Below are 115,343 nucleotides of genomic sequence, written 5' to 3' on the forward strand. Positions count from 1 at the left end.
CCGCCGGTACCGCCAGGCAGCACGGCGGCGCCGACATGCAGGCGATCGACTCGCTGAAGACATTCACGAACGCGACGCAAAGTGGGTACGGCGGCGGGACATCGGGCGCTTCCGGCGCAGGCCAGGATTCATCGGGCGGCGGCGGACAGGCGAACGGATTCGGCGATCCGGTGCTGCTTATGGCATCGCCCAAAGGGGTGGGGATCACCACACCGGAGAGCGTCCATATTCACGCGGGCGAGAATGCAACGATGTCGGCAAATAGCGATATCAATATTGCAGTGGGCAAAAGCCTGGTCGCGAATGCCGTCGATAAAATCAGCCTGTTCGCCTACAAGCTGGGCATGAAATTGATCGCGGCGCGCGGCAAGCTGGAAATACAGGCGCAAACGGACGGCATGGATCTCCTCGCAAGCAAGGGCATCAAGATTTCGTCTTCAACAGACGGCATTGCGCTGAGCGCGGAAAAAGAGATCCTGCTCACATGCGGCGGCGCGTACGTGCGCATCAGCGGCGGGGGTATCCAGATCCACGCGCCGGGCGAGGTCGATATCAAGGGTTCGAATCACGCCTTCTCGGGACCCACGCGATACGACGGCCAGCCGCCGGCGCTTCCAAAAAGTGTATCGAACGATCAGCAGTTTATCCTCAAGGACGAAACCACCGGAAATGTCATGCCGCTTGCGCCATACCGCATTGAGGGAAGCGGCGGGGAAGTGCTGGCGCGAGGCATTACCGACGCCGAAGGCAAGACGGTGCGCGTGTTCACCGGCACTGAGGCGCAGGACCTGAAGATGTTCCACGAGGACGAAGCGTAATAGCGGCATATACAACACAACGCCAACGTCACGGCGATTCGAGACCAATCGAAAAAAATCATGAGCCAAGAGAATGCAGCGGGGACCAGCCGCACGGATACCCGTGAAGGCAGCACAGCCGACGCGAAGGGCAAGCAGCGTCCGCTCTACTTTTTCTATCCGGACACGGCCGAGCTTTTCGAATGTCCACTCGAATCCGTCGATACGGTGGCGAAGGAAATCGCCTTGATGAGCCGGCTGTCGGAGAACCTTATCGAGGCACGCCAGGCGCTTGGCATGGCGCACGCCAACTGGCTCGAGCAGCAATCGAACGTTGCGCTGCGTCCGCAACTCGAGGCGAAGCTGAAAGAAGCCATCAAGAAGGAGGAGGCGGCGACGGCGGAGGTTCACAAGGAGCTGGAAGAGACGCCCGCGTTCAACAAGGATGGCGTCTGGGAGCTCCTGCCACTACGCAAGACAGGCTCCGGCAAGGAACAGTACAGTGGGCAGCGGTTCACCTACGTGCGCTCATCGAAGATGCGGAATCACTTCCGCCGTTACAAGCTCGACTCCGACAAACCGCAACTCAAGTCATTCCTCGTCAAAGACGAAGCGACCAAGAAGTACAAGATTGATCATAAAATGCTTGATGAAAAGCTCCATGAAGCTTTGCATAAGACCAAGCTGCATGAATGGAAAACGCCGCCGTGGGGCGTTGATTGGGCGCCTAGTTTCGCGGAGGGTTTCAACAAGAACGCAAACTTCAAGTCGCCGGACGACCCGAATGCCATGGTGGAGTTTTCCGGCGGCACGCAGATGCTGCGGCTGTTTGCCGGTGCAGGAGCCAGCGCCAAGGTTGAAAGCACCTTCAAGTCCTTTGACGACGTTCTGCATTTGCGCGGCGAGGTTTCGGCATCGGCCAAGGCCAAGGGTGAAGTCGGCGGTATCCTTGCCGACGGAAACATCAAGGCCATGCTATATCTGCCGTGGAAGTCCGGGCTCGAGCTCTGGATTCCGGCGCCCACGGAAACTCAAGGCGGCAGCTACTCGTGGTCGAGCACACCTGATACCACGCTCGGATTCTTCCGGATATCCGTTGTGGCAAAAGCCGAGGCCTCATGCGGTGCGAGTTTGCTGGCCGAGGGCGGTGTCGAGTTCAAACTGGGACGCGATGGTAAAACTCAGCAAGTGCGCGGCACGCGTGCAACCCGCGACCCCAATCAAATGCAGCGGCCGAGACTGGACGTCACGAAAGTGGAAGCAACGGCCGACGCTGGTGGCGATCTGAAGGCGTTTGCCGGCGTTGAAGCCGAAGCGTCGTTTGATGGCGCCTTCGAATGGCGGCGTCCCCAGGAGAAAGTCAAATGGACGTCGTTCGCGTCTGTGAAGCCGGGGGTGAGCGGTCAGGCCGGCATTGGCGCGCAGGCGGCGTTTCACATCACGTACGATGAAAAATTCCGCATCTTCATGAAGGCCGGCGTATGCGTGGGCGTGGGCCTCAAAGGCGAGATCGAGGCGACCGTCGATGTCGTCAACATGGCCGAGTTCGCGTGGTGGGCAAAATCGCAGGTCGCTTATGCCGGCGATAAAAACCTGAAATACTTCGAGACGGAAGCGTTCAAGACCTTCGTTGCGATGTACACGCTGGCGATCGCGAAGGGTAAGGAGATCGGCGCTTTTGTCGGCAAGCAGTTCAGTGAATTGCGTACCGATCTCACCAATTTCATCCGCACGGAACCGAAGAAATTCCTGGATGCGGTCAGGAACGCGCACGACTCGTTGCTGAACAGTCTTGCCGAAGTGAAGGGCTACATCATCTACGCTTTAAAATCGATCGGCGATCAATTTGAAGAGTGGCGCCTCGAGGCGTCCGATGCCATTGACCGGATTCTCGCATCGGCGCAAATCAAGAACGAGCTGAACAATGTCTATCAGTTCACATCGCCGGAAATCGGCGAGAAGAGTGAAGCTCAACTTGCGCGCAATGACATCGGACAATTCATTGGCATGGATCAGGTTGCAATGATCGAAGGCAGGTTGCGTGACGAGCCCGCGCCTGGTTTTGCGTTCGCATTCAACGACTCGCCAGCCTACATGATGCAACAAGGCACCAACGTTGCATGGCTGCATCCGGCCACGACGGCGGGCGACGGATCGCAACTTGCTTGAGCGGCATGAACGGCTTAACGAAGAGCACAACAAAGGAGTGTCGCTGCATGGGTTATCCGTCTTATCGTGCTTGTGGGACATCGCGTGCGTTTGCGGTATTGAGCACGTCGCTCCTGCTGTCCTGCAGCGCTTTTGCACAGAAGATCGATGTGAACGCACCGGCCGATAAAGACCGCCTGATTCGCGAAATCACGACGCCGTCGCCACACAAGAGCACGTGGGAACACCTGAGCATGGTGCTCAAATGGGGACGTGGCAAGCCTTACGACGATACAGTCGGCATCATCCAGGATTACTTCAAGACGCTGCCGCCGCCGGGCAGTGACGAACTTGCGAAGTTCAGGCAGAAGCTACAGGGCGAACTCGTTTTCGTATCGGGCGGCGAATTTTTGATGGGCGACTTCGGCCCGCATAAGTCGCCTGAAAAGCTGCCATATTCCGCCAACGAGGGCGCAGCGCCCGCCCACGCCGTAACCCTCGACAGCTATTCAATCCTCAAGCACCGCGTCACGTATGCAGACTACGACCTCTATACGAGAGCCAACAAGTTGCCGCCGGCCGCGATCAGTAAGGCCGAGTATCTGGAGTTCCGATTTCCTGACTATCCGGTGGCGTATGTGACCTGGCGGCAGTCTCGCGATTTTTGTTCGTGGCTTGGACAGGTGACTTCAATGAAATTCGATCTGCCGACCGAAGCGCAGTGGGAATACGCAGCACGCTCGCGCGGCGAACTTTGGGTGATTCCGAGCACGGCCGTGCCGGTCGTCGATGGCAAATACAACCTTGAGCAGCTCGACGGCATCATCGACAAAATGGAAGGGAACGGAACGAGTCCCGAGCCGCTGATCAGCCGTCCGGTCGGAACCTACGGCGACAACAAGATAGGCGTATCGGATGTGTTCGGACGAGGCAGGGAGTGGACCCGCGACTGGTTCGACAAGACTTACTACAGCCACAGCGCAGCGCACGATCCGCGCGGCCCCGAAGCCGGCGGTTTGCGAACCGTGCGGTTCGCGACGAGCAGCAGGACGCGGCTCGTGATCGATCGGGCCGGGCTCGCCCCTGATACCGAAAAAAGCGATCTCGGGTTTCGTTGCGTGCTCAATCAGACAGAGCCCGCTGGCCGGTGAGGCTACGGCCCGACAGAACATGACGAACGCGCCCGGACAGGTTTCTTCGATACGCAAAACGACCATCGTCGCGCTGCTGCTCGGCGGCGGTCTTTTTTTGCTCGCGATAGCCATGGCGGTTTCGTCGGTTATCAGCACGCGCGATATGACCGCTGCCCGAGGTACTGTCGTGCGATTTGGCGGCGGCTCGCAGTCCTTGCGGTCCTACACGCCGGTCTTCGCGTTCACGACTGCCGGTGGACAGCGCGCCGAAACGAGCGGAGAAACCTCGTCGACACAGCCGGCCTATGACATTGGCCAGAGCGTGCGGATTTTTTATGACGCGGCGCACTCGGCTCGCCCCGTGATCGTCGATGAGTTCATGCAGCGGTGGTTTCCGGCTGCGGTTCTTGCGGCGCTTGGCGTGGCGTTTCTCGCGATCGGCGCTGTTCTTTACAGGGGCGATCGGCCGCGCATTTCCGCCGCCGCGCCATCCAATGCCTCGTATTCGCAGCGCAAGCAACAGCGAAATCGCCAAAACCTCGTTATCAGTGTGTTGCCCGTTGTCATTGGCGCCGGGTTCGTGCTTGGCGCAGCCGCGACCGGCTTCCACGCGCAGCACATCAGGCAGAACTACAGTCGGGCAGAGGGACAAGTCATCAACGTGCTTGAAAACGAGCGTCCGTATCAACCCCATTCGAGGCTGTATTCGGCGGTTATCGTTTTCAGGACGGACACCGGCAAGCAAATTTCGTTCGCGCAAGGTTCGTCGTCATCGCATAACGGCCTGCGCGAGGGTGAGTCGGTCGGTGTCCTCTACGATGCGCAGACGCCTGAGCGCGCGATGATCGACAGCTTCTGGGAGCACTGGGGTCTTACTGCCATTCTCCTTGTGATCGGGATTCCGTTTCTGGCAGTTGGTGTGTTTTTCCTCAGCACTGTAAGCTTGGGTGGACAGGAGCGAAAACGCGTCGCATGAAAATGTCTTCAAACAGATTTCGTACAGGTGACGCATGAGTTCATTTGCGTGTGAGGGCGACAGCACCACCCACGGTGGCACCATCGTCTCGGTTTCTTCATCGATAGCCGTTGGCGACGGCGGCCGTCGCGCGGCCCGTCTTGGCGATCTCGTCCAGTGCCCGAAATGCAACGGTACCTTTCCGATCGTCACGACACAGAACCCGGCGATGACTGTCGATGGTGTCCCGCTCGCCTTCCACGGCGACAAGACGTCGTGCGGCGCCGTGTTGATTGCGGCGCAATCGGTGACGACGGCAAACGTCAAGGGATCAATGGAAGGCGACGCTGCCGCAGCCACTGAAAGTGCGCCGCTTGCGCCGACCATCTGCCGCGAATGTCTCGCACACGCCGCTGAGACCGGCGCATCGACTGTGGCGCGCGCTTGATTCCGTCGCAGCTCGCCGAGCGGCTGGAACGCCTTCGAACGTCGGCGCCGGGGTTGCGCGCCTATGCGCTCGTCGATGGCTATCAATACGCGCAGCATTTCGGCCATCCACTAAAAAGACGTTGGGGCGCCGTAGCCGCCCTGTTCGCCGGAACCGAGGACGAACCGCTCGCGGACGCGGGACCGTGGGTGATCGATCTCGCCGCGCCCGAGGCCTTCGCTATTGCTTCGCTTGCCGAGTTGGAAGAGGCCCGTCCCAGCGTCATGTGGCTCTTTGCGGATCAGGAATTGGATGCACTTGTGGCCACGCTACAGGGCAAGCTTAATAGCCGCTTGCCTGACGGAAGGGTGGCGCTCGTGCGCTTCTGGGATCCCCGAGTGTTCGTGCCGCTGTTCAACGCGCTCGATTCCGCCGGTCGTCAGTCGTATTTCGGCGATGTGAGCGAGTGGCACGGCTTGCGCAACGGCAAACGCTTTCACGTCTCCCACCATGCTTGAACTTACCGAAGAACAATGGGCGTCCTTGTGCGCCAGCGACGAACGCAACTTCGTCGCGACGATTCGCGACGACATCGTCCAGGCAAGTCCCCGTCTTGCCGGCGACTCAACCTTGCTGAACCGGCTGGTACGCGCCTATCAGGATGCGAAGCGCATGGGTTTTCAGCAGGACAAGGCGCTCGTCGAATTTCTTTATGTCGAGGCGGATGTGCCGGAGTTTTATCGGAAGCCGGCGATTGCCGCATGGCTTGCGAAGCCGGGCCGCCCTGTTGAGGAACGTTTTGAGGATGTGCTGGCGGTCGCGCGGCGCAAGCTGATGGACCGTGCTGCGAACCGCATTCAGGAGGAGAAGTAATGGCAGTCCTGGCGATACCGCTGATCGAAGCTGCGGGCACGGCGCTGGCTGAAGCGTTTCCTGCGCTGCTTGGCGGCGCGGCGACGGCGGGCATTCTGTCGTTGTCGCGCGATCATGCGGAAGATAAGTCGAAGGCGCAACCTGTGGCGCGCACCCTGCCGAAGACGAATGAGAAATGCAAGAGGTGTCCGCCGGACAGTGGCATGCTGGTGACCCGCAATTGGAATATGTCGGACACGTCTCAGGCTTACCAAGCACAAGTGACAGGGTTTGCGCCGGGGACTGAATGGAATTTCGGCGGCCTTGACTTTGATGGTTTTCGCTCGACCATGTGTCAATTGGAAGAGGCGAAGGCTAAATACGATCAGTTCTTTGACGGTGAGACCGGTGAGCCCAAGTTCTTTTTTAGAACTTTTGGCGTTCTGAAGTTGCGCAGGCAAGCGCAGGCTCAAAGCGTTGTTGTAGGCGGTAATCCACCATCGCTTTTGTGTTGGTATTTCATGCAACCGCTAAGCTATGGTTTTTTCAAACGAGACTTTCGGACCCGCGCCCCGTTGGTCCAAACGGAGTTAAAGGGATTCGCATCAGACCCGATTGAACATTGAGTTATGAAATGAAAACAAGCCTTAACATTGATTTGACGTTTCGACTGGAGCGCGCGGAGCTACCGACAATTGACGAGCAATATGGATGGCTATGGCAATTTGCTTGTTCTCTGCAAAAGGCCGGATTGCCCCTCGACCAGTGGTATCCGCCAAACCATTCTCCTGAAGCATCACTTTTGAACAAAGCTTTCGACACTTCCGGACCAACCGGGGCCGCCCTCGCGCTAGCGAAGGCGGATTCGGAAGTCTACCCGGGCGTTCGTGGACTAGGCGCATGGAATGGAATTGAGGGACCAGGGGGAGCGGCCATTACCGATCTTCTTACTACCAATGGTGTGTCAACCTGCGAATTGGCGTCGAGAGGGATTGAAGGCTTGCTCAACGAAAAAAAACTTGCGGAGATCATGATCGAAGCCACGCGCATTTGGCCCGCGTCGAGCATCCAAGCGGGACCGTACAAGTATTTTGTCGATCATCAAGTTTTCGAAAAACGCCCCGGTGCAGGGTGGATGCTTTATTTGCCACGCGTCATTACCACCAGACAGGTGCCGGAGGCGCGTGACCTAATTCCGGTGATGCAAGGCAAGCAACAGAAGGGCACAATCATTGTAAGCGTTATTGGTGAACCGTTTTCAGTCGAGAATCCCGAGCATTTGAAAGTCGCAAACGCTATCGAAACACGCCTTGCCGATCAGGATCTTCTTCCTCTATTCACTGAGCTTTGAGGTTAGTAATAGAGTTCGGACGTCTCTGGCGGACGTGATCGAACACGCATTTATTCCATGAACATCACTCTCACTTTCCGTCTTAGGCAAGACAGCTTGCCAAGCGAATCTGAACAACTCGAAGATCTCTGGAAAGTGGCGACTCTCCTCGAACCTCTCGGTTTTCCACTTGAGAAGTGGTATCCGCCAGCAGATACTCCCGGGCGCTCCAAGCTCAACTCTGCATTCGAGAAAAGTGGACCGACCCCGACGACAATCGCAATATTTCACTCCGAAAAACAGGAAATTGAAACGCCGTGGGTGCGGGTATCGGGCGTATGGAATGGAAGCGAGGACGATGGTGCAGTTACCTTCAGTACCTCCCTGTCGGCGGGCACTGCCGCTTCGATTTGTTCTTTCCGGCTTCGATCGAAAGGCGTCGCCGCATTGAGCGCAACAGGTACAGCAGTCCCGTTTATAATCGGACTACTAAAAATATGGCCCGCGGCCACCGTCGAAGTTGGCCCGTATAGGTATTTCTCCATGCTACAAGTCTTTCCCAATAGACCCGGTGCTGGCTGGATGCTCTACCTCCCTCGCGTGATATCGACGAAAGAAGTTCCAGAGGCGCGCGACCTGATCCCAGTCATGGAGGGCAAAAAGCAGAAAGGCACGCTTGTTGTAAGTGTCATCGACGAAGTGTTTTCGGCCGATAATCCCGAGCACGTGATGATAGCGAATGCGATAGAGGAACGACTGGTCGATCAGGACCTGTTGCCGCGTTATGCAGAACTCTGATTTCGCCAGGCGCGATCGGCGCGAGATTCTGGATAATCGAATCTATGAATCATTTAAGACACGATTGTCGTGAGCGTGATCGACGGAGTATTTTCAGCGGATAACGCGGAGCATGTCAAGGTAGCGAATGCTATTGAAACGCGGAGATTTAGCCGCTTACGCGTTAAGCGATAGGTCGGCTCATTCTATTTTTCTGCCTCAAGCCATAGCATAAGTTTGCTCTTGTCGACGCCACCAGCACGACAGCCTATAAGCACCCGTGGGATGGTCTTGTCCATTATTTCATCCACAATAGTGTCAACTTTGAACCGGCTAACGCGTTTGCTCGATTTCAAGCCGTCGTTGCACGTTGGCCATCGGAAAGGCATCCTTAGCACTATTTAGCGTGCCTAACAATCGAGCCATCCGTCTATCGCTATGCGCAGCCGTAGCATCCTAGAGATCAACATCAGGGAAGTGGCTTTTGGCTTCATCGGGTGAAAGATAATGGATTCCACGCTCAAGCGGGAAAACCGGCTAAGGCAGCGATATCGTCAAGTTTGCGGACCTTGGCCCGACCTTCACAATCTCGGAATACGGTGCGACCGCTTTCAGTGTCGAATCCTTCAGGTAAGCATTCAGACCCACGAACGCCAGCACGCCTACCAGCGCAAATACCGATGCAATCACCCACAACGGCACTTCGCTTTTCAGGCGATGTGCAATCTGATCCGGCAACGACCAATGTGGCGCGAAGGGCGCGCGCTTACCCTTCATCTGCGAGATTTCATCGCCCACTCGTGCCGTCAGGTAAGCGAGCTTTTCCGGTCCCTCCATCATGTACTTGCCCTGGAATCCGAGCAGCAGGCACATGTGAAAAACCTCAAGCGACTGCAAACGTGCGGCGCCTTGCGACCGCGCTTCCTCGAGATACTGAAAAAACTTTTCGCCTGCCAATTGCTCGCCAAACAGCGTCAATTGCAACGGCTTGCGTTCCCACTCTGAACGAATCTTGAAGCGTGAGGCCAGCACCGATTCATCCACGGCCGCACAGAACGCAAACTTCGCGGCGAACATGTCGTCGGCGGATACGTTCAGTTTCTTTGCGCCGCGATCGAAGTCGCCGAGAAAATCCTGAATGCGTGTGAGAAAGCTCGCCGCGTCTTCAGGCTCGCGTTCGTTCTTGAGCAGGAACAGCATGAAAAAACCATCGTAAAGCAGGTCGAGCAGGGAACGGATCTGGTAAGTAGACGCTGCCGGAGGCGTCTGATTTCGATTGATCTGTTGCGGCGGGGCATCGCCGAAAAGTGAAGGCGCATAGCTCATGACGTCACCGCGATCAGGTCGAGTTTGAGGTCGTCGATGCCCGAAGGGGCATAGATCATTGCCGATTGCGCCTGCAGCATGCGGTCATACAGCGGGCCACGTGTTTCCAGCGCGAAATAGCATGCGCCGGGCCGCACGGGAATGGCCGGCGGCACTTGCGGCGTATAGGTGAGCCCCACCCCGGGCATGGCGGACAACACGAGCTTGTCCACGTCTTCGGGCGCTCCGACTTTGAAGCGCGCGGGCACGGCCTCGACGAGTTCGACCGTTGGCATGCTGGCTGTGACCGAGAGGAAAAACGTGGTTTTATCGTCGATCTTGCCCGAGTCGATGCGCCCCAGATGGAACGACGGCCGGACTTCGTCGAGCGCAATTGCGAAATAGCGGGTGGAGATCACGGTATCGAGCAGATCGCGCAGCATGGTGTCGAGTTGATCGAACGCCGGACCGGGATTGTCATGCCTGTACACCGGCAAGTCAGCTAGCGCGTATCCCTTCGAGAACGTCATCAACTGGCCGGCAAGCCGCAGCAACTCCTGGAACAGACGCTCCGGATGCAACGCGGCATGCTGGTACAAATGCGTGAGCGCGGCAAACGCCGCGCTTGCGGTATGCAGAAGCCAGAACGAAGCGACATCGCCGGACCGGAACTCGATGATGTTCTTCGTCGGCTCGCGATGAAACCCATATAGCGCATTGACCTTCGCCTGCAACGCTTCAATCAGCTGACGCAGGCGCTGGTGCAAGAGAGGTGAGGCCTCAATCGCGAGACTCGGCGGCACGAACGACTCATCGATCTCGAACCCCGAGGTCGCGGTGCGCCGGATGCGAACGAGCGGCACGGACATGTACTGGTCGCGCGGCTCGCTGTTGGCCACGAGTTTGACGCTCGCCTTCAGGAAGGTAATGTCGGCCTGGGCAGCGTCGGTGAAGTGGTCACCAATTGAATTTTGCTCGCTCACATAGCGCGACACGAACCCGTCCGCCGGATCCTGAATGTAGTTGGCCCCAGCTTCGCGCAGCGGATGCATGGCAAGATAAAAGGTGAACTCATTGACGCCATCGGGCAGCGTCCCGAGCGCGATGGCCGGCGGCAGAGCATTCGCTTGCGGGGCGGAATAGAGTTCCCCGTCAGGGAATACGAGCGCCAGTTCGCTCAAGCGCAACACGTTGCTCGCGAGCGCGTCTCGATCAAACCGAACCGAGCGCACGCCCCAGTTGTAAGGCTGGATCGCGCGAACCGACTCGAAAAGACGCGCTTCGTGATACGCGTCTTGTCGTTGAAAATGCTGAGGCCGCAGAAAAAGACCTTCACCCCAAAGCACCTTGGCGGAATAACTCATACTCGACCTGTAAAGGGTTCACTACGCCTGTCGGAAAACAGTCTTGCTTTCCGCGCCGCACAAAATTATTTGTGATTGGCCGGACACCAGGCCTGCTCTGTGTATTGGCCTGAAACAATTGTTGATTCGATCGGCCGGCTAACGTATTGCGCCGGGGCGATAATATTCACTTAATACTCATGATTAAGCAACATTACCCGCAGTTTACAACTGAAAGGAAATTCAATTGTTGTGCCGGTAATCCAACATCTGAAGGGATCACTGTCCCTCCGGTTACTGTCATGGCGCAATTATGCAGACCAACCATTATGCCGGATTTTTCCGATTTGACCGGATCAAACGCGAATTTCCAACGCTGTTGCGCCGGATCGCGGAATAAGGCGACGATGCCGAGCGCACCGGCTTCACGCGTGACCTTTTCCTTTACGGTATAACGCTGTCCCGGGATCAGCGTGACTTCTCTAACCCGGATCAAATCCTCGCCTAAAGCGGCCTTTTCACGACTGGGGTCAGTGAATGTGTCGAACGATGCTTGCTGAAATGAAGTTGCGTCTTTGAGGGTATACAAACGCACTACTAGCGCAAATGGGCGGTTATCATTTGCCGCATTTAAATTCGGGGCCGCATACAGGGTAAGCGGCACTTCGCGCGGCGGCTTTTGTGCGTCCGGAACATCGGGCTTGCCTATGCCAACCGCCTGCAAACCCGCGCTGGCGGCGGCTCCCAACACTGAAACCCCGGCCGCACATCCCCCCATCAGCAGGGTGGCAGTGAATATAACCACGCATCTAAGGTATCTCGTCTTCACGCTTGTTATTATGCAAAGCACGCGTTGTTCCCCGATTATCACAGCAAGTGGTCAATCATTTTTCAGCCCAGTAGAAACGGGCTCAACTGCTTGTTTTATATAGGCCCTGGAGCCGCCAGACTTAGTTTGCGCAACCGGTTTTGACGCTTAATCCGGAAAAAAATTCCGAATCTTCATATGTTTGACGTAAAACCCGGATGGTGTTACAGAGTTACTCAAGATTCATGACCTTGCTTGCTATAAAAATTTGATCGCTTTACGTAGTGATTGAGTTAACAAAATTTGGCCTGTACTATACCTCCGCACTCGGAGCATGGCAAAAAACGAATTAACCCATCATTAAAAAATCAGACTCAGTGAATAAACGATGACAGAACGCCTGTTTACAAAAATCATCGGGGTAGTGGCAGCGTGTGCCGTCGTGACGGGTTGTGCCACCCAGCAACCTAATGTGCCGCCAGCTGCCGACGTATTCAACAAGCAATTGGCAGATGCTGATGGCGTGTCGAAAGCAGGGGATCAGGACAAGGCAATCGGGCTATATCAGGAACTCGCCAAATCAGATCCCACGCGTGAAGAACCGTGGTCCCGGATTGCCCAGATTCAATTCACCCAGCAGCATTACGGGCAGGCAATTGTCGCGGCACAGGAGGCATTACAGCGTGATCAAACCGACCGCCAGGCCAAAAGCGTTCTGGCTGTCAGCGGATTACGGATTGCGACGCAATCGCTCGGCGAACTGCGCCAGGATTCGGCGCTCGCGGGGGACGCTAAATCCGACGCCCAGGCGCTCGCCAAGCAACTGCGCGACACCCTGGGCGAGGACGCTTTGTTCCCGCCCGAGCAGCAGGCGCAAAAGCCCGTTGTGAAGAAGCGCCGCGTTCTGCACAAGAAACCGGTGTCCGCCGCGGCGCCGGCCGATACCCAGGCAGATGCAACCGCATCGCCTGCCGCGCCTACCGCGCCCGCAGCACCCGCGCCGCAAAAAGCCGCCAAGGGCGGCGGCGCGTCCGACCCATTCAGCGCGCTGCGATAGCACGAGGCGCACGACCCGAGAACCGTAATACACGCCGGAACCACGGAGACCAGCCATGGCCAAGAAAGAAAGTATCCAGAAGCGCCTGCAGAAGGTTCGCCCCCCTCGCGTCCAGCTGACGTATGAAGTCGAGCGTGGAGACGCGATCGAGATCAAGGAGCTTCCTTTCGTCGTTGGTGTGATGGGCGACCTCGCGGGGCAGTCGGAAGTCGAGCAGCCGCGTTTGCGCGACAGGAAGTTCGTCAACATCGACCGCGATAATTTCGACGACGTCATGAAGGGCATCGAACCGCGCGCCGCATTCCAGGTGGAGAACCGCCTGAGCGAGGCGGGCGGCAAATTTGGTGTCGATCTGCGTTTTAATTCGATCGCGGATTTCGATCCCGATGCGATCGTCCAGCAAGTCGAACCGTTGCGACGCTTGCTCGAGGCGCGCTCGAAACTTGCCGACCTGCGCAACAAGCTCGCGGGTAACGACAAGCTCGAAGACCTGCTGAGCGACGTGCTGCATAACACGCAGCAATTGCAGTCGCTGGCGCCGCATGCGGGAAGCACGGCAAGTGCGGACGCATCGCACGGGCCGGACCACAAGCCGCAAGACGACCAGCAGCGCGACTAAAACCAGCGGGGTGTGAAATGAATCAGCAAACGGCTGCGGCTCAGGCCGGCACGCATCAATCCGAAACGGCTACGTCACTGCTCGACGAGATTGTCGAAAAGAGCAAAGTCGCAAAGTCCCATTCCGAACATGTGCGCGCGAAGGACCTGATTGGCGAGCTTGTTACGCAGGTGCTCGACGGCACGGTCGTGGTGTCGAATAACTTGTCGGCAACCATAGACGCTCGCGTGGCGGAACTCGATCAGCTGATCTCGGCGCAGCTGAGCGCCGTGATGCACGCGCCGGAATTCCAGCGCCTCGAAAGCACATGGCGCGGTCTCGACTACCTGTGCAAGGAAAGCAACACAGGCGCAACCGTGAAGATCAAGGCGCTGCATGCGCCCAAGCGCGACATTGTCCGTGACTTCAAGACGGCGATCGAATTCGATCAGAGCGCGTTGTTCAAGAAGGTGTACGAAGAAGAATTCGGCACCTTCGGCGGCGCGCCTTTTGGTGCGCTGATCGGAGACTTTGAAGTGACGCGGCAGCCGGAAGACATGTACTTCATCGAGCAGATGTCGCATGTTGCAGCGGCGGCGCATGCGCCGTTCATTGCGTCGGCATCGCCGGAACTGATCGGCCTTGAGACTTTCGCGGATCTTGGCCGGCCGCGCGATCTCGGCAAGGTGTTCGATACCGTGGAGTACGCGAAGTGGAAGTCCTTCCGCGACTCGGAAGATTCACGCTATGTAGGGCTGACGCTGCCGCGCTTTCTTGGCCGCTTGCCGTTCAACCCAAAAGACGGACAAACGGCGGAGACATTCAACTTTGTGGAAGACGTGGACGGCACGGATCACGCAAAGTACTTGTGGTGCAACGCCGCCTGGGCGTTCGCTGCCCGGCTGACCGCCGCGTTCGATGACTTCGGCTGGTGCGCGGCGATCCGCGGTGTGGAAGGCGGTGGTCTGGTGGAAGATCTGCCCACCCATACGTTCAAGACCGATGACGGCGAAATCGCGCTCAAATGCCCGACAGAAATTGCTGTGACGGACCGTCGCGAGAAAGAGTTGAGCGACCTCGGTTTCATTCCGCTCGTCCATTGCAAGAACTCGGATTACGCCGCTTTCTTCGCGGCGCAGTCCGTGCAGAAACCCAAGAAATACAACACCGATAGTGCGAACGCCAACTCCGTTCTGTCCGCTCAGTTGCAGTACATCTTCTCGGTATCGCGCGTGGCGCATTACCTGAAGGCCATGATGCGCGACAAGATCGGCAGCTTCGCCTCGGCCCAGAACGTCGAAGTGTTCCTGAACCGCTGGATCTCGCAGTACGTGCTGCTTGACGACAACGCGACGCAAGAACAAAAGGCGCAGTTCCCGCTGCGCGAGGCATCCATACAAGTGGCAGAGATCCCCGGCAAGCCGGGTTCATACCGGTCGGTAGCGTTCCTGCGGCCGCATTTCCAGCTGGACGAACTGTCGATCTCTTTGCGGCTTGTCGCAGATCTACCAAAGCCTGCCTCTTCCTGAGCAGGATAACTGCGTGAGGCCTGGACGTTGTCCGGGCCGCCTACAAAACCACTTTATGAGGGTCCAGCTGTGAAGGATATCTATTTGAAATTTGGCAATCCTGCAATCAAAGGCGAATCGCAGGACAAGGATCACGCGAACTGGATCGAGATCGATTCATGGAGCCATGCGATCACGCAGCCGCGTTCGGCAACGGCGTCCACGGCTGGCGGCCACACATCCGAGCGTTGCGAACATGGCGACATGGTGTTCACTAAAGACATCGACGTGGTCAGCCCTCTCATGTATCAACATGCTTCCGGCGGCACCACGTTCGACGAAGTCACCATCGACTTCATGCGATCGGATGGCGAAGGCAATCGCATCAAGTATCTCGAGGTGAAGCTCAAGTACGTGATCATCTCGGCAATCAACCCGAGCGTCAATGCAGTTACCACTGCATCGGCGGGCACGGGCGCAAGCCTGCCGGTCGAGCAGTTCTCGCTCAAGTATGCAGCCGTGCAATGGAAGTACACGCAACAAAAGATTGGTGGTAACCAAGGCGGCAATGCGCAGGGCGCATGGAGCCTCACCAAGAACGACAAGACGTACGCGGTCTGATGGCCGGCGGTTCGCCGCTGATCATCGACGCCGGGGCCCAACACGCATGACCTGCGGCACCGGCGTCGAAGTGGACATGGCTACGCATGCAACACACCAGGGCTAAATGAAACGCTTCGAGCCTAGCTTTCTCGACAAACTCTTCGACGACGATCCATACGAGCCGGCTGCGTCAGCATTGCGCCAGTTGTCTCTTGAAGAGCTCAAGAGCACGGTTGCCCGCGACGTGGAGTCGTTGCTGAATACACGGATTGGTTTCACGCAGGCGAATCTGGCCGCCTTGCCCGAGTGTCAGTTGTCCGTGCTGACCTACGGACTCAACGACTTCGCGGGAATGAGCCTCGCGAGCCATTACGACCGCGTGTTCATTTGCCAGTCGATTCAACAGGCGATCGCGCGGCACGAGCCGCGCCTGCAGCAGGTATCGGTAAAACTCGAACTGAATGACCAGTCAACGAGCGCACTCAACTTCGCGATCCGCGCCGTGTTGATCGTGCATCCGGCCGAAGAGCCGGTCAGCTTCGACGCCATGCTGTTGCCGTCGACGCTGCAATATTCCGTGACGCGTTCGCGCGCCAGGCTTTGAATGCAGCATCCGTGCATGACACGGAGCCGGGGATTTGAGTAATGGAAGAACTGCTGCCGTACTATGAGCGCGAACTCTCATTCCTGAGACGCTACTCGCGCGACTTCGCGCAACGCTACCCGAAGATCGCCGCGCGTCTTACGATGTCCGGCGAACACGCCGAGGACCCGCACGTCGAGCGCATGATCCAGTCGTTCGCGCTGCTTGGCGCGCGCATCAACAAGAAGCTCGACGACGACTACCCTGAATTCACCGAAGCGTTGTTGGAAGTGCTGTATCCGCATTATCTGCGGCCGTTTCCGTCGTGTTCAATTGCGCAGTTCGACGCAGCCCAGGCGCTTGGACAGCTCACGGCAACGGCGACCATCGAACGCGGGACCGAACTGAAATCGCGGCCCATTCGCGGCGTGCAATGCCGCTTTCGCAACGCGTATGATGTGGTGCTTGCACCGCTGCGCATTATCGAAGCGAAGTATACGCCGGTTGCGTCCGCACCGAGCGCGACCGTCCTGCCTCGTGATGCCACCGCGCTGATCTCCGTGACCTTTGAATCGGCCGCGCCCCAACTCGATCTCTCGACGCTCGGCTTGCAGCAACTGCGCGTGCACCTGCATGGCGAACAGTCGTTTGTCGCCGCGCTTGCCGATTGCCTGCTTGTCAACACAACGGCGAGTTATGTTGAAGCGGACCGTTGCGGCAAATGGAAAAAGCTTCACGCGCCCGTGCTCGAGCAGGCGGGTTTCGGCGAAAGCGATGCGCTCATCGACTATCCGGAAAAATCACATCCGGCATATCGCTTGTTGACCGAATACTTCGCGTTCCCGGAGAAATTCAATTTCATCGACTTCGGCTTCACGGACATGGCGCGAGCCGCCGGGAAATGCAGCCGTTTCACGCTACATGTGGTGCTGAAAGAGATTCGCAGCGACTCGCAAACGGCACGAATGCTCGACGCCTTGTCGAAGGACAACTTGCGTCTCTTCTGCACGCCGGTGGTGAACCTGTTCAGGCAGCATGGGGATCCCATCCGCGTCACGCATCAGGCGGTCGCGTACCCGGTCATCTGCGATGGACGCCGGGCCGCCGCTTACGAAGTGTGCTCGATCGACTCGGTGCATCTGGTGCGCGAGCAGGTCAGTGGCGAATCCGTCACGGAGTTCCGGCCGTTCTACTCACTGCGTCACGGCGAGCTCGGGCAAGCGGGGCATTACTGGCTCGCGCGCCGCGACGATGCTGTCGCGAAGACAAGTCCGGGTTACGAGACGGAGATCTCGATTGTCGATATCGACTTTGAGCCACTGCAGGCGCAAACCGATACGCTGAGTCTGGAACTCACCTGCACGAATCGCGACATCCCGGCACAGCTGGCGTTCGGGCTCGATGGTGGCGATTTGTTCCTCGAAGGCGATTCGTTGGTGAGCAGTGTGCGCATGCTGCGGCGGGCGACGCCGAGCGTGCGCTTCGAACGCGGGCGCGCTGCGCACTGGCGTTTGATCTCGCACCTCGCGCTCAACCATGTTTCGCTCGCGCAGAGCGGCGTCTCGGCGCTCAAGGAATTGCTGCGTATCTACGATTTACGGCGCACCGCGGTCTCGGCGCGGCATATCGATGGCATTGCTGCCATCGAGCAGAAGCCGGCTATCCAGTGGCTTCCAGGCAAACCGTTCGCCACCTTCGTGCGTGGCATCGAAATCCGTTTGACGCTCGACGAGGAACATTTTGTCGGCACGAGCCTCGCGTCCTTCGTGCGAGTGATCGACACGCTCTTCGGACTTTATGTCCATCTGAACAGCTTCGTGCAACTGGTCGTTGTCTCGAAACGCACCGGAGAGGAGATCCTGCGATGCAAACCCCGCAGCGGCGAATCGATCCTCCTGTAGTGGAGCGCCTGCTCGACGAGCCGTACCGCTTCGAATTTTTCCAGGCGGTCCGTCTGCTCGGGATTGCTTTTGGGCGCAAGGCAGGCGCGGACAAGCGGGGACGTGATGATCTCTTCGCCAAGCACGTTTCGTTTCGCAACAGCATGTCGCTTTCGTTTCCGCCCAGCGAGATTCAATCTGCGCTTTCATTCGATGCCGGCGACACCGCGCTCAAGGACAAACCCGCTCGCACCGATGCTCTTGCAAACGGCGGACTGAGCCGCGTTGAAATCACGCCATCGTTTTTTGGCTTGCTCGGTTCGCAAGGTGCCTTACCCCTTGCCTATACCGAGCAGATCGCGAACCGCGAGCAAACGCACAAGGACTACGCCGCGCGCGAGTTCTTCGACATGTTCTCAAACCGTGCGACCGCGCTCTTTTACGCGGCGTGGAAGAAGTACCGGTTGCCGCTTCACTACGAGACCGATCGGGATCAGCGGTATCTGCCGCTGCTGCTGTCGCTTGCGGGCGTGTCCAACGACGAAACGCGCGCCGACCTGCAAGGCGGACGTGGCGCCCTGTTCGATGAAGCCATTGCAGGCTATGCGCTGGCGGCGCGGCACAGGCCGATGTCCGCGTCTTACTTGCAACGCACCTTGTCGGATTACTTCGGCGTGCCGGTGCGCGTCGAACAATTCATCGGCAGATGGTACGACGTGCCACGCGACCAGTTGAGCGTGCTAGGTGGCGTCAACGCAACGCTTGGCGCCACGGCACTGGCAGGCGAGCGCGTGTGGCAGCGCGATATGCGCGCAAGGCTGGTCGTGGGACCGCTTTCGAAGAAAGACTATGAAGCGTTCTTGCCTGGCGCCGGCAATGCCCTCGCGCTCGAGCGGATGTTGACGTTGCTCGCGGGTGTCACTCTCGAATACGAAGTGTCACTCGTGCTGCGTCGCGACGAAGTTTCGCCGAGCCAACTGGGAATCGCCGGGCGCCTGGGCTGGGACGCGTTTCTTTGCACGCAGCCGGCGCGGCAGGATCGTTCCGACGCATGTTATGAACTTCATCTGGTTTCCTAAGCGTCTGGTCTATCCGACGTGTCGAGAACCGCGCTATGACTTTACTGGACGTCAATAATGAGCACGCCGTTGAAGACCTTGATTGCAAAGCTGAACCCGACGTGCCGCCAGGCCGCTGAGCGCGCTGCAAGCGCTTGCCTGTCGCGCGGCCACTATGAGGTGGAGCTGGAGCATTTGTTCATTGCTTTGATCGACGTGCCGGCGAGTGACACCGTGCTTGCCTTGCGTGCAAGTAATATCGATCAGTTGGCTGTGCGGCGCGATCTCGAACGCGAACTGTCGCGGCTGCAAACCGGCAATACGCGCACGCCCGTGTTTTCGGTGCATTTGATTGCGCTTTTCGAACAGGCGTGGCTGATTGCTTCACTGGATGCGCAAGGAGCACTGATCCGCTCGGGTCATCTGCTGCTCGCGTTGGCGAACGCGCCCGAGCTGGCGCAATTTGCACAGCGCATGTCGCCGCAATTTGCTTCGGTGCGTGTCGACCGGCTCAAGCATGAGTTCGATCAACTCACGGATGGTTCTGTCGAATCTCAGCCGGTGCACATGGAAGAAGCCTCGTCGCCCGCATCCGCGGGCGCGTCACGCACGCCCGCGCTGGACACCTATACCAGCGACCTCACCGCGCGCGCGCGTCAAGGCAGCATTGATCCGGTGATCGGGCGGGAAGGGGAGATCCGCCAGGCAATCGACATCCTGATGCGGCGCCGCCAGAACAACCCGATCATGACCGGCGAGGCCGGCGTCGGGAAGACAGCGGTCGTCGAAGGGCTGGCGTTGCGCATTGCGGCAGGTGATGTTCCCGTGCCACTGCGCGAAGTCGCGCTGCACGTGCTCGACATGGGTTTGCTGCAAGCAGGCGCAAGTGTGAAGGGCGAATTCGAAAACCGCCTCAAGCAAGTAATCGATGAAGTAAAGAAGAGTCCCTATCCGATCATTCTTTTCATCGATGAAGCGCATACGATCATCGGCGCGGGCGGTCAGGCCGGCCAGAACGATGCGGCAAATTTGCTGAAACCGGCGCTTGCCCGTGGCGAATTGCGCACCATTGCGGCGACCACGTGGAGCGAGTACAAGAAGTACTTTGAAAAAGATGCCGCGCTTGCCCGTCGTTTCCAGGTCGTCAAGATCGAGGAACCGAGCGAGCCGCTCGCCGCAGCCATGTTGCGCGGCATGAGCGCGCTGATGGAAAAGCACTTCAACGTACGCATTCTCGACGACGCCATCACCGAAGCCGTGCGACTCTCGCATCGCTATGTCAGCGGACGGCAATTGCCGGACAAGGCCATCAGCGTGCTCGATACAGCGTGTGCGAAAGTCGCGCTCGCGCAGAGCTCGGCCCCCGCTGTCATCGACGATACAAAAAGGCGCATTGAACGCACCGATGTCGAACTGGCTTCACTGGAGCGTGAAGCCGCGAGCGGTGCGCCGCATGACGAGCGCATCGCGGTGTTGCGTGAGGCGCGTGCGGCTGACCTCGAAACGCTTGAACGCGATGAAGCGCGCTTCCAGCAAGAGCGATCGCTCGCGGGTGAGATTGAAGCGCTGCGCCGTCAGATCGACGCCGCGCGCGATGGCGGCGAAGCATCGAGCGTCGAAACTATTCGATCAACGCTCGACGCCCGCGTGAGCGAATTGCGCGCATTGCAGAACGCACAGCCTATCGTGCCGCTTCAGGTCGACGGACATGTCGTCGCGGAAATTGTTGCCTCGTGGACCGGCGTCCCGCTTGGGCGCATGGTGAAAAACGAATTGCAGACGGTGCTCAATCTGCCGGCGTTGCTCGCGGCGCGCGTGATTGGCCAGGATCATGCGCTTCTCGCGATCGCGCAACGCGTGCGGACCGCGAGCGCAAACCTTGAGGATCCAGACAAGCCGCGTGGCGTGTTCATGTTCGTCGGGCCGTCGGGTGTCGGCAAGACAGAGACGGCGCTAGCGCTCGCCGACGTGCTGTACGGCGGCGAGCGCAAGCTCGTCACCGTCAACATGAGCGAGTACCAGGAGGCGCATAGCGTGTCAGGCCTCAAGGGTTCGCCGCCGGGCTACGTGGGTTACGGCGAGGGCGGCGTGCTCACCGAGGCGGTGCGCCGAAACCCTTATTCAGTGGTGCTGCTCGATGAAGTCGAGAAGGCGCACCCCGACGTGATGGAGTTGTTCTTTCAGGTCTTCGACAAAGGCATGATGGACGACGCCGAAGGACGCGAAATCGATTTCCGCAACACGCTGATCATCCTGACATCGAATGTGGGATCGGCCGCTGTGATGTCCGCTTGCCTGAACAAATCCGCCGACGAGTTGCCAGGTGCGGATGAACTCGCCGAGACATTGCGGCCGCAGCTTTTCAAGGTGTTCAAGCCGGCTTTCCTCGGCCGCATGAAGGTTGTTCCGTACTATCCGATTCCGGACGACGTGCTTGCTGAAATCATCGAACTGAAACTTGGGCGCATTGCGCGACGCATTGAAACGAATCATAAGGCCTTGTTCGAGTGGGACGAAAGTCTTGTCGATGCCGTGCTCGCGCGTTGCACCGAAGTCGATTCCGGAGCGCGAAACGTCGATCACATTTTGAGCGGCACCTTGCTGCCGGAAATTGCCGGACACGTGCTGGAAAGGATGGCGAGCGGCGAGGCCATCGCACGCATCACGGTCAGCGCCGGCGATAGCGGCGACTTCAATTATGCGATCGCATGATTCATGCATCAAGAAACAAGACCGATCATGTCCACCACATCCATTTTGCTCGAGCCCGTATCCGCATTGTCGCCTTGCGGCGATGACCTGCTGTTTTCCGCTGACTTCGATGCTGTCCAACAAGCGCGCCGCTTCGATGACCCGTCGCTCGACCAGGGCGAATGGATCACGGAGATCAAGGAGGCCGACTGGCCTTTTGTGATCGAGCGCAGCACGGCATTGCTCAAGACGCAGACCAAAGACTTGCGTCTGGCCGCCTGGCTGACCGAGGCGCTTGCAATGCGCAGCGGAATCACGGGGCTCACCGACGGCTTCGTGTTGCTCAAGGGTCTGTGCGAGCGTTATTGGGAACACGTCCATCCGCTGCCCGAAGGCGACGATGCGGAGTATCGGCTGGGCAATGTTGCGTGGCTGATCGGACGCAGCGCGGAGTTGCTGCGTGCCGTTGCGCTCACCGACGGCGGCGGTGTCCGTCATAGCGCACTCGACTGGGAGATCGCCACGCACGCGGCGCAAGCGGCGAAACGAGACCCCGATCACGCCGATGACATCACGCGCGGCAAGCCATCAGTCGAAGCAATAGAAGCTTCGCGACGGGCTACGCCAACGGGTTTCTATGCAACGTTGCTTGGTCAGCTGGCGGCATTCGAAGTCGCGATGCTCGCGCTTGAGAAGGAGCTGGATAACCGCGCGGGAGACGACGCGCCGAGCTTTCGCAGGGCGCGGGATGCGTATGAGACTGTGTACCGGCTGGCGGAGCGGTTCGCGCGGGACAGTGGCGTGAGTACGCCGGCGGACGTACCGGTTGTGGACTTTATGAAGCCTGTTGTGCCGGACGCGCCAATGCGTGTTGAACCGTCGTTCGAACAAACTGCAGCACCACCCCGGGAGGAGCCCGTGTTCAAGTCCACGCCACTCACCGCGAGTGCAAGCGGCGCTCAGGCGCGGGTGCAGGCCGTCGCGCAATTACGCGAAGTCGCCGCATTTTTCAGGCGCACGGAACCGCATAGCCCGGTCGCGTATCTCGCCGACAAAGCCGCAGAATGGGCCGACATGCCGCTGCATGAATGGCTGACGACCGTGGTCAAGGACGATGCATCACTCGCGCATATTCGCGAGCTGCTGGGGGTGAAGGAGAAGGCGGAATAGCGCGGACGCGCTTTCACTTGATTACTGCCCCGCCCGAAACTCGATCCGTCTGTTCCGCGCGCGCCCGTCGTTCGTATCGTTTGATGCGATCGGCTGGTCCGGTCCGACGCCCGTCGTATTCAAGGTCTGCGGACTGATGCCCTTCGCCACTAGATAACCCTTCACCGCATCCGCGCGCGCCTGACTCAGCGCAACGTTCGACGTCCGGTTGCCGGCGTTGTCGGTGTGTCCGATTACTTCTACCGTACGTGTCGACATCTTCGCGAGCACCGCCGCCATCTGATTGAGAATCGTGCGTCCTTGCGCAGTCAACGTGGCGCTGCCGGTTTCAAATTCGATCGTGCGATTCGCAAGCGTCTTGTCCAGCAATCCCTGCTCGGACGCCGTGACGCGAAGACCATTCTTGATGGTGTATGTCGGGTTCAGCGAATTTGCCATGTCGCTCGCAATCTGCTGGCGCTGGGCTTCATTGCGCACTTCGCCTTTTACATCGATAGCCGTGCCGTCTATCTTCAACTGCCCCTTGCTGATTTGCTTTAATTGCGGGTTGATCAGCTTCTGCACATTGGCGCCCCAGTTCGGCGGCGTGGCGACATCGCCGACTTCGATCTGATCCACGACGTTGCTCGCGCCATAGGTGTCGCGCAAACGGGAAAGTACTGCGGCCTTGGTCGCTTCATCGGGTACGGTGCCGCCCGCCACAACCTGACCAGGCACCGTATTCGCCGATGCAGGCGCGGAGACGATCGCGCCCGTCGCGTTCGGATTCTGCAATGCGCCCGCGCCCGATGCGCCTGGCAGTGCAGTGGTCCGCACGCTATCTCCCGCGACCGGATTCACGGTCGTCTGCGCATGGACCGTTGCGGCGCCGATCATCAGGCAAGCGGCAATGACAGAACGCATAAATTCAACCTCCGACAAATACTTCGCGAAACGTATCAATTGCGACACGCAGCGAGAGTTGCGGTTGATCGAGATAGCTGACGAGCTTGCTGATGTCATGATTGTTCTGGGCATGTGCATCGATCCATTCAGGATCGTCGATATCGATGTTGTGCGACGCATAGACCTGCGGATCGACAATGCTCTGCAACGTCTTCGCCGACGCGCCGTTGAACCCCACCACCAGCCGCTCGCGTGAAGCAATCGTGCCGATGAAGACAGCCAGCTCGAAGTCAGCTCTAGATACAAACGGTGCGATCAGCTCGAGCCACAGCGCGGCGACGAGGCTCCGGTAGAACGGATCGTTCGGAAGCGGCAGGGTGAGCCCGCGCTCCAGATGCGACGAGCCGCTGTCCATCACGGGCTTGAGCAGCGAACCCAGTGCGAGCATCGCGCCGCGCAGACGCACAGGATGACCATTCGCAAGCAGCATCTGTTCGAGGCCGGCGAGCGTCTGGTGCTCCACAAAATCAGCGAAGGTGCCATCGTGCGGATTGCGCTGTGAATCAATATCGACGGCAATTTGTGTGTCGCCGAGCGCCTGTAGCGCGCCGGGCGGTTCAACGTCGCCGAGCAGCGGCTGCATTTGCGTTGCGATGCGGGACCACAAGCGCGCGAACGCAAGCGGACTGCGCGGCAGGAAACTCAGCGGCCTGTCGACTTCAAGCGCTGCTGCCGCAAGAAACGGGAAGCGCCGTTGCGACTGATCGTGGCTCGTCACCATGTGGCCGGCGATTGCGAGCTTGCTCTGCGATCCGAGGAACGCGAAGTGCACCGGCCGCGCTTCGTCGTAGACGATCTTCCAGCGCGGATCTTCCGCGAGCAGCTCCATGCCTTGCGCGACATAACGGTCGAGCGTATTGAGCAGTTGCGGATGGTTTGGGCTCTTGACGAAGTCACCGCGTGACGGAATCTTGCCAAAGTACGCAACCTGCGCTTGTGCGGTCTGCGTCATTGCGTATCTCCCATGCCTGATGCCGCGTTGGCGGTTTGTCCGGAGCCGGCCGGCGCCGTTGGCGTCACGGGAACCGCAGCCTTGCCGCCGGCCGCAGCGACATCGGCAACCGATGAAGGCAGTTGCAAGCCGCGCAAGCTTTGGCGCTGAGGCGCGTCGCTGCCGCCTGCGCCTGTTACGCCGCCGCTATTTGCCTGTGCCGAACTGATGATCCGCATGCTCACCGAAATGGACACCGCGCCTTGCGTCCATGTGAGATCGAACGTTCCATCGGGACGGCGCTTGCGCTGTGCCGCGTTGATCAGCTTCTCAAGCCCATAACGCCCGGGTTCGTTGACGAGTTCGATGGTGCGTCCATCGAACGTTGTCGCCGTGAGATGCGCGCCCGCTGTTCCCTGCGGATTGGGCCACACGAAGTTCGTCCATTGCGGAGGTGTATTCCGGTACCGCAATTGCTGGCCATCGATCTCGAAGGTGAACTCTGTCGTGCCCGTGCTCGGTTGCGGCAGGATCTGGAACACGGTCTGCGGTTCGGCCGATCCGGCGCCGCCCGCTGCGCCATTCGATGCACCGCCCGCAAGCGGCGCGACCCAGCCGGAAAAACCGTTCGTGAACGCGGGCGTGAGTGCGAGACCCATGTCGCCCCATGTGCGAGCCGTGAGTGCATCGCCACGACGCACCGCAAGCGGTCCCAGCGTCGTGCCGACAAACTTCGCGATCGACCCGTCCGGTCCGAACACTTGGGCAATTTCACCTGCGCCGGCTTCCACACGGCCGTTCGCGGCGAATGGATACTTGCTTGCAAGCGATGCCTGGAATGTCTGATAGACCTGCGCGTTCCAGACCTTGTTCACCTCGACCGAAGCAGGCTGGATGATCACGGCATACGCCTGCATCAACGGACGTACAAGCAAGGGACGCAAGCCCCGCCGCTGCGAATCCGTGAGGCCATTGAGCATCTGCTCGTCAACGAGTTTCAGCGAATCGGCGAGTTCCGAGCCGCTGCCATCCAGCGTCTGTTGCATCAGTTGCCGCGCGCCAGGTCCCGGATCGCCCTGGTTCTTGAGGATATTGAAACGGGTCCGCACCTTTGAGAGCGAGTCCATGTAGTTCTGCAGCATGGAGCCGCTGTCATGTTTCACCACGATACGCGCGAGCCCGGAGAACTCCTGGCCGACGGGTCCCATGGGCAATTGCACGGGGCGGCCGTTGAGATCGATGTTCGCATTGATCGCGCTGTTCGACGAGCGCGAGAACAGGTTCGTGACCCAACTCTTCGCGCGCTCCATCGCGCCCGCTTTCACACGATCGACTTGCACGGTCGCGAGCGACGGGTTGTCCCACGACGTTTGTTCATACGCCGTTTCGAGCACCTTGCGGATAGGCGAGTTCTGCGGATCGCCAAGGCGATTCATCGAATCGACGGCTTGCCCGAAATTGCCGAAGCTTTGCACGACCACGCCTTGCATGAAACGTGTCCACTGGGCTGCGTATTCGGTCTTGTACATCGCGACCAGCGCCTTCTGGATCTGCTCGGGGCTGCCTTCCAGCGTCAGGTCGTCGTGCGCGGAGACGTTGAGCACCCAGTCCTTCGCCTGCAGTTCCTTGGTCGCCGCATCGCGGATCGCGGGCTGCACGTAGTCGCTCCACGCTTCACGCGTGAACGTCCCGGGAATCGCATAGCTGCCCGCGACCAGGCCACCGTTGTCGTCGCCGACAATGCGCGCGATCGTCATTGGCGCGAAGCGGGTCGAGGCACGCGCCTTGATCTCTTCGTAGACACGTTCGCGCGCGGGCAGACCGCGCACGACATGGCGCAGGTTCTCGCGCGTCTGGTCGACGAGTGCGAGATTGGGCTCGATCATTGGCCAGTCGTTGTCGCTGACACGTGACAGGTAGAACGTGAGCATGCGTTCGGCGCTGCGGATCATCTGGTCGCGAGGCATGTTGCCGCGATTCTGTTCGAGCCAGCCGCGCCAGAACCGTGCAACCTGATCGGTCAGGTGCGCCGTCTCGGCATGCCGCTTGTCGCTCAGCATGAGGTAAGTTTTCAGCGCGTTGTAGGCGTCTTCGACATTGGACGGCGATGCGTCGTTATAAAGGCCGCCATTGTTGTTCGCCGCGGCCATCGCATTGCGCGCATTGGCCGTCGATACCGCCATGGCGCCCGTTTCGGGCGGCCGGGTCATCGGCGAAAGTTGCTCGGGGTGCGCGTTGACGTCCTTCATAAACGAAGCAAGATTTGCCGATACGGGCACAAGCAGCAATTGCTTTACGCCGAAGTAATACTCGGTGAGCAGATGCTGTTCGAGACGATCGCCCTGATACAGACCCAGCGATACCGAAAGAGGGCGCTCGCGGCGGAACTGATCGAGCTGCTCGATGCGGTCTTCGAGAATGTCCATGGCTTCGAGCCGCGACTGCAGATCGTTCCGGTTCTGCTGCAGCTTTACCACTTTGTCGAGATCGGCCTGAACGTTCGACGCCAGTTGCTGGTTCCCAATGGTCGACCACGTCCACCCGCCGAGCAACAACGCGAGGATTGCAACGAAGCCGAAGAACGCGGCATAACGTGTGCGCGTCTTGACCGGGCTCGCGAACTGGCGGACGGTCTCACGGTCCGCGAATATCACCTTCGAGAACAGATTACGCAGGAAAAAGCCGTTCTTCGAGAACGCGCTGTGCGGCTTGGGAAGGTCGTCGCCGTTGAGTCCGAACCGGTGCGCAATGCGCTGCGTCGCAGCGCTATTGGTTGTGCCTTCCTGCAACGCGCTCGTGAAATAGAAGCCGCGGAAAATTGGCTTGTGCTGGAACGGGTTCGCTTCGAACAGCGTGGCGAGGAATGTGCGCAAAGTCGGCTTGATTGCCGAGAATTCGAGCGGAAAGCTCAATTGCCCGGGCGAGAGCTTGAGGCCGCGGTTCATCGATATCTGCGCGACGCTGATTTCTTTCAGGCCTTCGTGCAGCTCGTCGAAGCGGGTATCGAAAAGGCCGACCACGTCGCGCTTTTCATCGGGCTCGTACGGCAGCGTCGCGCCCCAGACGCGGTCGTATTCCTGCTTCTCGTTGCCACTGAAAAATTCGGTGAAACCGGTTATCAAGTCGGCCTTCGTGAACATCACGTAGACCGGTGCGAACACTTCCAGCTTCTCGGTCAGCTCCTGCACGCGTTGGCGCAGGTTCTTTGCAAGGTTAATTGCGAACTCGGGGCGGTTGTTCGTGAGCTCTGCAATGCTTGCGGTCACGATGATGCCGTTGATTGGCGCCTTGGGCCGGTAGCGCTTGAGCAATCCTAGAAAACCCAGCCATTCGCTGCGGTCTTCTTCGTGGATGGAATAGCGGCCGGCGGTGTCGAGCAAGATGCCTTCGGTGGTGAAAAACCAGTCGCAGTTGCGCGTGCCGCCTATGCCGTGGATGACGGCATCGTTTTTATCGGCGAAAGGAAATTGAAGGCCTGAGTTCAGCACCGCGCTGCTCTTGCCTGCAGCGGGGTTGCCGATCACGATGTACCACGGCAATTCATAAAGCGCGGCGCGCCCCGACGCTTGTCCGATCTTCGACGTCTTGATCGTTTTCACCGCAGCGGAAAGGCGCGCTCGCAGCGTTTCGAGTTCAGCCTGCTTGACCGGTTCCGCCGATGCATGCCCGCGGCCCGTTTCCGCCTGCTGTTCAAGCATGTCGCCCAGCTTCGCATTTGCGCGCCTTCTTTTGTGCCTTTTCCAGGCCCAGGAAACAAGCCAGAGCAGTACCGCCGCGCCGAAGACAGACGCTGGCCAGACCCAGTCGATTTCCAGCAAATCCGCGCCAATAAACAGGAATGCCGCCAGTGTGACGGCGCCCACGATGGTCAGCGTGCGCGACCGGGTCAATACGTTCAGGATGCGTCGCATAGTGCAGTCAGATTATTGAAGTTTTGATAGCAACCGCACGAATGGCGGCATTGCGACGGTGAGCGCCAGAGCCGCATTTCCCGTAGCGGATTCAATGCGGCTGCCCGATCTTGAAGCCGGGCTTGTGATATTCGACGTGGCCGAGATCCATCATTTTCCAGCGGCCGCCCCATGTCAGTCCGACCGATTCGGCAGTTTCGCCATATAGCTGGTAACCCCGCATTGCCCAAGCATCCTTTTCGGAGATGACGATTTTGCCGTTTTGCAGAAAAGCGTTATCGGCGGCAAGTCCGTATTGGTGATAGCTTTGAAACGCGCCGGCATTGGTTATATTGCTGCCCATTAGAGCCAGCCGATTCTGCCGCTCCGGGCTTCGATAACCCTCCAATAGCGCCATTTCGTATCCGTGCTGTTCACGCATGATTTTGTACACGAGCAACAAGCGCGTCCGAAAATCGGCGTCAAGCAGATTCCAGTCACGGCTTGCGTCTTTCAAGGCTGGCCGCACCTGCTCGACTTCGCGTGTTGCAAATACATCCGGTGGTAAGGGTGGAGGGGGTACGAGTTGTTCGCCGTTGAGAAGCGCCGCTATTTTCTCGTCAGGAACCCGCAGGTCGTCGTCGTATTGAAATAATTGTCGTTTGCGCATTACCAATGCCACTAACGGCGGCGCGACAAGAATACCCGCCGTCGACAAAATCAGCAAGCGTCGGCCAAGAAGTACGCGGCGTGCATCTATAAACGACATTCTGGAAATTTTGACCGAATATGCGAGCCGGTCTTTCGCAAAGGCCTGCCGCGCGGACGTCCGGACTCGCATGCCGTCAAACAACCGAAATACAAAACTAAATACCGTGGAGCGAAGTCCCGGTAAGAACAGGAGCGCTGCTATACAGACAGCAATGCTGAAGTACGCGAAAATTGCGACTGCGATCAAGGCTTGCCCCGGAAATCTTTGGCCATTGTATTTTGTAATGCAAGCTTTTAAAATCGGTTGTCCGTTGAGCCGCCGAAACGTGCTTCCGGCGTATTATCCGGGTAAATCCAACCAAGTATCAATGAGACATTTTAATGAGCGTGCCGGACCCTTCGAATTCCAAAGCGCCACCCAGTTTACTTTCTTCCAAGGGGAAATCCGATCAGGCAAATGGTGCGCGAATTCTCGCGAGTCTCGAAGGAAGGGTAGAGGGCAGTTCGGAACGTCCGGCAATAGGCAAAGCGGCTTATGCGGCGCTGGGCTCATTGCTGCTGGGCATAGCCGCGTGGGGCGGATGGCATTATTTCAGCGAGTCCCGCCCCGAGTCGGCCGTTCACGCTCAGCTAGCAACCAGCGCAAATAACTTCAAAGCGGCCACTCCGCCTCCGGTTACAAACGCGAGTGAATCCATCACAGCAAAGAATGTCCCGGCATCTGCCGTGGAAGATAAATCGCAGGCCGCCGCAATCGTGGCCACCGACGACGACGCGGAACCTGGAACCACTGGAAGGATTGCGAGCGCCCTTGAATCGGGAGCGGCTTCAGCATCGTTCATGTCCAGCGGTACGCGGTCTGCGAAGAGCGTGATCGCAACCGAAGCGAGTCGTAAAAAGGATGAGGCTACGGCAAAGACATGCACCGCGCATATCGACGCAAAGGCCGAAAACAAATCAATCAGGCGAGATGTTCGCGAATCGCGCGGAAGGTCGGCATCGAAGCATGAAGCACTCGCCGCACAGAACAGGAGCCGCTCCGGAGCGCCAGCTGCGGCTAAGCAGGATGATCAGGATGTCGATCTGCTTGCCGCACTGGTTTCTCGTACCAAACCCTATACGCCGCCGTCAGCCGGCAAGGCGGCCTTGACCGGGACGCCGGCATCCATGAAAGCGGATCCCGGTATTGCGACGCGGCTGAAGCAGTGCGGAAAGGAGAACTTCTTTTCTGATGAGATCTGCCGTTGGCGTGTCTGCAACGGGTATTGGGGCAAGGACCCGGCTTGTCCAGCAGCATCCGCGAGTAACGGTGGACAAAAGTAAAGCGAGGTGGGAATGATTTAATTCCGTTATCTGTCATGCATGGAAGTTACGGGTCCGTTGTGGATGGAATCTCCCCGCGGCCCGATGGCTCAGGTAATGCGTCGTGTGAGCGAAAGACTCACCTCGCTTGATGCAGGCAGCAGTGACGGTATTCAAGATGGAAGCGGTTCTGGCACATACGGTAAATCGGTCGGATTATTGTGGTGCTGCTGGATGATCTCGTCCTCATATCTTGCGCTAGAGCCCATAAATTTCCAAGAAACTCTTGAAAACTCACTTGTCGGCCGCTGTAATCGATGGTCTGCGTTCAGCGCTTCCGGTACTCTTCCACGCATCTAGCAGCTTCCAAAGCTTCACAGCTATCGACTGCGGCTTTCACAACGGCGCGAATAAGGTTCCAGTCAATTTGCACACGGAATTTTAACGTTGGACGAACCCTTCTTAAGAATGGATTCGATTTGTCTACCATCCGGCCATCGTGTCCACGTACCGCTGTTGCTAGTGGCCGGCCATTTCCACTATTGCACAAGAGGGCGTGGCGCGAAGCGGGCGCGCGGCAGACCCTTCCGCATGGCAGCAGAGTTTCATCCAGCGTTAGGCAGATTCGATGTCTGTAACGCGAGGTGCAATGAATTTTTCGACCAGTGAAATCGAACCGGGTCTTGCGTTTCGCTCAGCAGTAAAGCTCGCAGCTGCAATCCGAACGAGGCGAGTATTAGGCCACGGTTCTCCAATATACAAGAGCACACCCGTCCTCGTATTGATGATGCTTGTCTTGACGACAAGAAAACGGATCGCCCGAACAAATGGTCGAGCAAAGACGGTCATTGCCTCAGCGGCGATTAATTATGCCGACAGATCGCTCAAGGGCGATACGAAAACACTGTATCGCCAGGATTTGCGCGCTTATCCCCGCGGGTGACATTCCCCGTTGTTAAAAGTCGGCGGATTAAGCGGCGTTAGTCCCGGAATCATAAAGGCTGTGCACGAAAAGCGGCGGCCCCTACTGGTCGTGGCGTCGTAGCCGACCTGCTGTCCCCCGAGCGCATTTTTTTGTCCGTATTTGACATTCGATATGGTGATTTCGTCTGACGACGCCAGTCCCAACGTCTTGGCGGTAGCGGTCTGAACATCAATCATGTTCATTTGCGTTGTACCGCAGGCCGATAATACCGCCCCGAAGGTAGCAATAACGATCGCGTTTCTTATTCTCGTAAACATTTTTTCTCCATAGAGCCGTGATTTACTTCGCGTCGCAGGATAATAAACGAGACTGACAAAATGGTAAATACCAAGCCACACCCTTCTAGATGTAAATGCTGTGTGGCTTCGCGTTAATCCGGCATCGTAGGAGATAAACTCCCAGGCAGACGGATTGTGCAGGTGCGGATAGTCCTTGATAGCGTATAGGTCGAACGACATCCGCCCTAGCTTGCGCGCAACGATGTCGACACCGGCTTCGCGCGGTGCCTTGACCATGAAAAAAGGATACATGCGACTATTAATTCAATCATCGCGGATATTCCGAATGGGCCACGCAATCGGATAAAACAATATTGCGTGGGGTCCTCGACGATCTCCTGGCCTTCGCGCGGACACGAATCTTTTCTCGCGCGGCGGCGGAATTGAGCGTGTTCAATTCGATGCCGAGCTTCACGATCAAGCGTCTGGGACGTCGCCTCGGACATCCCCTGCGTCGATGAACCAGCCGTAGCGTGGCACCCACCGCCGACGGGCACACACTGCTGTTGACGCTGGACCCGGCATTGGGCGCGATGAAGGTGCCCGAGTGACTTCGGCCAAATTCGCGATCGCATTTCGGGGATTCATCGGATCACTGCTCCACGACAAGGGTATGAGGCGGTCAACATTGTCTACAATTTTTGCGATGGATGGGATGACCGTGCTGGGTTGGACCCGCAGATACACTGTTGAACAGCGGACCTTAAGTCGTTTCAGAATGGTTACGCGTTGCGAGATGACTTTTTTGCTACGATCCGTGACCTTAGAATTTTGGCTAGAAAGAATGGAGGGCTACTACCATTCCGTTAGCCAAAGCATGGGTAAGTGAGGTACTCAAAATTGGTCTTCCAAATTGTTTCGCCTCGGCTATGAAAACAGTGGCGAGCACACACGCGCCAAGTAATACGTTAGATTGCACGTCGATCTGAATATCCATGCAGAGCCGTAAAGATTATCGCTGAAGCGATTCCTGCAACCCACCCGGGCTGCCCGAGCCTCCCAATTATTAATCGGATCGGCAACCATTGTCCGACTATCGTTTCGAGAAAAGGCGCTACTATTACCGCCAAGATAACGTGAAACTCTGACGACAGATGAGGGAAAGACTTCGCGTGTGTCGACGGCTCCCCAAGCGTCCACCATTCGACGAAAACGAGCAAGATCTGGCCAAAGGACATCAGCGCGGCGCCGCCGATAATCAACTTGTATCGGGGAACCGATGCTAGCGATGTATTTGTGTTCCAGCCAACGTCAAAAAGCAAAAGTCGCTCCGTAATGAGGATGCAAGAGCCGTCCGTATTTCGAACAGGCAAATCGGCTTGATTTTACGCAGTCCCGGAGGATTGCGGCCTATTCAAGTCGACCCGTCGACATGCCCCTTAGCCGAACCCAGTCCGGCAATTATGCGATGAAGAAGGTCGCCGGTGATTGGTCCGCGTCGGCCAGAAGTCTATCCACTTCGGACTTTCGACTTTTAAGAAAACGGACGTTTGATCTCGTCCTCGTGATAACCCGCACGGCTGGGGTGCGGCGGAAATTGCGCGCTGTACGTTGGGATCGAAGTGGTTCCGATACCAATTACTCGACGCCAATGCCCGTGCGATTGCCTTCTACGAGCGAAATGGCCGGCGATTTGCAGGCGCTCAAGCTGGCTTCATCGACACAACGCTGGTGATCGACCGTCGGTACCTGATCGAATTAAAGATTGTCGTCTATCTTGGAGGACGCGATGACAGTCCGTTCCTGTTAAGACAGTATGACTTTATATGGACGCCTCCCTTTTTGCGAAGGTTTTTCGTGTGCATGACTTGATGGGGCGGTTGCTGCTTTATATCCGGCCTGTTGCAGCCAATCATTCGGCTGCGGGCCCCGATGAAATCCGCTGACTGCCACCTCATTTCCGTGTCGATCTGAAGGCTCTTCGTCATACCCAGGTTTAGGGAGTCCCGGTCCGACCTATCTTGTCATTGCACGCGATCGCCAACGCAACCTGTCGAGGTGCCTCCTGTGAGAACAGCTCCTTTGTAACGCAAATTTTTTAAAGAGATTTCGAGCTTACGTACGCTCTGCTGTACTGCCTGTCGTGGGCGAGAAGTGCCCAGATGGTTCTAGCGATCTTGTTCGCTAGTGCCGCGATTACCACGTTGAACGGTCGGCGTTTGCCAAGCTGCTCGACCCCATCTTCGTGAGCTGGCGCGCCCAATGCTGCGCACCGCCACACGCTTCCATACCGATCAGGCAAGGTGCCCGGTTCGCGAAGTAGTCGAGAAACCTATCTCGCTTGACTGGCTTGTCGACGACTTCACCTGTGTGCGGGTCGACCCAGTGCACCTGAAAGACGCTTTTGGCAATGTCGACGCCTATGGCCGTATGGTTCATGGCAGACCTCCTCCGGTTGGCTCTGAAGACCTCAATGATCTTCCATTCGGGCCGTACCGATACGGTCGGTCCGTGAGTGAGCGAGTGAGTATGTGTGTTTGTTGATCGCTTCCACCACGTGCGAGGTGGGAGGCGTCCATTCCATTTCCGTGAGGCAAGGCTGGCCCACCGTGGGGGAATCTAACGCGGGTTAGCATTGCCAGAGCCGCACGGTGTGGGCGGTGCCACACCCGGCGATTTCCCTCACGGAGGCCAGCATGGAAAACGATAGCACGGTGTACGTAGGCCTGGACGTTCACAAGGACTCGATCACGGTCGCCTATGCTCTCGGCACGGGCGAGGTCGAACTGCCCGGCAAGATCGGTACGACGAAGACGGATATTGATCGACTGTGCAAACGTCTTCAATCAAAAGCTCGCCACGTACGGGTCGTCTACGAGGCAGGGCCATGTGGCTACGGCCTTTACCGGCAACTTGTCCAGAAGGGGTTCGAGTGCATGGTGTGCGCACCGTCGTTGATTCCCAGGAAGCCCGGCGATCGCGTCAAGACGGATCGGCGCGATGCGGTCAAGCTTGTACGAGCCCTACGGGCCGGGGACCTATCAGAGGTGCACGTGCCGACCGTCGAGGACGAGGTGTTTCGCGACCTGGCCCGAGCATGGATGACGGCCAAGGATGATTTGAGACAGGCGCGGCAACGGCTCAAATCGTTTCTGCTCGCACACGATGTACGCTATGCCGGTCACGCCGACTGGGGACCAGCTCACCGGCGCTGGGTGAGCCAGTATGCGTTTGGCAGCGAATGGCAACAATTCGCGTTTGAGGAACTGCGGCGCACGATTGAAGATCGACTCGCACAATGCCAGCGTGTTGAGACCGCCTTGCGTGAGGCAGTGACCAACTGGCGATTCTATCCGGCCGTCCTGGGCCTGCAGGCCATGCGCGGTGTGCAGTTCACCACGGCCGTTGGAATGCTCGCCGAACTCGGAGATCTGTCGCGCTTTGACCATCCGCGCCAATTGATGGCGTGGCTCGGCGTCACTCCGTCAGAACACTCATCGGGTGACAAGCGACGGCAAGGAAGCATCACCAAGACCGGCAATGTGTATGCAAGAAAGTTGCTCGTAGAAGCGGCCTGGAGCTACCGGCACCCCGCACGTGTAAGCACCGATATCCAGCGTCGGCACGAAGGCATTCCCAAGGCCATCATTGATCGCGCCTGGGACGCGCAGATTCGACTATGTCGCCGATACCGGAAGCTGGCCGCGCGTGGCAAGAATGCCCACACCACGGTCGTGGCCGTCGCCCGTGAACTGTCAGGCTTCATCTGGGACATCGGGCGCCTGGCGATGTCGCTCGCGTTGCCACGTAGCACAGGGGCAACTTGATTGCGAAAGACCACAGCACTCACCCGATGCTCCACCAGTTTCCTGAAGGCGGCGTAGCCCGGTTACTCGAGTAACCCGCGGCACAATCCCGCAACGGATATCACCCGATTTGCGGCTTAAGAATGCGGCAGGCTCATGAGACGGTCCTCTGTAATGCGGTAACCAACCCGCGGATATCAGGATGATTCACCGTCGAGATTTACTGCTACGCCGCCCTCAGGGAATTCATTTGCGCATAAGAAACATACGAACCACATATTCCGATTGACACGAAAAGTCATATCAGTTGTGGGTTCCGGAGACTCTGGCCCTACCGTCGAGTTCACGAGTTTTGAATTCAACCGTGGGAGTGTCCGAATCCGGTGATCTATCAATGCATTCCGTGGCGCACTGGAGTCCGCACGCCAGTATTGACGTCGCAACTGACCGCGGAGGTTTCGTGGAAACGTCCAATGCACGGAGACGTATTTCGGCACGGCGATGGCGACGTGATGGTGGACGGAGTTACTTTGCACGCCACAGCTCGCACCCCCAATTATCGGGGTACCGCGAACAAGGCGTTTGCGATTGTCTTTCTATCGAAAGACCGAGTCCGCGTTTGAGGCCGCTGACTTGGTACCGTTTCCCGGCAAGGTAGACCGGGCCGCCGGCGATGGCTATGTAGCCCATGGACACGAGACTCATTGAAGTCCGCGGGCAGGGCCGCGCAACAGGTATCAAATAGCGATGCAGAAACACTGGCCCGGATATAAATGCAAGCAGAGAAAGCCTTGATCCCATCGGTCGCGTCGACCTGCTGCGAGGACGCGACGATTTATATCGTCGGTCGAGCCAAGCGAGTGTAAGTTTATCTTGATCGACAAGGTATCTGTGCCGCCCTTTGTGTCGCTGCCATCTCGGCCACAATTTGGACATTTACCGTCGACGCTCAGGTTGTCAACAAATAAGTGCTCGTATATTGGCTAGCCAGGGCCGTCGCTGGCGGCCGCCAAAAGTGGCACGACCAGATCGCTGATCGGCGTCGGGATGCCGCGAGATCGACCGCATCGCTGCACGACCCCGTTCCGGCTGTCCCATTCGAGGGGGCGGCCGGCCTGTCGGTCGGCGAGGATGGAAGTGCCTAGATCGGCCGGCGAACTGTGAAATCCATCGATGATCTCTTGCGGAACTCCGTCGTTCAGTGTCGCGCCATCCGCACGAGCAACCTCAAGACATTCCTGTAGGTAGGCTAGCGATAGGTTGGTGATGTCGGTCCGGGAAAACATGCCGGCCCGGCGACCTGTCAGAACCATTAAACCTGCGACAGCGTTCTGTAGGAGCTTTCGCCACGCGACGGACGTGAAATCCGCCGCTACGTCGACCGAACATCGTGTGCCACGCAAAGCCGCGAGCACTACGCTGGTCGCCGGCGTGTCCGGCAAGGCCAGGCGTGCTTTGCCGCGTAGCCACACCGAGCCGTCCGGTTCGCGTTGAGCAGGAAACCACACCACCGAGGGCAGCACTGGGCCGCCGGACAAGTACGGCGCGAAGAGCGTTTTCTGCTCAACGCCGTTTTGCAGCACGCAGACAACGGTCTTCGCACTGCACAACGCAGACAGCCACGGTGCTGCTGCCTCCACTTGTGTCGACTTGACCGCGACGAAAACGAGATCGAACGTGTTCTTAATCTCGGCCGGATCAATCCGCACGGGCCCTGGTACAGCGACACGGCCGCCGTCGAAGCGCAGTTCCAGTTGCTCGCGCGCCGAGCGCCCGCAAATGGTCAGCGAACGCCCGACCTCGTGAAGCGCCGCCGCCATAGTTGTGCCGATTGCCCCCGGACCGACGAGGGCGACGGTTGGATTTTCAGACATCTTCATCATTTCCATTTTGTCCTAATTGTCTTTTGCTGCCCTGACAGCCATGCGGCTTCATCAGCTTAATCGCTATATCGCCCCGCACGATAGGAGGTTGCTTTTCGGTTACTCAGTCGTAGTTAAGTGATCTGATCAATCGGCAACCAAGCTCAGTTATGTCGAGCTGCGAGCACGCTAGCCTAGGGAAGGACGGATTGACGGGTCGTTTTGCATGAGCTTGCGGCGACTGGTCGAGGCGTTGTGCGTCCGGGCTGTAAGCATCGCCAGCTTTGCGGCCTTTGGTCACAGTCTTTCCTCGGGTGCCAGATGCGAGCGCAGTGCGATCGCCAGCGGAAAGATTGCTAACGCGGTCAGCGCAGTGGCGAAAGTAGCGCCGTGTACGCCGATCCGGTCGCCAAGAAAGCCATAGATGACCGGTGAGATCGCACCGGACGCTATCGTCCCCGTATAGAACAACGCGAATGCGCGCTCGGTACGCTCGGGAGCGGCCATTTCCGGAACTGTTCCATAAAGCACGGAGGACGTGCCGTTGAGCATCATACCTAGGAACGGCAGCAGCATCATGGTGAGCACCAGCGGCAAAAATATCACGGCGACAATGCAGGACGCCGTACCGCCCTCGGTGGTCAGCACCGTGCCTATCACTCCCATGCGTGCGCCAAGCCAGCCGCAAGTGAACTTGCCGGCAGCGCCACCTATAAAGACAAGCGCCAGCGCAGTCCCCACCATCGACGGCGAGACACCTTTTGCCTTGAGCAAGAACGGCAAGAAAGTGAGCAGCCCCATCCGCACGGCCGTATCGAGCACACCAATCGCGAGCAGCATGGAAAAACCCTTTCCCGTAGTGCTGCGTCCGTGGGCGGGCGCATCGACGGCTCCGGGCGCGGCGCGCGATATCGACGGGAAAAACAACGCAATGACCGCGGCAATCACGCAGCCCAATGCGGACACGATCCACAACGCATGACGCCACGGCATCATGGTCACGAGCAGCGAAATGGCAGCCGGCAGCGCGGATTTGCCGAGATCTCCGGAAAAATTGTAAATGCTCAGCGCTCCTCTGGCATTGCGCCCGTAGGTACGTGAGACGGCGCCCGACGCGATCGGGTGTTGCGTGCTTGAGCCGCTGCCCGAAATTGCCAATGCCACACACAGGCCGAACAGGCCGCCCGACATTCCTGCAACCGCATAGCCGAGTGCGGCCGACAACGTACCGAGGGCCAGCGCGGCCCGGCTGCCCAGCCACTGAGCCAGGCGTCCGGCAGGCAGTTGGAGCGTGGCCATCGTGCCGGCATAGATACCGCGCAGGATGGCGAGGGCGGCGAAATCAAGACCAAAGTCCGACTGCCAGACAGGTAGCAGCGCATAGATCATGTCTGTGTAGCCATCGTGCATCGCATGGGCTACGCACGAGAGCCACAACACGCGCGATTTTGATGGGGCGAGCGGCTGGGCGGTCGAATCGACTTCCTGTTCGGGCAGCGGGGAAAAAACGGGCAAGCGCATATCAATCCTCTTGTTGCGAGGCGACCCGCAAAGGCGCGCGGTGGCGCGTTCAGGCTCTATATGGCAATTTTATGTCTGGACCACATTGCATTCAATTGAGCTAATATCGCGTCAACGGAGAGAAAAAGTCACGTCATGGGTAGAGACACTGACACTACGAAAGAGCGGGGTAGGCTGCCGCCACTTAACGGGTTGCGCAACTTCGAAGCGGTAGCCCGGCATGGGAGCTTCGCCGGCGCTGCTACTGAATTGCACGTCACCCACTGGGCCGTTGGAAAGCAGATCAGGTTGCTGGAAGACTGGTTCGGGTTGCCCTTGTTCGAACGCCGCCCGCGCGGCGTTGTGCTTACCGACGAAGGCGCTGCGCTCTTGAACGATGTGAGCAACGCGTTCGAGCGCCTGGGCAGCGCGGCGGCGCGGTTGCGCCACGAGGAATTTACGCGGCGGGTGTCCGGCATCGTGCGTGTGAACGTGCTGGCAAGTTTCGCGCTGTGCTGGCTGCTGCCGCGTCTGGCCGACTTTCAGGCGCGATATCCGGACATCGAGGTGCGGGTATCGACCACATCGCGCAAGTTACGCTATATCGGCGATGCCTTCGACATCGGGGTTCGCTCGGGAACCGAACAAGGCGCTGGCGTCGTGTCGCGCGCGCTGATGGCCGACTTGCGTCTGCCCGCCTGCAGCCCTGCACTGCTGCGCCAGCGCCCGATTAAGGACGTGGCGGATTTGCGCCATCAAACCCTGCTGCATTCCGCCAGTACTCGCGCAGCGTGGTCGCACTGGCTTCGGGAGGCCGGCGCGCCCGAGCTGCAGGCTGCCCGTCATGCCGAGTTCGACCATGTGAACCTGCAACTTGCCGCGGCCGTGGAAGGTCTGGGTGTAACGCTCGCGTCGCTGCCGCTGATAGGGCGCGACATTGCATTGGGGCGCCTCGTGTGTCCGATTGCCGCGCCAACATGGCGCTCCGCAGACTACACGCTGGTGATCAATCTTGATCGCGGCGGCGATGACGCCGTCAAGGCATTTGAGCAATGGATCACGATGGTGGCCAGCCAAGAGGCCGCACCCTTCGAGCCTCATTAGGCCGTAGAAAGCGAGCCGGCGGTCTTCTATTCACGAATACTTCCAAGGGAGATATGAGTGACGACCTTACAGCGTATCCGCACGGGCCGGACGCCGTAGGATTCGTCTAAAGGCTGGGGTACCGGCAACACATGGCAACTGGGGTTTCGAATGTTGCCTAGGGACGCACGTTTTAAACTGTTCCTGGCTCGTGGTAATAACGAACGGCGACAACGCTTGGTCTCGTATCAACGAAATTGAAGCTTGTGTGGCATCGACCTACGAGTGGCGTTCATTGCATGACTCAATTCCGCAAAAATGAATGGCCGCTTTTGAGAATCTTGAATGATGGCAACGGGTCGAGAAGACCCACTCGCCAATGACCAAGGTTCACACTCGTCGACACCTAGTCGGGAATCTCGGCAAAGCAACCTGGAAGGGCCGTACGTTCATAGTCGGCTGCCGCCGGCTTAGGCCGACCCCCGGGCGGCTGACTCAGTCGGCACGCCGACCAGATCGAAAGCGCCACACGCGTCAGCGTTTTTGGTCCTTAGCCGTCATTGTTGTTGCAGTATGGGTAGGGTGTGTCCTGGAAGAGTGGGAGTCAAACCTGGCGGTGCTTTGCGGGCAACTGTTGGAATAGGCTGCCTGCAGCGCCGACAATGTTAATGCGAGAATGTGGGAAGCTGTTCATGAAGCAGGCCCGGGTTGAGTTTTTAGTATCGCATGCAATTCCCGGGTTGGGCGACCGCTTCTGGGCTCACGCGTCCTGATCGCAAGCGCTTTGCAACGGCTAGCCGCCAAGTTTCCGACTCCCTGCGATTTTAGCGCCTGCACAATTCTTTATAGCGTAAAGGAAGTCCCACGAATCATGAGCCGGCGCATTAAAGAGGCGGCTTTCCCGCATGCTATATGCAGCTTGCAATCGATTCCGCATCAGTCCATTCGCAGACTCGCTGTTTTCGCGTCTGCGAATCCGGTTTTTGAGAGACGCAAACGTATCTATTTGGTCGGCCAGCGCCAATCGCGTGTCTCGAGGGCGTGCGTTGGCTGACCAGCCACGCGCCCTCTAAACGGTTATGTTGCTAGCGCATTGCAGCGAATTAAGGGCCGGTATCTCTGTGGTGTGGTACATCGCTATCAATGATCTTGGTCTTAATGGCCAGCGCAACGCATTTGCAGTGGCGCAAACGGCGCTGGACAACCGCCTCTGTCTGCGACAACTTCGTGTATCTGTCGACCGATGTCGGCCCTGCTGTTGTCGGCCTTCTTCGCCCAAAGATTGTCATTCCAGTTTGGGAGTATTGCAGAAAACAAAACGGCTGGAAACGAGTCGATTTCGGGAGGAATCAAGCGCTCAACTCGGCTAGGAACAGATTTTCTTGAGCTAGATGTGATAGCGCAGGTTTTTCATGAAAGCAGGTTCAATGGTACGTTGTGTCGAAAAAGTAACTTGAAGAGTGGGGAACCACATTGGGTCCAGAAGAGATAACGTCTGTTCTTGCGACGCAAGAGACTGGAAACGTACTTTTTGTCACTGGTAAAGCGGTTGCTCGTCCGTGGGGCGTAGCCACGGGTTGGGCAGATGAGGCTCTTTCAATCCCTCTAACGTGTGATACGCCCTTCCGAATTGCAAGCAACACCAAGACATTCGTGGCGGCTACGGTGTATCGACTATGGGAGCAAGATAAGGTCGAACTCAGTGCGTCCATTCATTCGTTGTGTACGCCGCGTTTGAACGCCATCTTGAGCGCTCGTGGCTACGATACAAAATTGATCACAGTCTTTCACCTTTTAAATCACAGCTCTGGCCTGTGGAACCATGCCGACGACGATTACATCAAAACGGTACTTGCAAATCCTGAGCACCGGTGGACCCGCGAAGAGCAGGTGCGCCTTGCTGTTGCGAAGGCAGGCCCGCAAGGTAAGCCGGGCGCTCAGTACTTATATTCGGACACCGGCTACATCCTTCTGGGAGACATTATCGAGCGACTTACTGGAGAACCGCTTGCCCATGTTGTTCGGCGCGAGATGCGCTTTGATCGGCTGGGCATGGAGTCGACATGGTGGGAAGTGATCGAACCCCGGCCATCTGGCGTCAATCCGTCTGCGCGCCAGTTCATGGATGGGATAGACGTTACCCAGATTGACGCGACAATGGACTTGTACGGCGGAGGCGGCTTGATGATGTCGGCCCGCGATCAGGCCACATTTATGCGGAGCCTGTTCGAAAACAAGATTTTCGAATCGCCCCGAACCTTACGCGAGATGCTACAGGCCGGCCCTCACGAGGGCTCCGAGATCTACAGGGGTGGAGTCGCTGCTGGCGCTATTGATGGTCGCGAAGTGTTTTCTCACTTGGGCTTCTGGGGGACCGCCGTTTATTACGCGCCTTCGCCGGGTGTATCTGTAGCCGGGTTTACGACCGACAGAATGTTCCGGCCTGCGTTGGTTAAATTAGTGGAGAAAGTGCTGGGAGCGTCGCCGGGCGTGGAGGATTCATGACCCGTTTTCTGCGCTCAGAAAATGAATGTGGGGAACTCCTCGTCATGAGGCTGACTTCCATTACACCGTCTTGTGTTGTCTGGTCGCGATAGGTTCGACCATCACCTGTGGTCGGACGCCGCCCGAAGCCGCTAGATTGGCTGTAGCCGCTTCGCCGGTTCGAAGTTTGCCCCGGTCGGCCACTTTGAGACGATCGACACAGCAGTCTCGATCGTCGACAATCGAGGGACGAACACCAGATAGCGTCCGTCATCGATCGGCGTTTACGGTCATCCCGTCAAAGGCCATGAGTACGATCTCTGCCATTCCAAAAACGTTACACTTCATATCAGCCTCCGTGAAAACTCCGTCCCCTGTCGCTCTTGTCACTGGCTCGACTTCTGGTATTGGTGCCGCGATCGCGCGGCGACTCTCAAAAGCCGGATTCTCAATCGTCCTGCATTCGCGCAGTTCGGCTGCTGCAGGTCATGCGTTGGCCCGGGAACTCGGAGCGGCAGCTTATGTGCGAGCCGATCTGGCCGATGACGCGGACAGAGTAAAGCTCATCCGCGAAGCGATTGCCGTATGGGGCCGACTCGACGTTCTGGTCAATAATGCAGGGATCAGTCGCGTTATCCCCCATGCAGATCTGGCAGCCGCCACGCCGGACGTATGGCAGGAGCTGCATGAAGTCAATGTTGTTGCCCCGTTCCGCCTAATAACCGAAGCGCAATCCGCACTCCGTGAAGCGGCCACACGAGGGAAGCCCGGTTGCGTCGTAAACGTGAGTTCACATGCCGGCGTCCGGCCAAAGGGAGCGTCCATTCCTTACGCAGCGACTAAAGCGGCGTTAAACCACGTGACTCGCTTGCTTGCTGTTTCGCTCGCCCCAGATATTCGCGTGAATGCTGTCGCTCCTGGTTTGGTCGATACACCTCTAACGGCGGAATGGACGCAAGCTCAGCAACTTTGGAAGGAACGGGCACCTATGCGCAGGGCAGCTAGTCCCGAGGATATTGCCCAGGCTGTTGCATTTCTAGTCGACTCAGATTATCTGACGGGAGAAATTCTGCTCTCTGATGGGGGATTGAATCTCACGTAGCAAGCGCGTGACGACTGACTGGTTGCCTTGGAGAAATCTGAACGACCGTTGTGGGTCGACCATGGAAATTCGACGCAAGTCGACGTTTGGCTAACCTCGGCTCCGCGCCGGACTGCACGGGCAGACAACTAGTGGATAATTAACCGCGACAAAAATGTCCTTCTTCGCTCACCAAGGCGAGCGCCTACTGGATACTCCGAAACGTAACAATCTTATCTGAGTTTCACTCACCGCATAAACCGGGGCGGATGATAATTGCTTCTCGTGCAGATCGAGAATCCGAGTGACCGGGCTACATTCCGCCGGCTCAATGAACCAGATGCCCTTGCTTGTGTTTCTGGCCGAGTTATCCAAAATTAATTCCGCCTCAAGATAAAGTTCGCGATCAGCGGCGCCGAACCCGCATCCTGAAGATACCAAGCCAGATAAAGCGCTTTAGCGAGTTCGGCCCAGTAGATTGCTATTACCATCGCCGGCGCGAAATGCAGCCAACGCAACGTGATTGCGCAACACGACTTCATTTACATAACTTGCCGTGTGCGGCAACAGCGTAAGCGGTGTGCCACTACCGTCGTTGACAGCGGCCGACGGATGGTGTGGCGTTAGACGCGACCGGTTGCCGAAAGCTGCGCCGCCAGGTTCCAGGGCCGACTACTATAATCCGGACATTGCTGATGCTTGGAAGAATGCCGGGCCGAAAGATTCGATCTGGGCAATGATTAAGAAAGTCGCTCCCATGAGCGTTATTGCCATTGGTGAGCGCTGGCGTTTCGTATGTGGCCTATGCCGACGATCTTTCTGTATCCGGATGGCCATGGAAAATCGGACTGCTGGTGACATTCGCATGTTTCGTTGCACCCTTCGTGATCTACGTGAGGTACCGCTGAGCATCTGCATGCGTTCGAGGTCATCGTGCTGATGCGCGAGCGAACCCGCGTGTCGCGCGCTTTGATTGAACGGTTGCCGAACCTGAAGCTGCTGATCACGGCGGCAATGTGGAACGCATCGGTCGATATACGTGCCGCCACCGAGCGCGGCATACAAGTCTGCGGCACCGACGACCTTCCGACGCCCGCCGCCGAAATGGCGCTCGGTCTGATGCTTGCCCTTGCCCGCGCCATTCCGCAGGAAGATCGTGCGATCCGCGCCGGTCAGTGGCAAACAACGCTGGGCGTCGGGCTGCACGGCAAGACGCTCGGCGTGATCGGCCTTGGGAATCTCGGGCGTCAAATGGCGGGTTACGGAAATATCCTCGGGATGAAGGTGCTTGCCTGGAGCCAGAACCTCACGAATGAGGCGGCCGCGGCGTCCGGTGCGTTGCGCGTGGAGCTCGACGAGTTGATGGCGCGGTCCGACGTTGTATCGATTCATTCGAAATTGTCGGATCGCACACGAGGCCTGCTTGGCGCGCGCGAACTATCGCTAATGAAGCCGACGGCTTATCTGGTGAACACGGCGCGTGGTCCTATCGTGGATGAAAGCGCGCTCGTCGCGGCCCTTGCGCAAAAGCAGATTGGCGGCGCCGCACTCGATGTGTTCGACATAGAACCCATGCCGGCCGATCATCCGTTTCGGACGCTGGAGAACGTGGTGCTTGCGCCGCACGTTGGCTACGTCACCGAAGAAAACTACGAGCTGATCTATAGTGGCGCGCTGGAAGATATCGTGGCGTTTCTCGATGGAAAAACCGTGCGGCCTCTCAATACATTGTCCTGAGGGGGATCGTACGTGCGGCGGCTCGTCATGCACTAGCTTGCAAAATGAAAGTGCCGCCGGCACTCGCTTCCACTCTTCAAACTTCTATGCCTCTTTCGCCCGCCAGTGAACGCCAGTTGCTCCACACTCGCAAGATAGAAGCCAACGGCTACTCCCGGCCGGGGGGCCTCTACGACCTCGAAGCGCATCTTGTCGATACCAAGACGCACACCAAGGAATCGCCCACGGGCAATCGCATGGCGGGCGAGCCCATTCACGACATGTGGTTGCGCATCACCGTCGACGAAACGCTGACCATCACTGCCGCTGAAGCCGCGTTCGATGCCGTGCCTTATGTGGGGCACTGCGAGCAAATCGCTCCTGACTATGGACAACTGACAGGCTTGCGCATCGCGCCGGGATTTTCGTCGCAAGTGCGATCCCTGTTCGCAAGCACTCAGGGATGTACCCACGTCACCGACATGATCGGCATCCTCGCGACGCTCGCATTCCAGACGATGGCCAATCGCCGTGCGCGTGAACAGCAGGACGTCAAGCAGCCGTTTCAGTTGAACCGCTGCCACGCGTTATCGACGAGCGGTCCGGTTGTGGCGAAATACTATCCGCGATGGAGCATCAAGGCTGAGTAGCAGAGGCCACAGGAAAAGCTGCGGACAACCAAAAAATCAACTAACGGTCTGGCCACGACGTCTCCTTGGAAAACGCCATATTCTTCGGCGCAGGGATATTGTTTTGTCTTGCATGACGCGAGGTTCATCGCAAGGGGAGCGCACCAGCCAAAAAACGCGCATGATCGTCTCATGCGCGCGGCAGATGGCAGTCCTGTTAGGCAGGCTCAGAACCGGTGACGCATGCCCACCGCGACCACCGTTTGATTGGCTGTCGATGACGGCGAAAGCGTATTGATCGATGCAACGTTCGCACCGAAGTTGCCGAGTTCACCCGATGCATGCTGATACACGCCTTCGAGATAGACGTCGGTACGCTTGCTCAGCGAGTAGTCGCCTTGTAGCGAGACCGTATGCCATTTTGGATCGCCCGAACCGTTCGAGCCCGAGACCTTGCCGTCAGTGAACGTGTACGCTGCAGCAAGACTCATGGCCGGCGTCAGCGCATAGCGGCCGTTCACTTCGTAGTTGTCCATATGCAGGTTCGTGCCGGCCACACCTGCGAGTGTCGTACCGCCAACATTCACGCCGGTAATGCCATCCAGTTGAGTATGCGTGTACACAAGGCCAACGTTCGCTGGGCCGTAAGCGTAGTTGAGGCCCGCGCCGTAAGTGCGCTGCTGCTGCGCGGCAATGGCTGCGGTGCCGTCGCCTTGAGATACAGCCCCGCCGACGTTGTTGCTACCCGAGTTGTTCAGCTGCAGGTAAGCCGCTGCGACGCTCAACGGACCATTGCCATATGAAGCGCCCGCGCTCCATGCACGGTTGTTTGAGAACTGGCCGGCGTCGTTGCTGAAGCCATACAGGCCGCCGAACTTCACGCCGCCGTAGTTCGCGCTCTGGTACTTCACTGCGTTCTTGACCGAGAACGAGTTGTCGAGGTTGTCGTTATCGAACGGGTGAGCGGCCAAGTTGTTGCCGTAGCCCCCGCCGGCAGCCGACAGAGGCGCCAAATAGTCGACCACCGAGTCGTATTGACGGCCGAGTGTCAGCGTGCCGTACTGGTTGCTCTGCAGACCAACGAAGGCTTGACGATTAAAGACGGTGTTGTTTTCCGTGAATCCGCCGTTGTTCAAGTTGAAGCCGCTTTCCAACGTGAAGATCGCGTGCAGACCGCCGCCGAGGTCTTCGCTGCCGCGCAAGCCAAAGTAGGTATTCGATACTGAACCGCTACCTTGTTGCCAGCTGCTGTGACCGCCCTCGTTGTTTGCAAAGACGAGGCCGGCGTCGAGTGTGCCGTAGAGCGTGACGCTGCTTTGTGCGTGAGCGGTGATGGCGAAAGCGCCCATGAGGCCCGCTGCGATGACAGTTTTCTTCATGATCTGTAATGCTCCGAAACATTGCGGAAGAATCGTATTCGAGTGATAGCCAATGTTTTATTGACGACTCGCTGCGCAGTGTATTCCGGCATTCCAAATCTTTATCTTTGTCTCGAGCAATAACGCATTCCTGAATTGGGAATAACGAAAGCATCGACAATTAAGTGCGGGTAAACAAAGAAGAAATCATTCTGCGCATCGTAAGGTTGCACCGGTAAGCGGAGAGAACTGTTGCACTCACACGACGTCGATTGAAAGCCTTTTGCCATAAGGCTCTGCGGGTTTTTTGCGCGAATGAAAATTCGCCAATAAGTTCCCTATCGATTAACGCAATTCATTCTTCCGGATGCCGAATATGGCTGGCAGCGGGCTTAACTTTTAAAATGAGCTACCCTCTGACAAGGGTGTCTTTTTCATCTTTCTTCACGCGGCTTTCGGGCCGCGTTTTTTTATTTCCGATTATTAAAAACTAGAAAGGACGATGCTAATCACGGCAGTGGCGCCGATCAAAAGTCAGTGAATCAGCGCGAATGCCGCTAGCGCCAGCATCACCGTGACGGCGCCGCCAATACGGGTTGCAATCTGCGCAAAGGGCATGAGTTCCATCCGGTTGGCGGCGGTCAGAATCGCCACATCGCCCGTGCCTCCCAAGCCGCTATGCGTCGCGTTGACGATCGCGGCCTCGATCGGATACATGCCGACCAGCTTTCCGACAACAAAGCCGGTCACGACGAGCGTCAGGACGGTTGAAACCGCAGTGACGATGTTGACCCAATGGAATGCCGTCACGATTTCACCCCATGGCGTCATTGCGACGCTGATTGCGAACATCAACGGATAAGTGACAGCGGTCGAGAAGAATCCATACATGAAGCGCGCGCCACCGCGAACGCGCGGCGACACGACCTGGAACAGCTGCGCCGCAACCACCAGGATCAGCATGACGACCGGCGCCGGCCAGTCGAATAGTTGATGACTGAGCACGCCAAGCAAATAGAGCGCAATGGCTGTCGCACCGGCGGCAGCGACCGAACTCACATCGAATTCGAACGACTGCGGCGCGTTGTGGATCGCTTCGTCGTCAGTATGGGTCGCGACAGTCAGCTGGCCATTGCCGGTCCAACGCGGCTTGCGCGTGCCAAGATAGTTCAACAGGCCCGCGCAACAGATCGCAGCAATATTGCCGAGCATCACGGCGGACAGCGCCTGCGCAAACAGCGGCCCCTGATCGACACCCATGATCTGCGCATAGCCCGCCGACAACGGCAATGCACCTTCGCCAACGCCGCCCGCCATGATGGGGACGACGACCATGAACAGCGCGTGCCGAAGGTCCATGCCGAGCGCGACGCCCACCCCGGTGCCAACGCATGCAGCTGCAACGGAACCCGCCGCGACCGGAATGAAGATGCGCACGAAGCCCTTGATCAAGGTCGCGCGGTCCATGCTGAGCACGCTGCCGACAATGATCGCGGCTATGAACAGATAGAGGAAATTTGATGTCTTGGTAAAGTCAGTGACGGCTTTGACGATCGGCGCTGGCATCAGCTTGTAGTACACGAGCATCGATGGAATGAAGGCCGCGAAGATCGACGTGGCGCCAATATGGCGAATCCAGGGAATCCGCTTCGCGAGTTCCGCGCACGTGAAGCCGCCGACCGCGACGAGCGCAACGCCGGTCGGCAGGTCGGAAGCCAGCTTGCCGCGCAGGGTCATCGCCGCCAGCACCGCGAGCAGCACGAAGTAGACCGGCACCGGCAATGAGCCTATGCGTACATCGAATATCGCCCACCAGCGATCCTTCAATGTTGCACGACGGGGCGGTGAATCCGTCGCGGGCGTTGCATCGTGCGTCGTGACTGCTTTCATTGAATTGTCTCCGTTCGTGTCCGGCGCGGGCGGGTACGGCACTGACCGTCAAACAAGCAGCAGCAACGCAGCGCCATATACGAGCGCTCCCACCACGAAGGTCATCACGGTGAAGCCAAGCACGCGTTGCACTCCGATGCCCGCCATTGCGACGACGGGAGCGGCCCAGAACGGCTGCAGCATGTTGGAAACCTGTTCGCCCATGGCAACGGCCATCGTGGTCGCGGGTACCGACGCGTGCAGCGCGATCGCGGCAGGCACCACGAACGGCCCCTGTACGGCCCAGTGACCGCCGCCGCTCGGAATGAAGAACGTGACGATCACCGAGCACACATAGCTCCAGAACGGCAGCGTATGTGCATTCGAGATGGCGATGAAGAAATGCGATATCACGTCCGGCAATCCGGTCGCGTCCATCATTCCCATGATCCCGCCGTACAACGGGTACTGAAGCATCATCGAACCGGTTTGCTTCGCCGCGTTCTTGACGGCGTCCGCGTAGGCGAGCGGATAACCATGCAGGATCACGCCGCCGATGAACATCACGAAAATCACCGCATTCACGCCTGAAAACGGCAGATTTTCAATGCGCGCAATGATCAGGAACGCAATCCCCGCTGCGCCAATGAAGGCGCTTCCAAGCCACGAATATTCGATCCAGCGCGCGAAACTAAGCTTGCCGGCCGGACGTTCCCGGGCCGGCGCATCGGGATGTTTTTCGGTATCGAGCACGACCGCGTCTTCATCGGACGGCTTGAGCCACGCGAACACGAATGGCATGGCGATCAGCATGATAATCGTCGGCACGAGGTTGAAGCTCGTAAATACCGTGGTGCTGAACGGCAGCACCTGTCCGGTCAGCTTCTGCACGACGTTCATTGAGCTGCCCGGCGTGGATTGTGCAAGCGCGATCGAGCTGGAAATGCCGCTGGCCCACACGACCCATCCCGAGAACCCGGCCGCCACGATCCATGCGAAGTCCACCCGCATGCGCTTGGCCACTTCGCGCGCGAGCATTGCGCTCACAACGAGACCCAGGCCCCAGTTGCAGAACGACGCAATGGCAACGAGTACGAACGTCAGCGCCGCCGCTTGCACGGGCGTGCGCGCAATCGATACCAGCGTCCTGAACATGCGCTGCACGAGCGGCGCGTGCGCGAACGCATGGCCAGTCACAAGGATGAGCGTGATCTGGAAAGCGAAGGTGAGGATGTCGAAAAAGCCCTTGTACCAGCCGCCGATCAAATGCGAAGCCGACGGATGCGGCGCGAACGCGGCCGACAGCACGGCGACCACGACGGTGATCAGGATGGCAAGAACGAACGGGTCGGGAATGGTCCGTTCGAAAAAACGGATGGTTGCTTCGGTAAAGCGGGTCTTGCGCACCGTTGAGGGAGTGGCCGCGGGTTTCATCGAATGTCTCCGAAAATCTTGTTGGTAGCGCGTTCTGTGCACGCTTTTGTGTGGGGTCTCAGGCGGCCGGGCCGGAAAAGTCGTACAGCGCTGCGGCGTTTTCCACCAGGATGCGGTCGCGAATTGCGTCGTCACCGGTCCAGACGCCGAGCAGATCAAAGAGCCGCACGTCGTCGGGCTTGCGTGACTCCGTCGAGTGCGGCCAGTCGCTGCCCCACACGAGCCGCTCAGGCAACGCATTGATCCAGGCGTGCGCGGTCGATGCGATGTCCGCATAGTCCTTTTCGATGCCAGCGGCCGAGTCGAGATAGGGTCCGGATAGCTTGACCCAGACGCGGCCGGAATCCGCCAGATCGTGCACGATGTCGAACGCCGGATGCGACGTGCCATCGGGCATGGGAAGACGCGCGAGATGATCGAACACGATCGTTGAAGGCAGGCGCGCGAGCATCGCCTGGTGTTCGACGATCTGAGCCGCGGTCCAATGCAATTGCACGTGCCAGCCGAGCTCCGCGATGCGTTGCGCGAGCGGCTCGACCATCTCGAACGTGACGGCCGCGTGCGCAGGGGTGTATAGCGTGAAGCGGATGCCGCGAATTCCGCCGTCATGAAGCGCGGCGAGTTGCTGATCCGTGACGTCAGGTGTCAGCACCGCGACGCCGCGCGTCCGGTCACGGCCGAGTTGCTGAATTGCGTCGAGCGTGACGCTGTTGTCGGTGCCGAAATTGCGCGGCGTGACGACCACCGTGCGCTGCGTGCCGGTCCTGTGCTGCACGGCGATGTAGTCCGTGACAGTCGCGTGCTCGGGGAAGTTGGCCCCACTTGCATTGTCCGCGAGGAAGCGGCGGTCGTAGATGTGCATGTGCGAATCGCACGCATCTGCCGGCGCCTGGCTCCGTGGCAGCGGGTCGTTGTCATTGCACTGTTGCGTGCTCATCGTCGTCTCCGTTTTGTATTCGCGCCGCATTCACGCGCCATCGAATGCTTGTTTACAGCACCGCGCGTTTCGCTCGCAGGTTGACGATCTCGTCGTCGCTCCAGCCGGCGTCCCGCAGCACGGCGTCCGAGTGCTGCCCGAATGCGGGCGCAGCAATTGGGGCAGGGCCCGCGGAGTCGCCGAACCGGATTGGCTGACGGAAACCACGGTAATGCCCCACGCCCGGATATTCGTAGTTCGTGATCATGTCTTCTGCAAGCACCTGCGGGTCATCGAACATATCTTCGATGCTGCGCGCAGCCGAGCATGGCACGGCGTCGCCGAACAGCGCTTCCCATTCGAGCGCACTGCGCGCCGCAAGCGCCGCGCGAAGTTGCGACACGATCTCATCGCGATGCAGCGCGCGTTTGCGAACAGAGTCGTAACGCTCGTTGCTTGCGAGCGCGCCGAGACCTGTCTTTTCACATAGTGCCTGCCAAAAATGCGGCGTGTTCGCGGATATATACAAGTAGCCTTCGCGGGTCGGATGAATGCCCGTGATGCCGCCTGAACGCATGTCACGGCCCACATCCTTCGGTTCACCTTCGGCCCAGATCATCCGTGCGGACTGCATGGTGAGCGCGCTGCGCAGGAGCGATACGCCGACATACTGTCCCGCGCCGTTGCGCTCGCGTTCGAACAACGCGGATGAGACGCCCGCCGCAACCAGCGCCGCCGCGTAATAGTCGACGACCGAACCGTAGATGATCTCCGGCGGTCCGTCACGCTTGCCTTGCAGGGTGCACATGCCGCTCATGGTCTGCAGTACCTGGTCGTAGCCGGCCTTGTCCTTGTTCGGACCCGTTTCGCCATAACCCGTGACCGCGCAATAGATCAGGCGCGGGTTGACCTCGCGAAGCTGTTCGTAAGCAATGCCCAGGCGTGCTGGTACGCTGGGCCGGAAGTTATGAACGAGCACGTCGGCGGTTTTGACGAGCTGCATCAGCACGTCGAGGGCTTCACGCTGTTTCAGATCCAGCACCAGACCACGTTTGCCTCGATTCACGCCGAGAAAAGCGCGGCTTTCGGCTTCGAGCGTGGACGGATATTTGCGCAGGTTGTCACCGGTGGGCGGCTCGATCTTGATGACGTCAGCGCCCTGGTCGGCGAGCAGCGTGCAGCCGTATGGACCGGCAATATACGCGCTCAGGTCCAGCACGCGAATCCCTGCCAGCGGACCCGTTGCACTGCTTTCGGTGGGGTGGGACGGACGTTCCATGATGTGCTCCATCGATATCGGACTGGGGACAAGCGAGTGGCGTGCAGGCACCGGCCGCCTGGCGGGAGTTCAACGGCCGTCCAGCAGCCCGAGGCGGGTGGCGTCGCGCACCAGCGCACGCGCCCGTTCGACGAATGGCGGGTCGATCATCTTGCCGTCCACCACATACGCGCCTATGCCGTTTGCATCGGCTTCGTGGGCCGCTTCGACAACACGCAGCGCGTGGGCGATCTCGTCGTCGGACGGGCGGAAGACTTCGTTTGCAAGGGCGATCTGGCTCGGGTGAATACAACTCTTGCCGAGAAAACCCAGCGACTTCGCAAGTTGCGCCTCGGCACGAAAACCCGCTTCGTCCTTGATGTTGGCAAAAGCCGAGTCGTAAGCAAATACGCCCGCTTCGCCGGCCGCGACACGCAGCGTGAACATGGCCTGCTGGATCGCAGCCTGTTCGCGCCGGGCGATGCCGAGCGGCTCGAACAGGTCGCCAAGACCGAGTTGCAAGCCCGCGACGCGCGGATGCGCAGCAGCGAGTTCGGCCGCGAGACGAAACGCTTTCGGCGATTCGATGTTGAGCAGCAGCCGGATCGGCGTGGTGACACCATTCGCCGCTTCGGCGCGTTCGAGCGCAGCCACGGCGGCGTGCACATCGGCGGCGGATTCGGGTTTCGGCAGATTGATCAGGTCGAGGCCGCGTTGTGCGACGGCGTTGATATCTTCGGTGAAATGCGGCGTGTCGAGTGCGTTGACGCGCACGATCAGCACCTTCTGCTTTTCGGCGATCAGATCTGAGCGCAGCAGTTCGCGCAGTTCCGCGCGAGCTTGGGGTTTTCGCTCGGCGGCGACGGAATCTTCCAGGTCGAAAGACAAGGCATCGGCGGCGCTCGCGAATGCCTTTGTGAACAACTCGGGGCGCGAGGCCGGCACGAACAGTTTGCTTCTCATGGCTGCGCTTTCCGGATTTGTTTGCTGAACGTCAGTCTAGGCCGCGGCTGGATTTAGATAAACTATCCGGACCTATCTTCAAAAGATGCATAAACTACCTTCATGGACGTCACTTTTCTCGCCAATTTCTTGCTGGTCGTCGACAACGGTTCGATGGCGGAAGCCGCGCGCCGTATCGGCGTGACGCCGGCGGCAATTGCGCAACAGGTCCAGGCGCTCGAGCGGGAGCTTGGCGCGGAGCTATTGGTGCGCTCGGGGCGCACCGTCGTGCCGACCGAAGCCGGGCATCGCGTGATTGAACGTGCGCGCGGACTGGTACGCGAGTTTGCGGAACTCAGGGCGTTTGCGCTCGAAGGCGATGCGGCGGGCGAATTGCGGATCGGCACGATTACAACCGCGCTCCTGAGCCTCGTGCCCGAAGTGCTGGCCGGCTTCGCGGCGCTGTTTCCCCAGGCGAACGTGCTGATTCGCGCGGGGACGTCGATGGAACTCTACGAGGCGCTCCAACGCGGAGATGTAGATGTCGCCGTCTGCCTGCACCCTGCCTTCGCATTGCCGAAGGCGTATGAATGGCATCTTCTGCGCGAAGAACCGATTGTCGTGCTTGCACCGTCGCGTTTCGCCGCGCACGACGCTCACGAACTGCTGGCGCGCGAGCCTTTCATTCGATACGACCGCTCGCTCGGCGGCGGCAAGCAGGCCGATCAATACCTGCGCGCGGCGAAGATCGCGCCGCGTGAATTGTTCGAACTGAACTCGTTGATGGCGATCGCGATGATGGTCGACCGAGGACTCGGTGTATCGCTCGTGCCGGATATCGTCTCGCCGTTGATGACCCAGTTGAACGTTGTGAAGCTCCCGCTGCCGGTTCGCACGGAACCACGTCGATTCGGCGTGCTGTGGCACCGGGCGTCGCCGCGCGGGCGCCTGATCAGGGGCTTTCTTGCGAGCGCCGATGCGGTGCTCGAAACCGAGCGGAAGTAGCAGCCAAGCGTCGCGGTCTATAACTCCTTGCATCGAACAAAGGCGCTTCCCTAGCGCCTTTAATTTTGTCCGGTCATGCCCGATTTGCCCGATGTTTTGATTATTTTGATAAATATCTTGCGGAATTTTGTTTGCCTACACTGAAACCGGGCAAATCAAACACAATCGCATGCGGAGCGAATCGATGACTATGGAATCCGGATCTCGTCGTAAAGCGTTGAAATTTGGAGCGGCGGCCGCCGTAGGTGCACTGGTGGGGCCGTACGTCACCCGCAACGCATCGGCGGCTGAGCCGATCAAGCTGGGAAGCCTGCTCGACGGAACCGGCGCGCTCGGCCTCGAGGGCCGGCGCATGATCCAGGCAACCGAATTCGCCGTCGGGCAGATCAACGACAAGGGCGGCCTTCTCGGGCGGCCAGTGAAGCTGATTGCCTACGACACGCAAAGCAGCATCCAGCTCTACACGCAATACGCGCAGCAACTGGTGCTGCAGGACAAGGTCGATGTGATCCAGGGCGGCATCACGTCGGCTTCGCGCGAAGCCATCCGGCCAATCTTCGACCGCAGCAAGACCCTCTACTTCTACAACACGCAATACGAAGGCGGCGTATGCGACCGCAACGTGTTCTGCACCGGCACGACGCCTGCGCAGACGGTGGACCACATCGTCGAATATGCGATGAAGAACTGGGGCAAGAAGGTGTACATCGTCGCGGCCGACTATAACTATGGCCACATCACGGCGAGCTGGATGACGAAGTTCGTGAAGGCGGCGGGCGGCACCGTGGTCAATACGGACTTCTTCCCACTCGACGTGACCAACTTCTCCTCCACGATCAGCCGCATCCAGGAAGCGAAGCCGGACATGGTCCTGTCGGCGCTGGTCGGTGGGAACCATGTTGGGTTTTATCGGCAATGGGCGGCGGCGGGAATGAAATCGAAGATCCCGGTGGGCGCGACCGTGTTCGGTCTCGGCGATGAACTCACGACCATGGACGCTGCAACCACCGACGGCATCATCACGTGCTTCGGGTTCTACAACAACCTCAACACGCCAAACGCAAATGCCTTCGTCAAGGGCATGCAGGCGAAGTACGGGCCCGGCCTGACGGACCTCGGCGAGCTCGACACCGCCACCTACGAAGGCATCATGCTGTGGGCGGAGGCGGTGAAGAAAGCGGGGTCGGTGGAGCAGGCGAAGGTCGTGACGGCGCTCGAGACTGGCATCACGATTGAAGGACCATCGGGCACAGTCAAGATGGACCCGGCGACACATCACACCATTCGCAACGCTTATCTTGCGCGGCCGAAAGACGAGGTGTGGGACATCCTGCAGACCTTCCCGAACCAGTTTCCGTCCGATACCGGCGGCGCGTGCGATCTCATCAAGTCACCGCGCACGAACAAGCAGTTCACGCCGGCCTGAGGAGGCGCAATCCATGGATCTAACCGGGCTACTTGCCTTCAACGTGCTGACCGGCGTCGCCACGCTCGTGCTCATCACAATCGGCCTCGGCGTCATCTACGGCATGATGCGCATCATCAATCTCGCGCACGGCGAGTTCATGATGCTCGGCGCTTACACGGCCGTGACCGCCAGCACAGCGGGCGTCAACATCTGGGTGTCGATGCTGATTCTTCCGCCCATCGTGGTCGGTCTCGTCGGCCTGATCCTGGAGCGCACCATCATCCGCTTTCTCTACGGCCGCATGATGGACACGATGCTCGCCACATGGGGCATCAGCCTGGGTCTCATCGGCCTGATCACGTCCATCTTCGGCAACGTCGTGAAGTCGGTGCAGATGCCGGTCGGCAGCTTTTCGATCGGGCAGTACTACGCGAGCGCGTATAGCCTGGTCATCATCGGCATTGCGCTGGTCGTGCTCGCCGCCTTGCTGGTGCTCTTGCGCCGCACGCGCTTCGGCCTGATCCTGCGCGCGACCATGCAGAATCCGGCGATGTCCGCGTCTCTTGGCGTCAGGCCGTCGGCGGTCTACATGGCGACGTTCTCACTCGGCGCGGCGCTCGCCGGTCTTGCGGGCGGCGTGCTGTCGCCGATCTCGGGCGTATCGCCAGGCATGGGCGGCGCGTACATCGCAAAGGCGTTCATTACCGTGTTGGGCGGCGGGCCTGCGATCATCGCGGGGACGGGGCTTGCGGCGGGGCTTTTCGGCTTCATCAACGAAATCGTCTCGTTTCTGTCTACGCCGGTTATCGGCGATATCGCGCTGCTTGCTTCGGCGGTCTTGCTGATCCGCATCCTGCCGCAGGGCATCACCGGACGTTTCCTCAGGCGCAGCTCATGAAATCGCTTCGTTCAGGATCCTTTTTGGGCGGCACGGCTGCGGTCATCGCGATTTGCCTCGTCGTCATGTTCGCGCTGCCGCGAACCATCAGCGCGTTCGGCGTGATGCAGGCGACGCTGTTCGCGGGCATGGCCATCTACGGATTGAGCCAGGGTTTCGTGTGGGGTTATGCGGGCATTCTGTCGTTCGGGCAGGCCGCGTTTCTTGGCATTGGCGCCTACACGTATGCCATTGCCGCGATCAATTTCGGCGATACCACGCTGGCCGCGGCGTTATCGATTGTCGCGCCCATGTTGTTCGCGGCGTTGCTCGGCTACTTCATGTTCTATGGCCGTATCTCCGATGCATACATTGGCGTGATCACGCTGACTGTGTCGGTGATCCTGTTCGAACTGATGAACTCGACCTCGGGCAGTCAGTACCACATTGGCGAGGCGGTGCTTGGCGGGTTCAACGGCATTCCTGCAATCCCCGTGTTTGCACCGCCCGGAAAACCGGACGAGCAGTTCGACCAGATCGGTGTCTGGTACGTCGCAATGGGCGCGTTGATCGTGGTGTATGGGTTGTTGAAGTGGATCCTTGCATCGCGTTTCGGACGGGTCGTGGTCGCTATCCGCGAGAACGAAACGCGCGCCATGCTGATTGGTTACGACCCGCGCATGTACAAGCTGATGTCGTTCGTGGTCGGCGCGGGTATTGCCGGCGCGGCTGGCTGCATCTTCGCGAACTGGGGCGGTTTCATCAGCCCGACTGTGTTCGCGCTCACCATGTCGGCGCAGGTCATCATCTCGGTGTTGATCGGTGGCCTGGGTACGTTGATTGGACCGATACTCGGCGCTGTCGCAATCCAGTGTCTGATCAACGTGGCAGGAACGCAGCATGTCATCGATCCAAGCCTGGGCCTCGGCATTGTGCTCGTCGCGTTCGTGCTGCTGGTGCCGCAAGGCGTCGTGCCTGTCGCGCGTTCGTTGTTGATGCGATTGAGTTCGCCGTCGAAAGGTGGCGCGGGCTCACCGTCCGCTTCGTCCGCCACCGCCAAGCCGGAGTCGCACTGATGAACGCTCTTCCTCCGCTTCTTCAGGCCCAGAACGTCACCATGCGCTTTGGCGGCGTGACTGCCGTACGCGCGGTTGATTTCACCTTGCGCGAAGTCGAGTTGCGCTGCCTGATCGGTCCGAACGGCGCGGGCAAAAGCACCTTCTTCAAGATGCTGACCGGTCAGTTGAAGCCGACTGAAGGCAGTATCCATTTTCGCAGCCACGATGTTACGGGCAGCAACCCGCATCAGATCGCGCGATTGGGCGTGGGTATCAAGACGCAAGTGCCGAATGTGTTCAACGGACTCAGCGTGCGCGAGAACGTGTTCATTGGCGCGGGGCGGCGCAAGTCGCTGGCGCATGCGCGCCGTATCGTGGATGAAACCCTGACGCGGCTCAAGCTCGATGGCATTGCCGACCGGATCGTCGGCCAGCTCGCACACGGTCAGCGCCAATGGGTGGAAATAGCAACGGTGCTTGCTCAGGAACCCGAACTGATACTGCTCGATGAACCCGCCGCCGGCATGAACCACGAAGAAGTGCATCGCACGGCGGAGCTGATCCAGGAGATCAACAAGACGCAGGCGCTGGTCGTGGTGGAACACGACATGCAGTTCATTCGCATGATCGCACGTACGGTGACTGTTTTCTCGCAGGGCGCGGTGCTGGTGGAAGGATCGGTGGATACGGTCTTGTCCGACCAGCGCGTGAAAGATGTGTATCTCGGGAGGCGTGCGGCATGAGCAGCGATATAGCAGGCACGGTGCTTTTCGAGGCAACGCAGTTGTGCTCCGGTTATGGGCGCATCCCGATTCTCAATCAGGTCAATTTCTCGGTGAAGGCCGGCGAGCGCGTGGGGATTCTGGGCCACAACGGCATGGGCAAAACCACGCTGCTGCGCACGTTGACAGGGCATTTACCGACCACTTCCGGAACCGTGCGCTTCAACGGCGTGGACATTACGCATTACAGCGCGACAGCGCGCGCCAAAGCGGGAATTGGCTACGTACCCCAAGGGCGCGAGATATTTCCCACGCTGAGCGTAATGGAAAACCTGCGCGTAGGATGTCTGCTGTCCAAGCGCGGCGAAGCGGAGACAATCGCGGAAATTCTCGAACTGTTTCCACGCCTGAAGGCCTATCTGGACCGTCCGGGCGGCGCGCTCTCCGGCGGTGAGCAACAACTGCTGGCGCTCGCGCGGTGCCTCTGCGGCGGCCCAAAAATCGTATTGCTCGATGAACCCACGGAAGGGATCCAGCCGTCGATCATCGATGAAATCATCGACACATTGAAGAGTGTTGCCGAGCAGCGCAGCCTCACGATCTTGCTGGTCGAGCAGAACCTCAACTTCATTGCCTCGCTGTCGCAACGCATCCTGATCTTGCAGAAGGGTACGGTGACGCGCGAGATCCCGCCCGAGATCGTCACCGACCCGGCCATGCTCGACGAGTTCGCCGGCATTGCCTGAGCTTCCTTGAAACTGGAATTCTTCCATGACCAACACGACCATCGATGTCACCGAACTCACCGTCGAACAAGTTCAGTCTGGATTCGCCAGCGGCGCGCTGACGTCCGAGTCGCTGACTGCGGCGTTCCTTGAACGTATTGCACAGTTCAATCCGCGCTATAACGCGATCATCTTCCTGAACCCCGAAGCGCTCGATGACGCCCGCGCCATCGATGCTCGCCGCGCGGCTGGCGAAGCGCTCGGACCGCTTGCGGGCGTGCCGGTCGTCGTGAAGGACACCATGGACATGGCGGGCTTCCCCACCACGGCTGGCTGGACGCTGCTGTACAGCCCGACTGGCGGCGTGGACCTGATGCCTGCCACGGATTCGCCGGTCGTCGCCCGCATGCGCGCCGCCGGTTGCGTGATTCTCGGCAAGACGAACGTGCCGGTGCTCAGCGCAACGGGTTCGCATGCGAATGACAGCTGGGCAGGCCCGACGCTCAACGCAGTCGATACATCGTTCATGCCTGGCGGCAGCAGCGCAGGCACGGCGACGGCAGTCGGCACGAGCATGGCCGTCCTCGGTCTCGCAGAGGAGACCGGTGGCTCGATCCAGAATCCGGCATCGGCGCAGGCGCTGGTCGGCATCAAGCCAACCTTCGCACTCGTTCCCAATGCGGGCGTGATGCCGCTTGCAGGCAGCACGCGTGACGTTGTCGGCCCCATCGCGCGATGTGTACGCGACGCCGCGTTGACGCTCGACGCGCTTGCGGGTTTCTCCGAAGAAGACCTGAAGACCGTAGCGGGCGTCGGCATGAAGCCGCCTGGTGGTTACGCGGCGGGCTTGCGTGACGACGCGCTCAAGGGCAAGCGGCTCGGGCTTTACGGTCCGGGCTGGCGCGACCGGGCTTTATCGGCGGAAACCATCGCGCTTTATGAACGCGCGCAAAAAGAGCTCGAAGCGCGTGGCGCGATTCTGATCGCAGACCCCTTCGCGGGCAGCGGTTTCGCGGCGCTCGGCAAGCCCGCGCCGGGATCGGATCACTTCGATGCGCGCGGCATGGAAAGCCTCCCGTACGACATGCAGAAGTATTTGGAGCGTCTTGGTCCGGGCAACACGATCAAGACATGGACGGATTTCGTCGATGCAACCCGCGCCGAAGATCCATTTGGTCCGGCTGGCGTGCTGACGTACATGTCGTCGCTCCCCGACATGGAAGCGAATTTGCGCGACGCGGCTGCGCCGCCGGTGATCGGCACGTTCTATGCGCTGCGTGAAACATATCTTTCGATCTTCGAAGAAGTCATGACGAAGCACGCGCTCGACGGCCTCGTGTTCCCGCAACTGCGCGATGCTTTGCCACCTCGCGAAGGCACGGAAACGCTGCACGAAACGACTGTTTGCGAAATCAACATCGCTGGTTTGCCGGGCGTTACGCTGCCGGCCGGATATTACGAATCGGGCTCTCCGTTCAACCTGATTTTTGTCGGCCGCCGATGGAGCGAGCCTGCGCTCCTCGCGATGGCATACGATTACGAAACCGCCGGACGTCATCGGCGAACGCCCGTCCTGGAGACCTGAAGACAAGGACGGCTGCCATCGTAAAAGAGCAGGAACACAACACGTTATGTCCGAGCACAGATATCAGGAGATCTTGACCCGGCTTCGCGACAACGGGCGCGTTTCGGTAACGCCCCTCGCGCAGCTCTTGAGCGTTTCTGAGGAAACCATCCGCCGCGACCTGAAGGAACTGGAGCAGAGCGGCATGTTGCGGCGCATCTACGGCGGGGCGGTGCCGCCACGTCTTGACGTCGAACGTCCCGTGACCGAGCGCGGCAAGGTCAACGTGCGCGGCAAGGCGCGTGTCGCGGAGCTCGCCCTGTCCCTGGTGGAAGACGGCATGTCGGTGTTCATCGACTCGGGAACGACCACGGTTGCGTTCGCGCGCCGGCTGGTCGGGCGCAACGTGACGGTGACCACGAACTCTATCGATATTGCCTTGCTGCTGGGCACGAGCGTGACCCGTGTGAACCTGACGCCGGGCATGCTGCGCGGCAAGGACAACGCATTGGTAGGCTACGAGACGCTCTCTTATGCACGACGTTTTTTCTACGATGCCGCGTTCATGGGGATCGCCGCCTGCGACCTGAATCACGGCTGGATGGATTACGAAGAACACGAATCAAACCTGCGCGGCGTGCTGAAGTTGCAGACGCGCTTGTCGGTGATCCTGGCAGACATCGACAAATTCGGTCGCGAGGCGTACCTCAACACTTTTCCGATCACGGAAAAAGTGACGGTGGTCTGCGACCGTGCGCCACCCGCGCCATTCAAGGAAATATTTGCTGAGCATGACATCGAAATCATCCATCCCTGATGCATCCGAAACCGGCAAGCTCGCAAGCTTGCTTGCGCGGTTCGCGCGCTTCGGCGGTCTTGCAACCGGTGGCGTGACGCGCCTGTGCGCAAGCGCGGCAGACGGCGAAGCACGCGATGCGTACGCGGCGCTGTTGCGCGAAGCGGGCGCCGAAGTTTCGACCGATGGCGTCGGCAATCAGTTCGGCATCTTCCGTCTTGCAGATCGAGGCGATGCACCGCTCGTGATGATGGGATCGCACCTTGATAGCCAACCGCGCGGCGGCCGCTTTGACGGTGTGCTCGGCGTGCTTGCGGCACTCGAAGCAGGACGCCGGCTGATGCTTGCAAAACGCGCAGGGGTATCGTTCGACAGCGACTTTTGCGCGGTGAACTGGACCAACGAAGAAGGCGCGCGGTTTCGTCCGAGCCTCCTCGGCAGCGGGACGTTCGTTGGCAAGATAAGCATGGACGATGCGCTCGCGAGCCGTGATGACGACGGCGTGACGCTCTCCAACGCTCTCGATGCGATTGGGTATCGTGGCACGGATACGCCGCCTCGCGCGCCATCCTGCTACGTCGAACTGCACGTGGAGCAGGGCGCGTTGCTTGAAGCAGACGATGTGCCTATCGGCATCGTCACACGCAATTGGGGTGCGGCGAAAATCGACGTGTCTTTCAAGGGTGAACAGGCGCATACCGGGCCCGCGAAAATGGGTTCGCGCCGCGATGCCTTGTTTGCTGCGGCGCAGTTGATCTGCGACGTGCGGGCAATTGCAGACAAGTGGCCGGACCGGATTCATACGTCGGTTGGAAGGCTCGTTGTGCAGCCCAACTCGCCCAATGTCGTGCCGTCGCAAACGGACTTGTCCATTGAACTGCGCGCGCTCGACAACAGCATTCTTCACGAAGCTGAAATCATCGCGATGCAGGCAATCGACAGCGCCGCGAAGCGTGCCAACGTCACGGCTCAGATCGGCAATCGAACTAGCCGGCCGATTCGCGTGCTGCCGCCGGCCGTGGGCGAACTCGTGAGACTGTGCGCATTGGAAGCGGGCGTGCGCAGCCGGGAAATCGATACCGTGTCTGGTCACGATGCGCTCAGCTTGCTCGATACCTGTCCAACCGGGCTGGTGTTCGTTCCGAGCGTAGGCGGGATAGCGCATAACGAAAACGAAGACACGCACTCGGACGATCTCGATACGGGCATGACCGTATTGCTGCGCGTGGCGAACCGCCTGTGTCAGTCGGGCGGTGATCCGGTCGCAGCGGCGAGGGGAGCGTGAAGTCATGGCACTTTCGCCCGATGTGAATGCTGCGATCCGTTCAGTCGATGCCTGGGCAACTGCACAGATCGACTGCGAAGCCGCGCTGACGCCGGTCATGTCGCCGATGCATCGAGGTGTATCGAGCGAGTGCTTTCGCCTGGGTATCGATGGCGCGCCGCCGTCGTTCTTCGTCAAGATTGCGCACCACGATCTGGCCGAGGCGGTGGACGTTGGCGCGTCGTATCGCGCGGCGGCGGCCGTGGCCATAATCGGTCTTACGGCGACCCCGCGTCATCTGAGTGAATCGTTCGGATTAACCGCGTTCGATCTGCTCGACGACACCTGGCGCACCGCACATCTCGACGATCTTGCCGTGCCCGTGACCCTCGAAAAGCTGCTCGCGGCTAAGCGCGCAATCCATGCGCTCCCTCCGTTCGAACGTGATTCGAACGTGTTCGATCGCATCGGGCGACTCGCCGCATCCATGACACTGACGGCCGACATCGCGGCACTGGTCGCGACCGCGTCGCGCATGAGCGCTGCAATCAACGCGTCGGGTATCGATACACGCCCATGTCATGCGGACGGCGTGACATCGAACGTGATGCTGCATGGCGATGACCCGAATGGCGCGCTGTTACTCGTCGATTTCGATGAAGCCGCCAACACCGACCCCGCATTCGATATCGCCGTGACGCTGAACGAAGTGCTGCCCGAGCTTTCGACGTGGCCGGCAGCGCTGGAAATGGCGAACGGCAACGTGTCAGACGCCGCGCTTGCGCGAACCCGTTGCTACGCTTTCGCCGACGACCTGCGCTGGGGCTTATGGGGATTGAAGATGAACGCAACGTCGCCGCGCCGGCAGATCGAGTTCCTGAAATACGCGCAATGGCGTTTGCTGCGCTGCTCGATGGCGGCATCGCGCATGGATATCGATCACTTGCTCACGCTGATCTGAAAAGGGGCAATGACGATGCAGGCAAAAATGCTGGGTACGGCCTCAAGCGACGCCGAACGCGAAATCGAAACCGTATTGCGCAGCGTCCAGCCCTGGCGCGGCCGCGCGATGCAATACGCACCCGTTCCCGGCGGGATCAGCAACAGCAACTGGCGGGTCTGGCTGGACGGCGAATCGAGCAGCTACTTCGTCAAGGTGCCGGGCCGCGGAACGGAGCAGTTCATCGACCGGAAAGTGGCGTTCGCGGCAAGCAAGCAAGCGGAGACTATCGGCATTGGCCCGCGCCTGTACGACTATGCCGCGGAACTGGGCGTGGAGATCAACGACTTCGTGGAAGGGCGCGCGACCTGCTCGAACCGCGATTTTCTCGATGCGCCGGTTCGCGCTTCCATTGTGTCGGTATATCGCGCGTTGCACGCATCGCCCTTGTTGCCGCTGACCAAGACCATCTTCAATCTGATCGATGAACATGTGGAACAGGTGCGTCAGGCTGGTGGCAAACTTCCCGACGATTTCTCGCGCCTGCACGCCGAATACCTTCGCGCACGCGCAGCGCTTGAAGCGTCAGGGCTGGATATCGTCGCGTGTTTCAATGATCCCATGCCCGGAAATTTTCTCCGCGATGAAGCCGGGACCGTTCTGTTGATCGACTACGAGTACGCATCGAACAATGACCGTTGCTACGATCTCGGTGCGTTGAGCGGCGAGATGTTTTTCACGCGCGAGGTGGAAGAGGAAATGGTCGAGTCCTATTTTGGTAGCGTGAGCGAAGCGAATATGGCGCGTGTGACCGTGCACAAGGCGCTTGCTGATTTGAAATGGGCGACCTGGTCCATGCTTCAGAACGAAATATCGACGCTCGACTTCGATTACTTCAAATATGGTGCGTGGAAATTTATGCGCGCGCGTTCCGTGATCGATTCGCCCGAATGGAATACGCTCTTGCGCAACGTTTGAACGCTTTAGCTTTGGAGTGAATTTGCGGCTCCAGAAGCAAAGAGCATTGACACCGCGTTTTTTGGCGTCCTAAGATTACTGCAAGATTCCTCATGTCGCCAACGATGCCGGCACGAGGACATGGCACCGAAGCCCTTCAACGAACCCTGGTTCGTCGGAGGGCTTTTTTTCGTCTTTTTTTTTGATCGAATGAACCCAAGGAGATAACGCATGCTGGCTGACAAGTCATCCTGGTTGCGCATGGCCGCTGTGGTCGCGCTTGCCTGTTCTTCCGCAGTCGCAATTGCAGCGGACCCCATCAAGCTTGGGTTGCTCGAAGACGCATCGGGAAATTTCGCGTTGGCCACCATTCCGAAAATCCACGCGACCGAATTGGCCGTGGACGAGATCAACGCGAAAGGCGGCATCATGGGACGGCCGATCAAGCTGATTGCCTACGACACGCAATCGGACAACACCAAGTTCCAGGAATTGTCGCGTCGCCTGATTCAGACCGACAAGGCCGACGTGATCTTCGGCGGCTTTTCGAGCGCCTCACGTGAGGCGATCCGGCCGATCATGGACCGTGCGCATCAGCTGTACTGGTACAACAACCAGTACGAAGGCGGCGTATGTGACTCGAATGTATTCGTGACTGGAGCCGTTCCCGAACAGCAATTCTCGACGTTGATTCCATGGATGATGCAGAAGTACGGCAAGAAGGTTTATACGATCGCGGCTGACTATAACTTCGGCCAGATATCGGCGGAATGGGTCCGCAACATCGTTAAGGAAAACGGCGGGACCATGGTCGGCGAAGAGTTCATTCCGCTCAGCGTCTCGCAGTTCGGACAAACGATTCAGAACATCCAGAAGGCCAAGCCGGACTTCGTGATGACCTTGCTGGTCGGCGCAAATCAGGCGTCCTATTACGAGCAGCAGGCATCCGCTCACTTGAATCTGCCGATGGGAAGTTCCGTGAACGTCGGTCAGGCGTATGAGCACAAACGCTTCAAGGCGCCTGCGCTGAAGGACATGTTCGTGACAGCGAACTATGTGGAAGAAGTCGATTCGCCGGCAAGCAACGACTTCAAGAAACGCTTCCATGCAAAGTATCCGAACGAGCCCTACATCAACCAGGAAGCCGCGAACGCCTACGACGCGGTGTACTTGTACAAAGAAGCTGTGGAGAAGGCGAAGTCGACCAATCAGGAGGCGGTCGAGAAGGCGCTGGATGGCGGCGGCATTTGCACGGATGGACCTTCAGGGAAGGTATGCATCGACCCGAAGAGCCATCACCTGAGCCACACAATTTACCTCGTGCACGTAAAGGAAGATCACTCGGTCGAGATTCCGAAGGTATGGAACGACGTTCAACCGTATTGGCTCGGACAAGTTGGATGCAATCTTCCGGTGAAGCCGGATCATCGTCAGTACACGCCGTCGAGCCTGCCCAAGTCCTGATGTGATGGCGTGATCGCCCACCGCTTCTGACGGCGATCGCGCTAATCCACGAGCTTCAACGAGATCCCCGCGATGACAGCACTCTCCGCACTGTATTCGGTCATCTATCAGTTTGGCGATAACTTCGCCTACCTCGTGCTTGCCGCGCTCGGGCTGGCCGTCATTTTCGGCATGATGGGCATCATCAACCTCGCGCATGGCGAGTTCATCATGTGCGGCGCTTACGTGACCATCATCTGCGCGAAGCGTGGCGTGCCTTTGCCCGTTGCCATGTTGCTTGGCGCGCTGGCGGCGGCCATCGCGGGGGTTGCTATCGAGCGGCTGGTGATACGTCACCTCTATAACCGGCTCTACGATTCGGTCGTGGCGACCTGGGCAATCAGCCTGATCGTGCAACAGACCATGCTGCTGGTTGCGGGCCCGTCGATGGAAGGGATCAGCACGCCTTTTGGTTCGTTCAGTCTCGGGGAGTATTCGTTCTCCACATATCGTGCGGTGCTGCCCGTCATCGCGCTTGTTGTTCTCGGCTTGCTATATCTGCTGTTTTTCAAAAGCAACTACGGCGTGTGTGCGCGAGCAACGATCCAAAACGCGAACATGGCTCAATCGCTGGGGCTGCGAACCGACAGGCTTTATACGCTGACATTTGCTCTCGGCGCCGGACTTGCAGGGCTAACCGGCGCTTTGTATGCACCAACAATGACCGCGGTTCCGACGATGGGCACGAACTTCATCGTGCAGGCGTTTGTATCGGTAGTCGTGGGTGGCGCTAATGTGATTGCCGGAACAACGCCGGCCGCCGCTGCGCTCGCGGTCATTCAAACCGCGTTGACTGCATCGTACGGGCAACTGTTCGGACAAATCGGCTTGCTGCTGACAGTGATCGTCGTGATCCGCCTGATGCCGCAGGGCCTCGGCAATCTGTTCAGCCGCGCACGCTAGGAATTGCCGATGAATCAATCAACTTCCAATCCGCCTGTGCGACGATTCATTCCAATAGCAATCCGGCTCGCGCCGTGGCTGCTGGCGTTGTGTTTGCCGCTGGTCGTCGACAGCACCGCGAGCGGCAACTTTGCCTATTGCCTCGTCTGGTCGTTTTCCGCAATAGGGCTTGCCGCGATGTGGGGCCAGGGCGGTATTCTGTCCTTCGGGCAAACCGCGTTTTTCGGTCTGTCCGGCTATACGTACGGAATCGTCACGATCAATCTGGGCGATGGCTGGGTATCGTCGTGGAGCGGACTGCTGATCGGGCTCGCGGTGAGCGTGGTCGTCGCGGCGCTCCTTGGGTACATGATCTTCTACGGCAAGATCAAGGGCGTGTTTATCGGGATCGTGACGCTTTCAGTGACGCTCGTGCTGGAAACGTTCATGGCGCAAACGGCGGGACCGCAATGGGCCATTGGCGAAGCTCGGCTCAATGGTTACAACGGCATGTCCGGCATGCCGCCGTTATCGATTCCCTGGATTGGCGGCGAAGTGACGCTGGAAAATACCCGCTTCTACTATCTGGTCGTCGTGCTGCTGGCACTTGTCTATGGGATCACCCGGCGACTGCTTGATTCGCCATTCGGGTTGACGCTTGTCGCCATCCGTGAAAATCCGCAGCGCGCCGAAATGCTGGGCGTGGATATCCGCCGGCATCAACTTCTGATCTTCGTGTTCGGCTGTGCACTCGGCGGCCTCTCGGGTGCGCTTTATACAATCTGGGGTTCGTACATCACGCCGTCTGCAATGGGGCTGACGTCGGCCGCCATGCCGATCATCTGGGTCGCAACCGCGGGACGCCGGAGCATAGGCGGCGCGATCATTGGCACGGCGCTGCTGGTGTGGCTCTCGCAATGGCTGGCTATTTATGGAAGCCAGTACGCGCTGATCCTGATGGGCGCCATCCTGCTGTTCGTGGTGCTGGTGGCGCCTGACGGTTTGCTGCCTTTGATAGCAAAGCTTGTGCGGCGCGGCGCCGTGCGCAAGACACCTTCACCGCGCTCGTTCAAAGCACGCACGAGGAGCGAACCGTGAGCACGACCTTACTTGAGACCCACGCGCTCGCGAAGCATTTCGGCGGGGCGCACGTGATCAACGGCATCGACTTTGCAATCGGTGAAGGCGAGATCCGATGCGTGATCGGACCGAACGGTGCAGGGAAAAGTACCTTCTTCAAGCTCATAACAGGTGAGCATCGTCCGAGCGCCGGGTCTGTTTCGTTTCTCGGCCGCGATCTGAATCATGTGCTGCCGCATGAACGAATCCGCATGGGGATGAGCATCAAGTTCCAGATTCCAGGCATTTTTCCGGAACTCACTGTGCGCCAGCATTTGCAGCTCGGTTTGCATCGGGCGAAAGATGATCGCGTCGAGTCGCTCGAGCAACTGCTTCATCAATTCTTGCTGGATGAGGAAGAACATGTACTCGCAGGCAACCTCTCTCACGGCAAAAAGCAGTGGCTCGAGATTGCGATGGCCGTGTCGCTCAAGCCAAAACTTCTTTTCCTCGATGAACCCGTTGCCGGCATGTCGGCCGAAGAAACGCACGCAACCGGCGAGCTGATCATGGGCTTGCGCGAGCGCGGACTCACCATCATGGTGGTCGAGCATGACATGACGTTCGTGCGGCAAGTGGCAACGCGCGTGACGGTGTTGCACGCAGGCCGCCTTTTTGCCGATGGCCCGCTCGAAGAAATCCTCGCGCGCGACGACGTCGCCGAAATTTATCTGGGCAAGAAGAAATGACGACTCTGCTCGAAATTTCCGGCGTTGAATGTGGTTACGCGGGCGGCAAGGTCTTGAACGGTGTATCGATGACAGTCGAGCGCGGCGAGATCGTCGCTTTGATCGGACGAAACGGCGTTGGCAAGACCACGCTGATGCGCGCGTTGATTGGACTCGTTCCATTGATGGGCGGCAGCATCGCGTTGAACGGCGAAGAAATTGGCGATACGCGTCCGTATTCGCGGGCGCGACATGGCGTGGGATATGTACCGCAGGGCCGTGAGGTGTTCCCGGCGTTGACAGTGCGCGAAAACCTGCAAGTGGGTGCCCAGTCGAATCGCGCCCGCCTGCCAGAAATGCTCGACAAGGTGGTGGGCTATTTCCCCGTGCTCGGCGCACGCTTTCAACAAAAGGCGGGTACGTTAAGCGGCGGAGAACAGCAGCAACTTGCGATCGCGCGTGCGTTGATCGGCTCGCCAAAGATCCTGTTGCTCGATGAACCATCCGAAGGAATTCAGCCGTCCATCGTGGATCTGATTGGCGAGACCTTGATTCGGATTGCCGATGAAACAGGAATCGGTGTGCTGCTTGTCGAACAAAACATGGGTATGGTTGAAAGCGTCGCCGCGCGCTGCTGCGTGATGGACAAGGGGAGGATTGTCAGCACCCTGAACCGCGCGCAACTTGCCGACGAAGAATTGATTCGCCAGTATCTGGCACTTTAGAAAGGACCCGGCATGCAATGGCTTAACGACTCGATCATGATGCAACGCGGCGTAGGCGCGAATCGGGAAGGGACGACCCATCAACTGACTGAAGCGTTGCAGGACACGTTTCACTACACCATCGGACCGTATTCCACGCCGGTCATGCACGTTCAACCGGGCGACACGGTCGTGGTCGAAACCCGCGACGCATTCGAAGGAAAAATCACGTCCGAGACGGACAAGCCGTCGCAGATCCTGAAGATGCCGTTCCTGAATCCGCAGAATGGCCCGATCATGATCGAGGGTGCGGAGAAGGGTGACGTAATTGCGGTGTACATCGAAAAGATGGCGCCGCGCGGCGACGATCCGCACGGCTTTTGTTGCATGATCCCCAACTTCGGCGCGTTGACAGGGACGGACTATACGGCCTTGCTCAACGAACCGCTTCCCGAGATTGTCCGCAAGATCAAGATCGATGAGGACAACGTCTACTGGAGCCGGCGCAATACGTTGCCGTACAAGCCGCATATCGGCACGCTGAGCCTGTCGCCGGAGATCGACTCCATCAATTCGCTGACGCCGGATTCGCATGGCGGCAATATGGACGTGCCTGACATGGGTCCGGGCAGCATCACCTACCTCCCGGTCCGTTCACCGGGCGCCCGTTTGTTCATCGGCGACGCACACGCGTGCCAGGGCGACGGCGAAGTCTGCGGAACGGCGGTTGAATATGCAAGCACGACCACCATTCGTGTGGACCTGATCAAGAACTGGGCCATTGCGTGGCCGCGTCTTGAGAACGAGGACGCGTTGATGAGCATTGGCAGCGCGAGGCCGCTGGAGGATGCAACGCGGATTGCGTATCGCGAGCTTGTGCTGTGGATGGCGGCGGAATACGGATTCGACAAATGGGACGCGTATATGATGCTCAGTCAATGCGGCAAGGTTCGCCTCGGCAATTTTGTCGATCCAAAATATACGGTCGGCGCCATGATCGCGAAGCATTATCTGAAGTGACGTGCCACGCTGTCCCATGAACGCATGACCTGAAAAGCGCTCCATGTCTCTATCCGAACCTGTCAAGATCGGGCTGCTGTGCTCCACGACCGGCGCGACTGCGCCGCTGGAAATGTCTCAATGGCGAGGTTCGATCCTGGCTGTGGAGGAGATCAACCAGCGCGGCGGCGTAGCCGGTCGGGAGCTGTCGGTCGTGCATTACGATCCGGGCTCGGATTCCACGCGCTTTCGGGCGCTCGCGGAAAAACTCATTCTCGACGACGGCGTGAACGTGATCTTCGGCGGATACACGTCGTCGAGCCGCAAGGCGATGTTGCCTGTCGTGGAGAAACATAATCGTCTGCTGGTTTATTCGCAGCAATACGAAGGCTTCGAGTTTTCGGAAAACATCATTTATAGCGGCGCGTCGCCAAACCAGAACGGCTTGCAGCTCGCGGACTTCATGACGTCGACCTACGGCGCGCGCTGCTACATGGTGGGCTCGCGCTATGTGTACCCGTATGAGTGCAACCGGACAATGCAGGAGCTGTTGCTGCAGCATCCCGACGGCGCGATCCTGGGCGAACGGTATCTGGATCTCAATGCGCCGTTCGAGCAATTCGCCGATGTCGTCGCGGACATTCAGAAGAAACGCCCCGACTTCATTTTCTGCACGGTGATAGGCCGCACGGTTCCATATCTGTATCAGGCGTTCGCACATGCGGGTCTCGATCCGGCGCGCATGCCGATCGGAAGTCTTAATACTTCGGAAACCGAAATATCCATGATGGAGCGCGGCGTTGCAACCGGGCATATCACTGCTGCGCCGTATTTCCAGAGCATCGGTACACCAGAGAACAGAACCGCGCTCGCAGGCCATGTGGAACGGTTTGGACGTCAACATCCAACCGATATGAACTGGGAGGCCGCGTACTACCAGATGCACATGTATGCGAACGCCTTCAACAAGGCAGGCTCGGACGATATCGGCACGATCATGCCGCATTTGCTGGGGGCTGAATTCGCGGCCCCGCAAGGACGCGTGCATATCGACCGCGTCAATCATCACATGGCGCTGTACCCGCGGATCGGGCGAGCGGGAAGCGACGGGCAGTTTTCCATCCTGCGCGAATCGGCCAATGCGGTCCCGCCGGATCCATACATGGCGTCACAGAGTCTGGGCGACTGGGTGACGAAGCTCAGCACGCGGGAGCACTGACGTGACGCCACAACGCGAGAGTCGACAGCGCAGCCTGACCGGTTCGGTACTGAACCGGGGACTGTCCGTTGTCGTCTTTCATCCCGACGACAACGACGGTGCAACGCTCACCAATCACCTGAAACGCATGGGCTTTCAGGTCGCCGCGTTCTGGCCGCCGCTCGAAGTGCTGCCCGACAAGGTCGACCTGGTTTTCCGCGCGTTGATTCCGGAAGAACAGGCGCCTCGCGATGCATGGCTCGGCCCTGACGGGCCGCCGTTGATATCGATCATCTCCTACGAGAATCCCACGTTTATCGACCAGGCATTGAAGATGGGATCTAACGCGATCATCACAACGCCGATCCGCGCTTCCGGCTTGTTGGCAACCGTTGTGTTTGCAATGCAGAACGCCCGGCAGAACCGGCAGATGACGGAACGCATCGCGAGCCTCGAGCAGAAGGTGAGTGGAGCACGGCATCTCAACGAGGCCAAATCCATCCTCATGGCAATGCATCAGATATCGGAAGCCGAAGCCTATGAAATCTTGCGCGGCCAGGCAATGGCGAAGCGCGTCAGCGTCGACGACATGTGTCATTCAATCATCCAGGCAGGCGAACTCCTCAAGGTAAAGCGCGCGCTGCCCAAGCCTTGTCCCGACGATACACATTCCCAGCCCGACCTTTAAAGGACTCTTACATGGACTTGCAACTGAAGGGATTGAAGGCGATTGTCACGGGCGGAACAAAGGGCATTGGCCTCGCGATTGCGCAAACGCTGGCGAGGGAAGGCGCGTCCGTAGCGATCTGCTCGCGCGACGCGCACGCTGCCGGGCAGACGGCCGAATCTTTGAGCGCGATGAGCGGGACCGAGGCGTTGGGCGCGGGCGTCGACGTGGCCGATGGCGCCACGCTGAAACAATGGGTGGAAGACGTCGCGAAGCAATGGGGCGGCCTCGATATCGTCGTTGCGAACGTAAGTGCGCTTTCCATTTCGAACGACATAGAGTCGTGGCGCAAGCAGTTCGAAACAGACATGCTCGGAACCGTCAATCTTGTCGATGCCGCCATGCCATATCTGGAAGCAAGCAAGGCCGGATCGATTGTTGCGATCTCCAGCGTGTCGGGACGCGAAGTGGACTTCGCTGCGGGGCCATACGGCACGTTCAAGGCTGCGCTGGTTCATTACGTGCAAGGGCTTGCTTATCAGCTTGCGCCAAAGGGGATCCGCGCGAACACGGTATCTCCCGGCAACGTGTACTTCAAGGGCGGCGTATGGGATTGGATCGAGATCAATAACCCGACGCTTTACGCGGAAGCGCTCGCATTGAATCCGACCAAGCGCATGGCTACGCCTCAGGATCGCAAATGCGGTTGCGTTCATTGCGAGCCCCATTGCGAGTTTTGTCAGCGGCACGAATCTCGTGGTCGACGGCGCGCTGACTCGCGGCGTACAGCTATGAGCCGGGACTCGTTTCGTACTGTTCGCAATAAGCAAGGGCTTCGTTAAATTACATGTGGCGCGACGAACAACAACCCCGACTTCGTTGCCATCTACTTACCGCATTGATACGTCCCCCGTTTCCCCCGTTTCCCCCGTTTCCCCCGATCCCGTTCCATGCCTGGTTTTATATACCGGGGATTCGTTTTGAAGAAATCCTGACCGCGGGTCGTTAAGCGGGCACGTTCGTCGAATCCATCGGCGGAGATTTGCGTAAAGGATGCTTAAATGAATCGGTTTGACCGGCTGTCTGTATTGAACAAGCTGCTGCGGTCGTTCGCGTGTTTGATCATGTTTGGCGCATGTCTGGGCGCCACGGGAATCGGGGCGCTTGCCAAGATGCACGGCATCGCAGCCGAGATCGGCGCGCAACATCTCGATGGCATCTTCTACCTCGGCGAAGCCACGCGCAACAAGTTGAACACCGACCTTGCCGCTGCCAACCTAAGGAAACTGATAAGAAAACGTTGCCTTGATGCGAGGGTTGCGCGATGCGCTTTCAATTGGAGCGGCGCCGACGGGCTTGGCTACGGACAAATCCAGGCTGTAATATCGTGCATCAGAGATGCGAAATCCCGCGCCTTAAGCCGCAGATCGCTATCACGCAGCGGCGGGAGGCAAGGCAAAGCGGTGCGCCAAACACAGTGGTGCTGGCTGACGCGGGGTATGGAAACGATGCGGCGTTTCGCGCCAGCGTCGGCGAACTCGGCCTGCATTACGCCGTGGGCATCCAGTCGAGCACACGCGTGTGGCCACCGGGACTTGCCCCGCTGCCGGCTGTACCCTCAACCGGCAAGCTTGGCCGACCTCGAAGCCTGCAACGCCGGGTACCGGGATATGATCCAGTCGCTGTCAAGGACCTAGCACTAGCGCTCGATCCGTCTTGCTATCACACGGTTTCGTGGCGCGAAGGCAATCGTGCCGCCCTAAGTTCTCGTTTTGCGGCGTTGCGCGTGTGGACCTCTCACCGCGATAATTGGCGCGCTACGCCGCGCGATGAAGAATGGCTGCTCATCGAGTGGTCCCTTGGCGGAATCGAACCAACCAAATACTGGCTTTCAACTTTGCCGGAAGAGACGGTTGTGCAACACCTCGTTCACGTTGCCAAAATGCGATGGCGCATCAAGCGTGACTGTCAGGACCTCAAGCAGGAATTTGGGCTCGGTCACTTGAGGGACGTGGGTGGCGTGGTTTTGATCATCACGCATCTCTATGCGTTGCCGCCTTTGGATTTCTCGTCGCACAGCGCCTGAGTCAAGGCAGTAAAAAAACTCCAACGTCCGCAGCGTGCCTGCCTTACCCGCGGACTACATCCCACGCGGCTCTTCAGCGCATGCAGCGACACGTATCTGATTCGATTGCAACGCGGCGCTGGCCAGTTGCAGCCCACATCTCCAGGCGATTACGAAGGTGCCCGTGCTGTTGTGTTTTCCACGCATATTTATGACATAGTAATACTAAGGAGATTGACGCTCGGTTTTCCGAGAGACTCCGGGTGAAATTTCCTGGATTTACTCACCACTACACCAAGGTCAGGGGCGAATAGAAGTTCCTGTTCGGGCCGTAGACAAGGAAGGCAACACGGTCGATTTGCTTCTGCGAGCCAGGCGGAACAGGGCTGCTGCCCAGCGGCATTTCGAAAAATCGATCCAGCAAAACGGCGCCCCCGAGACGGTGACGACCGACAAAACCGAAGCCAATCTGGCCGCGCTGCACGCGGTGAACGTCGAGCGCGACACAGCCATTAAGATCTGTCAGATCAAGTGTTAAACAACGTGGTTGAACAGGGCCATCGGGCGATCAAACGCATCATCCGACCGATGCTCGGGTTCGAGGACTTCCGCTGCGCGCGTGTCATTCTCAGCAGCATCTAGATCAATGGATGATCGCCAAGGGGAAGATGATACACACTGGCAAATCAAGCTATCTACAGCCAGACAGTTCTACTCGTTGGTGATGTAACCTATCCTCGTCATATCGCCTTTGTATGACTCAACCGCCTTACCGTGACAGAACCGTCGCGCGGCGGCGCTGAGTCTTCGGCCCAAAGTCTGAACTCAGCGACCTGGCGCGCGGCCAGCCAGCGCATACGCGACGCAGCACTGTGCCAGCACGTCGCTCGGGTCGACGAGTGTGATTGTGCGACCGTTCGCGGCCCGATAATGCGGATTGTCGACCAGCAGCGGCAACTCGGTACAGCCAAGAATCACCACATCGACGCCGCGTGCCGCGAGGTCGTCGATTGCCAGATGCAGGTCATCGACACATGTACCGCTTGTGTAGCCGGCCTTCACGCCGCGCTCTCCGTAGATCGCGCACATCACGCGTTCCTGCATCACCGGGTTCGGCAGTACCTGGCGTAGCTCGCACGCGTTGAGTGCGTCGCGATACACGCCGCTCGCGACCGTGCCCGACGTCGCAAGCACGCCGATGTCGCGCAGATCCGGGAACATCGCGCGGATGTACCGCACCGTCTCCGTCAGCATGTTGACGATTGGAATGTCGAGGCGGCGCTGGATCCGCGCGACGAACGCGTGCGCGGTATTACAGGGAATCGCGATCAGGTCCGCGTCGCCGGCCTCGAGTTTCTTGCAGGTTGCATACAGCGCGATCGTCGGGTCCAGCCCACCGCCGATCAGGTTACCGGTGCGGTCCGGAATCTGCGGGTTCTGCTCGACGATCACCTTCAGGTGCTCCTGGTCGCGCGCAGCCGGCGTATTGCGGACGATCTTGCTGAGGAAGTCCACCGTCGCCGCCGGGCCGACACCGCCGACGATGCCGATCTTCAGGCGCTCGGGTGGCGCGGGCTGCACCGCTGCGCCGGCCAGACAGACCGACACCGCGTACTCCACGTACGCGAGGTTGCAGTCGACGTACGGCGTCGCGTGCGGGCCGGTGCGCTTGAGCTGCGCCACGATGCCTGTCAGACCCGGCACGATCACGTCCGCGCGTTGCGCGGCGAGATCTTCGAGCGCCGCGTGCAGCAGCATGCCGGACCCATCGCGCACGAGCGCATCGGCATCGGCGCAGACCGCCGACGGATACAGTAGCGTGAACTCCGCCGCGTCGAAATATGGATCGAACAGCCTCGATTTGCGCACCGCGGCTGGCACGATCATGCCGATGCGTCGAGCGTGCGGATGCTCGCGACGCAGATGCTCGCGGAGCGCTGCGAGCAGGTCGACGATCAGCAGATCCGTGTTCGAACGTAGTTCGGCGGCGAACGTATGGCTCGTCATGCACGGCAGCAGCACGGTGTCGACGCATTGCCGGCGAAGCTGCTGTACCGCGTCGAACACATGCAACTTCAGCTCGGAGAGCGTGCCGATGTCCGGTTCGTCGTCGCCGAATCTTGGCTCGTCGACGATCACGTCGGCACTGTGCGCATGCAGCGCGGTCGGCAGCGTCTGCATCAGCTTCGCGATCACGTCGGCATTCGCGAGCGGATCGGCCCCGCCGATCACGCCGAACGAGCGGTCGAACACGATAGCGCTCGTGGGAGCGCGGGCGGTCACAGCAGGCCTCCCGATGTTCACAGGGCCTGCCGCGCGGCGGCGTCGAACTCGGGGTTGCCGTATGGATAGTACTGTTTCAGATCCACGAACTTGTAGTCCAGGCCATCGAGGCGCATCGTGCCAAGAAAACTCTGCGCCGGCTCGACCAGCACGATCGTCTTCGCGAAGCCGCTGTCATCGAAGCCACGCCGGAAATGTACACGCGATTTGATCGCGATGACGTCGTACGCGGTGAGGTCGAAGCCCATCGCAGTCAGCGCGGCCGGCGTCATGATCTGCATGAGGTAGCGCGAGATCACGAGCACGTTGCCGTCACCGAAGCCCACGCTGATCCAGCCGCTACGCCCGGTCGGGTCCGACACGTGCAGCACGGTGCCGCGGATCGTCGCCGGTTCGCCGGCCGACTCGTCCACGCGACCGCCGACTGGCATGTCGAACGCGTCCCCCGCGCGGATTTCGAGCGTGTGAACCTTGTCGAGCACGTTGGCATCGGTCACCGCCGCGACGAGCACGCGCGCCATGTCGTGATCGATGATCGACTTCAGCAACCACGTCGCCGCGCCGGAGCGGTCGCTGTGGTCTGCGAGTACGACCGGTGTCGCGCCGTTCGCGACCGCGTGCCGCGCGAGCGCGACGCCTTCGCCGATCTCGTGGATCCGCGTCGAGTTCAGGAGCGCGTCGCGCTTGCGCCACGCAGTCTCCGCCATGTCGGTCGCGATCTCCTCGGCGAGCGTTGGCCTGTCGTTGGTCATCACCTGAATCGTCATCCCGGCGTCCGGCGTGTCCGCCCACGGAAAGCCAAAGAATACGTTGACGAATGCGTCAGGCTCGCGCGCTTCCCAAGTCAGCGCGCGCTGCACAAGATCCATCCACGGCGATGTACTGGTCCACTGTACGACGGTCGGCGAGATGATCGGCACTTTCTTCGTGACGTGCGCAACCTTATAGTCGCCCCGCAGCGAGCGCACCATCGCGCGCGCTGCGCGTTCGCCCTGCAGGTAGCAATCGTAGTGCGGGTAATACTTCGTCGTAAACGCCAGGTTCGCGTAGTGCAGGAACATCCCGTCCTCGTTGCCGTGCGGGTCGAATGTGCCGATCAGCGCCGCGTCGGGGCCGACCGCTTCGCGCACTCGGCGTGCGAGCTCCGCCTCGGGGCGCTCGACGCCACGCACGCCCATCGCACCGTGCAACGCCATGTAGACGCCGTCAAACGGTCCTTGGCGGTGCAGCTCGGCGATCATGATGCCGACAAAATGCTCAAACGCTTCGTTCGTGACCCAGCCTGAGCCGATGTCGGTTTTTGGGAACAACGGCGACTCGATGCCAACCAGCTCCAAACCGGCGAACTCGCGCGCAAACTTGACGAAGCCACCCATGTAGCCGTGCGGATCACTCTGCAGCAGCGCCTCGTCGCGCGCGGGCGAGCCTGGGTAGACGAAGTCGTCGCGCGTCGTGTCGTTGGCGAGGAAGGTCACCGTCTCGTGCATGAAGTTCAAGACGGCGATCCGCAGCGGCTTAGTTTGCGCGGAGGCCGCGGGCGTTGGGTGATTCATGAGAGATTCCATTGACAGTCGATGTGAGGACGGCAGCAGGTTGATGGCGAGCTCAAGCGGCGCGGCGCACGGCATGCGTCGGCTTCCATAGCAGCGAGAACGCGATCGCACCGAAGCCGGCGGCGAGCAGGAACAGGAACGCGAACACGAACTGGCCGTGCGTCGCGTCGACAAGCGCGCCGATCCCGAGCGGGCCGACCGCCGCTGCCACTTGGCCACCAAAGTTGATGATGCCGGCCGCGCCGCCGACCGCCGTGTCCGGCAGATGTTTCAGCGGGATCGCGAACACGGTGCCGTACACGAATGCGTAGCCGATCATGCACAGCGTCCAGAACGTCAGCAGCACCGGCATCGACTCCGCCGTTGCCATCAGCATCAGGAACACGGTGATCATGCATGCGCCGAACACCATGAACAGGCGCTCACGGCCGTGGCCGACCTTGTCGAGCAGCCAGCCGACGAGGTTCAGGAACACGAACGAGATCAGGTATGGCACAGCGGACAGCACGCCTGCGTGCAGGATGTCGACGTGGCGCGTCTTGATGAGGAACGACGGCATCCACGAGATCAGCCCGACATAGACGATGTTGCAGAAGAAAAAGATGATCATCGTCGTGCGTAGTATGGGCGAGCGCAGCAACGCTCCGTAGCCGCCGGCTGCGCGTGCGCGTGCGGTGCCACGTACCGGCTTCTTGACGATCAGCCACAGCGCGATCGCAATCGCGACGCCGACCGTGCCGAACATTTCGTACGCGTTGCGCCAGCCGTATGTGTGAATCAGCGCGGCGATGCCGCCGGAGCCGATCGCGCTGCCGAGCAGCGAGGCGCCGATCACGAGCGACTTCGCACGGGCGCGCTCCTTCACGGGGAACGCCTCGGCGACCGTCACGGTACTCGCCGGCACGAAGCCGCCTTCACCGATGCCAAACAGCACTCGTATCAGAAGTAGTGACGCGATCCCGCCGGCCGCGCCGGTCAGCGCGGTGAACACCGACCAGCACGCGACCGAGAACACGAGGATGGTGCGCGAGCCCATCCGGTCCGACAGCCAGCCCGCGCCGAGCTGCATCAGCGCGTAGCTGATATAGAACGAACTCAGCGCGAGGCCGGCCATCGACGCGCTTAGCTGGAACTCGTGCGTGATCGGGATGATCGCGACGCTCATCGCGACCCGGTCTGCGTTCGCGAGGATCCACGAGAGCAGCAGGATCACGAGCACGGCGGTTTTACGCCATGGCGAATACAGCGACGTCACTGAGCCGGGTTCGACGACGAACGGCGCGGCGGGTGCTTCGATGAGGGTCTTCATAACGAGGTGACGAAAAGGGGAATGAGGAAAGCGCATTCGCACGCTGCGCCGGGTGGTGCAGTCGTGTAGTGCGCGTGCGCGCCGGTAGTGTGCGATTAGCTGTCGCGATGCGGCAGTGGTGCGCCGGAGCCGGTACGCTCGATGATCAACCCGTAGTGCTCGGGCTGGCGATGTTTCGCGAAGTTGAATACGTGCTGGCGGAACACGTCGCCGAGATCGAGATCGGCGTTCGCGAAGATGACTTCATCGGCCTCGCCGGACGACCGTGCGACGATCTCGCCCGACGGCGCGACGATTACCGAGCCGCCGATCATGTGGAAACCGTCTTCGGCGCCGCACTTCGCAGCAGCGCCGATCCACATCGCGTTTTGGTACGCGGCAGCCTGCAACGAGATCAGATGCGTGTGCATTCGCAGATGCGGCGGCTCGTTCCAGTAGATGTTCCGCGACGGCGTGTTGTAGCCGAGGATGCCGAGCTCCGCGCTCTGTAGCGACAGCATCCGCCACGTTTCCGGCCAGCGCCGGTCGTTGCAGATGCACATGCCCAGCTTTGTGCCGAAGCCATCGAACACCGGAAAGCCGAGATCGCCGACCTCGAAGAATTTCTTTTCGAGGTGTTGGAACAGGGCGTCCGGTTTGTGGTCCGAGTGGCCGGGCAGATGCACCTTGCGGTATTTGCCAACGATGTTCGCGTTTGCGTCGACCAGCACTGCAGTGTTAAAGCGGCGGCCGTCCGGGGTTATTTCTGCGTAGCCAAGGTAGAAGCCGACGCCGAGCTCGCGTGCGGCGTTGAACAGCGGCGCGACGTCGGCATTCGGCATCGCTCGTTCAAAAAAGCGCGCGATCACTTCGTCCTCGCTCATCCAGTAGCGCGGAAAGAACGTCGTCAGTGCGAGTTCAGGAAACACGACCAGCCGAGCACCGCGGCCCTTTGCTTCGTGCAGCATCGAGACGAGTCGTGCGACGACGCTGCGGCGGTCATCGGCGAGGTGAACCGGGCCCATCTGGGCGATGGCTAAGCCAAGTTTGCGGGACTTCGACATGCTGAACCTTTGGTTTTTCAGTGTCGCCACAATAGCAATCGCCCCTTCCGGCCGTGAAATAGTTCAAAATTCGTACGGTATAGACGCCGTCTATGTGAAGGCAATGTGCGCGGAGAGAAGCGATGGATTACGACGAACGGCCACAGCGTCGACTTACGATGAGCTTGCGACAAATCGAGGTGTTTCGCGCGATCATGCTGACTGGCTCGGTCAGCGAGGCTGCGCGGATGCTGTTCATCGCGCAGCCTTCGGTGAGCCGCGTGCTCGCGGTGACTGAGGAACGGCTTGGCTTCCCGCTGTTTGAGCGTGCCCGCGGACGGCTGTTTCCGACGCCGGAGGCACGGCGCATTTTCGAGGAAGTCGAAGTCGCCTACACCGGCATCCAGCATGTCGACGAATTGGTACACGCGCTGATGGAAGGGCGCAGTGGCAAGCTGAATATTGTCTGTAGTCCGAGCCTCGGCGTGCATCTGCTGCCACGCGCGATCGCGCAATTTAACCGCCGCTATCCGGAACTGCCGATCCATTTCGAACCGCTCACACACAACAACCTCGTGCCGCGCGTGCTGTTCGGCAAGAACTACCTTGGCGTGTCGATGTTCGACATCACACATCCGCATCTCGAATCCGAGCCGCTGGCCGAGGTGCCGCTGGTTTGCATCAGCCCGCGCGGCTGGCTCGATTCGGACGCACCGACAGTGCGGCTGACCGAGCTACGCGAGCGGCCGTGGATCGACTACCGGCATGACTCGCCGCTCGGCCACATGCTCGGCGAGATGTTCCGCAACGAACCCGGCGGCGAGCCGCGTCCACGGCCGGCCGTCGAGGTGCGTTCGTCGATAAGCGCGTGCGCGCTCGTCGCGGAGAGCGTCGGCGTCGCGCTCGTCGATCCGCTCTGCGTGGACGCGTCGATGCGTACGCGGATCGACGTGCGCCCGCTTTTCCCGGAAAGGATGCTAAAGGTGCATGCGATCTATGCGCGGGCTGAACCGCTGTCGCATTCGGCTCGCGAATTTCTCGGCGAGCTGCGCGCTGTGCTGCGCGCGTCGCCGGGTGCGCGCTAGCGCGGCGCGGTATGGAATCGCCTGGAAGTGTGAATCTTTCTTGCAACTGGTTGCCGGTTTCAGAAAATCGGATTTGGCATAAAATAAGGATTTCTTATTAAAATGTCGGTTGTATGATGGCCTTCCGATGACCGACCAGATTCGGAGCTCAATCGCACTGGGTCGCTACGGATCAGGCGATGATGTCGCGGGTCTTGTCGTCTGATTAGCAAGCCTGGAAGCGGCGTTCATAACGGGTACGAGTCTGAAAGTCGATGTTGGCACGAGTGCTTGACGGTTGTCTTCGTCCACCCAGACTCTCAATATCATGAGCAGACCGCGCAGGGCCTGCCGGTCGATTCGCTTGCGGAGAAATGCAAGGCTCGTCATAAGCGGGTGATGTCGAAAGGCAACGGCGCAATGTGAATGCAGGCCATCGGAGTCATCTAGGTAGTCAAAATTAGCAATGGAGGTTGCCCCGTGGCCGCTCAGGAAGGGACGACTGTGAATCTTCTTCGTGCGACTGAGCGACTGAACCTGGCCGCCCCGCCTGTCGGCGATTGGCGGAAGCCGACCACCCGGCGCGCAACTTATTGCCGCGCCCGACGCGTGTACGAGTACTGATGCGCGAGCCATGCCATCCCGGTTCCGTCCGCCATGATGAAATGCTGTTCTTTCCTGTCTCGGTCAAGTCCCTGATGGCCATCGCTTGTCGCAGTTCTCTCTTGTGGTCGTCATCGCGGCCGCTCTTATCACTCTGCCGGTTGCCTCTGCGCAGAGCGTGACCACCTCGGCCTTAACGCCAAAGCGGGTCTACAAAAAAGAGCCAAAGGAGGCGCGTGCAGCGCCCACGGCGGATCGGAAGAAGCTGGAGAAAACGATTACAAACCAGGCCAAGACCAAGTCAACTATCCGCAGGATTTGCAGAACGCGGAACACAAGGCGAACTCGAGTTTGGGGTAATCGTTTGATTCGTGAAAAATCTGACGCTTTGACGCAGTGAAGCCGCTGGATCGGTGGCTTGCGCCATTGTCGATTGCGCGGAAGTGGCCGAACCGCAGAGCCTTACTGCCGAAAACGAAATGGCTCCTATATGCCGGAAATTCACATGGGGAGAGATTCGATCCGGGATTCCAGGACTGGCTTGACGCATAGACTCTATCAGCGCGGTTGTGGGGCGCGGGGGGCTACCGAGCGAAGATGCGTTGTTAGAGGAACTTCTAGGGTAAGACGAACAGTGATCTATGCTCCGCTCGTTCAGGTCCATTTCCGTCACATCGCGGTCACCTGCAGTCATTTCGCTGCCTGTTTCGCTGGTCGTCCGACCGCTTGTACGGCAAAGCCGGCCATTCCCCGCGAATGAGCGATCGGTCGCTCCGGGTCGAGAAGAACCATTCGCCAATAACCAAGGTTCACACTCGTCGACACCTAGTCGGGAATGTCGGCAAAGCAACCTTGAAGGGCCGCACGTTCATAGTCGGCCGCCGCCGGCGGCCCACCACTGGGCGGCTGACTCGGTCGCCATGCCGACCAGACCGGAAGCGCCACACGCGTCAGTTTTTTTTGGTCCTTAGCCGTCATTGTTGTTCCGGTATGGGTAGGATGTGTTCGGGAAGAGCGGGAGTCAAACCTGGCGGCGCTTTGCGGGCAACTGTTGGAGTCGGCTGCCTGCCGACCCGCCGCAACGGGCCTATCCGTTTAGCGTCTGTCTATTCCCCGGCAGCGCGAATGACGACGTGCTCCTTCTGATCAGAGAAGCAACCGGCTGCACACTTTTTAGTTGGGGCCTATCAGCCGTTGGCTCTTCGGAAATGACGAGGTTTATCAACAATTCACTTGCGTTACGCATGCGGAACTTGCCTGGCATCTCACACCACCATCGGCTGGCCGTGTCGGTTTTCCCTGTTGCCAAGGTGAACCATCTTTCGAGAGGCACGTTGTCTCCAGAGCTTCACACCCAGCAGTTACGCGCCACGCATGTCTAGATAGGCAACGGTTGGTCGCACAACCGGTCACCGTACCGGACGCCATTCTTCAGTGTTCGATAGATGACAAGACAAGAGCGAGCTTTGCTGCCCTCTACCACTTACATACAACACGATGGGCAGCAGCACGTGCCGCACGATCAGCGTTTCCTTAGCGGTACCGCCGCGTTCACAATGTGGAAGTCAACGTGTCGTACTTCGTGGCCCGGTCGGTGTTGCTCTGCGCGGCCTACGACCACACGCGCGGCAGTTCGTTGGGCGGCAGGGACGGCCCTAAGTACAACCAGTTCGCGGTCGGAGCCGATTACTTTCTGTCGAAGCGAACTGATGTCTGCGTGGTCGGTATTCTTCAGAAGGCGTCGGATACGCAGTCGGACGGGCACGAAGCAGTCGCGTCGATTAGCACGTTGACGCCGTCGATCAGCGATCGCCTGTCGAGGGTCTGGTTGGGTAATTCGACACAAATTCTAGCCGAGATGCTAGGTTGCGCATAACTTCTTCCTGATCTGTGCGCGGTGACGTATCTGCTGGCGCAAGGGCGAGCTTCTCGTACGGTCGAATCGTCTTCATATCGAAACCTGTTGGAGTGGACCGGTCTGCAGTTTCAATCGGGTCGAGATACCGTTGAACGTTTCACACACTGCGGGACCGCACGAGACGCTGATGTGCCACTATACGAAGTAAGACGATATGGTGTATTCAGTCAAGACCCGACAGAAACCGAATATCGCTGGCACGCAACTTTCTTCCGTCGAACGACCTTAGTTCTATTTTTTTCAGCGGGTGTTTCGTCTTCTTGTCCACCAACGGAGAGGCCGGCTCTCCGGGTTTGAAGGCATGAGCGAGGCCCCACTGCCCCAGACTTATGAGCACCGGTGCGAGCGCCTGCCCCTTCGAGGTCAATGAATATTCCTCGTAAGCGCTTCCGTCGGCTGCGGGCTGGATTTCGAATATCCCTTGCTCCACCAGTGCCTTGAGCCTCGCGCTGAGACTGCTCTTTGCGGCACCGAGACTGCGTTGAAAGTCGTTGAATCGGGTCACGCCGCTTAGCGCGTCACGGACAATAAGCAGCGTCCACCAGTCGCCAATGATGTCAAGGCTTCGGGCAACCGGGCACTTCTCCTCAGTCAAGCTCTTGCGTCTCACTTGGTTACCTCCAATACCCACATCGGCAGCGGTAAACACAATTTATGATGCCGCGCATCACATCCCAGTCACGATGATACGCCAGCCGGTTTCATCATCAAACCGGAGGTCCATGCTGGAACACGCAGATATTTCCGCAGGCGTGTGAACCCCGGATACGGCAGATCTCCTTCCGTCGGGGTCCACTTGCATGAGTGGAGTGACTAGCTCATAATCGGTCTAATTATTGGACCAGTTTGTGGTGAAAAAAACGAAGCCAAACGCGCTGTGTCCCGAAGAACCGTTGGTTTTATCTACTCATCGGAGGAAGAAATGCCTAACCTTGAAGGAAAGATTGCAGTTATCACTGGTGGAAACTCTGGAATAGGCCTCGCGACAGCCAAAGTCTTTGTGAAGGAGGGGGCGCGCGTTTACATTACGGGCCGCAGGCAGGCAGAGCTTGACGCTGCAGTCGCTCTTCTGGGACCACGTGTGATCCCCGTGCAGGGCGATGTCTCCAAACCGGCCGATCTCGATCGGCTGTATGACCAGATTCGCGATGAGGCGGGACGGGTCGACGTTGTCTTCGCCAACGCTGGTAGTGCCACGTTGGCGCCACTTGGCAGCCTGACGGATGAAGACGTCGACTATCAGTTCGATGTGAATGTGAAGGGCGTGATCTGGACGGTCCAGAAGGCCCTGCCGTTGATGGGGCCAGGTGCGTCGGTTATCTTGAACGCTTCGATCGTCGCGACAAAAGGCTGGGCCAACTGGAGCGTCTACAGCGCGACCAAGGCGGCTGTTCGTTCGTTCGCGCGAACCTGGTCATCTGACCTTAAAGGCCGCGACATTCGTGTCAACGCCGTCAGCCCGGGCGTGATCCTGACGCCCGGCCATGAAAAGACGGGCCTCCCGCGTGCGGAACTCGAGCAGTTCTACACTTACGCTGCCGGCATCACACCGCTGAGCCGGGTTGGCAACGATGACGAGGTTGCCAAGGTCGTCGCGTTCTTGGCATCGAACGACAGCAGCTTCATGACGGGCAGTGAGATCTTCGTCGATGGTGGATTCGCGCAAATCTGACGCAGCGATCCGGCCAGCTGGCCCTGGCCGGATCAAGCTGAAACCAGTGTAGGTTGTCACCAATGCCGGTATGTCGCCTTTATTGCGCAGATAACTCTCATCATCCGCTCCGCCACGGCATGCCATTTAGCAGTCTTGAGGTTCAACCCGTTCCACGGGGAGCAACCATACCGGAGCGGGACGACGATTGCCTGCGAGACTCCTTCTACAAGGGTATTGTCCGGCAATCGAATGGCGCGAGATATCGGCAGCCCAATCGCCGAAGACTTTCAGTTTCGTCTGCAAATGTCTGTTGGACGGGTACAGCAGGTGCAACTCATGCCGTGGACGATTCCATTCTTGCAGTAGCGGCACCAGTACGCCGCGCTCTATGTAAGGGCGTGCCATGAAGCCATACGTCTGGCTGATTCCGAGCCCTGCTATCAGGGCCGTGAGGCGAGACGTGCTCTCATTGACTGCAACTGTAGTGCCTCGACTGATCTCGAATGTCTCATCGTCGCGATGAAACAGCAGCGGACGTGATTTTCCCGTCATGGACGAAAAATAACTAATCAACGAGTGTCCATGTTCCAGTTGCTGCGGGTGAGCGGGGCGGCCATGTGCCGCGAGATAAGCGGGGCTCGCGCAGGTTACGTAATCGAACTCGGCAATACGCTTTGCCAACAGCGAACTGTCGGGTAGCGTGCCGGCGCGGATGACGCAATCGACTCCTGCTTCGACCAGGTCTACGGGGCGATCGCTCACGCCGAGATAAAGCTGGATATCTGGATAGCGCGCGCGGAAATCGGCTAGAGCGGGTATCAGGATCAGGTCAGCGAGTGACGACCCGATGTCGATACGCAGGCGTCCGCGCGGTTCCACGCGGGTATGTGCGGCTAGCGCATCCATATCATGCACTTCGTCGCCGGACGTGAATACACTGGTCGAGAAGCTGAAGACCGAAGCGAACGTGCTGTAAAAAGGAGCGAAAGGCAGATGACGATCCTGATAATAGCGGAACACGACAACGCCACGCTGAAGGCGCCGACGCTGAACGCGGTGGCGGCGCAGCAGATCGGCGGCGAGATGCACGTGCTGGTGGCGGGCCACAACGCGCAGGGCGCGGCACAGGCAGCTGCGGCGGTGGCAGGGGTTTCGAAGGTGCTGCTGGCGGATGCGCCGCAGTTGGAGACGGGGATGGCGGAGAACGTCGAGGCGACGGTTCTGCAGGTGGCGAAGGACTACACACACATTCTGGTCGGCTCAACGGCGGCGGGCAAAAACGTCGCGCCACGCATTGCGGCGAAGCTGGATGCATCGCAGATCAGCGACATCACGGCAGTGCTGGGCGCGGACCCGTCCGAGCGTCCGATCTATGCGGGCAACGCGATCGCGACGGTGCAGTCGGCGGATCCCATAAAAGTGATCACGGTGCGTACGACGGGGTTTGACCCGGTGGTGACGGCGGGCGGCAGCGCGGCAATCGAGACGATCGGTGCGGCGGCGGACAGGGGGCGTCGCAGTTTGTGGGCCGGGAGGTAACGAAGCTAGAGCGCCCAGAGCTCACGGCGGCAAAGATCATCGTATCGGGTGGACGGGGGCTGGGCAGCGGGGAGCACTACACGCAGGTGCTGGAGCCACTGGCGGACCGTCTGGGGGCGGCGCTGGGCGCGTCGCGCGCGGCGGTCGATGTAGGATTCGTGCCGAACGACTATCAGGTAGGGCAGACCGGCAAGATCGTAGCGCCGCAACTGTACGTGGCCGTGGGGATCTCGGGGGCGATCCAGCATCTGGCGGGGATGAAGGACTCGAAGGTGATCGTGGCGATTAACAAGGACGAGGAGGCGCCGATCTTCAGCGTCGCCGATTACGGGCTCGTCGGCGATCTGTCACGCTCGTGCCGGAACTGGTCAAGGAGCTCTGCTAAGCACGCCGTAGCGCCTTGCTGGACCAGAAAACGGGGTGCCATGGTTATATACCGAGGCACCCCGTTTTCATTCAACCATGCTTACTTGTAAGCCAGTCGCGCAACGCCGGCGCGGTCCACCGAGAGGTCGTCTGGTAATGCCGGCGCGGCAGCGCAACTCATGCTCGATCACCTTGATCACATTGAAGGGGCGCTGAACCTCGACGCGGTCGATAACGAAGTTGATCTGGAAGCAATCTTCAAGCGCAGACGCGCTGACGATCCGCGGTTATTCCTGACGAGACTGGAACGTTCTCTCATGCCTGACTCCTGCATATCTGCTGTCGCGCGCATTTGCTTCCGGCAAATCGAATCCTGTTGAGGTCGCCGAGGCGGCGTTATTGAAAGCGGCGGCTGTTCCGGCCGTGTTTCTTTCAACCACGCCCGAACGCGCGATCAGGGAAGCCGAGCAATCGGCAAGAGGATGGCGCGAGGGCCGCCCGCCCGGTCTGCTCGATGGCGTGCCGATAGCGTGGAAAGACTTGTTCTATATGGCTGGAAAAGTAACCACCGCCGGATCGGCCGTCCTCGCTGCACGGCAGGCGGCTCGCACCGATGCGCCGCTGGTCAGCGCAGGCGCTCGCACCGGCATGGTGTGCATCGGCGAGACCGGGTTGAGCGAGTTTGCGTTTTCAGGGCTCGGACTTAATCCTTATTTCGGCACTGCCATCAATCCTCGCGTCGACAACGGCCGGCGCGCGCCAGGCGGATCGTCATCGGGCGCGGCGGTCGCGGTGGCAACGGGCATTGTGCCAGTCGCGGTCGGCACCGATACCGGCGGTTCGATTCGCGTGCCGTCGGCATTCAACGGCCTTGCCGGTTTTCGCGCGAGCGTTGCGCGCTATTCGCGCGAGGGCATGGTCGGGTTATCGGCGACACTCGACACGTACCGACCGCTTGCCACCAGCGTGGCCGACTGCGTGGCTTTCGACGTCGTCATTCGTGGCGTGGACGTGGTATTGCCTGAAGACGCCACGATGCCGGGAGCACGCTTTATAGTCGATCCAGGATTGCTCACGTCATTGTGTCACGGAGCCGGTCGCTGCGAATTTCAAGCGCTTCATCGCGAGGCTGGAAGACACGGGCGCCATTGTTGAACGCAAGCCGCTCGCCACGTTATCAGGCTTCAGCGACGTGATGCGAGAGCACGGCTGGGTCGGTGGCATGGAAGCGTTTCTGGTGCATCGCGCGCTGCTCGATCGTCCAAAGCAGCGCGTATCGATCAGCGCGTGCTCACGCGTCTCGAAGCGAACCGGGTTGTACCACCGGACTGTCCTCGGCAGCTTCTCGCGTGGCGCACTGCGAACCTGATTGCGATGACGTCCGAGCAAGAGGAAGCGGTGCTCGACCGCAGCATTGAGTTGGTGACACAGTTATCGGGCCGGCGCCCGACCGGCTACGTTGCACCCCGGTGGGAATTCAGTTCTGTGACGAATGAACTGCTGGTCAAGAAGGGCATCAAGTACGATCACAGCCTGATGCACAACGACTTCCACCCGTACTACGTTCGAGTGGGCGATACCTGGACCAAGATCGACTATAGCAAGCATCCGGGCGCCTGGATGAAGGCGCTCGTGCGCGGTCAGGAAACGGATCTGGTCGAGATTCCGGCGAATTGGTATCTGGACGGTCTCCCGCCAATGATGTTCATTAAGAAGTCGCCCAACAGCCATGGCTTTGTGAACCCGCGCGACATTGAGCAGACGTGGCGCGTTCAGTTTGACTGAGTGTATCGCGAGCACGGCGACTACGCCGTGTTCCCGATCACGATTCATCCGGACGTCCGCAAGTGCTGCTGATGCTTGAACGCTTGATACACTATTTTCGCTCGCACGAGGGTGTGCGGTTTGCACTTGCGACGACACTGCCGATGACTTCCTCGCCCGTTTTCCGCGCAGCAAATAATGCACTGAACCTATCCATCGAAGAGCGTCTGCCGGAATCGGCGGGACATAATTTCGGCAGGACGCTGGGCGCCTATCCCGGCAGTTCAGTGATTCAATAGTTCAAGTTTACGAACTTTCAGGAGTGAGGCAAACATGTGCGGCTGCTTGGCGGAGATTACCACTGGTCGAACGCCACCGCGCCCCTGGCGGGTGCGAACCCGCGTCGGCAGCGGTTGATTCAGGCGGCACTCGCCAATCGAGTCCTGATGCCGTTCCGGCTGAAACTTGATGACTTCCACGGGCAGTCGTTCGTGCTGATGTCGCCGACGGGGGCAAGCGAATTGGTCAGCGACTTCTCGCAGGTCTGGCGCGTGGCTGAGCGCATGCTTGGCCGGCCACTTGACCCGCTGACTCTTTTACAGACGAAGCGGCGCCGCCATGAGCCTCGCCTACGAGATCTTGCCGCTTACCCTTGCAACCGGTTTCCCCGGCAGCGGTAAATCGACGTTACTCGCCGACGTTCTGCAGGGTGACGCCGCTCGCGATACCGCCGTTCTCGTCAACGAATTCGGCGACGTCGGGCTAGATCATCTCTTGATCGGGGAGGTGGATGCACGCACCGTGCTGTTTGATAACGGTTGTGTCTGCTGTTCGATTCGCGGCGAGTTGAAAGACGCGCTCGCAACGCTTTATTCACAGCGCGCACGCAGCGAGACGCTGGCGTTCTCGCGAGTCGTGCTGGAAACGACGGGGCTTGCGACACCCGCGCCGATCATCGCTACGTTGCTTGGCGATCCGGTGATCCGCAGTCACTACGCGCTGAATGCGATCATCACTGTGGTCGACGCAGTGAACGCGCGAGCAGCATGCGCACTATCCTGAATGGATCGCTCAGGTGACTGCTGCGGACCGCCTGCTGATCAGCAAGCCGGATCTTGTTGATCAAGCTACACTAACGGACCTGACGGCCATGCTAACGGCGCCCAACCCAGCCGCGCAGGTTCTGGTTCGCGGCAATGTCTCGCACGCGCAAGGTATTGGTGGACATAGCGGACGCGCGCTGCTCGACATGCTGTTTGCATCGGCGAGCTTGACTGACCTGGTCATGCGGATGGGCAGGGTGTGCCGCCATGCTGTGGTCGATGGCGGTCCGCTTGCGCATCGCGAGGAGCAAGCGCCGTCGATTAACTCTTTCTGCATGCAAATTGATTCGCCTCTCGACTGGCACGTCTTCACGCTATGGTTCACGCTGCTCCTCAACCGTCACGGCCACAAGATCTTGCGCGTGAAAGGGCTGCTCGACATTGCTAATTCGGATCGTCCCGCCGTGCTGCACACAGTTCAACATCTCGTTCATTTGATGCTGCATCTGCAAGCGTGGCCTCAGGCCGACGAAGCTTCCCAACGGTGCTCGCGGCTTGTGTTCATTACCGAAGGTCTCGGCTTGAATGCAGTAGAAGCATCCTATGCACCGTTTCGAAATCATCTCGAAGATACTGGTCATTGAGTGCGAGGCGAGTGCCGAAGTCGCCTTCATATCGTACTGCGGCTCGCGATGCTCCAGTGTAACAAGTTCAGCATGTCCTTTCGACTCATCACGCTTTCTGCTTCCACTATCTCGATCAGTGGCCGGCCCGACTCGATCGCCTTCGCAACCAGAGCCGCAGTGCGTTCGTAGCCGATTGCATCCTTCAGCGCCGGGGCTATCGCAGTCGACTCGAGCAGGTTGCGCTCGCTCGCATCCGCGTTGGCAATGATAGTCCGCACGCAATACACGTCAAACATCGATATCGCTCGCGTGGCCGCCCCTATTGCCTTGAACAGCGACACAGCGATAAGAGGCATGTAGTTGTTGGTTTCCAGTTGTCCGTTGGCAGCCGCCAGCATGACGCTCTGATCCGCACCGGCCACGAAGTACGCGACCTGCGTGAGTCCCATTGCGTGGACCGGGTTGACCTTTCCGGGCATCATTGAAGAGCCGGCCTGCTGCGGTGCTAGACGAAGCTCACCAATCCCGCCACGCGGACCGGAACTGAGCAGTACGAGATCGTTTGCAACCTTGGCGAGCGCAAGCGTAGCCGTTTTCACAGTCGCCGACAGCGCGGCGAATTCATCCATGTTTTGCACCGCATCGAAGAGGTCGGTTGCGGGCGTAAGCGGCTCGCCGGCCAGTTCGGATAGCGCAGCCGTCACCGCATGCCGATACCCGTCGTAGGTCCCGAGCCCCGTGCCAACCGCGGTGGCGCCCAGCGCAATCGTGCTCAGGACTGGAATGTGTGTGTCGAGCAACGCTGTCATCCGTTCTGCGAGAGACGCATAGCCGCCGAACGCCTGACCGAGTTTCATCGGCAAGGCATCCTGCAAACACGTGCGGCCGATTCGCAGAATGCCCTCGAAGCTGGCCTGCTTCTCGCGCAATGACGCGGCCAATTGTCCAATGACGCTGCGCAACTGCCTGGCTTCATCGCGCAGGGCCAGCTTCACTGCGGTGAGCAGCACGTCGCTGGTGGACTGGGCGTAGTTGACGTGATCGAGAGGGTGGAGAAACGCGTAATCGCCCGGGCGATGTCCCATCAACTGAAGCGCGCGGTTGGTCAGCACTTCGTTGATGTTCATGTTGATCGACGTGCCGCACGAGCCCTCCAGCGGATCGACGATCAGCGCCGCGCCATGATTCCCCGCCGCGAGTTCCATGCAGGCCTGGACGATTGCATCGCATTGCGCGCGCGTGATCTTGCCGTGCCGTGCATTGACCCGCGCGATCACCATCTTCGTGCGCGCCAGCCATTTTACGAATACCGGGTAATGCGCCAGCGTCTCGCCGCTATACGGAAAGTTAGCCTGGCCGCGTAGCGCGTGGATGCCGTAAAGCGCGTCGGCCGGAAGTTCACATGTGCCGAGCGAGTCGGTTTCAGTGCGTCGTAGTTCCATTGTCTTGCAGTTCCTGGAGAGTCCTGTGTCAGCTTTCGAGCGACGCATGGCGTGTCTCGGGCGCCCAGATCGCGCATGCCACGCCACCCGCCGCCAGCACCCCGACGCAAAGATAAACCGCGGCCTGACCGCCATAAGTCGCGACGATGCTCGGAAACAGGAACGTCGTGACCGCCGATCCCACGCGGCTTGCGGCAACGGCAAATCCCAGCGCGGTCGCGCGAAGCTCGGTTGTGAACAACTCCTGCGGATAGAGAAAGCAAAGATTGTTGGTGCCGCTCAATACGAGTGCGAAGATGGCGAACAAAGGCACCACGGCCGACCCCGGAAGATGCGAACCGAACGACAGGCACGCAAGCACGATTGCAGAGAGGAAGAAGCCCCACAGCAAAAATGCGCGCCTGCTGATCCGGTCAACAACGAGCGCACCGGCAACCGTGCCGAACAACAGAAAGACGTTGTAGATCAGGCCAGCGAGAAACTTGTCCTGAATGTGCAGCGACGCGAATACCATCGGCGAGAAAGTGCCGAGCGAAAAATAGGGGATCACAAGGCACATATAAAAGAAGCAGGCGATGAAGAGCCGCGTGCGCCATTGCGCGGAAAACAGCCGGCTGACCGTCGTGCCCGCGTCCGAGCTTGCTTGTGCGCCCGAGGTGCTTTCGGCGGCACGGTTCAAAACAATGTTCGCGCCAATATTCTCGCGGATGATCGCCAGCGCTTCGGCGGTCCTGCCCTTGCGTTGCAGCCACAGCGGCGACTCCGGTGTGCGCACGCGAAACAGGAACACGATTGCCGCGGGTATCGCGCTCGAGAGCAGCATCACGCGCCAGATATCAGGACCGCGATCCTTGAGCAGATAGCCGACCACGTACGCGCATGCATAGCCGAGCGCCCACGCAATGGCAAGCCAGCTAAGCAGCCGTCCGCGCAGCCGTATCGGCGAATATTCGACCACCAGGGCCTTGCTCACGACATAGTCGAAGCCGAGCGTAATGCCGAGCAGCAGGCGCAGCACAAGCAGTTGCGTTGGACTCGTCACCCAGAACTGCGCCACCGAAATCAGCGCGAACAGCGCCATGTCGTAGTTGAACAGCGCCCGCCGTCCGAAACGGTCTACGAACGAGCCTGCAAACAGGCTCCCGGCAAACAGCCCCGCAAGGGAAGCCGCGCCGAGAATGCCCAGCCACACGGCATTCAGATGAAGCTGCGGCGTGGCAATGGCGAGCGCAATGCCAATAATTCCAAGCACGAAGCCGTCGCTGAACTGGCCGCCCGTGCCGGCGAACGTGACGCGCAAGTGAAACGGCGTGAGCGGCGCGTTTTCGAACGCGACGGTGGAGGGCGTGGAGGAATGCGCTGCAGCGGTTCCACTTGCTGCAGGTGCCTGCGTGGACATATTCATGGATGTTGGTCTCCGTGCGATTGCTTTCTGTAAAATAATGTTGGCAATTTTAGGATCGCGCGATCGATGCGTCCCGCTGCGCCGGCCGAATAAGGAATTCTTATGCACACATTTCGGAAAGCCATTTTCACGCGATGGACACAGAGAGCCGAGGCCGGCGCACATGTGGCGAGAGTGCGGTGAGCAGGCAACAGGACCGCCCGGTCGATCTTTATCAGCTCGATGTGTTTCTCGCTGTTGCATCGACGGGCAGCATGTCGGCTGCCGCCGGCGTGCTGGGAATCAGCCAGTCCGCTGTGTCACAGACCACGGCGCAACTCGAACAATCGCTCGGGCTGATATTGATCGACCGGGCAAGACGGCCGCTGTCGCTGACGCCCGCGGGCCTGTATATAAGCGAAAACGCGGAACCCCTTATTGCGCTCGCACGCCGCATGAAGGCGCAGGCAACCGAAGTGTCGAAGTCCGAAGGGTCGTATTTGCGCATTGGCATGATCGACTCCGTAGCCAACACGATCGGCCCCAGTCTCATCAGAATGCTGGCGGCGCGTACCAGCGCATTGTCCGTGCAGATCGGCATGGCGACCGCGCAGGAAGAAGCGTTGCTTGGGCGCGATCTCGACATGATCATTTCCACCAACCCTTTCGTCGATCATCCCGCGTTCGAGCATCGACTGCTCTACCAGGAAAGCTTCGTTGCCATCGCGGGCCGTGGCGAGCGTACCGAAAGCCTGTCGCCGACGTTGCACACGCTTGCTGCTTCGTTGCCGTTCATCCGCTTTAGCCGGACGTCCACGCTCGGTATCCGCATAGAGCGAATCTTGCGATACAACAATATCGACGCGCAGCGAAAGCTCGAGGTCGACCACGCCGACACCATGACGCTGCTCGTGGCGCAGGGCTTGGGATGGGCCATTACAACGCCAACCTGCCTGATGCAGACAGGCACCCGCTTTGCCGACGCCGTGACCCTCGTTCCTATCGATAAAGGTAATTCCCTGCGCTCGATCTTCCTCGTCACGCGACGCGGCGAATTTCTCACGCTCTCGAATGCGATCGCCGATGCCGTGAGCGCGGCGCTTGACGGGCTGCTGGACGCGCACGCCTGGTTGAGACCGTATGTGCCTATGGACGAAGAAGCTTCCGACGAGTAGTGGCGCTGGCTTGGGCGCTGCGCAGCGTTGCCCAGACGTTGCGTGATCGTTCGGCGTCGAGCACGCGGAATATTGTTCGTGTAAAGCTTGAATGGCGAGCGCAGCGGACTCCATGCTGCCCGGCATTGCGCAGTGGCGCTGTCTTCCATCCTTGTCGCGCAGATCCGCATTCTTTCTGATCGGCGTTGACAACGGTCCTCCAACGAAGGCAAGTTACTCGACACCTCAAAACGCTGACCGGTTACCCGACGATGGAACAAGCCTCCGAGAACGCTCTCGAAATGATCGCAGCGGCGGCTGAACCGCTGCGCGTCGGATTCTTTCTAGTCCCTGATTTCCCGATGATGACCTTCGGCGCCGCGGTCGATCCGCTGCGCCAGGCAAATCGCATTGCAGGGCGGCCTCTATACAAGTGGAGCTTTCTATCCATTGACGGTGCGCCTGTTCATTCGAGCGCAGGCGTTCCGATTCCAATCGACCATGCGATTGCCGACATGCCTCCGTGCGATCTGGTCATCCTTTGCGCGGGGCTGAATCACGCGAAAGCTTACAAACCGGCGGTGTTCAAGTGGCTGCGCTCGGTGCATAGCCGGGGTTGCGTGCTCGGCGGTATTTGCGCGGGTCAGTTCATGATCGCGAAAGCGGGCCTGCTCGACGGGCGCCGCTGCGCCGTTCACTGGGAACTGCTCGCGGCCTTCCAGGAGGAGTTTCCGCGCAGCGTGGCGTCCAATGCCATCTTCGCGGTGGACGGTCCGTTCATTACGTCGTCGGGAGGCACGGTGACGCTGGACATGATGCTGTACGTCATTGCCGCGAGCAAAGGCCGTGATATTGCCAATGCGATTTCCGACCAGTTCAATCACCCGGAGATTCGACAGCAGGATTCGGCGCAACGCCTGCCGGCGCAAACGCGCTTTGGCATCCGCAATCCCAAACTGCTCGAAATCGTCAAGGTGATGGAGTCGAGCATCCAGAATCCCGTCGATCTTCAAGTGCTCGCACGGCGCGTGCAATTGTCGACCCGGCAGATTGAACGCCTGTTCGTCACGCATCTCGGCACGACCCCGTCGGCCTTCTATGCCGGTCTGCGCATGGCCCGCGCGCACGACCTGATTCTGCAGACGGATCTGTCCATTTCCGACGTAGCGCAAATCTGCGGCTATATGTCGGCGGCGCGCTTCGGCCGGCTGTATCGGACGCATTACGGCAGCACGCCCCGGGAAGTGCGTCAAGGCGGGATGGCGCGGCGCGCGTCGATCGCCTGACCTGGCGCGCTCATCTTTTTGCAATCGCCGCCGTGCAAAATGCGCGATGTCGCTTTTTGTACCTGAAATGTCGCATTTGCGTTTTTGTCCAAAACTTGAATCGACTTAACCTTCACTCAGTCGTTCATGCCCGCTTCCTCATTTATCCGGAGACCACGTAGTGTCCAACGATTCCGAAGCAACGCCGCATCCTTACATTCCCGTTCTTATCGGCGACCTCAAAAGCGGGAACGTCTCGCGGCGTCACTTTCTACGCACTGCAACCTTGCTTGGATTGTCGGCCATGGCGGCGTACAAGCTGAGCGGCGAAGCCAATCCGTTTATCAGCGACGCGCAGGCCGCCGATGCGCTGCCCAAGGGCGGGCATCTGCGGATCGGCATGCGCTGCATGGAAATCAAGAGTCCGCACCAGGCGGATTTCGCCGAGAAGTCGAATGTGATTCGGCAGGTTTGCGAGTTTCTGACGTTCACGGGCAACGACAACATCACGCGTCCGTATCTGCTTGAACGCTGGGAGGTCAGTGAAGACCTGAAGACCTGGACGCTGCATATCCGGAAGGGCGTGAAGTGGCACAACGGACGCGCGCTGAATGCGGACGACGTGGTGTGGAATCTCAAGCGCGTCTGCGATCCGGCGGTGGGTTCGTCGCAGTTGGGGCTGTTCACCGGTTATCTCGTTCAGGAATACGACTCCGGCCAGAAGGACGCGAGCGGCAAACCCAAGAAGGCGAGCCGCATCTGGTCCGATCATGCGATCGAAAAGGTCGATGACCTCACGGTCCGGCTGAACTGTTTCGCACCGCAAATCGCAGTGCCGGAACACCTGTTTCACTACGCGATGTTCATCACCGATCCGGCGGACAAGGGCCTGTTCGGCGCCGGCAGCAACGGCACGGGTCCGTTCGAATTGACTTCGTACACGGTTGGCAAGAGCGCGGTGTACAAGGCGCGCAAAGACTACTGGGGCAGCGGCCCTTATCTGGATTCGTTCGAGTTCGTCGATCTCGGCGACAGCGCGGGCGCGGGTATCTCGGCGATGGCGTCGCGCCAGGTCGACGGTCTCTCCGAAGCCGACGCGGTTCAGGTGAATGCAATGAAGCGTCTGCCGCACGTCCAGCCCTATAGCGTGCTGACCTCGCAGACGGGCGTGGCGCGAATGCGCGTGGATCACAAGATTCTCGGCGACGCGCGCGTGCGCAAGGCGATGAAGCTTGCGATCGATCACCAGAAAATCATTGCCACGTCGTTGCTCGGCGCGGGGACATCGGCGGAGGACCATCACGTCGCGCCCGTTCATCCGGAATACTACGCATTGCCGAAGTATGGCCGCGACGTCGCGCAGGCGAAAAAGCTTTTGGCCGACGCGGGTTATCCAAACGGTTTCGAAATCGACATGGTGACCCGTCCCGACCCGATCTGGGAATTGAACACGGTTCAGGCACTTGCAGAACAGTTCAAGGATATTGGCGTGAAGGTGAACATCAAACCGCTGCCAAGCGCCCAATACTGGGAAGTCTGGACAAAGGTGCCGTTCAGTCTCACGGGCTGGGGGCATCGGCCGCTTGGGGTGATGACGCTGTCGCTTGCCTACCGGACCAACGCGGCGTGGAACGAGTCGGGCTACGCGAACGCTGAATTCGACGCGCTGCTCGATCAGGCGGACGGAATTCTCGATCCGAAAAAACGCAGCCTCGTGATGGCGAAAATCGAAAAGCTGATGCAGGAAGACGGCCCGATCGTGCAGCCGTTCTGGCGTGCGTTCTCGACAGTCATGGACAAGAAGGTGAAAGGCTTCTCGGTGCATCCGTCGCAATACATCTTCGCGAACCAGTGCGCCGTGGGCGCTTGAGCCGATTCAACGCGCGCATCCGGCAACGTGCATCCGTCGCGCGGCCCGAGCTCGCATGAACGTACCAACTATGGGTTTTTGCCGTCATGGCTTCATTTCTCGCTAAGCGCATTACGTTGATGATCGTGACGATGTTATGCGCATCGTTCGTTGTCTTCGCCGTATCGGAGTTCACGCCTGGCAGCGTGGCGCGCCGCACGCTCGGGCCGTACGCTACGCAGCAGCAAGTCGATCTGCTGTCGCAACGCATGCACGCGAACGACCCGTTGATGGTCCGGTACGGACATTGGCTCGGCGTGCTCGCCGGTGTGATGCCCGACCCGCTCGAGGATCCCGCGAACGGGCTGGGTTTCACCGATCCGCGCGGCTCGCGGTACTTCGGCAATTTCGGTTATTCGACGCTTTATAAACTCCCGGTCAACGACGTGATGTGGAAGCGTCTGGGGCACACGGCAATTCTCGCGGGCATTGCGTTCGCGCTGATCGTTCCGCTTTCCATGCTGTTCGGCATTTTGTCGGGGCTCAAGGAAGGAGGGCCGCTCGATCGCATTCTTTCCGTAGTCTGTATCACCTTCACCTCGATTCCGGAGTTCGCGTCCGGTGTCTTTCTGGTGACGCTGTTCGTGATCCTCTGGCCGGTTCTGCCGGGCACCAGTCCGCTCGACGCCAGCGAAGGCGGCCAATGGTCGATTGCGTCGCAGCTGGTTTTGCCGGTCGCGGTACTTGTGCTCTACGACTTCGGCTACGTCGCGCGGATGATTCGCGTCTCGATGATCGGCGTGATGGAAAAGCCTTACATCCGCACGGCGATTCTCAAAGGCCTGAACCCGCGCCAGGTGATTCTTGGGCACGCGTTGAGAAACGCGATGATCGCGCCGTTCACGGTATTGCTGCTGCAGATCAACTTCCTGATTGGCGGCGTGGTGGTGACTGAAATGGTCTTCGCTTATCCGGGCTTTGGCCGGATGCTGCTCGACTCCAGCATGTTCGGCGACATTGCCACGCTCGAAGCCGCCACGCTGGTCACGGTTTTTGTCGCTGTAGTGACGCAGTTTCTTGGCGACCTCGGCTACATGCTGCTCAATCCACGCATCCGTGTGAGGTAATCCCATGTCTTCCATTGATCCCGGCGTCGTGCCGCTCACGGTGCGGACGTCACGCGCTCCGCGGCGAGCATGGACGCGTCTGTTCAGTTCTCCCACCGCGGTGGCCGGCTTGTCGCTGATCGTGTTCTGGATCGTGGCGGCGGTGCTCGCGCCGGTGCTGCCGCTGCCGTCGCCCACCGCTCAGGACGCGATGGCAATGGCCGATCCAACGCCGTCGGCGGCGCATTGGCTCGGCACCGATATTCTCGGCAGGGACATTCTGTCGCGCCTGATCTTCGGCGCGCGGACCGTGTTGCTGGTGGCGCCGCTGTCGGTCGCGGTCGCCATGCTCGCCGGCATTACGCTCGGCATGCTGGCAGGCTATTTCGGCGGCTGGATCGAAGCGATCGTCGACCGTTTTTCCGATCTGGTGCTGGCGTTTCCGGTGCTCGTGCTTTACGTGATCCTGATTGCGAACGTGGGTGCGTCGGTGGGCAACATCGTGCTGGCGACCACGATTGCGTCGGCGCCGGGTATCGGGCGGATCGTGCGAGGCCTGGTGCTCGACCTCAAGCAGCAGGAATACGTGGCGGCGGCGCGTCTGCGCGCGGAAAGCACGTTTTACATCATCGTTTGCGAGTTGTTGCCGAACTGCCGTGGTCCGCTTTTCGTCGATGCGTGCCTGCGTATCGGCTACACGATCATCACAATCGGCGTGCTCGGTTTTCTCGGGCTCGGCCTTCCTCCGCCCAATCCGGACTGGGGCGGCATGGTCCGCGAAACGACGACCGTGATCAATGTCTGGCCGCTGATGTCGATCGCACCGTCGGTCGCCATCGTGAGCCTCGTACTTGGATTCAACCTGCTGGCCGACGGAATGAGGGAGGCATGGAAGCCATGAATGCCATCGTCGATTCAGGCGTGCTGGGAAATCGTCGCGCAGCTTCGTCCGGCAGTACGCCGCTGCTCGACATTCGCGATCTTCGCATCGAGTATCGCGGCCGCCACGAGTCTGTGGTCGCCGTGCCGAACCTGTCGCTGAGCATTGCGCCGGGCGAGAGCTATGGGCTCGTCGGCGAATCGGGCTGCGGCAAGACCACGACCGCCATGGCGGTGATGGGCCACCTTGGCGGGATCGGGCTCGTGACGAACGGCAGCATCCGCTTCGAAGGCGAGGAACTGGTCGGCGCAAGCCCGCAAAAGCTGCGCACCATTCGCGGCCGGCGCGTGGCGATGGTGTATCAGGAACCGATGAGCGCGCTCAATCCGGTCAAGACCATCGGCTCGCAACTCGCCGAAGTGCCGATGCGGCATCTGGGTTCTTCACGGGCGCGGGCGCGCGAGCTGTCGGCGAGCATGCTCGAGAACGTGCGGTTGCCCGATCCGCTGGCCATGCTCAAGCGCTTTCCGCATCAACTATCGGGCGGCCAGCAGCAGCGGATCGTCATCGCGATGGCGTTGCTCGCGCGGCCGGCCTTGCTGCTGCTCGACGAACCGACGACCGGCCTCGACGTCACCGTGGAGGCCGCGATCCTGGACCTGATTGCGGACCTGCGCAAACAGTACGGCACGAGCCTTCTCTACATTTCGCACAATCTCGGCTTGATCGCGAGCGCCTGCGACCGGGTCGGCATCATGTACTCGGGCGAGATGGTCGAGGAAGCCGGCACGCAAACACTTTTTCGCCAGCCGCGTCATCCGTATTCGCAAGGACTGCTCGGCTGCATTCCACGCATCGGCAGCCCGAAGGGCGTGCGCGCGCTGTCGCCGATTCCAGGTCATTTGCCCTTGCCGACAGAGCGTCCAGCGGGTTGCTGGTTCGGGCCGCGCTGCGCTCACTTTCAGAAGGACACGTGCGGCGGAAACGCCATCGCCCTGGCGCCGGCTGGCGGCGACGGCCATCTGGTCCGATGCGTGCGCTGGCAGGACCTCACGCGCGAAGCCGTCGCGGTGAACGGCGAGGCGGCACTGAGCGTTCACGATGAAACGGCGTTGTCGGTTACCGGCGTGTCCAAGCAATATCTGCTCAACGGCGGACGCCGCACCGTGCAGGCCAACGAATCCGTGTCGTTCAAGGTGGGCAAGGGCGAGATCATGGGACTCGTCGGCGAATCCGGCTGCGGCAAGTCCAGTCTGGCACGCATGCTGGTCGGCCTTGAAGGGGCGAGCTCGGGCTCGATTCAGTATGAAGGTGTCGAACTCGCCCAGGTGCCGGCGAAGAAGCGTTCACGCGACATGCTGCAATCCATCCAGATGGTGTTCCAGAATCCGGATAGCACGCTCAATCCTTCTCATTCGGTGGCCTCGCCGATCCGTCGCGCGTTGCGCAAGTTCGGCGGCTACAAGGACAAGGCGGCGATCGAGAAGCGCTTGCAGGAATTGCTGCAACTGGTTCGGCTTCCTGCCGAACTGGCGCAACGCCGGCCGTCCCAACTCTCAGGCGGTCAGAAGCAGCGCATTGCGATTGCCCGCGCGTTTGCGACCAATCCGTCGCTGATCGTGGCCGACGAGCCCGTCTCGGCACTGGACGTGTCGGTGCAGGCCGCGGTAATTACGTTGCTGCTGGCAATCCAGAAGGAGCAGGAGAACACGCTGCTTTTCATCAGCCACGACCTCGCGCTCGTGCGACATATCGCGGACCGGATCGTTGTGATGTATCTCGGCCGGATCATGGAAAAGGGACTCGCCGAAGAGATTTTCGCCCCGCCTTATCACCCTTACACGGAAGCGTTGCTGTCCGCCGTTCACAGTCCGGACGCGTCGGTCAAGCAGCAGGAGCGAATCCGTCTGACCGGCGAAACGCCGAGCCCGGTCAACGTGCCGCCAGGATGCCGCTTTGCTTCACGCTGCCATCGCAAGGTCGGCGAGATATGCGACACCGTGGCGCCGCCGGTCCGGCAGGCATCGCCCACGCACGAGATCGCCTGCCATATCAGCCTCGAGGAGTTGCGCACGATGCACCCTGTCTTTCAGCAAGGCGTCACCGGAGAGACCCACGCATGAGCGACGGCACAGTTTCTTTTGACCTCGTGATTCGCGGCGGCACGGTTGTGCTGCCTGAAGGCGCCGCCGAGGTCGACATCGGGGTGCGCGACGGACGCATTGCCGCCATCGAAGCGGGCTTGCCTGCCGCACGGCAAGAGGTCTCGGCGGCGGGACGCATCGTGCTGCCGGGCGGTGTCGACGCACATTGCCATATGGACCAGCAGCCATGGGAAGGCAGATCCACCGCCGACGACTTTCAGAGCGGCACGCTGTCGGCGCTGTGCGGCGGCACCACCACGATCATTCCGTTCGCCATGCAGATGCGCGGGCAATCACTGGCCGAAGTGGTGGCCGACTACCACGAGCGCGCGCGGCCGAAAGCGCATATCGACTACACGTTCCATCTGATCGTGGGCGACCCGACGCCGCGGCTGCTGGAAGAAGAGTTGCCGCAACTGATCGCGCAGGGCTGTACGTCGGTGAAAATCTATCTGACGTATGAAGGGCTGAAGCTCGACGATTACGAAGTTCTCGAAGTGCTCAACGTGGCGCGGCGCGAAGGCGCGATGGTCATGGTGCATGCGGAGAACGACGCCTGCATTCGCTGGCTGACCGAGCATTTCTTGAAGGCGCGCAAGACGCAACTGCGCTATCACGTACTCTCGCGGCCCGCCATTGGCGACCGCGAAGCGACCTTCCGCGCGATCAGTCTCGCCGAAGTCATCGAAACGCCGATTCTGATCTGCCACGTCTCGGCGGCAAGCGCGGCCGACGAAATACGGCGCGCGAAGCAACGCGGTTTGCCCGTATATGCGGAGACCTGTCCGCAGTATCTCTTTCTCGCGGCCGAGGACATCGACACACCCGATCTGTCCGGCGCAATGTGCGTATGTACACCGCCGCCGAGGCCGCGCGAGAACCAGGCGGAAATGTGGCGGGCGCTGCTGGACGGCACGCTCGAAGTGTTTTCCTCGGACCACTCGCCGTGGCACTACCGCGACAAGATCGCCGAAGGTCTGGACACGCCGTTCACGCGTATTCCGAACGGCGTGCCCGGTATTGAAACGCGTCTGCCCTTACTGTTTTCCGCCGGTGTGAATGGCGGGCGCATGTCGCTGATGCAATTTGCCGAATTGACGGCTGCGGCGCCCGCGCGGCTCTACGGTCTTTATCCGAAGAAAGGCGTGATCGCAATCGGCTCGGATGCCGACTTTGCGATCTGGGACGCGCAGCGTGAAGTGACCATCAACAACAGCATGTTGCATCACGCGACCGACCACACGCCCTACGAGAACATGGTGGTGCAGGGGTGGCCCGTCACCACGATTTCTCGCGGCGAAGTGGTATGGCACGACGGCAAGGTCAGCTCCACGCCGGGACGCGGCCAGTTCATTGCCGCCGACCGTCCGTTTGCGCGGCAGGCCACGTTGCCGCCGGTGCTGGAAGCATGAGCCGCCTAACGAACGAGAACATGAACGATCGTCTGCGAGACAAGGTCGTGCTGATCAGCGGCGCGGCCAGCGATATCGGCGTGGCGGTCGCCGCGCGCTGCATTGCCGAAGGCGCGAGCGTGGTGTGTGCGGACCTCGACGGTGACGCCGCGGCGCGCGTCGCCGCGCAGCTCGGCCCTGCCGCGCTGCCCGCGCAATGCGATGTGACGGAGATCGAATCGGCGCGCGCGGCAGTTGCGTTGACACGTGCGAGATTCGGCCGGCTCGACGGCTACGTTCATAACGCCGCTGCACCGTGGCATGACGGCTCCGTTGAGGACCTCGCGCCGGAGCACTGGCATCAGGAAATCGGCGTGTCGCTTACGGGGGCGTTTTTGATGAGCCGCTTCGTGGTGCCGCAGATGCGTGAGGGCGGTGGTGGTTCCATCGTGCTGGTGGCGTCGCAAATGGGCCATGTGGCGGCGTCCCGGTCGGTGGCCTATTGCGCGGCCAAGGCGGGGCTGATTCACCTGGCGCGGCTGATGGCCGTCGATCACGCGGACGCGGGCATCCGCGTCAACAGCCTGTCGCCCGGCGCGGTCCGCACGGGGCGGCTGTTGCGCTCGTTTGCATCGCTCGACGAAGCCGATATCGCGCTTGGCCCGGCGCATCTGCTGGGCCGTATCGGCCGCCCGGACGAGATCGGCGCAAGCACGGCGTTTTTACTGAGCGACGACGCGTCGTTCGTGACCGCCACCGACCTGCTTGTGGACGGTGGCTATACGGCGCGCTGATTCGCAGGCGCCGCGCGCGCAAAACAACCCCATTTTTGTCAGGCAATGAGATGAACTTGTTGATCACAGGCGGGACTGGCTTCGTCATGAGTGTGGTGGCCCGTGAATGGCTCGACCGCCATCCCGGGCGGCGCGCGGTCATCCTCGATCGTGCGGGTCTGGACACCACGGCGCAGGCCTGGTTCGCGCCGGTGCGCGACCGGCTCACGGTTGTCGAGGCAGACGTTCGCGATCCGGCAGGCTGGACGGCCGAGCTCGATCTCCACGACATCTCGGCGGTCGTGCACGGGGCGACGGTCACGCCGATCTCGCGTGGCAGCGCCGAGGAAGCAGCACGCCTGCCGCCCGAAGCGCAGACGCCGCTACGCATTGTCGATGTCAACCTGATGGGCACTGTGCAGGTGCTGGAATGGGCGCGGCGGAATCCCGCGCTCAAGCGGTTCATCTACATCAGTTCCGGGTCGGTCTACCGTCATAACGGTCCCGACTGGTCGGACGAGCCGCTGCCAGAGGACGGCTATGTCGCGCCGCTCACGCTGTACGGCATTTCCAAATTTGCCTCGGAGATGATCGTCAATCGCTACGCGGACCTGTTCGGAATGTCGGTGGCGTCGGTGCGGCTCTCGTCCATCTACGGGCCGATGGATCGGGCAACCGGAAGCCGCAATTTCCGCCATGTCCCAAACCGGATCGCGCAGATGGCGCTGGACGGCGAAGTGATCAAGCCGAACAACCTCGCTCCGGTCGGGGACTACCTGCATTCCGTCGATGCCGCCCGCGCGATTCTCGCGCTCGCGGAGGCCTCGCGGCTGCGTTACCGGCATTACAACGTCGCGAGCGGAGTGACGGCGACTATCGGCGAGATCATTGGCTGGGCCGCGGATCGCGTGCCTGGCGTTCGCTACGAAGTGACGGATGAAAGCGGGGCGAATGTCATTCAGGATCCCGCGCTTGCAACCGGCATGTGGGGCGCTTATGACATTGCCCGGATCGAGCGTGACACGGACTGGCGCCCGCGCGAAGGGCGTGACGCCTTTCACGACTATATGGACTGGCTCGCCGCCAGCCGTTCCTGAACGAGAGACCTGTATTCATGACCGACACTCAAACGCAAGGCCCGGCGCGGGACTTTATTGGCTACGGCGCAAGGCCGCCGTTCGTGACCTGGCCGAACGGCGCCAAAGTCGCGATCAATCTCGTGCTGGTGTACGAAGAGGGTTCCGAATATTCATGGCTGGAGGACGGCCGCAACGACAACTGGGGTGAGTACAACCTCAGCGCGAGCCCGAACCTGAGAGATCTTGGCACGGAGACGCACTTCGAATACGGCAGCCGCGCCGGCGTGTGGCGGCTTGCCAGATTGTTCGACCGTTACCGGATTTCCGTCACCGTGTCCGCCTGTGCGGTCGCGCTGCACTGCAATCCCGAAGTCGCGGCGTGGATGAAAGACCGCGGGCACGATCTTCTCGGTCACGGTTTGCGCTGGACCGACTATCCCGGCATGAGCCGCGAAGAAGAAGGGCGGCAATTGCGCGAGGCAATCGACCTTTATCGTGAAGTACTCGGTGTGCATCCGCCGGGCTGGAACTGCCGGTCGTTTCCTAGCGTGAATACGCGTGACCTGATTATTGAATCGGGCGGCTTTCTGTACTACTCCGACCCGTGCAACGACGATATTCCGTATTTCGTCAAACATGATGGTGGCGAGTTGCTGGTCGTCCCGTATTCGAAGACGCTGAACGACAGCCGTTATCTGATGGCGCCGGGCTATGGCAATCCGCGCGATTTTGCGGAGGACTGCCGCTGCGCGATCGATTATCTGATCGACGAAGCCGGTGAAGCCGGCGGCAAGATGCTGACCATCGCGGTGCATGCGCGCTGGAGCGGGCAGCCCAATCGCGCGTCGGGCGTGAAAGAGGTGATCGAACACGTCGCGCGTTCGCGCGGACAAGCCGTCTTCATGCGTCGCGAGGACATCGCGCGCCACTGGCTTGCCAACCACGCGCTATTTCGCAAGGGAGCCTGAACGTGACGGTGCCAGCAATGCGGTGGACGTACCGGAGCGCGCAATGAAGGGAGCGCAAACGGTAGCCGCGATCCTCAAGCAGCAGGGTATGAAACACATTATCGGCTTCCCGAGCAGCGGGTTGTTCGATGCGGCAGCGGAACTCAATATTCCGCCGGTGATCGCGCGCACGCCGCGCGTCGCCGTCAATATTGCGGAGGGACACGCGCGGACCACGACCACCGACGACCTGACAGTCGTCACCGTTCAATACGGACCCGGCGCCGAAGCGGCGTTCGCCGGCGTGGCGCAGGCATGGAACGACCGCGCGCCGGTGCTGTTCTTGCCGACGGGTTATCCGCGAGGGGCGGAGGCGGTGGCGCCGAACTTCGAAGCGCGCCGTAATTTCGCGCACATCACCAAATGGTGCGAGTCGGTCGTGCGTGCTGAAGACCTGCCGCAACTGCTGCATAGCGCTATCTGGCGGGTCCGCAATGGGCCGCCCGCGCCCGTGCTGCTCGAATTTCCCGTGGACCTGCTGGAGCAGGAATGCGGCGCCGGCGCATCCGATCAAGCACGTGTGCGCCGCGCGCGGCCGCAAGCCGACGCCACTGAAATCGACGAGATCGTGGAGGCGTTGCTAGGGGCCCGGCATCCCGTGATTCTGGCCGGGCAGGGCGTGCTCGCCGCCCATGCAACGCAGGAACTCACCGAATTCGCGGAGCTCACGCACATCCCGGTGATGACCACGCCGAACGCAAAGAGTGCGATGTCCGAGCGTCATCCGCTCGCGCTCGGCACGGCGGGGCGCGCACGTCCGGCCACGGTGGACCGTTTTATCGAACGGGCCGACGTGATTCTCGCGCTTGGCAGCAGTCTCACGCGGTCGTACTACATCCGGCCGGTGCCGGCGAATAAGCGCGTTTTGCAGATCAGCATCGATCCGGACGATCTCGGCAAGGATTATCCGGTCGCGCTCGGCGTGGTCGGCGATTGCCGCTCCGTGCTGCGCCAATTGCTGGCGCGTGTTCGCGATGACCCAGCGGCATGGGCCGGACGCACCGGAGTGGGCGGCGACCTGACGCGCGAGATTGCATCGTGCCGGCGCACGTTCATGGACGAGTGGATGCCGCTTCTGAATGCAGGCGGCATTCCGATTTCCCCGTACCGGCTGGTGTGGGAAATCATGGAAGTACTCGAACGCGAAAAAGTCATCGTGACTCACGACGCCGGCAATCCGCGCGACCAGTTCAGTCCGTTTTACGACGTCACCGAGCCTCGCGGGTATCTAGGATGGGGCAAGACCACGCAACTCGGCAGCAGTCTCGGTTTTGCGATGGGCGCAAAACTGGCGCGGCCGGACGCCACGGTCGCGGCCGTCATGGGCGAGTCCGCGTTCGGCATGGTCGGCATCGATTTTGAAACGGCGGTGCGCTGCAAGCTGCCAGTCCTCGTCATTGTGTTGCGCAATCACGTACTGGGTGGCTACGCCGCCAGCATGCCGGTGGCGACGAAGAAGTATCAGGCCAATCGCGTGTCGGGAGAATATGCACCCATTGCACAAGCGCTCGGAGGCCATGGCGAATGCGTCGTCGACCCGCGCGCGTTACGCGACGCGTTGCGGCGCTGCGTCGCGACGGTGAGGGACGGCCGCGCGGCCTTGCTCGAAGTGGTGACGCATGAAGAAAGTCGATTGGCGGGGCTCTGCTGATGAACCGCCTGTTGGAGAATCATTGGGAGAACCAACGTGTTTGATCTGGTGTTGCGCGGTGCGGCCATTGTCGAGTCGAGCGGAACGGTGTGCGCCGATCTGTGCGTGACCGACGGCCGCGTGGCCGCGCTGCTCGATCCGGAAACGCCGGCGGCCGCGAAGGCCGTGCGCCGGGTAGATGGCTGCTACCTGCTTCCAGGTCTGGTCGACGCGCACGTGCATCTGCGCGATCCCGGCTTGACGCACAAGGAAGATTTCGAGTCAGGCACGCGGGCGGCGGCGGCGGGTGGCGTCACGACGCTGCTGGACATGCCAACGGACGATCCCTGGACCGACAGCGTCGGCACATTCGTCGACAAGCAACGCCTTGCACACGGGCGATTGCACGTCGATGTCGGCTTGCAGGTCGCGTTGCGCCGCGACGCAAGCGACCTGCAGGCGATCCGCGCGCTGGGTCCGGTGTCGTTTGAAATCTTCACGGCCGACGTTCCCGCTGCTTATCTGCATGACACGCAGGCGTTGTTGATGCGCGCGCTCGAGTTGGTGAAGCCGCTGGACACGCTGGCTTGCGTGTCGCCCGGCGACCAGTCGATATTGAACTCCGTGGCGAAAGGCGGAATCGATGCGTTTCTCGCAAGCCGGCCTCCGCTTGCGGAAGCGACCGGTATCGCGAAGATCATCCTGGCCGCTGCTGAAGCGCGGACGCCCGTTCACGTGAGGCAGACCAATTCGGCGCTCGGCATTGCAACGTACCGGCGCATGCGTGGGCTTGCGGATGTCAGTATCGAAACGACTCCTCAATGCCTGCTGTTCACAGCAGGCGACTACGCAACGCAAGGCGCCGACCTGAAGGCGTCGCCACCGGCGCGCGCCCCGGAAGATCGCGACGCGCTGCTGGCCGCATTGCGCGACGGGATGATTGATATGGTGGCAACCGATCACGCGCCGCATACGCGTGCGGAAAAGGCCGCGGTCTACGAGAGCTTCGCGGACATTCCCGGCGGCATGCCTGGTGTGCAGACGCTGCTCGCCACCATGCTGCATTTCGTCGCGAGCGGCGACATCGATCTGCCCGCGCTCGTTCGCATGTGCTCGACCAATCCCGCGCGGCGTTTCGGCATTGGCAACCGGAAGGGTTCGCTCGCACGCGGGCACGACGCGGACATTCTGGTGCTCGACCCGCGGCTCGACACGCATATCGCCCACGCGGATCAGTTGTCGCGTGCCGGCTACACCCCATTCGATGGAATGCGCGTGCCCGGCCGGCTGACGGCTGTGTATCTGCGCGGCATGTTGATGCATGAACATGGGCGGACCGCGGCAATGGAGCCGGCAGGCAAGGTTATAGGAGCGTCGAAACATGGGCTTGCTTGAAAACAAGGTGGCGGTCGTGACGGGCGCGAGTTCCGGGCTCGGCCGTGCAATCGCCATCCGTTACGCCGCAGAGGGCGCGCGCGTGGTGCTCGCCGACGTGCGAGACGCGCCGATAGAAGGCGGCGAGGCAACGCAGGCCGCCATAGAGCGCGCGGGCGGAATTGCGATCAGCGTGCCCACCGACGTGTCGCGCTGGGACGAGGTCGACCGGCTTGTCGCCATCGCGGTGGAGCGTTATGACCGTCTCGACGTGATGGTCAACAACGCCGCGATCTATACCAGCACGAACCTCGTCGAGACCAGCCAGACGCAATGGGAACAGGTCGTACAGGTGAATCTGACGGGCATGTTCAACGGTTGCAAGCGAGCGGTTCAGCAGATGCTCACACAGGAGCCCGCCGACGAAGTGCGTGGACGTATCGTCAATATATCGTCGCAGCACGGCATGGTGGCCTCACCCGGCGACTTCCCCTACGGCGTCACCAAAGGCGGGACGGTGCAGTTGACACGGCAGGTCGCCGTCGATCATGCGCGCGACCTGATTGTCTGCAATGCCGTTGCGCCGGGAAAGATCGTGACTGGCAAGCCCGGCGCGGCCAACGATCCGCGTGCGCTGGAATATTCGCATCAACGCACCCCCTGGCCCCGTCTGGGGCGTCCGGAAGACGTTGCCGGCGCCGCGTTGTTTCTTGCCAGTCCGCTCGCGAGTTTTGTCACCGGCATCAATCTGATGGTCGATGGTGGCTGGATGGCGGGCTAGGCAGCCGGTTTATCTGTTTAGGGGGTAGCAGGACATGAACCAACTCTCCGCCATGCGCATGTTCGCGAAGGTCGCCGAGACGCTTAGCTTCACCATTGCTGCAAAGGAATTGCGGGTTTCGGTCGCCATGGTGACTCGCAGTGTGGCAACGTTGGAAAGCTATCTCAATCTGCGACTGTTGAACCGCACAACCCGGAGTGTGTCGCTCACCGAGGCGGGGCACGAATACTGGCAGGGCTGCCGCGAGGTATTGCGCAACCTCGATACGCTCGAGGCCAACGTCTGTTCGGCAGCACGCGAGGCGGGAGGCTCATTGAAGGTGGCGGCGCACGAATCGTTCGCTGCTGCCGAGTTGAGCGACCTGATCAGCAAGTTCCGTGAGAACGAGCCGCGCGTGGATTTCGAACTCACCGTTTTTGCGTCGACGCAGGATCTCACGGTCGGCAGTTACGACGCGTGTTTCGTCGCCGAACGGCGGTTGCGCAATTCGTCTCTGGTATGCCGTCCGCTCATCAGGCTGCGGGACACGATCGTGGCGTCGCCTGCCTATCTCGCCCAGAGAGAGGCGCCGGTCCAACCCGCGGATCTCGCCAGGCATGACGTACTCACGACCTCCGATCCGTGTGTGCGATCGTGGGAGTTCGGCGATGCATACGGCGCCCAGCGCGTACTCTTGCGGCCGGTTCTCAGTTCGTCAAACCTGCTGACGTTGATCCGGGCGGCAAAAGCCGGATTGGGTATCGCTCGCTTGCCGACGTCGCTGGTCGCCGCCGAGATTCAGGAAGGTTCGCTGATACCGCTTCTTGAAGACTTCGAACTTGAGAGCGGCGTGCGCACGCTTTGGATGCTCTATTCTGGGCACCGTTACATGACGCCGCGCGTGCGGCGTTTTATCGATTTTTCAGTGGCGCATTACCGGCGAGACACACCGCGTCTCGAGCGCTTGCTGCTCAATCCAGACGTGCAGTCCGACCGTGCCGACACGATGACTGGCCGCCGTTTTTACGGATGCAATCCGCACTGACGAGCCGCGCCGGTTCAGATTCACATCATCGGCCTGCGGGCTGCTTTTCAACCTAACCCGGCACGGTTGCCGAACACAACGGATAGAACATGAATCTAGGAATCAGGAACAAGATTGCGCTGGTAACCGGCGCGGGCGGGGGCCTGGGCAGCGCTATTGCGCTGGCTCTGGCCCACGAAGGCGCGAACGTCGTGGTGGCGGACATCAATCCGGCCGCACTTGAAGCGGTTGCCAAAGCCGTGCGCGAGGCCGGCGTGCAGGTCTTGCCGCTGGAATGGGATCTCGGTGATCTGTCCGTCATTGACGCGCGTGTCAGTGCAATCGAGCAACGCTTCGGCACGGTCGACATTCTTATCAACAACACGGGCGGCCCGCCGCCAACGCCCGCGTCCGGTCAGCCTGCGGATCTATGGGAACGCCACTTCCGGTCGATGGTGCTTTCCGTCATTGGCATGACGGATCGTGTGCTGCCCGGCATGAAGGCGAAACAATGGGGGCGCGTGGTGACGAGTGCGTCGTCGGGCGTTGTGGCGCCGATTGCCGGCCTGGCCGTTTCGAACGCATTGCGCATGTCGCTGGTCGGCTGGTCGAAGACGCTTGCCCGCGAAGTCGGCCGTGACGGCATCACGGCGAATCTCGTGGTGCCGGGCCGCATTGGCACCGACCGCATTCGTTTTCTCGACGAGGCAAAAGCGATGCGTGAAGGACGTACCGTCGAAGAAGTCTCCGCGGAAAGCACGGGCTCGATTCCGCTTGGACGCTATGGTCGTCCTGAAGAGTACGCGCAGGCAGTTGCATTTCTTGCCAGCGAGGCGGCGTCTTACGTGACCGGTTCGATCATGCGGGTGGACGGCGGGCTTATTGCCAGCGTGTAAGGCCTGACACCGCGGAGAGATTCGCGGTGCGTCGAGTTTAGTTAGCATTACAGATTGCTTGAAAAAATCTGGAACGTTGTTTAAAAGCAGGACTGTGGATCATGGGCAACGAATTTCCGTCAATACTGTATTTCACTGGGACATTATTTCCTCCAACTTAGTCTTGCGTTGTCTTCGAATTTTTCGGAGCACAAGAGGAGGCCGGAAAGCCAAGTCAATCTTTTTACAGGGGCAGTCAAACAATGAAACAAAAGACACAGAACATGCTTCTCGCGCTGGCGGTCACAGGTGTTGTCGCCGTGCCCATGCACGCGTCGGCGCAAAGCAGCGTGACGCTCTATGGTGCTATCGACGAAGGGTTGCAATACACGAGTAACGTCAAGGGGAAAAGCAATGTTGAAACCACGTCTGGCCAGGATTCCGGCGACCGGTGGGGCCTCAAGGGAACCGAGGATCTGGGCGGCGGGCTGAAGGCCCTGTTCCAGATCGAAAACGGCTTCAACCTGAATACCGGCGCTCTCGGCAACGGTGGCCGGGTTTTTGGCCGCCAGGCATATGTGGGCGTTCAGTCGGACAGGATTGGCACGGTCACGTTGGGCCGCCAGTACGATCCGCTGGTCGACCTTCTCGGTCCGCTCACCGCCAATGGCAACTGGGCCGGCAGCTTGCTTTCGCACGTCTACGACAACGACAATACCGACAACTCGATCCGGGTGAGCAACTCGGTGAAATTCGTTAGCAACAAATACGCGGGCTTCACGTTCGAAGGCATGTATGCGTTCAGCAACGCGGCCGGCGGTTTTGCGGATAACCGTCTTTATGGGCTGGCCGGGCAGTATGCGAACGGTCCCGTCACGATTGCGGGCGCTTATCTCCAAGTCAACGGAAACGCAACGACGAATGCCGGTGGCGCGGTTTCTTCCGCCGACACCGACTTCAGCGCCACGCGCAATCAGATCTTCGGCGGCGGCATCAACTATGCACTGACGTCGGCGGCCACGGTCGGATTCATTTACACGCACACGAATCTGACTAACGTGACCGGGAGCGAGTACTTCGGCAATCTCGCGAACGCGGCCAACTCGCTGAGATTCAACAACTTCGAGGTCAATGCCAGGTATCAGTTTACGCCGGTGTTTTATGCAGGCCTGATGTACACCTACACATTGGCCCACTATGACAGCAACGCTGGTCAGGCCCGGCCGCACTGGGGTAATGTCGGCGGGATGATCGACTACAACCTGACCAAGCGCACGGACGTGTACATGCAGGTTGCGTACCAGCGTGCGTCGCATACGGACGGTGTTGCCGCGCCTCTAGGGCAGGCAGTGCTGGTCGGCACGGATACGCCTTCGTCGGGTCTCAATCAAACTGCGGTGCTGGTGTCGTTCCGGCATCTCTTCTAACAGGAATCCGTGCAGCGATCCTGGTGCTAGAGAGAGCGACAGGATCGCAGTCCTCTCCACTGACTCCGTTACGCAAAACTAAAAGACCATCCGATGGGGAACTCCGCTTTTGACGACGCTTCAGCAAGCCCGCCTCTGATAGGTTCCGGCCCGGTTCGCTCTCCGAGGCCGCCCCGGTCGGCCCGGCAAAAAGCGGTGCGTCCGATGACAACGGGCCCGTGCCGCCAACGTATGAATACACCACACTCATCGGTTTGCTGGCGAGCTACGCGGGTTTAATCGTGGGTAATGGCTTGCTGAGCACGTTGGTTCGGGTCCGGATGGTCAATTCGGGTGTTTCCCGGTTGTCTTCCATGCACTACTGGCTTCATCGATCTGATTCCAATTACATCTGATGGAAATGGTCGTTGGCGAACTGCTCAGTGACTGTCAGAAGTTCCGCTACACCGAACGCGGACGCGATAGCCGTGCTCTTCACAAGCGCGATGAAAACGTTGATCAGCGGCGGGATCACGGTGCGCAATGCCTGCGGCAGCACAACCAGACGCAACGCACCAAAGAATGTCAGGCCAATGGAGCGCGCTGCTTCCGCTTGCCCAATTGCGACGCCGTTGCAACCGGCTCGAATGGCTTCGGCGAAGAAGGCCGTGTAGTACACCGACAGGGCGATCACGGCAAAAATGAAATAGGACAGCGACACGCCAAGCGAGGGCAACATAAACACCACGAAAAAAAACTGAATGGTGAGCGGTGTATTCCGAATAATCTCCACATAAACGGTGCCAAGCGTCCGTAACGTTGGCACCGGATAAATATGCATCACTGCTACGAGCAGGCCGCCGGCAATCGACAGCACGCCTGCGATCGCCGTCAGCGAGAGCGTGACGGCAACGCCTCCAAAGAAGACATTCAAATGCGCAAAGACTGTCGGCATGTGCAGAGCTTTTTAGCAGGATGGGAAAGGTTGCTCA

93 protein-coding genes and 7 pseudogenes (1 of these 100 running past the window's edge) are annotated in these 115,343 nt (G+C 59.7%); 72 read left to right on the forward strand and 28 right to left on the reverse strand.

Annotated features, from left to right (window positions below; translation table 11 throughout):
- The 10 genes from AWB64_RS12315 to AWB64_RS12360 form a co-directional block, all read left to right on the forward strand.
- A partial coding sequence (locus AWB64_RS12315) for a DUF2345 domain-containing protein (protein WP_157766624.1) occupies positions 1 to 818 on the forward strand: 818 nt, incomplete at its 5' end.
- Positions 819 to 878: 60 nt separating this feature from the next.
- Positions 879 to 2,966, forward strand: a complete 2,088-nt coding sequence (locus tag AWB64_RS12320; RefSeq protein ID WP_060819280.1) for a hypothetical protein — start codon at positions 879 to 881, stop codon at positions 2,964 to 2,966.
- A 47-nt stretch (positions 2,967 to 3,013) separates the two neighbouring features.
- Positions 3,014 to 4,096 carry a formylglycine-generating enzyme family protein gene (locus AWB64_RS12325; RefSeq protein ID WP_060819282.1) on the forward strand — a complete coding sequence of 361 codons (1,083 nt, stop codon included), beginning with the start codon at positions 3,014 to 3,016 and terminating at the stop codon, positions 4,094 to 4,096.
- Between the two features lie 19 nt (positions 4,097 to 4,115).
- Entirely contained in the window at positions 4,116 to 5,054 is a 939-nt protein-coding gene (locus AWB64_RS12330) for a DUF3592 domain-containing protein (RefSeq protein WP_060819284.1), read from the forward strand.
- A 34-nt stretch (positions 5,055 to 5,088) separates the two neighbouring features.
- Positions 5,089 to 5,481, forward strand: a complete 393-nt coding sequence (locus AWB64_RS12335) for a PAAR domain-containing protein (RefSeq protein ID WP_060819286.1) — start codon at positions 5,089 to 5,091, stop codon at positions 5,479 to 5,481.
- On the forward strand, positions 5,478 to 5,978 hold the full coding sequence (locus AWB64_RS12340) for a DUF4123 domain-containing protein (RefSeq protein WP_060819288.1): 501 nt from the start codon (positions 5,478 to 5,480) through the stop codon (positions 5,976 to 5,978). The genes AWB64_RS12335 and AWB64_RS12340 overlap by 4 nt, the downstream gene beginning before the upstream one ends.
- Positions 5,971 to 6,333: a hypothetical protein gene (locus tag AWB64_RS12345; RefSeq protein ID WP_060819290.1), complete on the forward strand. Its 363-nt coding sequence runs from the start codon at positions 5,971 to 5,973 to the stop codon at positions 6,331 to 6,333. Before AWB64_RS12340 ends, AWB64_RS12345 begins: the two co-directional genes overlap by 8 nt.
- Positions 6,333 to 6,938 (forward strand): restriction endonuclease fold toxin 5 domain-containing protein, encoded by a 606-nt coding sequence (locus AWB64_RS12350; RefSeq protein WP_063493208.1) that lies wholly within the window; start codon positions 6,333 to 6,335, stop codon positions 6,936 to 6,938. Before AWB64_RS12345 ends, AWB64_RS12350 begins: the two co-directional genes overlap by 1 nt.
- 8 nt (positions 6,939 to 6,946) lie before the next feature.
- Positions 6,947 to 7,663, forward strand: a complete 717-nt coding sequence (locus AWB64_RS12355) for an immunity 52 family protein (protein WP_063493209.1) — start codon at positions 6,947 to 6,949, stop codon at positions 7,661 to 7,663.
- 57 nt (positions 7,664 to 7,720) lie between these two features.
- Positions 7,721 to 8,440 carry an Imm52 family immunity protein gene (locus tag AWB64_RS12360; protein ID WP_060819292.1) on the forward strand — a complete coding sequence of 240 codons (720 nt, stop codon included), beginning with the start codon at positions 7,721 to 7,723 and terminating at the stop codon, positions 8,438 to 8,440.
- Between the two features lie 516 nt (positions 8,441 to 8,956).
- Here AWB64_RS12360 and icmH read toward each other — a convergent pair.
- The 3 genes from icmH to tssJ all read right to left on the reverse strand — a co-directional run bounded on the left by icmH (position 8,957) and on the right by tssJ (position 11,872).
- A complete protein-coding gene (icmH, locus tag AWB64_RS12365; protein ID WP_060819294.1) occupies positions 8,957 to 9,745 on the reverse strand; it encodes a type IVB secretion system protein IcmH/DotU in 789 nt (262 codons plus the stop codon).
- The gene (gene tssK, locus AWB64_RS12370; RefSeq protein WP_060819296.1) at positions 9,742 to 11,088 is read right to left on the reverse strand and encodes a type VI secretion system baseplate subunit TssK; all 1,347 of its coding nucleotides are present in this window, start codon (positions 11,086 to 11,088) and stop codon (positions 9,742 to 9,744) included. The genes icmH and tssK overlap by 4 nt, the downstream gene beginning before the upstream one ends.
- Before the next feature lie 193 nt (positions 11,089 to 11,281).
- A complete protein-coding gene (gene tssJ, locus AWB64_RS12375; RefSeq protein ID WP_279616256.1) occupies positions 11,282 to 11,872 on the reverse strand; it encodes a type VI secretion system lipoprotein TssJ in 591 nt (196 codons plus the stop codon).
- Between the two features lie 391 nt (positions 11,873 to 12,263).
- On the opposite strand from tssJ, the gene AWB64_RS12380 reads away from it, so the two are divergent.
- The 9 genes from AWB64_RS12380 to tssA all read left to right on the forward strand — a co-directional run bounded on the left by AWB64_RS12380 (position 12,264) and on the right by tssA (position 23,023).
- The gene (locus AWB64_RS12380; RefSeq protein ID WP_060819298.1) at positions 12,264 to 12,932 is read left to right on the forward strand and encodes a tetratricopeptide repeat protein; all 669 of its coding nucleotides are present in this window, start codon (positions 12,264 to 12,266) and stop codon (positions 12,930 to 12,932) included.
- A 55-nt stretch (positions 12,933 to 12,987) separates the two neighbouring features.
- Positions 12,988 to 13,551 (forward strand): type VI secretion system contractile sheath small subunit, encoded by a 564-nt coding sequence (gene tssB, locus AWB64_RS12385; protein ID WP_060819300.1) that lies wholly within the window; start codon positions 12,988 to 12,990, stop codon positions 13,549 to 13,551.
- Between the two features lie 17 nt (positions 13,552 to 13,568).
- Positions 13,569 to 15,059, forward strand: a complete 1,491-nt coding sequence (tssC, locus tag AWB64_RS12390; protein ID WP_060819302.1) for a type VI secretion system contractile sheath large subunit — start codon at positions 13,569 to 13,571, stop codon at positions 15,057 to 15,059.
- A 69-nt stretch (positions 15,060 to 15,128) separates the two neighbouring features.
- Positions 15,129 to 15,659 (forward strand): Hcp family type VI secretion system effector, encoded by a 531-nt coding sequence (locus AWB64_RS12395; protein WP_060819304.1) that lies wholly within the window; start codon positions 15,129 to 15,131, stop codon positions 15,657 to 15,659.
- Between the two features lie 106 nt (positions 15,660 to 15,765).
- Positions 15,766 to 16,245 carry a type VI secretion system baseplate subunit TssE gene (gene tssE, locus AWB64_RS12400; RefSeq protein WP_060819306.1) on the forward strand — a complete coding sequence of 160 codons (480 nt, stop codon included), beginning with the start codon at positions 15,766 to 15,768 and terminating at the stop codon, positions 16,243 to 16,245.
- A 41-nt stretch (positions 16,246 to 16,286) separates the two neighbouring features.
- The gene (tssF, locus tag AWB64_RS12405; protein WP_060819308.1) at positions 16,287 to 18,125 is read left to right on the forward strand and encodes a type VI secretion system baseplate subunit TssF; all 1,839 of its coding nucleotides are present in this window, start codon (positions 16,287 to 16,289) and stop codon (positions 18,123 to 18,125) included.
- A complete protein-coding gene (tssG, locus tag AWB64_RS12410; protein ID WP_060819310.1) occupies positions 18,089 to 19,183 on the forward strand; it encodes a type VI secretion system baseplate subunit TssG in 1,095 nt (364 codons plus the stop codon). Before tssF ends, tssG begins: the two co-directional genes overlap by 37 nt.
- 57 nt (positions 19,184 to 19,240) lie before the next feature.
- A complete protein-coding gene (gene tssH / locus AWB64_RS12415) occupies positions 19,241 to 21,874 on the forward strand; it encodes a type VI secretion system ATPase TssH (RefSeq protein WP_060819312.1) in 2,634 nt (877 codons plus the stop codon).
- A gap of 27 nt (positions 21,875 to 21,901) precedes the next feature.
- The gene (gene tssA / locus AWB64_RS12420; RefSeq protein WP_099050531.1) at positions 21,902 to 23,023 is read left to right on the forward strand and encodes a type VI secretion system protein TssA; all 1,122 of its coding nucleotides are present in this window, start codon (positions 21,902 to 21,904) and stop codon (positions 23,021 to 23,023) included.
- 21 nt (positions 23,024 to 23,044) lie between these two features.
- On the opposite strand, the gene AWB64_RS12425 is transcribed toward tssA, so the two are convergent.
- The 4 genes from AWB64_RS12425 to AWB64_RS12440 all read right to left on the reverse strand — a co-directional run bounded on the left by AWB64_RS12425 (position 23,045) and on the right by AWB64_RS12440 (position 29,747).
- Complete coding sequence (locus tag AWB64_RS12425) at positions 23,045 to 23,926, reverse strand: OmpA family protein (RefSeq protein WP_082850463.1); 882 nt, start codon at positions 23,924 to 23,926, stop codon at positions 23,045 to 23,047.
- A 4-nt stretch (positions 23,927 to 23,930) separates the two neighbouring features.
- Positions 23,931 to 24,920, reverse strand: coding sequence for a type VI secretion system-associated protein TagF (tagF, locus tag AWB64_RS12430; RefSeq protein ID WP_060819314.1), 990 nt, complete (start codon positions 24,918 to 24,920; stop codon positions 23,931 to 23,933).
- Positions 24,917 to 28,810: a type VI secretion system membrane subunit TssM gene (gene tssM, locus AWB64_RS12435; RefSeq protein ID WP_060819316.1), complete on the reverse strand. Its 3,894-nt coding sequence runs from the start codon at positions 28,808 to 28,810 to the stop codon at positions 24,917 to 24,919. Before tssM ends, tagF begins: the two co-directional genes overlap by 4 nt.
- A gap of 91 nt (positions 28,811 to 28,901) precedes the next feature.
- Complete coding sequence (locus AWB64_RS12440; RefSeq protein ID WP_060819318.1) at positions 28,902 to 29,747, reverse strand: M15 family metallopeptidase; 846 nt, start codon at positions 29,745 to 29,747, stop codon at positions 28,902 to 28,904.
- Positions 29,748 to 29,881: 134 nt separating this feature from the next.
- Between AWB64_RS12440 and AWB64_RS12445 the strand changes: the two genes are divergently transcribed.
- On the forward strand, positions 29,882 to 30,823 hold the full coding sequence (locus AWB64_RS12445) for a hypothetical protein (protein ID WP_060819321.1): 942 nt from the start codon (positions 29,882 to 29,884) through the stop codon (positions 30,821 to 30,823).
- A gap of 906 nt (positions 30,824 to 31,729) precedes the next feature.
- Here AWB64_RS12445 and AWB64_RS32265 read toward each other — a convergent pair.
- Both AWB64_RS32265 and AWB64_RS12460 read right to left on the reverse strand, forming a co-directional pair.
- Positions 31,730 to 32,317, reverse strand: a complete 588-nt coding sequence (locus AWB64_RS32265) for a hypothetical protein (protein WP_244164045.1) — start codon at positions 32,315 to 32,317, stop codon at positions 31,730 to 31,732.
- A gap of 1,923 nt (positions 32,318 to 34,240) precedes the next feature.
- Positions 34,241 to 34,444: pseudogene (locus AWB64_RS12460) on the reverse strand (IS110 family transposase); the annotation flags it as partial.
- A 257-nt stretch (positions 34,445 to 34,701) separates the two neighbouring features.
- On the opposite strand from AWB64_RS12460, the gene AWB64_RS12465 reads away from it, so the two are divergent.
- Positions 34,702 to 35,832: an IS110 family RNA-guided transposase gene (locus tag AWB64_RS12465; protein ID WP_060819327.1), complete on the forward strand. Its 1,131-nt coding sequence runs from the start codon at positions 34,702 to 34,704 to the stop codon at positions 35,830 to 35,832.
- A gap of 962 nt (positions 35,833 to 36,794) precedes the next feature.
- Here AWB64_RS12465 and AWB64_RS12470 read toward each other — a convergent pair.
- Both AWB64_RS12470 and AWB64_RS12475 read right to left on the reverse strand, forming a co-directional pair.
- Positions 36,795 to 37,691, reverse strand: a complete 897-nt coding sequence (locus AWB64_RS12470; protein ID WP_060819658.1) for an oxidoreductase — start codon at positions 37,689 to 37,691, stop codon at positions 36,795 to 36,797.
- Positions 37,692 to 37,970: 279 nt separating this feature from the next.
- Complete coding sequence (locus AWB64_RS12475; RefSeq protein ID WP_060819330.1) at positions 37,971 to 39,194, reverse strand: MFS transporter; 1,224 nt, start codon at positions 39,192 to 39,194, stop codon at positions 37,971 to 37,973.
- Between the two features lie 135 nt (positions 39,195 to 39,329).
- On the opposite strand from AWB64_RS12475, the gene AWB64_RS12480 reads away from it, so the two are divergent.
- From AWB64_RS12480 to AWB64_RS12500, 5 genes are all read left to right on the forward strand, one after another.
- Positions 39,330 to 40,277 carry a LysR substrate-binding domain-containing protein gene (locus AWB64_RS12480; protein WP_060819332.1) on the forward strand — a complete coding sequence of 316 codons (948 nt, stop codon included), beginning with the start codon at positions 39,330 to 39,332 and terminating at the stop codon, positions 40,275 to 40,277.
- Between the two features lie 1,452 nt (positions 40,278 to 41,729).
- Entirely contained in the window at positions 41,730 to 42,761 is a 1,032-nt protein-coding gene (locus AWB64_RS12485; RefSeq protein WP_244164046.1) for a serine hydrolase domain-containing protein, read from the forward strand.
- 337 nt (positions 42,762 to 43,098) lie between these two features.
- Positions 43,099 to 43,842, forward strand: coding sequence for an SDR family NAD(P)-dependent oxidoreductase (locus AWB64_RS30885; RefSeq protein WP_075643283.1), 744 nt, complete (start codon positions 43,099 to 43,101; stop codon positions 43,840 to 43,842).
- An 891-nt stretch (positions 43,843 to 44,733) separates the two neighbouring features.
- Positions 44,734 to 45,558 (forward strand): D-2-hydroxyacid dehydrogenase family protein, encoded by an 825-nt coding sequence (locus AWB64_RS12495; RefSeq protein WP_279616258.1) that lies wholly within the window; start codon positions 44,734 to 44,736, stop codon positions 45,556 to 45,558.
- A gap of 86 nt (positions 45,559 to 45,644) precedes the next feature.
- Positions 45,645 to 46,187, forward strand: a complete 543-nt coding sequence (locus AWB64_RS12500; RefSeq protein WP_060819338.1) for a DUF2889 domain-containing protein — start codon at positions 45,645 to 45,647, stop codon at positions 46,185 to 46,187.
- A gap of 206 nt (positions 46,188 to 46,393) precedes the next feature.
- Here AWB64_RS12500 and AWB64_RS12505 read toward each other — a convergent pair whose 3' ends face one another.
- The 6 genes from AWB64_RS12505 to AWB64_RS12530 all read right to left on the reverse strand — a co-directional run bounded on the left by AWB64_RS12505 (position 46,394) and on the right by AWB64_RS12530 (position 53,964).
- On the reverse strand, positions 46,394 to 47,545 hold the full coding sequence (locus tag AWB64_RS12505; RefSeq protein WP_060819340.1) for a porin: 1,152 nt from the start codon (positions 47,543 to 47,545) through the stop codon (positions 46,394 to 46,396).
- Positions 47,546 to 48,058: 513 nt separating this feature from the next.
- Positions 48,059 to 49,414, reverse strand: coding sequence for a 2-hydroxycarboxylate transporter family protein (locus tag AWB64_RS12510; RefSeq protein ID WP_060819342.1), 1,356 nt, complete (start codon positions 49,412 to 49,414; stop codon positions 48,059 to 48,061).
- 48 nt (positions 49,415 to 49,462) lie between these two features.
- Positions 49,463 to 50,827 carry a short-chain fatty acid transporter gene (locus AWB64_RS12515; protein ID WP_060819343.1) on the reverse strand — a complete coding sequence of 455 codons (1,365 nt, stop codon included), beginning with the start codon at positions 50,825 to 50,827 and terminating at the stop codon, positions 49,463 to 49,465.
- A gap of 58 nt (positions 50,828 to 50,885) precedes the next feature.
- Entirely contained in the window at positions 50,886 to 51,764 is an 879-nt protein-coding gene (locus AWB64_RS12520) for an amidohydrolase family protein (protein ID WP_060819662.1), read from the reverse strand.
- 52 nt (positions 51,765 to 51,816) lie between these two features.
- Positions 51,817 to 53,022 (reverse strand): CaiB/BaiF CoA transferase family protein, encoded by a 1,206-nt coding sequence (locus AWB64_RS12525; protein ID WP_060819345.1) that lies wholly within the window; start codon positions 53,020 to 53,022, stop codon positions 51,817 to 51,819.
- 69 nt (positions 53,023 to 53,091) lie between these two features.
- Entirely contained in the window at positions 53,092 to 53,964 is an 873-nt protein-coding gene (locus tag AWB64_RS12530; protein WP_060819347.1) for an HpcH/HpaI aldolase/citrate lyase family protein, read from the reverse strand.
- Positions 53,965 to 54,066: 102 nt separating this feature from the next.
- On the opposite strand from AWB64_RS12530, the gene AWB64_RS12535 reads away from it, so the two are divergent.
- The 22 genes and pseudogenes from AWB64_RS12535 to AWB64_RS12640 all read left to right on the forward strand — a co-directional run.
- Entirely contained in the window at positions 54,067 to 54,948 is an 882-nt protein-coding gene (locus AWB64_RS12535) for a LysR family transcriptional regulator (RefSeq protein WP_060819349.1), read from the forward strand.
- 184 nt (positions 54,949 to 55,132) lie between these two features.
- On the forward strand, positions 55,133 to 56,374 hold the full coding sequence (locus tag AWB64_RS12540) for an urea ABC transporter substrate-binding protein (protein WP_060819664.1): 1,242 nt from the start codon (positions 55,133 to 55,135) through the stop codon (positions 56,372 to 56,374).
- Positions 56,375 to 56,387: 13 nt separating this feature from the next.
- Entirely contained in the window at positions 56,388 to 57,254 is an 867-nt protein-coding gene (locus tag AWB64_RS12545; protein WP_060819351.1) for a branched-chain amino acid ABC transporter permease, read from the forward strand.
- Positions 57,251 to 58,309, forward strand: a complete 1,059-nt coding sequence (locus tag AWB64_RS12550) for a branched-chain amino acid ABC transporter permease (RefSeq protein WP_060819352.1) — start codon at positions 57,251 to 57,253, stop codon at positions 58,307 to 58,309. The genes AWB64_RS12545 and AWB64_RS12550 overlap by 4 nt, the downstream gene beginning before the upstream one ends.
- Positions 58,309 to 59,034, forward strand: a complete 726-nt coding sequence (locus AWB64_RS12555) for an ATP-binding cassette domain-containing protein (protein ID WP_060819354.1) — start codon at positions 58,309 to 58,311, stop codon at positions 59,032 to 59,034. The genes AWB64_RS12550 and AWB64_RS12555 overlap by 1 nt, the downstream gene beginning before the upstream one ends.
- Positions 59,031 to 59,759 carry an ABC transporter ATP-binding protein gene (locus AWB64_RS12560; protein WP_060819356.1) on the forward strand — a complete coding sequence of 243 codons (729 nt, stop codon included), beginning with the start codon at positions 59,031 to 59,033 and terminating at the stop codon, positions 59,757 to 59,759. Before AWB64_RS12555 ends, AWB64_RS12560 begins: the two co-directional genes overlap by 4 nt.
- A 25-nt stretch (positions 59,760 to 59,784) precedes the next feature.
- Positions 59,785 to 61,323: an amidase gene (locus AWB64_RS12565; RefSeq protein WP_060819358.1), complete on the forward strand. Its 1,539-nt coding sequence runs from the start codon at positions 59,785 to 59,787 to the stop codon at positions 61,321 to 61,323.
- A gap of 46 nt (positions 61,324 to 61,369) precedes the next feature.
- Entirely contained in the window at positions 61,370 to 62,119 is a 750-nt protein-coding gene (locus AWB64_RS12570; protein WP_060819360.1) for a DeoR/GlpR family DNA-binding transcription regulator, read from the forward strand.
- Complete coding sequence (locus tag AWB64_RS12575) at positions 62,094 to 63,383, forward strand: Zn-dependent hydrolase (RefSeq protein WP_060819362.1); 1,290 nt, start codon at positions 62,094 to 62,096, stop codon at positions 63,381 to 63,383. The genes AWB64_RS12570 and AWB64_RS12575 overlap by 26 nt, the downstream gene beginning before the upstream one ends.
- A gap of 4 nt (positions 63,384 to 63,387) precedes the next feature.
- Complete coding sequence (locus AWB64_RS12580; protein WP_060819364.1) at positions 63,388 to 64,323, forward strand: phosphotransferase family protein; 936 nt, start codon at positions 63,388 to 63,390, stop codon at positions 64,321 to 64,323.
- Positions 64,324 to 64,332: 9 nt separating this feature from the next.
- Positions 64,333 to 65,280: a choline/ethanolamine kinase family protein gene (locus tag AWB64_RS12585; RefSeq protein WP_244164048.1), complete on the forward strand. Its 948-nt coding sequence runs from the start codon at positions 64,333 to 64,335 to the stop codon at positions 65,278 to 65,280.
- 210 nt (positions 65,281 to 65,490) lie between these two features.
- Positions 65,491 to 66,723: an urea ABC transporter substrate-binding protein gene (locus AWB64_RS12590; RefSeq protein WP_060819366.1), complete on the forward strand. Its 1,233-nt coding sequence runs from the start codon at positions 65,491 to 65,493 to the stop codon at positions 66,721 to 66,723.
- A 72-nt stretch (positions 66,724 to 66,795) separates the two neighbouring features.
- A complete protein-coding gene (locus tag AWB64_RS12595) occupies positions 66,796 to 67,665 on the forward strand; it encodes an ABC transporter permease subunit (RefSeq protein WP_060819368.1) in 870 nt (289 codons plus the stop codon).
- Positions 67,666 to 67,674: 9 nt separating this feature from the next.
- A complete protein-coding gene (locus AWB64_RS12600) occupies positions 67,675 to 68,742 on the forward strand; it encodes an ABC transporter permease subunit (protein ID WP_060819370.1) in 1,068 nt (355 codons plus the stop codon).
- Positions 68,739 to 69,452, forward strand: coding sequence for an ABC transporter ATP-binding protein (locus AWB64_RS12605; protein ID WP_060819372.1), 714 nt, complete (start codon positions 68,739 to 68,741; stop codon positions 69,450 to 69,452). Before AWB64_RS12600 ends, AWB64_RS12605 begins: the two co-directional genes overlap by 4 nt.
- Positions 69,449 to 70,156 (forward strand): ABC transporter ATP-binding protein, encoded by a 708-nt coding sequence (locus AWB64_RS12610; protein WP_060819373.1) that lies wholly within the window; start codon positions 69,449 to 69,451, stop codon positions 70,154 to 70,156. Before AWB64_RS12605 ends, AWB64_RS12610 begins: the two co-directional genes overlap by 4 nt.
- A 12-nt stretch (positions 70,157 to 70,168) precedes the next feature.
- Positions 70,169 to 71,155: an acetamidase/formamidase family protein gene (locus AWB64_RS12615; protein WP_060819375.1), complete on the forward strand. Its 987-nt coding sequence runs from the start codon at positions 70,169 to 70,171 to the stop codon at positions 71,153 to 71,155.
- 43 nt (positions 71,156 to 71,198) lie between these two features.
- Entirely contained in the window at positions 71,199 to 72,353 is a 1,155-nt protein-coding gene (locus AWB64_RS12620; RefSeq protein ID WP_060819377.1) for a transporter substrate-binding domain-containing protein, read from the forward strand.
- A 1-nt stretch (position 72,354) separates the two neighbouring features.
- Complete coding sequence (locus AWB64_RS12625) at positions 72,355 to 73,020, forward strand: ANTAR domain-containing response regulator (protein ID WP_060819379.1); 666 nt, start codon at positions 72,355 to 72,357, stop codon at positions 73,018 to 73,020.
- Positions 73,021 to 73,031: 11 nt separating this feature from the next.
- Positions 73,032 to 73,794 (forward strand): annotated as a pseudogene (locus AWB64_RS12630) (SDR family NAD(P)-dependent oxidoreductase).
- A gap of 592 nt (positions 73,795 to 74,386) precedes the next feature.
- Positions 74,387 to 75,185: pseudogene (locus tag AWB64_RS12635) on the forward strand (IS701 family transposase).
- Positions 75,186 to 75,389: 204 nt separating this feature from the next.
- Positions 75,390 to 75,794: pseudogene (locus AWB64_RS12640) on the forward strand (DDE-type integrase/transposase/recombinase); the annotation flags it as partial.
- A 95-nt stretch (positions 75,795 to 75,889) separates the two neighbouring features.
- Here the strand turns inward: AWB64_RS12640 and cuyB are convergent.
- From cuyB to AWB64_RS12660, 4 genes are all read right to left on the reverse strand, one after another.
- On the reverse strand, positions 75,890 to 77,347 hold the full coding sequence (gene cuyB, locus AWB64_RS12645) for a cysteate racemase (RefSeq protein ID WP_060819383.1): 1,458 nt from the start codon (positions 77,345 to 77,347) through the stop codon (positions 75,890 to 75,892).
- 17 nt (positions 77,348 to 77,364) lie between these two features.
- Entirely contained in the window at positions 77,365 to 78,900 is a 1,536-nt protein-coding gene (locus AWB64_RS12650) for a M81 family metallopeptidase (RefSeq protein ID WP_060819667.1), read from the reverse strand.
- 52 nt (positions 78,901 to 78,952) lie between these two features.
- A complete protein-coding gene (locus AWB64_RS12655; protein ID WP_244164049.1) occupies positions 78,953 to 80,119 on the reverse strand; it encodes an MFS transporter in 1,167 nt (388 codons plus the stop codon).
- Positions 80,120 to 80,304: 185 nt separating this feature from the next.
- On the reverse strand, positions 80,305 to 81,252 hold the full coding sequence (locus tag AWB64_RS12660) for an N-carbamoyl-D-amino-acid hydrolase (protein ID WP_060819387.1): 948 nt from the start codon (positions 81,250 to 81,252) through the stop codon (positions 80,305 to 80,307).
- 158 nt (positions 81,253 to 81,410) lie between these two features.
- Between AWB64_RS12660 and AWB64_RS12665 the strand changes: the two genes are divergently transcribed.
- Together AWB64_RS12665 and AWB64_RS12670 are read left to right on the forward strand one after the other, a co-directional pair.
- The gene (locus AWB64_RS12665) at positions 81,411 to 82,316 is read left to right on the forward strand and encodes a LysR substrate-binding domain-containing protein (RefSeq protein ID WP_167353919.1); all 906 of its coding nucleotides are present in this window, start codon (positions 81,411 to 81,413) and stop codon (positions 82,314 to 82,316) included.
- 2,152 nt (positions 82,317 to 84,468) lie between these two features.
- Positions 84,469 to 84,774, forward strand: coding sequence for a porin family protein (locus tag AWB64_RS12670; RefSeq protein ID WP_060819391.1), 306 nt, complete (start codon positions 84,469 to 84,471; stop codon positions 84,772 to 84,774).
- Here the strand turns inward: AWB64_RS12670 and AWB64_RS32270 are convergent.
- Together AWB64_RS32270 and AWB64_RS12675 are read right to left on the reverse strand one after the other, a co-directional pair.
- Positions 84,772 to 84,913, reverse strand: a pseudogene (locus AWB64_RS32270) (IS5/IS1182 family transposase); the annotation flags it as partial. The gene AWB64_RS12670 and the pseudogene AWB64_RS32270 sit on opposite strands and share 3 nt — an antisense overlap.
- 66 nt (positions 84,914 to 84,979) lie before the next feature.
- The gene (locus AWB64_RS12675) at positions 84,980 to 85,426 is read right to left on the reverse strand and encodes a winged helix-turn-helix transcriptional regulator (protein WP_060819393.1); all 447 of its coding nucleotides are present in this window, start codon (positions 85,424 to 85,426) and stop codon (positions 84,980 to 84,982) included.
- A gap of 312 nt (positions 85,427 to 85,738) precedes the next feature.
- Here AWB64_RS12675 and AWB64_RS12680 point away from each other — a divergent pair, with 312 nt between their 5' ends.
- Positions 85,739 to 86,488 carry an SDR family oxidoreductase gene (locus AWB64_RS12680; RefSeq protein ID WP_060819395.1) on the forward strand — a complete coding sequence of 250 codons (750 nt, stop codon included), beginning with the start codon at positions 85,739 to 85,741 and terminating at the stop codon, positions 86,486 to 86,488.
- Positions 86,489 to 86,614: 126 nt separating this feature from the next.
- Here AWB64_RS12680 and AWB64_RS12685 read toward each other — a convergent pair whose 3' ends face one another.
- Positions 86,615 to 87,376 (reverse strand): LysR substrate-binding domain-containing protein, encoded by a 762-nt coding sequence (locus tag AWB64_RS12685; RefSeq protein WP_157766625.1) that lies wholly within the window; start codon positions 87,374 to 87,376, stop codon positions 86,615 to 86,617.
- A gap of 87 nt (positions 87,377 to 87,463) precedes the next feature.
- On the opposite strand from AWB64_RS12685, the pseudogene AWB64_RS12690 reads away from it, so the two are divergent.
- From AWB64_RS12690 to AWB64_RS32280, 5 genes and pseudogenes are all read left to right on the forward strand, one after another.
- Positions 87,464 to 88,394: pseudogene (locus AWB64_RS12690) on the forward strand (electron transfer flavoprotein subunit alpha/FixB family protein).
- A 380-nt stretch (positions 88,395 to 88,774) separates the two neighbouring features.
- Positions 88,775 to 89,530, forward strand: coding sequence for an amidase family protein (locus AWB64_RS12700; RefSeq protein ID WP_060819400.1), 756 nt, complete (start codon positions 88,775 to 88,777; stop codon positions 89,528 to 89,530).
- A 207-nt stretch (positions 89,531 to 89,737) separates the two neighbouring features.
- Positions 89,738 to 90,338, forward strand: a pseudogene (locus tag AWB64_RS12705) (polysaccharide deacetylase family protein); the annotation flags it as partial.
- Between the two features lie 419 nt (positions 90,339 to 90,757).
- Positions 90,758 to 91,201 (forward strand): CobW family GTP-binding protein, encoded by a 444-nt coding sequence (locus AWB64_RS32275; RefSeq protein ID WP_244164050.1) that lies wholly within the window; start codon positions 90,758 to 90,760, stop codon positions 91,199 to 91,201.
- 88 nt (positions 91,202 to 91,289) lie between these two features.
- Positions 91,290 to 91,826 (forward strand): CobW C-terminal domain-containing protein, encoded by a 537-nt coding sequence (locus AWB64_RS32280; RefSeq protein ID WP_244164051.1) that lies wholly within the window; start codon positions 91,290 to 91,292, stop codon positions 91,824 to 91,826.
- Positions 91,827 to 91,852: 26 nt separating this feature from the next.
- Here AWB64_RS32280 and AWB64_RS12715 read toward each other — a convergent pair whose 3' ends face one another.
- Complete coding sequence (locus tag AWB64_RS12715; protein ID WP_060819402.1) at positions 91,853 to 93,250, reverse strand: lyase family protein; 1,398 nt, start codon at positions 93,248 to 93,250, stop codon at positions 91,853 to 91,855.
- 28 nt (positions 93,251 to 93,278) lie between these two features.
- The gene (locus AWB64_RS12720; protein WP_157766626.1) at positions 93,279 to 94,655 is read right to left on the reverse strand and encodes an MFS transporter; all 1,377 of its coding nucleotides are present in this window, start codon (positions 94,653 to 94,655) and stop codon (positions 93,279 to 93,281) included.
- A 179-nt stretch (positions 94,656 to 94,834) separates the two neighbouring features.
- Between AWB64_RS12720 and AWB64_RS12725 the strand changes: the two genes are divergently transcribed.
- From AWB64_RS12725 to AWB64_RS12800, 16 genes are all read left to right on the forward strand, one after another.
- Positions 94,835 to 95,809 carry a LysR family transcriptional regulator gene (locus AWB64_RS12725; RefSeq protein WP_060819404.1) on the forward strand — a complete coding sequence of 325 codons (975 nt, stop codon included), beginning with the start codon at positions 94,835 to 94,837 and terminating at the stop codon, positions 95,807 to 95,809.
- 251 nt (positions 95,810 to 96,060) lie between these two features.
- Positions 96,061 to 97,074 carry a GlxA family transcriptional regulator gene (locus tag AWB64_RS12730; protein WP_060819405.1) on the forward strand — a complete coding sequence of 338 codons (1,014 nt, stop codon included), beginning with the start codon at positions 96,061 to 96,063 and terminating at the stop codon, positions 97,072 to 97,074.
- Between the two features lie 160 nt (positions 97,075 to 97,234).
- Positions 97,235 to 98,923 carry an ABC transporter substrate-binding protein gene (locus tag AWB64_RS12735; RefSeq protein WP_060819407.1) on the forward strand — a complete coding sequence of 563 codons (1,689 nt, stop codon included), beginning with the start codon at positions 97,235 to 97,237 and terminating at the stop codon, positions 98,921 to 98,923.
- Positions 98,924 to 99,009: 86 nt separating this feature from the next.
- The gene (locus AWB64_RS12740) at positions 99,010 to 100,029 is read left to right on the forward strand and encodes an ABC transporter permease (RefSeq protein WP_060819409.1); all 1,020 of its coding nucleotides are present in this window, start codon (positions 99,010 to 99,012) and stop codon (positions 100,027 to 100,029) included.
- Positions 100,030 to 100,033: 4 nt separating this feature from the next.
- Positions 100,034 to 100,909 (forward strand): ABC transporter permease, encoded by an 876-nt coding sequence (locus AWB64_RS12745; protein WP_060819410.1) that lies wholly within the window; start codon positions 100,034 to 100,036, stop codon positions 100,907 to 100,909.
- Positions 100,897 to 103,011 (forward strand): dipeptide ABC transporter ATP-binding protein, encoded by a 2,115-nt coding sequence (locus AWB64_RS12750; protein WP_208603272.1) that lies wholly within the window; start codon positions 100,897 to 100,899, stop codon positions 103,009 to 103,011. Before AWB64_RS12745 ends, AWB64_RS12750 begins: the two co-directional genes overlap by 13 nt.
- Positions 103,008 to 104,444, forward strand: coding sequence for a dihydropyrimidinase (gene hydA / locus AWB64_RS12755; protein ID WP_060819412.1), 1,437 nt, complete (start codon positions 103,008 to 103,010; stop codon positions 104,442 to 104,444). The genes AWB64_RS12750 and hydA overlap by 4 nt, the downstream gene beginning before the upstream one ends.
- A 20-nt stretch (positions 104,445 to 104,464) precedes the next feature.
- Positions 104,465 to 105,217 (forward strand): SDR family NAD(P)-dependent oxidoreductase, encoded by a 753-nt coding sequence (locus tag AWB64_RS12760; protein WP_060819414.1) that lies wholly within the window; start codon positions 104,465 to 104,467, stop codon positions 105,215 to 105,217.
- 50 nt (positions 105,218 to 105,267) lie between these two features.
- The gene (locus AWB64_RS12765) at positions 105,268 to 106,293 is read left to right on the forward strand and encodes an NAD-dependent epimerase/dehydratase family protein (RefSeq protein WP_060819416.1); all 1,026 of its coding nucleotides are present in this window, start codon (positions 105,268 to 105,270) and stop codon (positions 106,291 to 106,293) included.
- Between the two features lie 17 nt (positions 106,294 to 106,310).
- Positions 106,311 to 107,243: a polysaccharide deacetylase family protein gene (locus AWB64_RS12770; RefSeq protein WP_060819417.1), complete on the forward strand. Its 933-nt coding sequence runs from the start codon at positions 106,311 to 106,313 to the stop codon at positions 107,241 to 107,243.
- Between the two features lie 22 nt (positions 107,244 to 107,265).
- Positions 107,266 to 108,933 (forward strand): thiamine pyrophosphate-requiring protein, encoded by a 1,668-nt coding sequence (locus AWB64_RS12775; RefSeq protein ID WP_279616259.1) that lies wholly within the window; start codon positions 107,266 to 107,268, stop codon positions 108,931 to 108,933.
- Between the two features lie 36 nt (positions 108,934 to 108,969).
- Positions 108,970 to 110,307: a dihydroorotase gene (locus tag AWB64_RS12780; RefSeq protein ID WP_060819421.1), complete on the forward strand. Its 1,338-nt coding sequence runs from the start codon at positions 108,970 to 108,972 to the stop codon at positions 110,305 to 110,307.
- Positions 110,294 to 111,067 (forward strand): SDR family NAD(P)-dependent oxidoreductase, encoded by a 774-nt coding sequence (locus tag AWB64_RS12785; protein ID WP_060819423.1) that lies wholly within the window; start codon positions 110,294 to 110,296, stop codon positions 111,065 to 111,067. The genes AWB64_RS12780 and AWB64_RS12785 overlap by 14 nt, the downstream gene beginning before the upstream one ends.
- A 34-nt stretch (positions 111,068 to 111,101) precedes the next feature.
- Positions 111,102 to 112,091: a LysR family transcriptional regulator gene (locus AWB64_RS12790; protein WP_060819425.1), complete on the forward strand. Its 990-nt coding sequence runs from the start codon at positions 111,102 to 111,104 to the stop codon at positions 112,089 to 112,091.
- 89 nt (positions 112,092 to 112,180) lie between these two features.
- Positions 112,181 to 112,966 (forward strand): SDR family oxidoreductase, encoded by a 786-nt coding sequence (locus tag AWB64_RS12795; protein ID WP_060819427.1) that lies wholly within the window; start codon positions 112,181 to 112,183, stop codon positions 112,964 to 112,966.
- Positions 112,967 to 113,208: 242 nt separating this feature from the next.
- Positions 113,209 to 114,372 carry a porin gene (locus tag AWB64_RS12800; protein WP_060819429.1) on the forward strand — a complete coding sequence of 388 codons (1,164 nt, stop codon included), beginning with the start codon at positions 113,209 to 113,211 and terminating at the stop codon, positions 114,370 to 114,372.
- 385 nt (positions 114,373 to 114,757) lie between these two features.
- On the opposite strand, the gene AWB64_RS12805 is transcribed toward AWB64_RS12800, so the two are convergent.
- Positions 114,758 to 115,306 (reverse strand): amino acid ABC transporter permease, encoded by a 549-nt coding sequence (locus AWB64_RS12805; protein WP_060819431.1) that lies wholly within the window; start codon positions 115,304 to 115,306, stop codon positions 114,758 to 114,760.
- A 34-nt stretch (positions 115,307 to 115,340) separates the two neighbouring features.
- A protein-coding gene (locus tag AWB64_RS12810) for a glutamate ABC transporter substrate-binding protein (protein WP_060819432.1) crosses the window boundary here: on the reverse strand, positions 115,341 to 115,343 show its end. Its footprint extends 741 nt past the window's final position; the window shows 3 of its 744 coding nt (coding positions 742-744); the start codon falls outside the window, past its right edge; the stop codon is at positions 115,341 to 115,343.

The organism is Caballeronia sordidicola (assembly GCF_001544455.2).
In the GTDB taxonomy this organism is placed as follows: Bacteria; Pseudomonadota; Gammaproteobacteria; order Burkholderiales; family Burkholderiaceae; genus Caballeronia; species Caballeronia sordidicola.

Excerpts from the sequence above, each read along its gene's own strand:
- AWB64_RS12380 (WP_060819298.1), top strand. The coding sequence starts at position 12,264 with ATGACAGAACGCCTGTTTACAAAAATCATCGGGGTAGTGGCAGCGTGT.
- AWB64_RS12515 (WP_060819343.1), bottom strand. The coding sequence starts at position 50,827 with ATGAAACCCGCGGCCACTCCCTCAACGGTGCGCAAGACCCGCTTTACC.
- AWB64_RS12475 (WP_060819330.1), bottom strand. The coding sequence starts at position 39,194 with ATGCGCTTGCCCGTTTTTTCCCCGCTGCCCGAACAGGAAGTCGATTCG.
- AWB64_RS12335 (WP_060819286.1), top strand. The coding sequence starts at position 5,089 with ATGAGTTCATTTGCGTGTGAGGGCGACAGCACCACCCACGGTGGCACC.
- tssA (WP_099050531.1), top strand. The coding sequence starts at position 21,902 with ATGTCCACCACATCCATTTTGCTCGAGCCCGTATCCGCATTGTCGCCT.
- AWB64_RS12545 (WP_060819351.1), top strand. The coding sequence starts at position 56,388 with ATGGATCTAACCGGGCTACTTGCCTTCAACGTGCTGACCGGCGTCGCC.
- AWB64_RS12620 (WP_060819377.1), top strand. The coding sequence starts at position 71,199 with ATGTCTCTATCCGAACCTGTCAAGATCGGGCTGCTGTGCTCCACGACC.
- AWB64_RS12550 (WP_060819352.1), top strand. The coding sequence starts at position 57,251 with ATGAAATCGCTTCGTTCAGGATCCTTTTTGGGCGGCACGGCTGCGGTC.
- AWB64_RS12805 (WP_060819431.1), bottom strand. The coding sequence starts at position 115,306 with ATGCCGACAGTCTTTGCGCATTTGAATGTCTTCTTTGGAGGCGTTGCC.
- AWB64_RS12680 (WP_060819395.1), top strand. The coding sequence starts at position 85,739 with ATGCCTAACCTTGAAGGAAAGATTGCAGTTATCACTGGTGGAAACTCT.
- AWB64_RS32265 (WP_244164045.1), bottom strand. The coding sequence starts at position 32,317 with ATGTATCCTTTTTTCATGGTCAAGGCACCGCGCGAAGCCGGTGTCGAC.
- AWB64_RS12465 (WP_060819327.1), top strand. The coding sequence starts at position 34,702 with ATGGAAAACGATAGCACGGTGTACGTAGGCCTGGACGTTCACAAGGAC.
- AWB64_RS12615 (WP_060819375.1), top strand. The coding sequence starts at position 70,169 with ATGCAATGGCTTAACGACTCGATCATGATGCAACGCGGCGTAGGCGCG.
- AWB64_RS12470 (WP_060819658.1), bottom strand. The coding sequence starts at position 37,691 with ATGAAGATGTCTGAAAATCCAACCGTCGCCCTCGTCGGTCCGGGGGCA.
- AWB64_RS12610 (WP_060819373.1), top strand. The coding sequence starts at position 69,449 with ATGACGACTCTGCTCGAAATTTCCGGCGTTGAATGTGGTTACGCGGGC.
- AWB64_RS12360 (WP_060819292.1), top strand. The coding sequence starts at position 7,721 with ATGAACATCACTCTCACTTTCCGTCTTAGGCAAGACAGCTTGCCAAGC.
- AWB64_RS12350 (WP_063493208.1), top strand. The coding sequence starts at position 6,333 with ATGGCAGTCCTGGCGATACCGCTGATCGAAGCTGCGGGCACGGCGCTG.
- AWB64_RS12745 (WP_060819410.1), top strand. The coding sequence starts at position 100,034 with ATGTCTTCCATTGATCCCGGCGTCGTGCCGCTCACGGTGCGGACGTCA.
- AWB64_RS12575 (WP_060819362.1), top strand. The coding sequence starts at position 62,094 with ATGACATCGAAATCATCCATCCCTGATGCATCCGAAACCGGCAAGCTC.
- icmH (WP_060819294.1), bottom strand. The coding sequence starts at position 9,745 with ATGAGCTATGCGCCTTCACTTTTCGGCGATGCCCCGCCGCAACAGATC.
- AWB64_RS12595 (WP_060819368.1), top strand. The coding sequence starts at position 66,796 with ATGACAGCACTCTCCGCACTGTATTCGGTCATCTATCAGTTTGGCGAT.
- AWB64_RS12660 (WP_060819387.1), bottom strand. The coding sequence starts at position 81,252 with ATGTCGAAGTCCCGCAAACTTGGCTTAGCCATCGCCCAGATGGGCCCG.
- AWB64_RS12585 (WP_244164048.1), top strand. The coding sequence starts at position 64,333 with ATGACGATGCAGGCAAAAATGCTGGGTACGGCCTCAAGCGACGCCGAA.
- AWB64_RS12750 (WP_208603272.1), top strand. The coding sequence starts at position 100,897 with ATGGAAGCCATGAATGCCATCGTCGATTCAGGCGTGCTGGGAAATCGT.
- AWB64_RS12325 (WP_060819282.1), top strand. The coding sequence starts at position 3,014 with ATGGGTTATCCGTCTTATCGTGCTTGTGGGACATCGCGTGCGTTTGCG.
- AWB64_RS12480 (WP_060819332.1), top strand. The coding sequence starts at position 39,330 with ATGGGTAGAGACACTGACACTACGAAAGAGCGGGGTAGGCTGCCGCCA.
- AWB64_RS12560 (WP_060819356.1), top strand. The coding sequence starts at position 59,031 with ATGAGCAGCGATATAGCAGGCACGGTGCTTTTCGAGGCAACGCAGTTG.
- AWB64_RS12345 (WP_060819290.1), top strand. The coding sequence starts at position 5,971 with ATGCTTGAACTTACCGAAGAACAATGGGCGTCCTTGTGCGCCAGCGAC.
- AWB64_RS12570 (WP_060819360.1), top strand. The coding sequence starts at position 61,370 with ATGTCCGAGCACAGATATCAGGAGATCTTGACCCGGCTTCGCGACAAC.
- AWB64_RS12720 (WP_157766626.1), bottom strand. The coding sequence starts at position 94,655 with ATGAATATGTCCACGCAGGCACCTGCAGCAAGTGGAACCGCTGCAGCG.
- AWB64_RS12600 (WP_060819370.1), top strand. The coding sequence starts at position 67,675 with ATGAATCAATCAACTTCCAATCCGCCTGTGCGACGATTCATTCCAATA.
- AWB64_RS12790 (WP_060819425.1), top strand. The coding sequence starts at position 111,102 with ATGAACCAACTCTCCGCCATGCGCATGTTCGCGAAGGTCGCCGAGACG.
- AWB64_RS12665 (WP_167353919.1), top strand. The coding sequence starts at position 81,411 with ATGAGCTTGCGACAAATCGAGGTGTTTCGCGCGATCATGCTGACTGGC.
- AWB64_RS12525 (WP_060819345.1), bottom strand. The coding sequence starts at position 53,022 with ATGGAACGTCCGTCCCACCCCACCGAAAGCAGTGCAACGGGTCCGCTG.
- AWB64_RS12565 (WP_060819358.1), top strand. The coding sequence starts at position 59,785 with ATGACCAACACGACCATCGATGTCACCGAACTCACCGTCGAACAAGTT.
- tssK (WP_060819296.1), bottom strand. The coding sequence starts at position 11,088 with ATGAGTTATTCCGCCAAGGTGCTTTGGGGTGAAGGTCTTTTTCTGCGG.
- tagF (WP_060819314.1), bottom strand. The coding sequence starts at position 24,920 with ATGACGCAGACCGCACAAGCGCAGGTTGCGTACTTTGGCAAGATTCCG.
- AWB64_RS12535 (WP_060819349.1), top strand. The coding sequence starts at position 54,067 with ATGGACGTCACTTTTCTCGCCAATTTCTTGCTGGTCGTCGACAACGGT.
- hydA (WP_060819412.1), top strand. The coding sequence starts at position 103,008 with ATGAGCGACGGCACAGTTTCTTTTGACCTCGTGATTCGCGGCGGCACG.
- AWB64_RS12510 (WP_060819342.1), bottom strand. The coding sequence starts at position 49,414 with ATGAAAGCAGTCACGACGCACGATGCAACGCCCGCGACGGATTCACCG.
- AWB64_RS12445 (WP_060819321.1), top strand. The coding sequence starts at position 29,882 with ATGAGCGTGCCGGACCCTTCGAATTCCAAAGCGCCACCCAGTTTACTT.
- AWB64_RS12800 (WP_060819429.1), top strand. The coding sequence starts at position 113,209 with ATGAAACAAAAGACACAGAACATGCTTCTCGCGCTGGCGGTCACAGGT.
- AWB64_RS12685 (WP_157766625.1), bottom strand. The coding sequence starts at position 87,376 with ATGGATGCGCTAGCCGCACATACCCGCGTGGAACCGCGCGGACGCCTG.
- AWB64_RS12795 (WP_060819427.1), top strand. The coding sequence starts at position 112,181 with ATGAATCTAGGAATCAGGAACAAGATTGCGCTGGTAACCGGCGCGGGC.
- AWB64_RS12765 (WP_060819416.1), top strand. The coding sequence starts at position 105,268 with ATGAACTTGTTGATCACAGGCGGGACTGGCTTCGTCATGAGTGTGGTG.
- tssM (WP_060819316.1), bottom strand. The coding sequence starts at position 28,810 with ATGCGACGCATCCTGAACGTATTGACCCGGTCGCGCACGCTGACCATC.
- AWB64_RS12505 (WP_060819340.1), bottom strand. The coding sequence starts at position 47,545 with ATGAAGAAAACTGTCATCGCAGCGGGCCTCATGGGCGCTTTCGCCATC.
- tssE (WP_060819306.1), top strand. The coding sequence starts at position 15,766 with ATGAAACGCTTCGAGCCTAGCTTTCTCGACAAACTCTTCGACGACGAT.
- tssG (WP_060819310.1), top strand. The coding sequence starts at position 18,089 with ATGCAAACCCCGCAGCGGCGAATCGATCCTCCTGTAGTGGAGCGCCTG.
- tssC (WP_060819302.1), top strand. The coding sequence starts at position 13,569 with ATGAATCAGCAAACGGCTGCGGCTCAGGCCGGCACGCATCAATCCGAA.
- AWB64_RS12770 (WP_060819417.1), top strand. The coding sequence starts at position 106,311 with ATGACCGACACTCAAACGCAAGGCCCGGCGCGGGACTTTATTGGCTAC.
- tssH (WP_060819312.1), top strand. The coding sequence starts at position 19,241 with ATGAGCACGCCGTTGAAGACCTTGATTGCAAAGCTGAACCCGACGTGC.
- AWB64_RS12785 (WP_060819423.1), top strand. The coding sequence starts at position 110,294 with ATGGGCTTGCTTGAAAACAAGGTGGCGGTCGTGACGGGCGCGAGTTCC.
- AWB64_RS12760 (WP_060819414.1), top strand. The coding sequence starts at position 104,465 with ATGAACGATCGTCTGCGAGACAAGGTCGTGCTGATCAGCGGCGCGGCC.
- AWB64_RS12580 (WP_060819364.1), top strand. The coding sequence starts at position 63,388 with ATGGCACTTTCGCCCGATGTGAATGCTGCGATCCGTTCAGTCGATGCC.
- AWB64_RS12715 (WP_060819402.1), bottom strand. The coding sequence starts at position 93,250 with ATGGAACTACGACGCACTGAAACCGACTCGCTCGGCACATGTGAACTT.
- AWB64_RS12730 (WP_060819405.1), top strand. The coding sequence starts at position 96,061 with ATGGAACAAGCCTCCGAGAACGCTCTCGAAATGATCGCAGCGGCGGCT.
- AWB64_RS32280 (WP_244164051.1), top strand. The coding sequence starts at position 91,290 with ATGCTAACGGCGCCCAACCCAGCCGCGCAGGTTCTGGTTCGCGGCAAT.
- AWB64_RS32275 (WP_244164050.1), top strand. The coding sequence starts at position 90,758 with ATGAGCCTCGCCTACGAGATCTTGCCGCTTACCCTTGCAACCGGTTTC.
- AWB64_RS12425 (WP_082850463.1), bottom strand. The coding sequence starts at position 23,926 with ATGCGTTCTGTCATTGCCGCTTGCCTGATGATCGGCGCCGCAACGGTC.
- AWB64_RS12650 (WP_060819667.1), bottom strand. The coding sequence starts at position 78,900 with ATGAATCACCCAACGCCCGCGGCCTCCGCGCAAACTAAGCCGCTGCGG.
- AWB64_RS12500 (WP_060819338.1), top strand. The coding sequence starts at position 45,645 with ATGCCTCTTTCGCCCGCCAGTGAACGCCAGTTGCTCCACACTCGCAAG.
- AWB64_RS12330 (WP_060819284.1), top strand. The coding sequence starts at position 4,116 with ATGACGAACGCGCCCGGACAGGTTTCTTCGATACGCAAAACGACCATC.
- AWB64_RS12740 (WP_060819409.1), top strand. The coding sequence starts at position 99,010 with ATGGCTTCATTTCTCGCTAAGCGCATTACGTTGATGATCGTGACGATG.
- tssB (WP_060819300.1), top strand. The coding sequence starts at position 12,988 with ATGGCCAAGAAAGAAAGTATCCAGAAGCGCCTGCAGAAGGTTCGCCCC.
- AWB64_RS12520 (WP_060819662.1), bottom strand. The coding sequence starts at position 51,764 with ATGAGCACGCAACAGTGCAATGACAACGACCCGCTGCCACGGAGCCAG.
- AWB64_RS12530 (WP_060819347.1), bottom strand. The coding sequence starts at position 53,964 with ATGAGAAGCAAACTGTTCGTGCCGGCCTCGCGCCCCGAGTTGTTCACA.
- AWB64_RS12590 (WP_060819366.1), top strand. The coding sequence starts at position 65,491 with ATGCTGGCTGACAAGTCATCCTGGTTGCGCATGGCCGCTGTGGTCGCG.
- AWB64_RS12555 (WP_060819354.1), top strand. The coding sequence starts at position 58,309 with ATGAACGCTCTTCCTCCGCTTCTTCAGGCCCAGAACGTCACCATGCGC.
- AWB64_RS12540 (WP_060819664.1), top strand. The coding sequence starts at position 55,133 with ATGACTATGGAATCCGGATCTCGTCGTAAAGCGTTGAAATTTGGAGCG.
- AWB64_RS12355 (WP_063493209.1), top strand. The coding sequence starts at position 6,947 with ATGAAAACAAGCCTTAACATTGATTTGACGTTTCGACTGGAGCGCGCG.
- AWB64_RS12320 (WP_060819280.1), top strand. The coding sequence starts at position 879 with ATGAGCCAAGAGAATGCAGCGGGGACCAGCCGCACGGATACCCGTGAA.
- tssF (WP_060819308.1), top strand. The coding sequence starts at position 16,287 with ATGGAAGAACTGCTGCCGTACTATGAGCGCGAACTCTCATTCCTGAGA.